General features: G+C 66.3%; 109 protein-coding genes, 1 tRNA gene, 1 other RNA gene, 1 pseudogene and 1 riboswitch (2 of these 113 cut by a window edge). Of the genes and pseudogenes, 50 read left to right on the forward strand and 62 right to left on the reverse strand.

The annotated features are described in order from the left end of the window. From metG to CFB81_RS12545, 3 genes are all read left to right on the forward strand, one after another. On the forward strand, positions 1–1,081 hold the 3' portion of the coding sequence (gene metG, locus CFB81_RS12535) for a methionine--tRNA ligase (RefSeq protein ID WP_089435466.1). The gene continues 1,076 nt to the left of window position 1, outside the view; only the last 1,081 of its 2,157 coding nucleotides appear in the window; its start codon lies off the left edge, out of view; it ends in the stop codon at positions 1,079–1,081. 291 nt (positions 1,082–1,372) lie between these two features. Beyond that, positions 1,373–1,855 (forward strand): type VI secretion system tube protein Hcp, encoded by a 483-nt coding sequence (locus tag CFB81_RS12540; protein ID WP_089435467.1) that lies wholly within the window; start codon positions 1,373–1,375, stop codon positions 1,853–1,855. A 14-nt stretch (positions 1,856–1,869) separates the two neighbouring features. After that, on the forward strand, positions 1,870–2,484 hold the full coding sequence (locus CFB81_RS12545) for a peptidoglycan recognition family protein (protein WP_089435468.1): 615 nt from the start codon (positions 1,870–1,872) through the stop codon (positions 2,482–2,484). 503 nt (positions 2,485–2,987) lie between these two features. On the opposite strand, the gene CFB81_RS12550 is transcribed toward CFB81_RS12545, so the two are convergent. After that, entirely contained in the window at positions 2,988–7,031 is a 4,044-nt protein-coding gene (locus CFB81_RS12550; protein ID WP_089435469.1) for a translocation/assembly module TamB domain-containing protein, read from the reverse strand. A 40-nt stretch (positions 7,032–7,071) separates the two neighbouring features. Then, positions 7,072–8,886 carry an autotransporter assembly complex family protein gene (locus CFB81_RS12555; RefSeq protein ID WP_089435470.1) on the reverse strand — a complete coding sequence of 605 codons (1,815 nt, stop codon included), beginning with the start codon at positions 8,884–8,886 and terminating at the stop codon, positions 7,072–7,074. Positions 8,887–9,134: 248 nt separating this feature from the next. On the opposite strand from CFB81_RS12555, the gene CFB81_RS12560 reads away from it, so the two are divergent. The 4 genes from CFB81_RS12560 (at position 9,135) to panD (ending at position 11,729) form a co-directional block, all read left to right on the forward strand. Then, positions 9,135–9,323, forward strand: a complete 189-nt coding sequence (locus tag CFB81_RS12560) for a DUF3460 family protein (RefSeq protein ID WP_006478107.1) — start codon at positions 9,135–9,137, stop codon at positions 9,321–9,323. Between the two features lie 4 nt (positions 9,324–9,327). Continuing rightward, a complete protein-coding gene (locus tag CFB81_RS12565; RefSeq protein ID WP_021164248.1) occupies positions 9,328–10,200 on the forward strand; it encodes a ScpA family protein in 873 nt (290 codons plus the stop codon). A gap of 258 nt (positions 10,201–10,458) precedes the next feature. Further along, complete coding sequence (gene panC, locus CFB81_RS12570) at positions 10,459–11,298, forward strand: pantoate--beta-alanine ligase (protein ID WP_089435833.1); 840 nt, start codon at positions 10,459–10,461, stop codon at positions 11,296–11,298. Between the two features lie 44 nt (positions 11,299–11,342). Beyond that, positions 11,343–11,729 (forward strand): aspartate 1-decarboxylase, encoded by a 387-nt coding sequence (gene panD / locus CFB81_RS12575; protein WP_006484038.1) that lies wholly within the window; start codon positions 11,343–11,345, stop codon positions 11,727–11,729. 125 nt (positions 11,730–11,854) lie between these two features. Here panD and CFB81_RS12580 read toward each other — a convergent pair whose 3' ends face one another. The 4 genes from CFB81_RS12580 to CFB81_RS12590 form a co-directional block, all read right to left on the reverse strand. Next, entirely contained in the window at positions 11,855–12,514 is a 660-nt protein-coding gene (locus CFB81_RS12580) for a ParA family protein (RefSeq protein WP_089435471.1), read from the reverse strand. 147 nt (positions 12,515–12,661) lie between these two features. Beyond that, positions 12,662–13,075, reverse strand: coding sequence for a DoxX family protein (locus tag CFB81_RS12585; protein ID WP_089435472.1), 414 nt, complete (start codon positions 13,073–13,075; stop codon positions 12,662–12,664). Between the two features lie 149 nt (positions 13,076–13,224). After that, entirely contained in the window at positions 13,225–13,362 is a 138-nt protein-coding gene (locus CFB81_RS36075) for a hypothetical protein (protein WP_176730242.1), read from the reverse strand. Between the two features lie 81 nt (positions 13,363–13,443). Further along, positions 13,444–14,946 (reverse strand): cobyric acid synthase, encoded by a 1,503-nt coding sequence (locus CFB81_RS12590; RefSeq protein ID WP_089435473.1) that lies wholly within the window; start codon positions 14,944–14,946, stop codon positions 13,444–13,446. Positions 14,947–15,020: 74 nt separating this feature from the next. Here CFB81_RS12590 and cobU point away from each other — a divergent pair, with 74 nt between their 5' ends. From cobU to CFB81_RS12610, 4 genes are read left to right on the forward strand one after another with little or no spacing between them, the layout of a single operon-like run. Next, the gene (gene cobU / locus CFB81_RS12595) at positions 15,021–15,575 is read left to right on the forward strand and encodes a bifunctional adenosylcobinamide kinase/adenosylcobinamide-phosphate guanylyltransferase (RefSeq protein WP_069620374.1); all 555 of its coding nucleotides are present in this window, start codon (positions 15,021–15,023) and stop codon (positions 15,573–15,575) included. Further along, positions 15,569–16,513 carry an adenosylcobinamide-phosphate synthase CbiB gene (gene cbiB, locus CFB81_RS12600; protein WP_089435474.1) on the forward strand — a complete coding sequence of 315 codons (945 nt, stop codon included), beginning with the start codon at positions 15,569–15,571 and terminating at the stop codon, positions 16,511–16,513. Before cobU ends, cbiB begins: the two co-directional genes overlap by 7 nt. After that, positions 16,506–17,525 carry a threonine-phosphate decarboxylase CobD gene (cobD, locus tag CFB81_RS12605; RefSeq protein WP_089435475.1) on the forward strand — a complete coding sequence of 340 codons (1,020 nt, stop codon included), beginning with the start codon at positions 16,506–16,508 and terminating at the stop codon, positions 17,523–17,525. Before cbiB ends, cobD begins: the two co-directional genes overlap by 8 nt. Beyond that, complete coding sequence (locus CFB81_RS12610) at positions 17,522–18,439, forward strand: cobalamin-binding protein (RefSeq protein ID WP_089435476.1); 918 nt, start codon at positions 17,522–17,524, stop codon at positions 18,437–18,439. Before cobD ends, CFB81_RS12610 begins: the two co-directional genes overlap by 4 nt. A 100-nt stretch (positions 18,440–18,539) precedes the next feature. Here the strand turns inward: CFB81_RS12610 and cobC are convergent, their stop codons facing one another. The 5 genes from cobC to CFB81_RS12635 all read right to left on the reverse strand — a co-directional run bounded on the left by cobC (position 18,540) and on the right by CFB81_RS12635 (position 22,919). Further along, positions 18,540–19,124 (reverse strand): alpha-ribazole phosphatase, encoded by a 585-nt coding sequence (gene cobC / locus CFB81_RS12615; protein WP_089435477.1) that lies wholly within the window; start codon positions 19,122–19,124, stop codon positions 18,540–18,542. Continuing rightward, a complete protein-coding gene (locus CFB81_RS12620) occupies positions 19,109–19,861 on the reverse strand; it encodes an adenosylcobinamide-GDP ribazoletransferase (RefSeq protein WP_089435834.1) in 753 nt (250 codons plus the stop codon). The genes cobC and CFB81_RS12620 overlap by 16 nt, the downstream gene beginning before the upstream one ends. 13 nt (positions 19,862–19,874) lie before the next feature. Beyond that, positions 19,875–20,930, reverse strand: coding sequence for a nicotinate-nucleotide--dimethylbenzimidazole phosphoribosyltransferase (cobT, locus tag CFB81_RS12625; protein ID WP_089435478.1), 1,056 nt, complete (start codon positions 20,928–20,930; stop codon positions 19,875–19,877). 61 nt (positions 20,931–20,991) lie between these two features. Continuing rightward, positions 20,992–21,807, reverse strand: coding sequence for an ABC transporter ATP-binding protein (locus tag CFB81_RS12630; protein WP_089435479.1), 816 nt, complete (start codon positions 21,805–21,807; stop codon positions 20,992–20,994). After that, positions 21,804–22,919 carry an iron ABC transporter permease gene (locus tag CFB81_RS12635; protein ID WP_089435480.1) on the reverse strand — a complete coding sequence of 372 codons (1,116 nt, stop codon included), beginning with the start codon at positions 22,917–22,919 and terminating at the stop codon, positions 21,804–21,806. The genes CFB81_RS12630 and CFB81_RS12635 overlap by 4 nt, the downstream gene beginning before the upstream one ends. Positions 22,920–22,960: 41 nt before the next feature. Continuing rightward, a riboswitch (cobalamin riboswitch) is annotated at positions 22,961–23,210 on the reverse strand. 154 nt (positions 23,211–23,364) lie between these two features. On the opposite strand from CFB81_RS12635, the gene CFB81_RS12640 reads away from it, so the two are divergent. The 5 genes from CFB81_RS12640 (at position 23,365) to CFB81_RS12660 (ending at position 25,743) form a co-directional block, all read left to right on the forward strand. Next, a complete protein-coding gene (locus CFB81_RS12640) occupies positions 23,365–23,715 on the forward strand; it encodes an ATPase (RefSeq protein WP_069620383.1) in 351 nt (116 codons plus the stop codon). Next, entirely contained in the window at positions 23,712–24,026 is a 315-nt protein-coding gene (locus CFB81_RS12645; RefSeq protein WP_011352906.1) for a cell division protein ZapA, read from the forward strand. The genes CFB81_RS12640 and CFB81_RS12645 overlap by 4 nt, the downstream gene beginning before the upstream one ends. An 81-nt stretch (positions 24,027–24,107) precedes the next feature. After that, a non-coding RNA gene (gene ssrS, locus CFB81_RS12650) (6S RNA) lies at positions 24,108–24,289 on the forward strand. Positions 24,290–24,357: 68 nt separating this feature from the next. Next, positions 24,358–24,819 (forward strand): EVE domain-containing protein, encoded by a 462-nt coding sequence (locus CFB81_RS12655; protein ID WP_059576737.1) that lies wholly within the window; start codon positions 24,358–24,360, stop codon positions 24,817–24,819. 183 nt (positions 24,820–25,002) lie between these two features. Next, positions 25,003–25,743, forward strand: a complete 741-nt coding sequence (locus CFB81_RS12660) for an SIMPL domain-containing protein (RefSeq protein WP_089435481.1) — start codon at positions 25,003–25,005, stop codon at positions 25,741–25,743. 163 nt (positions 25,744–25,906) lie between these two features. Here CFB81_RS12660 and lgt read toward each other — a convergent pair whose 3' ends face one another. Both lgt and CFB81_RS12670 read right to left on the reverse strand, forming a co-directional pair. Then, the gene (gene lgt, locus CFB81_RS12665) at positions 25,907–26,803 is read right to left on the reverse strand and encodes a prolipoprotein diacylglyceryl transferase (protein WP_069620385.1); all 897 of its coding nucleotides are present in this window, start codon (positions 26,801–26,803) and stop codon (positions 25,907–25,909) included. Positions 26,804–26,892: 89 nt separating this feature from the next. Next, on the reverse strand, positions 26,893–27,807 hold the full coding sequence (locus CFB81_RS12670) for a LysR substrate-binding domain-containing protein (protein WP_089435482.1): 915 nt from the start codon (positions 27,805–27,807) through the stop codon (positions 26,893–26,895). 136 nt (positions 27,808–27,943) lie between these two features. On the opposite strand from CFB81_RS12670, the gene ilvD reads away from it, so the two are divergent. Together ilvD and CFB81_RS12680 are read left to right on the forward strand one after the other, a co-directional pair. After that, positions 27,944–29,617, forward strand: a complete 1,674-nt coding sequence (ilvD, locus tag CFB81_RS12675; protein ID WP_069620387.1) for a dihydroxy-acid dehydratase — start codon at positions 27,944–27,946, stop codon at positions 29,615–29,617. 126 nt (positions 29,618–29,743) lie between these two features. After that, on the forward strand, positions 29,744–30,070 hold the full coding sequence (locus CFB81_RS12680) for a c-type cytochrome (protein WP_069620388.1): 327 nt from the start codon (positions 29,744–29,746) through the stop codon (positions 30,068–30,070). 146 nt (positions 30,071–30,216) lie between these two features. Here the strand turns inward: CFB81_RS12680 and CFB81_RS12685 are convergent, their stop codons facing one another. Genes CFB81_RS12685 through CFB81_RS12695 form a run of 3 tightly spaced genes read right to left on the reverse strand, consistent with a single transcriptional unit; the run spans position 30,217 to position 32,954 of the window. Beyond that, the gene (locus tag CFB81_RS12685) at positions 30,217–30,966 is read right to left on the reverse strand and encodes a DUF2486 family protein (protein WP_089435483.1); all 750 of its coding nucleotides are present in this window, start codon (positions 30,964–30,966) and stop codon (positions 30,217–30,219) included. A gap of 25 nt (positions 30,967–30,991) precedes the next feature. Continuing rightward, positions 30,992–31,408: a DNA polymerase III subunit chi gene (locus CFB81_RS12690; RefSeq protein ID WP_050012070.1), complete on the reverse strand. Its 417-nt coding sequence runs from the start codon at positions 31,406–31,408 to the stop codon at positions 30,992–30,994. A 34-nt stretch (positions 31,409–31,442) separates the two neighbouring features. Continuing rightward, complete coding sequence (locus CFB81_RS12695) at positions 31,443–32,954, reverse strand: leucyl aminopeptidase (RefSeq protein ID WP_089435484.1); 1,512 nt, start codon at positions 32,952–32,954, stop codon at positions 31,443–31,445. A 122-nt stretch (positions 32,955–33,076) separates the two neighbouring features. Between CFB81_RS12695 and lptF the strand changes: the two genes are divergently transcribed. From lptF to CFB81_RS12710, 3 genes are read left to right on the forward strand one after another with little or no spacing between them, the layout of a single operon-like run. After that, positions 33,077–34,171 carry an LPS export ABC transporter permease LptF gene (gene lptF, locus CFB81_RS12700; RefSeq protein WP_069620391.1) on the forward strand — a complete coding sequence of 365 codons (1,095 nt, stop codon included), beginning with the start codon at positions 33,077–33,079 and terminating at the stop codon, positions 34,169–34,171. 3 nt (positions 34,172–34,174) lie between these two features. Then, on the forward strand, positions 34,175–35,323 hold the full coding sequence (gene lptG / locus CFB81_RS12705; RefSeq protein ID WP_089435485.1) for an LPS export ABC transporter permease LptG: 1,149 nt from the start codon (positions 34,175–34,177) through the stop codon (positions 35,321–35,323). Between the two features lie 27 nt (positions 35,324–35,350). After that, positions 35,351–35,731, forward strand: a complete 381-nt coding sequence (locus tag CFB81_RS12710; protein ID WP_089435486.1) for a sirohydrochlorin chelatase — start codon at positions 35,351–35,353, stop codon at positions 35,729–35,731. A gap of 84 nt (positions 35,732–35,815) precedes the next feature. On the opposite strand, the gene cobA is transcribed toward CFB81_RS12710, so the two are convergent. The 6 genes from cobA to CFB81_RS12740 form a co-directional block, all read right to left on the reverse strand. Beyond that, entirely contained in the window at positions 35,816–36,565 is a 750-nt protein-coding gene (gene cobA / locus CFB81_RS12715) for a uroporphyrinogen-III C-methyltransferase (RefSeq protein WP_069620394.1), read from the reverse strand. Positions 36,566–36,625: 60 nt separating this feature from the next. Then, on the reverse strand, positions 36,626–37,942 hold the full coding sequence (locus CFB81_RS12720; RefSeq protein ID WP_069620395.1) for a sulfate adenylyltransferase subunit 1: 1,317 nt from the start codon (positions 37,940–37,942) through the stop codon (positions 36,626–36,628). A 22-nt stretch (positions 37,943–37,964) separates the two neighbouring features. Further along, positions 37,965–38,927, reverse strand: coding sequence for a sulfate adenylyltransferase subunit CysD (gene cysD / locus CFB81_RS12725; protein ID WP_006478076.1), 963 nt, complete (start codon positions 38,925–38,927; stop codon positions 37,965–37,967). A 75-nt stretch (positions 38,928–39,002) separates the two neighbouring features. Next, complete coding sequence (locus CFB81_RS12730; RefSeq protein WP_089435487.1) at positions 39,003–39,746, reverse strand: phosphoadenylyl-sulfate reductase; 744 nt, start codon at positions 39,744–39,746, stop codon at positions 39,003–39,005. After that, positions 39,743–40,282 (reverse strand): DUF934 domain-containing protein, encoded by a 540-nt coding sequence (locus CFB81_RS12735; protein ID WP_069620397.1) that lies wholly within the window; start codon positions 40,280–40,282, stop codon positions 39,743–39,745. The genes CFB81_RS12730 and CFB81_RS12735 overlap by 4 nt, the downstream gene beginning before the upstream one ends. A gap of 25 nt (positions 40,283–40,307) precedes the next feature. Then, entirely contained in the window at positions 40,308–41,987 is a 1,680-nt protein-coding gene (locus CFB81_RS12740; RefSeq protein ID WP_069620398.1) for a nitrite/sulfite reductase, read from the reverse strand. A gap of 214 nt (positions 41,988–42,201) precedes the next feature. Here CFB81_RS12740 and CFB81_RS12745 point away from each other — a divergent pair, with 214 nt between their 5' ends. From CFB81_RS12745 to CFB81_RS12760, 4 genes are all read left to right on the forward strand, one after another. Continuing rightward, a complete protein-coding gene (locus tag CFB81_RS12745; RefSeq protein WP_006478072.1) occupies positions 42,202–43,143 on the forward strand; it encodes a CysB family HTH-type transcriptional regulator in 942 nt (313 codons plus the stop codon). 68 nt (positions 43,144–43,211) lie between these two features. After that, on the forward strand, positions 43,212–44,387 hold the full coding sequence (locus CFB81_RS12750; protein WP_069620399.1) for an ABC transporter substrate-binding protein: 1,176 nt from the start codon (positions 43,212–43,214) through the stop codon (positions 44,385–44,387). 95 nt (positions 44,388–44,482) lie between these two features. Then, positions 44,483–44,567: transfer RNA gene (locus CFB81_RS12755), tRNA-Leu, on the forward strand. 172 nt (positions 44,568–44,739) lie between these two features. Continuing rightward, entirely contained in the window at positions 44,740–45,954 is a 1,215-nt protein-coding gene (locus CFB81_RS12760) for an integrase arm-type DNA-binding domain-containing protein (protein WP_089435488.1), read from the forward strand. A gap of 614 nt (positions 45,955–46,568) precedes the next feature. On the opposite strand, the gene CFB81_RS12765 is transcribed toward CFB81_RS12760, so the two are convergent. The 8 genes from CFB81_RS12765 to CFB81_RS12805 form a co-directional block, all read right to left on the reverse strand. After that, positions 46,569–49,430, reverse strand: coding sequence for a DUF927 domain-containing protein (locus CFB81_RS12765; protein WP_179235955.1), 2,862 nt, complete (start codon positions 49,428–49,430; stop codon positions 46,569–46,571). A 127-nt stretch (positions 49,431–49,557) separates the two neighbouring features. After that, the gene (locus tag CFB81_RS12770; protein WP_004556769.1) at positions 49,558–49,884 is read right to left on the reverse strand and encodes a hypothetical protein; all 327 of its coding nucleotides are present in this window, start codon (positions 49,882–49,884) and stop codon (positions 49,558–49,560) included. A gap of 9 nt (positions 49,885–49,893) precedes the next feature. After that, the gene (locus tag CFB81_RS12775) at positions 49,894–50,241 is read right to left on the reverse strand and encodes a hypothetical protein (protein WP_089435490.1); all 348 of its coding nucleotides are present in this window, start codon (positions 50,239–50,241) and stop codon (positions 49,894–49,896) included. Continuing rightward, complete coding sequence (locus tag CFB81_RS12780) at positions 50,234–50,446, reverse strand: hypothetical protein (protein ID WP_089435835.1); 213 nt, start codon at positions 50,444–50,446, stop codon at positions 50,234–50,236. The genes CFB81_RS12775 and CFB81_RS12780 overlap by 8 nt, the downstream gene beginning before the upstream one ends. Continuing rightward, the gene (locus tag CFB81_RS12785; RefSeq protein ID WP_089435491.1) at positions 50,439–50,741 is read right to left on the reverse strand and encodes a hypothetical protein; all 303 of its coding nucleotides are present in this window, start codon (positions 50,739–50,741) and stop codon (positions 50,439–50,441) included. Before CFB81_RS12785 ends, CFB81_RS12780 begins: the two co-directional genes overlap by 8 nt. After that, complete coding sequence (locus CFB81_RS12790) at positions 50,734–50,910, reverse strand: hypothetical protein (protein ID WP_088512109.1); 177 nt, start codon at positions 50,908–50,910, stop codon at positions 50,734–50,736. The genes CFB81_RS12785 and CFB81_RS12790 overlap by 8 nt, the downstream gene beginning before the upstream one ends. A gap of 327 nt (positions 50,911–51,237) precedes the next feature. Beyond that, the gene (locus tag CFB81_RS12800) at positions 51,238–51,762 is read right to left on the reverse strand and encodes a hypothetical protein (RefSeq protein WP_089435492.1); all 525 of its coding nucleotides are present in this window, start codon (positions 51,760–51,762) and stop codon (positions 51,238–51,240) included. Further along, entirely contained in the window at positions 51,759–52,034 is a 276-nt protein-coding gene (locus tag CFB81_RS12805; RefSeq protein WP_256976116.1) for an AlpA family transcriptional regulator, read from the reverse strand. The genes CFB81_RS12800 and CFB81_RS12805 overlap by 4 nt, the downstream gene beginning before the upstream one ends. A 586-nt stretch (positions 52,035–52,620) precedes the next feature. Between CFB81_RS12805 and CFB81_RS12810 the strand changes: the two genes are divergently transcribed. Continuing rightward, the gene (locus CFB81_RS12810) at positions 52,621–53,088 is read left to right on the forward strand and encodes a hypothetical protein (protein WP_089435493.1); all 468 of its coding nucleotides are present in this window, start codon (positions 52,621–52,623) and stop codon (positions 53,086–53,088) included. A 226-nt stretch (positions 53,089–53,314) separates the two neighbouring features. Here the strand turns inward: CFB81_RS12810 and CFB81_RS12815 are convergent, their stop codons facing one another. The 3 genes from CFB81_RS12815 to CFB81_RS35435 form a co-directional block, all read right to left on the reverse strand. Continuing rightward, positions 53,315–54,058: an adenylate/guanylate cyclase domain-containing protein gene (locus CFB81_RS12815; RefSeq protein ID WP_143328589.1), complete on the reverse strand. Its 744-nt coding sequence runs from the start codon at positions 54,056–54,058 to the stop codon at positions 53,315–53,317. 10 nt (positions 54,059–54,068) lie between these two features. Continuing rightward, a complete protein-coding gene (locus CFB81_RS12820; RefSeq protein ID WP_143328590.1) occupies positions 54,069–54,575 on the reverse strand; it encodes a Pycsar system effector family protein in 507 nt (168 codons plus the stop codon). 271 nt (positions 54,576–54,846) lie between these two features. Continuing rightward, a complete protein-coding gene (locus CFB81_RS35435) occupies positions 54,847–55,788 on the reverse strand; it encodes a hypothetical protein (protein WP_218829342.1) in 942 nt (313 codons plus the stop codon). A 408-nt stretch (positions 55,789–56,196) separates the two neighbouring features. Here CFB81_RS35435 and CFB81_RS12825 point away from each other — a divergent pair, with 408 nt between their 5' ends. Continuing rightward, on the forward strand, positions 56,197–56,772 hold the full coding sequence (locus CFB81_RS12825) for a recombinase family protein (RefSeq protein ID WP_013699112.1): 576 nt from the start codon (positions 56,197–56,199) through the stop codon (positions 56,770–56,772). 566 nt (positions 56,773–57,338) lie between these two features. Here the strand turns inward: CFB81_RS12825 and CFB81_RS12830 are convergent. Continuing rightward, on the reverse strand, positions 57,339–58,241 hold the full coding sequence (locus CFB81_RS12830) for a LysR family transcriptional regulator (protein WP_069620410.1): 903 nt from the start codon (positions 58,239–58,241) through the stop codon (positions 57,339–57,341). Between the two features lie 116 nt (positions 58,242–58,357). Here CFB81_RS12830 and CFB81_RS12835 point away from each other — a divergent pair, with 116 nt between their 5' ends. Continuing rightward, complete coding sequence (locus CFB81_RS12835; protein ID WP_089435836.1) at positions 58,358–59,095, forward strand: SDR family oxidoreductase; 738 nt, start codon at positions 58,358–58,360, stop codon at positions 59,093–59,095. Between the two features lie 44 nt (positions 59,096–59,139). Next, complete coding sequence (locus tag CFB81_RS12840; protein ID WP_089435496.1) at positions 59,140–60,039, forward strand: SDR family oxidoreductase; 900 nt, start codon at positions 59,140–59,142, stop codon at positions 60,037–60,039. Positions 60,040–60,069: 30 nt separating this feature from the next. Here CFB81_RS12840 and CFB81_RS12845 read toward each other — a convergent pair whose 3' ends face one another. Beyond that, complete coding sequence (locus CFB81_RS12845) at positions 60,070–60,960, reverse strand: alpha/beta fold hydrolase (RefSeq protein ID WP_089435497.1); 891 nt, start codon at positions 60,958–60,960, stop codon at positions 60,070–60,072. Positions 60,961–61,066: 106 nt separating this feature from the next. Here CFB81_RS12845 and CFB81_RS12850 point away from each other — a divergent pair, with 106 nt between their 5' ends. Beyond that, positions 61,067–61,954 carry a LysR substrate-binding domain-containing protein gene (locus tag CFB81_RS12850; RefSeq protein ID WP_089435498.1) on the forward strand — a complete coding sequence of 296 codons (888 nt, stop codon included), beginning with the start codon at positions 61,067–61,069 and terminating at the stop codon, positions 61,952–61,954. Positions 61,955–62,066: 112 nt separating this feature from the next. Here CFB81_RS12850 and CFB81_RS12855 read toward each other — a convergent pair whose 3' ends face one another. The 4 genes from CFB81_RS12855 to copC all read right to left on the reverse strand — a co-directional run bounded on the left by CFB81_RS12855 (position 62,067) and on the right by copC (position 65,059). Then, positions 62,067–62,996: a LysR family transcriptional regulator gene (locus CFB81_RS12855; protein WP_069620414.1), complete on the reverse strand. Its 930-nt coding sequence runs from the start codon at positions 62,994–62,996 to the stop codon at positions 62,067–62,069. A gap of 164 nt (positions 62,997–63,160) precedes the next feature. Further along, positions 63,161–63,934, reverse strand: coding sequence for an SDR family oxidoreductase (locus tag CFB81_RS12860; RefSeq protein ID WP_006478064.1), 774 nt, complete (start codon positions 63,932–63,934; stop codon positions 63,161–63,163). Between the two features lie 182 nt (positions 63,935–64,116). Beyond that, positions 64,117–64,617: a DinB family protein gene (locus CFB81_RS12865; RefSeq protein WP_069620415.1), complete on the reverse strand. Its 501-nt coding sequence runs from the start codon at positions 64,615–64,617 to the stop codon at positions 64,117–64,119. A 67-nt stretch (positions 64,618–64,684) separates the two neighbouring features. Continuing rightward, a complete protein-coding gene (gene copC, locus CFB81_RS12870; protein ID WP_089435499.1) occupies positions 64,685–65,059 on the reverse strand; it encodes a copper homeostasis periplasmic binding protein CopC in 375 nt (124 codons plus the stop codon). Positions 65,060–65,173: 114 nt separating this feature from the next. On the opposite strand from copC, the gene CFB81_RS12875 reads away from it, so the two are divergent. Then, on the forward strand, positions 65,174–65,890 hold the full coding sequence (locus tag CFB81_RS12875) for a 16S rRNA pseudouridine(516) synthase (protein WP_069620417.1): 717 nt from the start codon (positions 65,174–65,176) through the stop codon (positions 65,888–65,890). A gap of 106 nt (positions 65,891–65,996) precedes the next feature. Continuing rightward, the gene (locus CFB81_RS12880) at positions 65,997–66,185 is read left to right on the forward strand and encodes a hypothetical protein (RefSeq protein WP_011546000.1); all 189 of its coding nucleotides are present in this window, start codon (positions 65,997–65,999) and stop codon (positions 66,183–66,185) included. Here the strand turns inward: CFB81_RS12880 and CFB81_RS12885 are convergent. Beyond that, positions 66,168–67,205 carry an NAD-dependent epimerase/dehydratase family protein gene (locus tag CFB81_RS12885; RefSeq protein ID WP_089435500.1) on the reverse strand — a complete coding sequence of 346 codons (1,038 nt, stop codon included), beginning with the start codon at positions 67,203–67,205 and terminating at the stop codon, positions 66,168–66,170. The genes CFB81_RS12880 and CFB81_RS12885 overlap by 18 nt on opposite strands. A gap of 107 nt (positions 67,206–67,312) precedes the next feature. Between CFB81_RS12885 and CFB81_RS12890 the strand changes: the two genes are divergently transcribed. The 3 genes from CFB81_RS12890 to CFB81_RS12900 all read left to right on the forward strand — a co-directional run bounded on the left by CFB81_RS12890 (position 67,313) and on the right by CFB81_RS12900 (position 70,292). Then, positions 67,313–68,344, forward strand: coding sequence for a CDP-6-deoxy-delta-3,4-glucoseen reductase (locus CFB81_RS12890; RefSeq protein ID WP_069620419.1), 1,032 nt, complete (start codon positions 67,313–67,315; stop codon positions 68,342–68,344). A 294-nt stretch (positions 68,345–68,638) separates the two neighbouring features. Next, positions 68,639–69,823 carry an acetylornithine transaminase gene (locus CFB81_RS12895; protein ID WP_069620420.1) on the forward strand — a complete coding sequence of 395 codons (1,185 nt, stop codon included), beginning with the start codon at positions 68,639–68,641 and terminating at the stop codon, positions 69,821–69,823. A 13-nt stretch (positions 69,824–69,836) separates the two neighbouring features. Beyond that, the gene (locus tag CFB81_RS12900; protein ID WP_089435501.1) at positions 69,837–70,292 is read left to right on the forward strand and encodes a GNAT family acetyltransferase; all 456 of its coding nucleotides are present in this window, start codon (positions 69,837–69,839) and stop codon (positions 70,290–70,292) included. Positions 70,293–70,315: 23 nt separating this feature from the next. Here CFB81_RS12900 and CFB81_RS12905 read toward each other — a convergent pair whose 3' ends face one another. The 8 genes from CFB81_RS12905 to CFB81_RS12940 all read right to left on the reverse strand — a co-directional run bounded on the left by CFB81_RS12905 (position 70,316) and on the right by CFB81_RS12940 (position 77,464). Beyond that, positions 70,316–70,987, reverse strand: a complete 672-nt coding sequence (locus tag CFB81_RS12905) for a DUF2278 family protein (protein ID WP_069620422.1) — start codon at positions 70,985–70,987, stop codon at positions 70,316–70,318. A 257-nt stretch (positions 70,988–71,244) separates the two neighbouring features. Continuing rightward, positions 71,245–71,961: an ABC transporter ATP-binding protein gene (locus tag CFB81_RS12910; protein WP_050017530.1), complete on the reverse strand. Its 717-nt coding sequence runs from the start codon at positions 71,959–71,961 to the stop codon at positions 71,245–71,247. Then, positions 71,961–72,737: an ABC transporter ATP-binding protein gene (locus tag CFB81_RS12915; protein WP_050017531.1), complete on the reverse strand. Its 777-nt coding sequence runs from the start codon at positions 72,735–72,737 to the stop codon at positions 71,961–71,963. Before CFB81_RS12915 ends, CFB81_RS12910 begins: the two co-directional genes overlap by 1 nt. 23 nt (positions 72,738–72,760) lie before the next feature. Further along, positions 72,761–73,930, reverse strand: a complete 1,170-nt coding sequence (locus CFB81_RS12920; RefSeq protein ID WP_069620423.1) for an ABC transporter ATP-binding protein — start codon at positions 73,928–73,930, stop codon at positions 72,761–72,763. 19 nt (positions 73,931–73,949) lie between these two features. Then, entirely contained in the window at positions 73,950–74,900 is a 951-nt protein-coding gene (locus CFB81_RS12925; protein ID WP_021160758.1) for a branched-chain amino acid ABC transporter permease, read from the reverse strand. 211 nt (positions 74,901–75,111) lie between these two features. Next, positions 75,112–75,756, reverse strand: a complete 645-nt coding sequence (locus CFB81_RS12930) for an amino acid-binding protein (RefSeq protein WP_069620424.1) — start codon at positions 75,754–75,756, stop codon at positions 75,112–75,114. Positions 75,757–76,025: 269 nt separating this feature from the next. Continuing rightward, entirely contained in the window at positions 76,026–77,006 is a 981-nt protein-coding gene (gene ispH / locus CFB81_RS12935) for a 4-hydroxy-3-methylbut-2-enyl diphosphate reductase (protein ID WP_006488968.1), read from the reverse strand. A 2-nt stretch (positions 77,007–77,008) separates the two neighbouring features. Then, a complete protein-coding gene (locus CFB81_RS12940) occupies positions 77,009–77,464 on the reverse strand; it encodes a peptidylprolyl isomerase (protein WP_034186308.1) in 456 nt (151 codons plus the stop codon). Between the two features lie 135 nt (positions 77,465–77,599). Between CFB81_RS12940 and radC the strand changes: the two genes are divergently transcribed. The 4 genes from radC (at position 77,600) to nadB (ending at position 80,776) form a co-directional block, all read left to right on the forward strand. Further along, a complete protein-coding gene (gene radC / locus CFB81_RS12945) occupies positions 77,600–78,373 on the forward strand; it encodes a DNA repair protein RadC (protein WP_069620425.1) in 774 nt (257 codons plus the stop codon). A 237-nt stretch (positions 78,374–78,610) separates the two neighbouring features. Beyond that, positions 78,611–78,844, forward strand: coding sequence for a 50S ribosomal protein L28 (gene rpmB, locus CFB81_RS12950; protein ID WP_004186391.1), 234 nt, complete (start codon positions 78,611–78,613; stop codon positions 78,842–78,844). Positions 78,845–78,861: 17 nt separating this feature from the next. Beyond that, the gene (rpmG, locus tag CFB81_RS12955) at positions 78,862–79,029 is read left to right on the forward strand and encodes a 50S ribosomal protein L33 (RefSeq protein ID WP_006478046.1); all 168 of its coding nucleotides are present in this window, start codon (positions 78,862–78,864) and stop codon (positions 79,027–79,029) included. Positions 79,030–79,189: 160 nt separating this feature from the next. Continuing rightward, positions 79,190–80,776 carry an L-aspartate oxidase gene (gene nadB, locus CFB81_RS12960; protein WP_089435502.1) on the forward strand — a complete coding sequence of 529 codons (1,587 nt, stop codon included), beginning with the start codon at positions 79,190–79,192 and terminating at the stop codon, positions 80,774–80,776. Between the two features lie 96 nt (positions 80,777–80,872). Here nadB and nadC read toward each other — a convergent pair whose 3' ends face one another. The 6 genes from nadC to purN form a co-directional block, all read right to left on the reverse strand. Next, positions 80,873–81,754 carry a carboxylating nicotinate-nucleotide diphosphorylase gene (nadC, locus tag CFB81_RS12965; RefSeq protein ID WP_069620427.1) on the reverse strand — a complete coding sequence of 294 codons (882 nt, stop codon included), beginning with the start codon at positions 81,752–81,754 and terminating at the stop codon, positions 80,873–80,875. Beyond that, on the reverse strand, positions 81,751–82,887 hold the full coding sequence (gene nadA / locus CFB81_RS12970) for a quinolinate synthase NadA (protein ID WP_034208752.1): 1,137 nt from the start codon (positions 82,885–82,887) through the stop codon (positions 81,751–81,753). The genes nadC and nadA overlap by 4 nt, the downstream gene beginning before the upstream one ends. A 212-nt stretch (positions 82,888–83,099) precedes the next feature. Then, a complete protein-coding gene (locus CFB81_RS12975; protein ID WP_069620428.1) occupies positions 83,100–84,296 on the reverse strand; it encodes an acyl-CoA desaturase in 1,197 nt (398 codons plus the stop codon). A gap of 215 nt (positions 84,297–84,511) precedes the next feature. After that, positions 84,512–85,894: a mechanosensitive ion channel family protein gene (locus CFB81_RS12980; protein WP_089435503.1), complete on the reverse strand. Its 1,383-nt coding sequence runs from the start codon at positions 85,892–85,894 to the stop codon at positions 84,512–84,514. Positions 85,895–85,912: 18 nt separating this feature from the next. Then, positions 85,913–87,178 carry an RsmB/NOP family class I SAM-dependent RNA methyltransferase gene (locus tag CFB81_RS12985; protein ID WP_089435504.1) on the reverse strand — a complete coding sequence of 422 codons (1,266 nt, stop codon included), beginning with the start codon at positions 87,176–87,178 and terminating at the stop codon, positions 85,913–85,915. Next, positions 87,175–87,837, reverse strand: coding sequence for a phosphoribosylglycinamide formyltransferase (gene purN / locus CFB81_RS12990; RefSeq protein WP_069620431.1), 663 nt, complete (start codon positions 87,835–87,837; stop codon positions 87,175–87,177). The genes CFB81_RS12985 and purN overlap by 4 nt, the downstream gene beginning before the upstream one ends. Positions 87,838–87,960: 123 nt before the next feature. On the opposite strand from purN, the gene CFB81_RS12995 reads away from it, so the two are divergent. From CFB81_RS12995 to dut, 5 genes are all read left to right on the forward strand, one after another. Further along, entirely contained in the window at positions 87,961–88,953 is a 993-nt protein-coding gene (locus CFB81_RS12995; protein WP_089435505.1) for a bifunctional riboflavin kinase/FAD synthetase, read from the forward strand. Positions 88,954–89,055: 102 nt separating this feature from the next. Beyond that, positions 89,056–91,893 (forward strand): isoleucine--tRNA ligase, encoded by a 2,838-nt coding sequence (ileS, locus tag CFB81_RS13000; RefSeq protein ID WP_089435506.1) that lies wholly within the window; start codon positions 89,056–89,058, stop codon positions 91,891–91,893. 2 nt (positions 91,894–91,895) lie between these two features. Next, complete coding sequence (gene lspA / locus CFB81_RS13005) at positions 91,896–92,396, forward strand: signal peptidase II (protein ID WP_089435507.1); 501 nt, start codon at positions 91,896–91,898, stop codon at positions 92,394–92,396. Between the two features lie 67 nt (positions 92,397–92,463). Continuing rightward, positions 92,464–93,675 (forward strand): bifunctional phosphopantothenoylcysteine decarboxylase/phosphopantothenate--cysteine ligase CoaBC, encoded by a 1,212-nt coding sequence (gene coaBC, locus CFB81_RS13010; protein ID WP_069620435.1) that lies wholly within the window; start codon positions 92,464–92,466, stop codon positions 93,673–93,675. Positions 93,676–93,729: 54 nt separating this feature from the next. Then, entirely contained in the window at positions 93,730–94,176 is a 447-nt protein-coding gene (gene dut, locus CFB81_RS13015) for a dUTP diphosphatase (protein WP_060210760.1), read from the forward strand. 199 nt (positions 94,177–94,375) lie between these two features. On the opposite strand, the gene CFB81_RS13020 is transcribed toward dut, so the two are convergent. The 3 genes from CFB81_RS13020 to clpS form a co-directional block, all read right to left on the reverse strand. After that, entirely contained in the window at positions 94,376–95,755 is a 1,380-nt protein-coding gene (locus CFB81_RS13020; RefSeq protein ID WP_089435508.1) for an amino acid permease, read from the reverse strand. Between the two features lie 102 nt (positions 95,756–95,857). After that, the gene (gene clpA, locus CFB81_RS13025) at positions 95,858–98,158 is read right to left on the reverse strand and encodes an ATP-dependent Clp protease ATP-binding subunit ClpA (protein WP_069620437.1); all 2,301 of its coding nucleotides are present in this window, start codon (positions 98,156–98,158) and stop codon (positions 95,858–95,860) included. Continuing rightward, a complete protein-coding gene (clpS, locus tag CFB81_RS13030) occupies positions 98,155–98,469 on the reverse strand; it encodes an ATP-dependent Clp protease adapter ClpS (RefSeq protein ID WP_006398529.1) in 315 nt (104 codons plus the stop codon). The genes clpA and clpS overlap by 4 nt, the downstream gene beginning before the upstream one ends. A gap of 546 nt (positions 98,470–99,015) precedes the next feature. On the opposite strand from clpS, the gene CFB81_RS13040 reads away from it, so the two are divergent. After that, entirely contained in the window at positions 99,016–99,219 is a 204-nt protein-coding gene (locus CFB81_RS13040) for a cold-shock protein (protein ID WP_006488945.1), read from the forward strand. Positions 99,220–99,466: 247 nt separating this feature from the next. On the opposite strand, the gene CFB81_RS36530 is transcribed toward CFB81_RS13040, so the two are convergent. The 3 genes and pseudogenes from CFB81_RS36530 to CFB81_RS13050 all read right to left on the reverse strand — a co-directional run bounded on the left by CFB81_RS36530 (position 99,467) and on the right by CFB81_RS13050 (position 103,371). Continuing rightward, a complete protein-coding gene (locus CFB81_RS36530) occupies positions 99,467–99,952 on the reverse strand; it encodes a YadA-like family protein (protein WP_256122084.1) in 486 nt (161 codons plus the stop codon). Between the two features lie 69 nt (positions 99,953–100,021). After that, a pseudogene (locus CFB81_RS36880) lies at positions 100,022–101,374 on the reverse strand (hypothetical protein); the annotation flags it as partial. Positions 101,375–101,763: 389 nt separating this feature from the next. Then, positions 101,764–103,371 carry a multicopper oxidase family protein gene (locus CFB81_RS13050; protein WP_089435510.1) on the reverse strand — a complete coding sequence of 536 codons (1,608 nt, stop codon included), beginning with the start codon at positions 103,369–103,371 and terminating at the stop codon, positions 101,764–101,766. 587 nt (positions 103,372–103,958) lie between these two features. Here CFB81_RS13050 and CFB81_RS13055 point away from each other — a divergent pair. Then, entirely contained in the window at positions 103,959–104,183 is a 225-nt protein-coding gene (locus CFB81_RS13055) for a hypothetical protein (RefSeq protein WP_089435511.1), read from the forward strand. A gap of 123 nt (positions 104,184–104,306) precedes the next feature. Here the strand turns inward: CFB81_RS13055 and CFB81_RS13060 are convergent, their stop codons facing one another. Together CFB81_RS13060 and icd are read right to left on the reverse strand one after the other, a co-directional pair. Beyond that, entirely contained in the window at positions 104,307–106,535 is a 2,229-nt protein-coding gene (locus CFB81_RS13060) for an NADP-dependent isocitrate dehydrogenase (RefSeq protein ID WP_089435512.1), read from the reverse strand. 282 nt (positions 106,536–106,817) lie between these two features. Next, positions 106,818–108,074, reverse strand: coding sequence for an NADP-dependent isocitrate dehydrogenase (gene icd / locus CFB81_RS13065; RefSeq protein ID WP_039368210.1), 1,257 nt, complete (start codon positions 108,072–108,074; stop codon positions 106,818–106,820). A 276-nt stretch (positions 108,075–108,350) separates the two neighbouring features. On the opposite strand from icd, the gene CFB81_RS13070 reads away from it, so the two are divergent. From CFB81_RS13070 to fusA, 4 genes are all read left to right on the forward strand, one after another. Then, positions 108,351–108,929, forward strand: a complete 579-nt coding sequence (locus CFB81_RS13070) for a pseudouridine synthase (protein WP_089435513.1) — start codon at positions 108,351–108,353, stop codon at positions 108,927–108,929. Between the two features lie 281 nt (positions 108,930–109,210). Beyond that, positions 109,211–109,426, forward strand: coding sequence for a hypothetical protein (locus tag CFB81_RS13075; protein WP_011352970.1), 216 nt, complete (start codon positions 109,211–109,213; stop codon positions 109,424–109,426). Between the two features lie 159 nt (positions 109,427–109,585). Then, positions 109,586–110,086, forward strand: coding sequence for a DUF192 domain-containing protein (locus tag CFB81_RS13080; RefSeq protein WP_089435514.1), 501 nt, complete (start codon positions 109,586–109,588; stop codon positions 110,084–110,086). 235 nt (positions 110,087–110,321) lie between these two features. Further along, a protein-coding gene (gene fusA / locus CFB81_RS13085) for an elongation factor G (protein WP_023477042.1) crosses the window boundary here: on the forward strand, positions 110,322–111,468 show its 5' portion. The gene runs 965 nt beyond the window's last position; only the first 1,147 of its 2,112 coding nucleotides appear in the window; the start codon lies at positions 110,322–110,324; the stop codon falls past the right edge of the window.

The raw sequence follows: 111,468 nt of genomic DNA on the forward strand, positions 1-111,468 counted from the left end.
GCAAAGCTACATCGACACGGGCCTGAACCCCGAGTGGCTGCGCTACTACTTCGCGGCGAAGCTGAACGCGACGATGGAAGACATCGACCTGAACCTCGACGACTTCCAGGCGCGCGTAAACAGCGATCTCGTCGGCAAGTACGTGAACATCGCGAGCCGCGCGGCCGGCTTCCTGATCAAGCGCTTCGACGGCCGCGTGCAGGACAGCGCGATGAATCATCCGCTCGTCGCGAAGCTGCGCGATGCGATTGCCCAGATCGCCGCAAGCTACGAAGCACGCGAATACGGCCGCGCGCTGCGCCACACGATGGAGCTTGCGGACGAAGTGAACGCATACGTCGATGGCGCGAAGCCGTGGGATCTCGCGAAGGATCCGGCCAACGCGGTCGCGCTGCACGAAACCTGCAGCGTGAGCCTCGAGGCGTTCCGCCTGCTGTCGCTCGCGCTGAAGCCGGTGCTGCCGCGCGTCGCCGTTGCGGTCGAGGCGTTCTTCGGGATCGCGCCGCTCGCGTGGGCCGATGCCGCGAAGCCGCTGTCGTCGGCGCAGCCGATCAAGGCGTACCAGCACCTGATGACGCGCGTTGACGCAAAGCAGCTCGAAGCGCTGCTCGCCGCGAACCGCGATTCGCTGCAGGCCGAGGCAACGGGTGCGGCCGCCGCGAGCACGAACGCCGCGAAGGATGCGAAGCGCAACGCGAAGGCGAACGCGAAGCCCGCCGTCGCGACCGGCGCCGACGACGCACCGATCTCGATCGACGATTTCGCGAAGATCGACCTGCGCATCGCGAAGATCGTCGCATGCCAGGCCGTCGAGGGCTCGGACAAGCTGCTGCAACTCACGCTCGACGTCGGCGAGGAAAAAACCCGCAACGTGTTCTCGGGCATCAAGTCCGCGTACCAGCCCGAGCAGCTCGTCGGCAAGCTGACGGTGATGGTCGCGAACCTCGCGCCGCGCAAGATGAAGTTCGGCCTGTCCGAAGGGATGGTGCTCGCCGCGTCGGCCACCGACGAGAAGGCGGAACCGGGCCTCTACATCCTCGAACCGCACAGCGGCGCGAAGCCGGGCATGCGCGTGAAGTAAGCGGCGCGCGCTGCCAGCGCAACAACCCCGCACGTCGGTAGCGTGCGGGGTTTTTTTTGCCTGCGCCACGCGGTTGCCGACGCTGGCCTTGCGAGCGCCAATGACAGCTACCGCACGCTGCTCCCCGTTTGCAACGGCCTGCGGGGCTATCCCGACGCCAACGCAAAAATCCGTCAAAACGATACATGTCCTATGGATTCAATGCTCCGGGATGAGTAACTTTTCACACGAGAGTCCTTGAGCAGCAGACCGGTGCCTTCGATTTCTCAATAATCCGACAGGAGAAGTAAGATGGCGCAGGATATTTTCTTGAAGATCGCGGGTATCGAGGGCGAGTCGCCCGATCGCAGTCATTTGAATGAAATCGAGGTACTAACGTGGACCTGGTCGGTAAGCCAGCAATCCAATATGCACATCGGAAGCGGTGGTGGCGCAGGCAGATGCGCCGTTGACGATCTAACGTTCGAGCACTATATCGATCGCGCCACACCGAATCTGATTCAGTATTGCTTGACAGGCAGGCCCGTCGACAGTGCTGAGCTGGTGATGCGTAAAGCTGGCAGCAAACCACTCGAATACCTGAAGATCACGATGGAGGACGTGCTCATTACCGGAGTCAAGCCGGTTAGCAATCCCAACATGCGGGTCCCGCGCGAAGAAGTCCGATTATCTTTCTCGCGTGTGAAGCAGGAATACGTGACTCAGAACGCCCAGGGCGGTAGCGTCGGAACAGTGGGCATGGGTTACGACATTAAAGCCAACAAGACCATCTGAAAACGGGGCATATCATGCTATTCATTTCAAAACAAGGCCATGTCGATGCAGAGCGCATCCAGGTCAAGATATTTTCAGAAATTGAGCGAAGCCCGATGAACACAGTTAATGGAATCGTCGTTCATCAAACAGACAGCCCAACAGCAGAAAGCACCTTCAATAGCTACAGGAAAAAAGGTGCCAATGGCGCACATTTCCTAATCGACAAAGACGGAACAATCTATCAAACAGCTTCACTAATCAAAAGAACCAATCATGTCGGGAAACTCAAATCTCGCTGCATCATTACACATGAATGCCCGGCCGCGGAATTGAAGATAGCGTCCGGAATGGAACACAAATATACAAAGCTATCGATTCATGAGCACAAAAAAACATGGCCGAATCGCTATCCATCGAACAACGACTCGATTGGTATTGAATTAGTTGGAGAATCACACGACAAAGACGTACCCGGCACCAACCGGAAGGAGAAAGTTTACGAAGACGTCACAGAAAAGCAAAATTCATCACTGCAATGGCTAATCAAAGAGTTAACTGAGACTCTTTATATTTTACCCCAGGAAATTTATCGCCACCCCCAGCTATCCTATAAAACACCGACAGAAGCAATCACCGCAAGATGGTAAATTCCAGACCAACCAGACTCTTGCTCGCACTTGTTTTTATAACATTACAAACAACAACCCAAGCAAGGACCGTAAAAAAAGTGACGGTCGATGAAACGGGATTAAATCTTGACACCCAAGACTCCAATTTGACGGAAGGATGCAAGAAATTTAAACCAACGATCAACCAAGTGAGACATTATTTCGAAAAGGCATATCCTGTCGAGAGTTACACGATCACGACAGAACGCTACTCCCCGTGCTACACAACTGGGACAATTACATTCAGCGACGACAGCTCAGGCAAATTCCAACTATATTCAGGCGGAACTTCGACATTATTTTGGTCAAGAGGGGGAGCAGTCGATTTGCTATATAAAAAAATTAAATGGCACGATCCCTTTGCTTGCAACTACGGCCTTGGCGACGAGCAAGAATGCTGAACCAGACTCTTGAGGCCCCGATGCCCACCACGTGCAGCGCGACAGGGACATTCCCGGCGCCCTGTCGCGCATACCCCGCCGTCACCGCTGCCCGAACCACCGGTCGAAGCGCCGCGTGTAGTTCAGGTCGACGCCCTGGAACGTGCCGCCGTACGCGGACACCGACCAGAAGCGCGTCAGGTTGATCGTCGCCTTGAACGCGTTGCTCGCCGATTGCAGCCCCTGCTCGAAGCCGAGCACGAACCGCTCGTTGATCGCCTTCGACACCAGCACGACCTGCGGATCGGTCAGGCCGACTTCGCTGCGGCCGACCGACACCTCGTCGAGGCCGAAGGTCTGCGCGACCCGCTTGCCGGTCACGCTGCCGAGCAGCCCGAGCGCCGCCGTCATCGCGCCCTGCTGGCCGACGTTGTTGCCCTGGTCGGTGCCGTGCCCGAACAGCAGCCACGACAGCTTTTCGTTGTCCGTCACGTTCGGCTCCGACACGAGCTTGACCGTCGGCGCCTGGATCGTGCCCGTTACCTGCACGCCGGCCTCGACCTCCTGATTGCGCCGCATCGCGAGGATGTTGACGCCCGGGTTCGACACCGGGCCATTGAACGTGAAGAAGCCGTTCTCAACCGCGAGCTTGCGGCCGAACGCCGTGTACGTCGAGCCTTCGGTCACGCGCACGTTGCCGATCGCACGCAGCGGCACGCCCGGCGCGCTCATCACGGTAATCGTGCCGCGCAGCCCGAGATCCGCGCCGTGGCCCTTGAAGCGGAAGTTGTTGCCGAGCCCGACGTCGATGTTCGCGCGCGGCGCCAGCGACGGCGCCGGCTTGTTTTCGACCGGCTTCGGCTTCGCGGCCGCGGTACCGGTAGGCGTCTCGCCGCGCACCGTGCCGTCCGGCTGCACGATCACGACGTCATCCGACAGGTGCGGCGCCCCTTGCTCGGGCAGGTCGAACAGCGCGCGATCGACGACGAACTTGCCGTCGATCGCCAGCGCGCCGCGCGGCCCGTCGTTCGCGACGGTGGCCTTGCCCGACACCGACAGCTTGCGGTCCGGCGCCGCGAATAGCTCGAGCTTGTCCGCGACGATGCTGGCGGTCAGGTCCGGCGCCTCGCCGTCGAGGCGCACGCGGCCGAGCGCGCGCAGCGTGCCGTCGCCGCCGTGAAACTCGACCTGCTGGAATTCGACGAGGTTGTCCGACAGCTTCACGCGCACGATGCCGTCCTTCAACTGGACGCCCTGGTCGATCAGCGTCGCGGACAACTCGTCGCCCGTCAGCGTCCCCGACAGGTTCGGTTTCGCCGGCGTGCCCGACACCGTCAGCTTCAGCGCCGCGCGTCCGCCGAGCAGGTAGCTCGGGCCGAACAGGTTGCCGGTGGTCTTCAGCGCCGGGATGTCGGCATCGATCCGGCCCGACAGCGGGCCGTCGTCGACGATGCCGAACACGCCGTCGCGCAGCGCGAACGGCACCGCGACGTTCGCGTCGAGCGTACCGATCCGGCTCGCCTTCGCGAGCGCCGTCACGTTGAGCCGGTTGCCGGGCGCGAAGCTCGCGCGGGCGGACAGGTCGGTCAGGCCGAGCGACGCGATGCCGCGGCCGGTCTCGATCGTCACGTCGCCGCCGCGGCGCTTCACCTGCACGTAGCCCGTCGCGTTCGCACCAAGCGAGAAATCCCAGTCGGCATCGAGCACGACGTCGGTGCGCACCGGCGGCCGCTGGCCGGTCAGTTCCTGGCGCACCTCGAGGAAACGCGCGACCGATGCGCCGGTCACCGAACCGGCCGAGCGCATCTGGCCGCGATCGAACACGAACGATTTCAGGTCGATCGCCGCGCCTTCGAGCGTGAGCCGCGTCGCGCCGAGCGTCACGCGGCCGGCGCCGGCCGATATCGTCAGCGGCGCCTGCAGCGCGAGCGTCGGCGTGCCGCGATTCGCGAGTCGCGTGACGGTGCCGTCCCAGCGCATGCCGTCGCGGTTCTCGACCACGCCGCCGTTCGCCGCGAGCGTCAGGTCGATCACGCGGCCGCCGGCCATCCCGAGCGCCGACGCGTCGAGCGTGTGCTTCGCGCGCGTGCCGTCGAGGTTCGCGCGCAACGACTTGAGCTTGAACGAGCCGAGCGCGATGTCGGCCGCGTCGGCCGTGAACACGAGCGCGCCATGCGCGCCGTCGCGGATGTCCGCGCGGCCCTGCGCGGTGCCGATCCGGTTCGACCCGACGACGACGTGCTCGGCCTTGTAGGTGGCCGTCACGTTCGGATGCGCGAAGCTGCCGGTCAGGTCGCCCTGCGCCTGCACGAGCCCTTCGACGCCGAAGCCGAGCCGGTCGAGCTGCGGCGCGTCGACGACGAAGCGCAGCCGGTCGCCGGGCGCGCCGAAGCTGCCGCGCAGGTCGACGTGATTGCCTGCGATCGACAGGTTCGCGTTGCTCGGCAGAATCCGCGAGCCGGCGAGCTGCACGACGCCGGCGCCGGTCAGCGGCACGCCGTCGTACAGGCTGTCGGCGAGCTTGAAGGTCGCCTTCGTCGACACCTGCGGCGCGAACGCGCCCGACGCCGTCAGCGTGCCGGACACGCGCGTCTCGCCGCGCTTGGCCGGCGCCTTGGCCGCTTTCGCCGGCGCCTTCCCGCCGCCTGCCTTCGGCGCGCTCATCGCGGCGAGCAGCAGCGGATCGAACGCGGTGAGCGTCGCCTTCGCGTCATAGGTCGAATGCGCGTCGTGGCGGAACACGCCCGTCAGGTCGATGCGTCCCTTGGCCGCCGTCACGCGCGTATCGGTCAGCACGGTCTGCTGCCGCGTCAGCGCGACCTTGGCGCGCGCGCCGAGCGCAAGCTTCGGGTCGTTCAGGTTGAAATCGACGGTCGTCACGTCGCCCGCGAGCGTCACGCCGAGCGGGCCGCCGAGGCGCATCGGCCGCAGTTCGGCGACGAACGCGTTCAGGTCGAGGTTCGCGACCTTCAGGTCGAAACGGCCCTTGCCGCCCGCGAGCGTGCCGCCGCCGGTCACGCTGCCGTCGCGAATCAGCTTCAGCGCGAGACCGTCGATGCGCTGCGCGTGCGCGTCGAGATGCACGGTCGCGTGCGCGTCGATCAACGGCAGCAGATGGTCGCCGAGCGTGCCCGGCTTCGCGTTGACGATCGACACCGGCCCCGTCACCGCGAAGCCCTTCGCGGGCGCCGAGCCGGCCGGCGCGCTCACCGGTGCGAGTTCCGCGCGCACCGCGAGGTCGGCCACGGGCGCGCCGGGCGACAGCGCCTGCGGGTTCACGTGGTCGAACGCGAGCGACGCACGCGTGAGCGGCACCGCGCCGAACGGCGCGGCTTCGACGTGCGCGCGCCCGTTCAGCTTCATCCCGCTCGCGAAGACGTCGGCGACGAGCGCTTCGAGCGACCCCGACACGTTCGCGCTCGCATTGACCGGTTCATCGGCGAGTTTGCCCACGTAGGTCGCGTTGCCCGTCAGCGCGAACGGCTTCACGCCGTCGAGCTTCGCGCGCGCGGTCAGCGCGCCGTACGGCGTATCGACGCCGTCGAGCACGAGTTCATGGTGGCGGCCGTCGCTGCGGCCGTTCAGCGCGAGATGGTCGAGCTGCGTCGTCGACGTGCCTTCGTGAATGGCGAGGCGATCGACGCGCAGGTCGTCGATCCGCACCTGCAGCGGCAGGCTCAGGTCCTGCGGCGTCTTACTCGGCGTCGACGGCCCGGGCGCAATCCGCACGTCGATCGTGCCGGCGCGCAGATAGGCGACGGACAGCCGCCACGGCGCACGCGTCAGTGCCCAGCGGCCGTCGAGCCGGTCGATGCGAACCTCGGTGCCGGTGCCGTCGGGGCTGGTCCACGCGAACCCGCGCAAACGCACGCCGGTCGCGAGCGAGCCGCCTTCGAGCGTGCCCGCGAGCCGCGTGCCGAGCACCTTGCCGGCCACCTGCCACGCGAGCCGCGTGCCGCGCTCGGTCGTCACCGCGCCCAGCACGAGCCCCACCGCCAGCACGACGAGCAGCACGACCGTCGCGAGCGTCCACGCGACGGCACGCCACGCCCGGCCGCGGCGCGGCGCGCGCGGCGGCGTGCCGGGCGCGCCGTCGGGCGAATCCGGATCGTGAGGCGGCGGCGTGTCGTTCGGGTCCTTCGTCATGCGGTTCGTCGTGCGGGTCGTCGTCGATAGGACGGCAGGTTCAGAAAGCGATGCCGAGCGTCAGGTACGGGCGCACGCTGTGGTTGCGCAAGCCGTACGCGACGTCGACGTTGATCGGGCCGACCGGGCTGCGCCAGCGTGCACCGACGCCCACGCCCGGGTAGAACACGCGCTCGCCCCACGCATCGGTCGCGGTGCCGATGTCGAAGAACGTCGCGGCGCCCCAGTCGCGGTTGAACCAGTGCTGGTATTCGGCCGTGCCCGTCATCAGGTACTTGGTCGGCAAAACGGAGCCGTCGACGCTGTTGCCGATGCTCTGGTAGCCGTAACCGCGCACCGAGTTCGAGCCGCCGGCGCGGAACAGCAGCGACGCCGGCACGCCGGTCGAGCTGCCGCTCGTGAACACGCCGCCGAGCTCCGCGCGGAACACGAACAGGTCGCGCTTGCCGATCGGCAGGTACTGCTGCCCGCGCGCGTAGCCGCGAATGAAGGTTTCGTCGGCCAGCACGTGCTTGACCGCGAAGCCGGCCTCCGCGTGAATCAGGTTGCCCGAGCGCGGGAACAGCGGATCGTCGACGTTGCGGCGGGTCCACGCCCACTGCGGCACCAGCGCGCGGCTGGTGGTCGGCCCCGCGCCGTTCTGGTCGAGCCGATCCTGGTAGTACATCAGCGAATACGCATAGTCGATGAACTGGCCGGTGCGCGTGCGCTGCACGCCGACGCGCGCGCTGTAGATGCGCGTGTCCGACACGTTGGTGTTCGTGTACGACGCGAGCACGCTGTTGGTCCAGCCCTTCTCGCCCGGCGGCATCGACAGCTGGACCTGCCCGTACTGCTGGATCTGGTCGACCCGGCCCGACACGGTCAGCGGCCACGCGGCGCCGAACGTGTCGAGATACGTATAGGAACCCTGCACGTGCGGCCCGGTATCGGTCGCGAAGCCGACGCCGCCGCGGATGTTGTTGTACGGGAACTCGCTGACCTTCACGTGCACGGGCGTGCGCTCGGGCTTCGACGTATCGTCGCCGACGTCGATCGCGACGCTCGCGTAGTACGGCGTGTTCTGCAGCTGCCGCTGCAGTTCGGCGATCCGCCGCACGTCGTAGATCTCGCCTTCCGACAGCGGATTGACGTTCGTGACGATCCTTTCCGGATAACGGCGCACGCCGTCGACGTCGACCTTGCCGATCGTAAACGTCGGACCGCTGTCGAACGCGACCGCGAGCGTCGCGCGCTGCGTGCGCGGATCGATGCGCGCCTCGGACGACGCGATCTTCGCGCCGAGATAGCGGCGCGACTGCAGTTGCCGGAGCGCCGCGCCCTTCGCGTCGTCCCAGTCGGACTGCGTGAACGGGTCGCCCGGCTTCATCGAGAACGCGAACCGGGTGGCCGTCTCCTGCTTCGGATCCTCGGTTTCGACGGGCCCCTTGAACGTCAGGTCGACCGTCGACACGACGGTCTGCTTGCCCGGATCGACCGCGATGCGCACGTCGCGCTTGCCGTCGCGCGTGCGCACGTCGGTGCGCACGACCGGCGAAAAATAGCCGGCCGTCGCGGCCAGGTCGCGCACTTGCTGCGGCGTGGCGGTCACGAGGAAGTCGAACTGGTCGTCGCTGATGTCGTCGCGCTTCGCGAAGCGGGCGATATCGAGGTGCGTCTTCAGGAGCTTGCGGATCGAACGCGGCGCGTCGATGTCGACGTCGTACTTCGCGTGGGCCGGCAGCGCGAAGCACGCGGCCAGGCAACCCGCGAGGGCCGCCCGCGCGACGCGGGCCGCGGCGTCGGCGCGATCGCGTGCCGCGCGCCGGCCCGCGTCATGCGCCGTGTGTGCTTGCTGGTTCGACTGCCCCGCCAAATATGACCTCGCCGTCCTGAAGTGTTACGTTTTCGTGGAAAACCCTGTATTTGACCACAGGGCGCCGACGTCACAGCCAAACGATTGTGAAAGAGTGCCAAGGCCCCGGCCGGGCCGCGGCACGACGCCCGCCGGCGCCGGCCCGCGGTTCGACGCGCGATTGGCGCCGGCTGTTCCCCGCGATGCGGTAAAATCCCGCCATCGAGAATCCGGCGCATCGTGCGCCGCCCGAAACGGAAGATCCAGCCATGCCGTACCAGTCCGACGTCACGCAGTTCCTGAACCAGCTCAAGCAGCAGAAGCCGACGCTCGAGGAAGAGCAACGCAAGGGCCGTTCCCTGCTGTGGGACAAGCAGCCGATCGATCTCGAAGAGCGCGCCGAGCAGCAGGAATCGCGCGTGAAGCAAACGTCGTACGTCTACTACCAGAACTTCTGACGACGTGAGCGCCGCCGACGAGGCCAGCGCCGCCCGGCAGGACGACGCGATCGCCGCGCCCGCGGGCGCCGATTCGACGCCCGACACGGTCGACGGCGTCGCGGCGTTCGCTCGCCTGTACGGCGAGCCGCTGTTCAAGCTGCCGCAGGATCTGTACATCCCGCCCGACGCGCTCGAGGTGTTCCTCGAGACGTTCGAAGGCCCGCTCGACCTGCTGCTGTACCTGATCCGCAAGCAGAACTTCAACGTGCTCGACATCCCGATGGCGCAGGTCACCGCGCAATATCTGGGCTACGTCGACCAGATCCGCACGTCGAACCTCGAGCTCGCGGCCGAGTACCTGCTGATGGCCGCGATGCTGATCGAGATCAAGTCGCGGATGCTGCTGCCGGTCAAGAAGGCCGACACCGGCGAGGAAGCCGAGGATCCGCGCGCCGAACTCGTGCGCCGGCTGCTCGAGTACGAGCAGATGAAGCTCGCCGCGCAGCGGCTCGACCAGTTGCCGCAGCTTGGCCGCGATTTCCTGCGCGCCGAGGTGTACATCGAGCAGAGCGTCACGCCGCGCTTTCCCGACGTGAATTCGGACGACCTGCGCGCCGCGTGGGCCGACGTGCTCAAGCGCGCGAAGCTCGTCCAGCACCACAAGATCTCCCGCGAGGAGCTGTCGGTGCGCGAACACATGAGCCTGATCCTGCGCCGGCTGCAGAACGCGCGCTTCATGGAATTCGCCGAACTGTTCGACACGTCGCGCGGCGTGCCGGTCGTCGTCGTGAACTTCATCGCGATGCTCGAACTCGCGCGCGAATCGCTGCTCGAGATCACGCAGGCCGAACCGTTCGCGCCGATCTACGTGCGTCTCGCTTACCTGCCCGCGTAAGCGCTGCCCCCCGCTTTCCGTTCCCCGGTGCATCCCGACGCTCGCCGCTTCGCCGCGGCGAACGGCCGTCCGGCGGGTGTCCGACACGTCCCACTATAAAGTGAACGATCGTTCTTTTATCGATGCGTCGCGCGGCCAAATCCTCTACAATCCGCCGACGCCCGATGCGCCGCCCGCGCGCCGGCGTTCTCCGCTTCGACCCCGATGCCGCTGCCGCGGCGTCAACGCGCGCCTGCGCGAGGAACCCGCTACCCGATCATGAAAGTCATCAGCTCGATCCAGGAACTGCGCGACCAGCTGCGCGGACAGAACCGCACGGCGTTCGTGCCGACGATGGGCAACCTGCACGAAGGGCACCTGTCGCTGATGCGCCTCGCGCGCCAGCACGGCGACCCGGTCGTGGCGAGCATCTTCGTCAACCGGCTGCAATTCGGCCCGAACGAGGATTTCGACAAGTACCCGCGCACGCTCCAGGACGATATCGAGAAGCTGCAGCAGGAAAACGTGTACGTGCTGTTCGCGCCGACCGAGCGCGACATGTACCCTGAGCCGCAGGAGTATCGCGTGCTGCCGCCGGACGATCTCGGCGGGATCCTCGAGGGCGAGTTCCGGCCCGGCTTCTTCGCCGGCGTGTGCACGGTCGTCACCAAGCTGATGTCCTGCGTGCAGCCGCGCGTCGCCGTGTTCGGCAAGAAGGACTACCAGCAGTTGATGATCGTGCGCCGGATGTGCCAGCAGCTCGCGCTGCCGGTCGACATCATCGCCGCCGAAACCGTGCGCGACGAGGACGGCCTCGCGCTGTCGTCGCGCAACCGCTACCTGACGACCGACGAGCGCAACGAAGCGCCCGAACTGGCGAAAACGCTGCAGCGCGTGCGCGGCAGCGTGCTCGCCGGCGAACGCGATCTCGGCAAGCTCGAGCAGCACGCGCACGCGCATCTGGCCGAACGCGGCTGGGTGCCCGACTACTTCGCGATCCGCCGCCGCGCGAACCTGATCGCACCGAGCGCCGCCGAACTCGAAGCCGGCGAGCCGCTCGTCGTGCTCGCGGCCGCGAAGCTCGGCGCGACGCGCCTCATCGACAACCTGGAAATCTGACGGGCGGCCCACCCGCGCCTCTCACGACGCATCACGGAGACACCATGCAGCGCCACATGCTCAAATCGAAGATCCACCGTGCGGCGGTCACGCACTGCGAACTGCACTACGAAGGTTCGTGCGCGATCGACGAAGACCTGCTCGAAGCGGCGGGCCTCATCGAAAACGAACGGATCGACATCTGGAACATCAACAACGGCGAGCGCTTCTCGACCTACGCGATCAAGGGCGAACGCGGCAGCGGGATGATCTCGCTGAACGGCTCGGCCGCACGCCGCGCGCAGCTCGGCGACCTCGTGATCATCGCGGCATTCGCGATGGTCGACGAAGCGGAACTGCAGGCCGGCTGGAAGCCGAAGCTCGTGTTCATCGACGAAGGCAACAAGATCAAGGGCCACCGCGATCACGTGCCGACGCAGAACTGGACGTAAGCTGAGCGGCGCCCCCGCGGCCGGCGATGCCGCTTGGCGCTGAAGGGCCGGATACCCGTGAGCCACGGGATCCGGCCCTTTCTCATTGAGTCTCGGGTATCGCGCCGGCCGGACGGCCCGGCCGCTCAGGAAGCCTTGACGGCCTTCTCGGCCTTCGGCACGCGACGTTCGGCCCATTCGACGATCGGCCGCCACTGTTCGAGATCCTTCTCGACGCGGCTTTTCGCGACGTCCCACAGCGTCAGGCCGTGCGCGGCGATCTGCACGTAGTTCTGCGTGTCGCGCACGTAGCCGAGCACCGGCAGGCCGAGGCCTTCGACGAACCGGTGCAGCTGGTCGGACGAGCGGGTGCGCGCATCGACCCGCATCCCGACGATCCCGACCTCGACGCTGCCCTTGCGCACGGCCTTTTCGCCGGCAAGGCGTTCCAGAAACTGCTGGGTCGCGAGAATATCGAACATCGACGGCTGCAGCGGCACGATCACCTTGTCGGCCAGTTGCAGCGCGACGTTGAGCCGCGTGCCGTGCAGGCCGGCCGGCGTATCGATCACCGCATATTCGAGCCCGCGCGGCGGCTTCGACGGCGCCTCCGGATCGAGCTCCCACGCCTCGATCGCCGGCAAGCCGGCCGGCCGCAGGTCGAGCCACGCATGCGCGGACTGCTGCCGGTCCAGGTCGGCCAGCGCGACCCATGCGCCCTGCGCCGCGAAATAGCCGGCTAGATTGGTGGACAGCGTGCTCTTGCCCACGCCGCCCTTCGGATTCGCCACCACGATGACCGTCATGAATTCCCCCGAAAAAGCCGCGCGGCGCCGGCCGCATGGCAGGCGCCGCTCGATTGCGGATACAGGGAGCGATGATATCGGCAAACGGGGGGTCACCGGAACCGGTGGTGTGGACCCACGCACCACTTTCGTCCGCTTTCCTTCACGTCACGCACGCTGGACCGCGGCCTCCCGCGCGCCGAGCGCGAACGCACCGCCGCCCAGCAGCGCCTGCACGGCCAGCGTGACGGCCCAGAACGCCGGATATTCCCAGCCGCCGTGCGGCGACGCGAAGCTCCAGCCGTTCGGCAGATGCGCGGCAACCGCGCCGAGCATGAACGGCAGCAGCACCAGCGCGGCGATGCGCACGCGGAACCCCGCGACGAGCGCGAGGCCGCCCGCCAGTTCGACGAACGTGGTCAGGTACGCGAGCCAGCCCGGCAGGCCGATCGACGCGAAGAACTGCGCCGTGCCGGGCAGCGTGAAGACGAATACTTTCTGCGCGACGTGCGCGAGGTACAGCACGCCGAGGGCGACGCGCAGCAGCGTCGCGGCGAATTCGTTCAGGCGAGTGGCGTTCATGACGGATTCCTTAGGAAGTGGATGGGAATGGATCGCACTCTATTCGAACCCATTCGACCGATAAACACGCCAGACCGCTTAAATTGATTCCATTCGAGAACGAATAAAGTCACAAAAAAGGGCATGACCGATCATGCCCTGCATCCCGCTCAGTAACCGCTCTTGCCTTGCGTGGCGTCGCCGCCGGACTGGCCGCCGCCCGGCGCATACGAATCGCACGCATGCGCGGCCGCCGACACGCCCAGCAGCGCCGCGAGCAGTACGCTCCACCACCATCGAGCCCTCATCGTCGCCCTCCTTCGGGCGGACCTCCGCCCTCCTCTGTTGTACGCGATCGCGCGGAAAAAGCGAGGGCGGACGGCGCGCTCTCAACGAAACTCGGCGTACAGCGCGTCGAGGTCGAGGTGCTCGGCGAACGTGTCGGCCAGCCGCTCGAGCGACGCCTCGCGCAGCGCCGGGTAGTCGATGCGGGCCGCGCCGTCGAGCCCCGCCCACGCGAGCAGCGCCGCGCAGGCGTCGGGGGCGTCGAACAGCCCGTGCACGTAGGTCGCGAGGATCTGGCCGTCGGCCGACCTCGCGCCGTCGGGACGCGCGCCGTCCCGCGCGGCATCGGTGGCCAGCGTCAGCGCGGGCGTCGCGAGCGCCGGCCCGCGCGTGTCGCCCATGTGGATCTCGTAGCCGCGCACGGCCGCCGCACCCGGCAGCGCGAGCTGACCGGTCACGTTCTTCAGCGTCTTGTCGGGCTGCAGCGTCGTGTCGAAATCGAGCAGCCCGAGCCCGGGCACGCTGCCGGGCGCGCCTTCGAGGCCGAGCGGATCGTCGAGCGTGCGGCCGAGCATCTGCATGCCGCCGCAGATGCCGATCACCTTGCCGCCGTAGCGCAGATGGCGCCGGATCAGCGCGTCCCAGCCCGCATCGCGCAGCCACGCGAGATCGCGCTGCACGCTCTTCGAACCGGGCAGGATCAGCAGGTCGGCGTCGGGCACGGGGCCGCTCTTCCAGTACGTGAATTCGACCTGCGGATGCGCGCGCAGCGGATCGAAATCGGTGTGGTTGCTGATGCGCGGCAGCGCGGGCACGACGACGCGCAACACGCCGGCATCGCCGCGGGCGGCGGCGCTGCGCGCCTGGGCCGGCAGCATGTCCTCGGCGTCGAGCAGCAGCCCGTGCAGATACGGCAGCACGCCGAACACCGGCTTGCCCGTCTGCGCGCGCAGCCAGTCGAGCCCCGGCTCGAGCAGCTTGAGGTCGCCGCGGAAGCGGTTGATCACGAAGCCGCGCACGCGCGCGCGCTCGCTGTCCGACAGGCAGGCGAGCGTGCCGACCAGATGCGCGAACACGCCGCCGCGATCGATGTCGGCGACGAGCACGACCGGGCAGTCGACGCGCTCGGCAAAGCCCATGTTCGCGATGTCGCCGTCGCGCAGGTTGATCTCGGCCGGGCTGCCGGCGCCTTCGACGATCACCGTGTCGTAACCGGCGCGTAGGCGCGCATACGACTCGAGTACCGCATCGAACGCGACCGGCTTGTAGTCGTGATACGCCCGTGCGTCGAGGTTCATGCGCGCGTGGCCGTGAATGATCACCTGCGCGCCGCGGTCGCTCGTCGGCTTCAGCAGCACCGGATTGAAATCCGTATGCGGCGCGACGCCAGCGGCCAGCGCCTGCAACGCCTGCGCGCGGCCGATCTCGCCGCCGTCGACCGTCACCGCGCTGTTGAGCGCCATGTTCTGCGGCTTGAATGGCGCCACGCGCGCGCCGCCGCGGCGCGCGAGGCGGCACAGGCCCGCGACGAGCGTGCTCTTGCCCGCGTCGGACGTCGTGCCCTGGATCATCAGCGTGCCGCGCGGCCGCGGCTCGGGTGCATTCATCGTGTGAAAGGTGTCGCGAAGCAAAGGCGGCATTATCGCCCGCGCCGGGTCGCCCGCGCCGTTACAATCACGCGATGATTCCGCACGACCTCACCTTCGTCCTCGGCGGCGCGCGCTCGGGCAAGAGCGCGCATGCCGAGCGGCTCGCCGCCGACAGCGGCCGCCCCGTCACCTACATCGCGACGGCGACCGCCGCCGATGCCGAGTTCGCGCAGCGCATCGCGCATCACCGCGCGCGCCGGCCGGCCGACTGGGGGTTCGCCGACGCGAGCGTCGATCTCGCGGGCACGCTCGCGCGGCTCGACGATCCGCACGCGTGCCTGCTCGTCGACTGCCTGACGCTGTGGCTCACGAACCTGCTGTGCCCCGCCGACGGCGCACCGCTCGACGACGCGCAGTACGCGGCGCACGTCGAGCGGCTCGAGCACGCGCTACGCGGCGCGCGCGCGAAGGTCATCGTCGTCAGCAACGAGATCGGGCTCGGCGTCGTGCCGCTCGGGTCGGTCACGCGCCGCTACGTCGACGAGCTCGGCCGCCTGAACCAGCGCGTCGCCGCGCTCGCGACACGCGTCACGCTGCTGGTTGCCGGGCTGCCGCTCGACCTCAAGGCAGGCGCACCGTCATGCTGATGCTGTCGCTGCCCGTCGTCGCGATGCTCGCGGTCGCCGCCGCGATCGTCGACCGCGCCATCGGCGAGCCGGCCGGCTGGCATCCGCTCGTCGCGTTCGGCCGCGTCGCCGCGCGCATCGAAGCCGCGCTGAACACCGGCCGGCGCGGCCGCGTGGTCGGCGTCGCCGCGTGGCTCGCGGCGGTCGTGCCGCCGGTGGCCGTCGCGGCATGGCTCGTCGCCGCGCTGCCCTGGCCGTTCGCGGCGGCGCTGCACGTCGCGCTGCTGTGGTTCGCGCTCGGCGCGAAGAGCCTCGCCGACCACGTCGCGCCGATCGCCGCCGCGCTGCTGCGGCACGACCTCGACGCGGCGCGCACGCTGACCGCGCGCATCGTGTCGCGCGACACGAGCAATGCGGACGAAGGTGCGCTGTCGCGCGCGGCCGTCGAATCGGCGCTGGAAAACGGCAACGACGCGATCTTCGGCGCGCTCTTCTGGTTCGTCGTCGCGGGCGGCCCCGGCGCGTTGCTGTTCCGGCTCGCGAACACGCTCGACGCGATGTGGGGCTACCGCACGCCGCGCTTCCTGACCTTCGGCTGGGCCGCCGCGCGCATCGACGATGCGCTGAACTGGATTCCCGCGCGCCTCACCGCCGCGAGCTACGCGCTGCTCGGCGACACGACCGCCGCGTGGCGCTGCTGGCGCACGCAGGCGCGCCACTGGGACAGCCCGAACGCGGGCCCCGTCATGGCCGCGGGCGCCGGCAGCCTGAACGTGCAGCTTGGCGGCGCGGCCGTCTATCACGGCGAGATCGAGGATCGGCCGGCGCTCGGCACCGGCGCCACGGCCACCGCCCTTCACATCGTCGCCGCGCTGTCGCTCGTCACTCGCACGCTCGCGCTGTGGCTCGCACTGCTGGTCGCGAGCAGCGCACTCGTCATGGCCACCCATCATGTCTGATTCATCCATCGCGCACGGCGGCAACCTGCATGAGGCCGCCCGCCGCCACGGCATTCCGTACGACGCGTGGCTCGACCTGTCGACCGGCATCAATCCGGTCGGCTACCCGGTTCCGCCCGTGCCGGCCGACGCCTGGCGCCGGCTGCCCGACGACGGCGACGGCCTCGCGGCCTGCGCCGCACGGTACTACCGCGCGCCCGATGCCGCGCACGTGCTGCCGGTTGCCGGCAGCCAGGCCGCGATCCGCGCGTTGCCGGCGTTGCTGCCGGCCGGCGACGCCGGCGTCGCGGCGCTCGCGTACGGCGAATACGCGCCTGCGTTCGCGCGCCACGGCCATCGCGTCGTCCCGCTCGACATTCGCGCGGATACGCTGCCCGCGACGCTGCGCCACGTCATCGTCGGAAATCCGAATAACCCGACCGCCGAATTCGTGCCGACCGAACGCCTGCTCGGCTGGCATGCGCAACTGGCGGCACGCGGCGGCACGTTGATCGTCGACGAAGCGTTCGCCGATACGGGCGCGACGCCATCGCTCGCGCCACAGGTCGATCGCGCGGGGCTCGTCGTGCTGCGCTCGGTCGGCAAGTTCTTCGGGCTGGCCGGGATCCGCGCGGGCTTCGTGCTCGCATGCCCCGATCAAATCGTCGCGTTGCGCGACAGGCTCGGCGCATGGACGGTCGGCGGCCCCGCGCGCCACGCGGTCGCCGCGGCGTTCGCCGATCGCGCGTGGCAAGCTGCCGCGCGCGATCGGCTCGCGGCCGACGCCGAACGACTGGCCACGTTGCTGCGCGCGCACGGCTTCGCGGTGCGCGCGACATCGCTCTTCAGTTGGACCGACGATCCGCGCGCCGCGGCGCTGCACGCGGCGCTGGCGGCGCGCGGGATCTGGACGCGGTACTTCCCGACGCCGTCGAGCGTGCGCATCGGCCTGCCGGGCAGCGAAGCCGAATGGCAGCGCCTCGGCGATGCGCTCGCCCATTGCGTGCCGCTGCTGCAGCAGGCCTCCGCATGAGTGCACGCCTGTTCCGCCGGCTAAAGCCCGCCGCACTGCTGGTCGCGCTCGCTCACGCGCCGCTCGTCCACGCCGACGTCACGACCCGCGACGACGCCGGCAATACGGTCACGCTGCCCGCGCCCGCGCAGCGCGTGATCAGCCTCGCGCCGCACGCGACCGAGCTCGTCTACGCGGCCGGCGGCGGTGCGAAGCTCGTCGGCACCGTCACGTACAGCGACTATCCTGCCGCCGCGCAGGCGGTGCCGCGCGTCGGCGACAACAAGGCGCTCGATCTCGAACGCATCGCCGCGCTGAAGCCCGACCTGATCGTCGTCTGGCGGCACGGCAACGCCGAGCGGCAGACCGACGCGCTGCGCGCGCTCCACATCCCGCTGTTCTTCAGCGAACCGAAGCATCTCGACGACGTGTCGTCGTCGTTGCGCCGGCTCGGCACGCTGCTCGGCACGCAACGGGCCGCCAATGCCGCCGCGGCCGCCTTTACGCGGGACATCGCAACACTGCGCGCACGCTACGCGGCACGCCCGCCCGTCACGCTGTTCTTCCAGGTGTGGGACCGCCCGCTGACGACGCTCAACGGCACGCACCTGATCAACGAAGTGTTCGAACTCTGCGGCGGCCGCAACGTGTTCGCGTCGCTCAAGCCGCTCGCGCCGACCGTGACCGACGAGGCCGTGCTCGCGGCGAATCCGGAGGCGATCGTGACGACGAGCGCCGGCGCGACCCGTTCGAACGAACCGCTGCCGAGCCTCGCGCGCTGGCGCGCGTGGCCCGCGCTGACGGCCGTGGCGCGCAACAACCTGTTCGCGATCGACGGCGATCTGCTGACGCGGCCGTCACCGCGAATCGCGCAGGGCGCGGCCGCGCTGTGCGAGGATCTGGATGCCGCGCGTGCGCGGCGGCCGGCGCGCTGATCTCCGGCGGGTTGCGGATGCATCGCGCACCGATGCCGGATGCGTGGGTGCTCGAGACAGCTCGGTGCGCAGCGTCGTTCATAGGCAGACGCAAGCGCACCTATGCATCCCAGTGCACGACTTCCCACGTTCGCGCGGCGTCTTCCCTGCGCAGCCACACCCCCCCACCCGTCGGCACGGGCCGCGACAGCAACGTGTCGAGCGGCACGCGCAACACATGCGACGCAAATGCGCGGATCACACCGGCATGCGTGACGACCCATTGCGGTCCGTCGAACGCCGCCAGCGCATCGGCCTGCCGCGCCACCCGCGCGACGAATCGCGCGACGCTTTCTCCGCCGTGCGCGCACGCATGCATCAGGTCGGCTGCCCACGCATCGAGCGCCGCGCGGTCGATATCCTCCCAGCGCTGCATTTCCCATCCGCCGAAATCCATTTCCTGCCAGTCGGCATCGCACAGCAGCGGTACGTCGAATGTCCGCGCGAGCCGTTCGGCAACCGACGCGCAGCGCGTCAGCGGGCTCGTCCACACCTGTTCGGGCGACGGCATACCCCGCTTCGCCAGATGCATGCGCACGGCCTGCGCGCCGCCATCGGCCGATTCGGCGAGCGGCACGTCGCTGCGCCCGTAGCAGACGCCCGGCTCGATGCCGACGGCCGGATGACGGATCAGGACGACGTCCACCCGAGCACCACCAGATAGATCGCCAGTTCGCCCAGTTGCTGCGCGAAGCCGAGACAGTCGCCCGTATAACCGCCGATCCGCTTCACGAAATAGCGGGCCGCCCACGCGCGCACGAGCACGAGCGCCACGCATGCGGCACCCCCCATGCGCCAGTCCGGCCAGAACAGCCACGGCAGTCCGAACAGCGCCGCGACGCACGCCGCACGTGCGCCCATTCGTTGCGCGACCGGCTTCGCCTTGCCTTCGGGCCGCACGTAGTCGAGCGTCGTCAGCAGGCTCACGGCCATCGCGCGGCTCGCCGCGTGCGCGGCGATCATCGTCCATGCGGCGCGCAGCGGCAGCATCGACGCCAGCGCCTGCCATTTCAAACCGAGCGCGATGACGAGCGCGACCGCGCCGAACGTGCCGATCCGCGAATCGTGCATGATGTGCAGCACGTCGTCGCGCGTGTAGCCGCCGCCGAACGCATCGCAGCTGTCGGCAAGGCCGTCTTCGTGGAAGGCGCCGGTCGCGAGCAGCGTCGCCGCCATCGACAGCCCGACCGCGATCGACGGGGGCAGCACACGCAGCGCGACGAGATAGACGAGCGCGCCCCATGCGCCGACGCACGCGCCGACGAGCGGGAAATAGCGCGCGGCCTGGTCGAGATCGCCGGCCGCGTAGCCGATCGAGCGCGGCACGGGCACGCGCGTGAAATAGCCGAGCGCGACGAAGAAGTAGCGCAGTTCGGCCCGCATGCCGCGCGTGCGCTCAGGCGTCACGATCGTCGACGCCGGCGGATTCGAAGCTCGCCATCTCGCTGACGAACGCGGCCGCCGCGCGCACCAGCGGCAGCGCAAGCGCGGCGCCGGTGCCTTCGCCAAGCCGCAGGTCGAGCGCGAGCAGCGGCTTCGCGCCGAAATGCTCGAGCATGCGCCGGTGGCCGGCCTCGTGCGACGTATGCGAGAACACGCAGTAGTCGCGCACGCCGGGCGCGATGCGCTCGGCGACGAGCAGCGCGGCGGTCGCGATGAAGCCGTCGACGAGGATCGTCATCCGCTCGCTCGCGGCCGCGAGGTACGCGCCGGTCATCATCGCGATCTCGAAACCGCCGAACGTCGCGAGCACGTCGAGCGGCGCGATCGCATGCGAGTGCTTGACGAGCGCGCGGCCGAGCACCGCGCGCTTGTGCGCGAGGCCCTGGTCGTCGAGGCCCGTGCCGCGGCCAACGCATGCGTCGATCGGCACGTCGAGCAGGCGGCTCATCAGGCACGCGGCCGACGACGTGTTCGCGATCCCCATCTCGCCGAAGCCGATCACGTTCGTGCCGAGCGACGCGTGCAGGCGCACACGCGCCGCGCCCGCGGCCAGCGCCTTCATCGCTTCTTCACGCGTCATCGCGGGCTCCGCCGCGAAGTTGCGCGTGCCGCGCGCGACCGGCAGCGACACCAGCCGGTCCGACAACGGCAGCGGCGACGCGACGCCCGCATCGACGATCTCGAGCGTGCTCTGCGCGACACCCGAAAACGCGTTGATCGCCGCGCCGCCGGCGAGGAAGTTCGCGACCATCTGCGCAGTCACCGCCTGCGGATACGGACTGACGCCCTCGGCCGCGATCCCGTGGTCGCCCGCGAACACGATCGTCACGGGACGCTGCACGATCGGCCGCTCGGTGCGCTGGATCAGGCCGATCTGCAGCGCGAGCGCCTCGAGCTGGCCGAGGCTGCCGGGCGGCTTGGTCTTGTGGTCGATCACGTGCTGCAGGCGCGTGCGCAGCGCGTCGTCGAGCGGCGCGATCGCGGGCGGGAATTGGGTCGAAGTGGTCATCGAGGAGCCGTATGGTGGGCACGGCATGCGCCGCGCATCGGAAAAGTCGGAACGGGAAAGGTCATTGTCGCGCGGGCCACGCCGGCAGCAGCGCATCGCGGCCGTTCTCGCGGATCAGCACGAGCGGATAGCCGAACGCGTCGCTCGCGCGCTCCGGCGTCAGCACGTCGTGCACGCGGCCGGCCCACGCATGGCCGCGGCCGTCGAGCAATAGCGCATGCGTCGCGAAACGCCGCGCGAGATTCAGGTCGTGACATGAAAACATCACCGTGCGCGGGCCCGCCGCGAGCCAGGCGGCCAGCGCGGTCAGGCAGTCGATCTGGTGATGCAGGTCGAGATGCGCGAGCGGTTCGTCGAGCAGCATCAGCGGCGCATCCTGGCACAGCGTCGCGGCCAGCGCGACCCGCTGCCGCTCGCCGCCCGACAGCGTCATCACGTCGCGCGACGCGAGCGGGCTCAGGTCGAACGTCGCGAGTGCGGCGCGCGCGGCCGCGCGGTCGCCGTCGCGCTCCCAGCCCCAGCCGCCGAGATACGGAAAGCGGTTGAGCAGCACCGTGTCGAACACGGTCGCGCTGAACGCATCGTGCAGTTGCTGCGGCATCAGCGCGCGGCGCTGCGCGAGTTGTTCGGGGCGCCACACGGCAAGCGGCCGACCGTCGATCTCGACGTGTCCGCCGGCGGGCGGCTGCAATCCCGCGAGCGTGGCGAGCAGCGTCGTCTTGCCCGCGCCGTTCGGCCCGGCGACGCACCAGATCTCGCCGGGGCGGAACGCGTGCGTGAAGCGGTCGAGCAGCGTGCGCGCGCCGGCCTTCAGCGTCAGGTCGACGGCCATGTAGCGCATGTCGCCGGCAGCGGCGTGCGGTGCGGCGCCCGTCATCGCATCGGTCTCCTCAGCAACATCCACAGGAACACCGGCACGCCGATCAACGCGGTCATGGCGCCGACCGGCAACTGCGCGGGCGCGATCGCGGTGCGCGCGAGCAGGTCGGCCGCCATCACGCCACCGCCGCCCGCGAGCATCGCGGCCGGCAGCAGCATCCGCTGGTCGTTGCCGAACGCGAGCCGCAACGCATGCGGCACGACGAGGCCGACGAAGCCGATCGTCCCGGCCGTCGTCACCGCGGCCGCGGCGGCCAGCGACGCGACGAGATAGATCCGCATGCGCAGGCGCGCGACCGGCACGCCGAGCGCCTGCGCGGTCGCGTCACCGCGCAGCAGCACGTTCAGTTGCGGCGCGGCCGGCAACGCGACGCATGCGCTCAGCAGCAGCGCGCCCCACGCGAACCACGGCGCCGTCGCGCCGTTCAGGTCGCCCGTCAGCCAGAAGATGAGGCCGCGCAGCCGCGCGTCGGGCGCGAGCGACAGCAACAGCGTGACGAGCGCGCCCCACCCCGCCGCGATCACGACCCCTGTGAGCAGCAGCCGCGGCGACGCGTCGCGCGATTCGCCGCGCCACAGCTCGCGCCTCGCGAGACCGAGCACGAGCGCGACCGAGACGAGCGAACCGGCGAACGCCGATGCGTCGACGAGCCACCACGCGCCGCCCGCGATCATCGCGACCAGCGCGAAACCGGCCGCGCCGCCGGACACGCCCAGCACGTACGGCTCCGCGAGCGGATTGCGCAGCAGCACCTGCAACAACGCGCCGGCCAGCGCGAGTAGCGCGCCGCACGCGAAACCCGCGAGCGCGCGCGGCAGGCGCAGCGTCCGGACGATATCGGCAAACAGGGTATCGCCGCCGTGCGGCACGAGCGACGCGAGCGCCTGCCACGGCGACATCGGCACGCTGCCGATCGACAGCGACGCGACGAACAGCAGCGCGACCATGGCGGCCAGCGCGGCCCAGATCGCGAAGGCGCGTGCCGCGCTCATGCCGCGCACGGCCGTGCGCACGACACGCGGCGCCTCCGCTTGCGGTGGCCGGCCGCGCGCGACAGGGGCGCGTGGCGGACGATTGGGGTCGGCATCGAAGAACGTTCCGTGAAACATTGCACGCCCCGCTTCCCCGCAGGCCGCGCGCCATGAAGCCCGTGCGGGCTCCCCGTCTCGGCCGGTATCCGGGCTGGCGGCGGTCCGGCTCGCCTTCCCGCGCAATGACGCGCAGTGGCCCGCGCCCGCGTGCGACCTGCACGCGAAACGCGCCCGAGCCGGCCTGCGTCACGCGACGCGGCCGCTTACCGTTGCGGGGGCAGCGCAGGTTCGCGCGCTCCTCGAGCCCGCACCCTGCTTCCCGTTTAACCGCGCGTCCTGCGCGCGAGCACCGAGGCGGCGCCAGTTTAGGAGCCGGTCGCGCGAGCGTCAAGGAAGCGTCCGGAGCCGCGCGGGACGCGTCCATTCGCGGCAAGAAGCAGGGGTGTTACGACTGGAAACGTTACAGATGTCGGATTGCGCGGTATTCCGCGCTAAAATGCTGGGTCTTTAGAGGACGCAGCAAATGCTCAACGAACTCGAAACCCTGTCTCAAAATATTGGCCGTCTGATTTCGCTGAACAAGCGCTATCACTCGGAACGGCTCGCGCTCGAGGAGCAGGTCGCGCAATTGCGCGCGGAAGCGGACACGGTCCGCGCGGAACTCACGCAGCTGCGCGACGAACGCAATGCGCTCGCGGCCGAGCGCGACACGCTGTCGGCGAAGATCGACGACGCCCAGGTGAAACTGAACGCGATTCTCGAAAAGCTGCCGCGCTCGAAGAGCGCGGAGCAAGCCGACAACCAGCTCGACCTGCTCGATGCGCAGGCGCGCACGGATGGCGATGACGCGGCCAGCCACGGAGAACATGCATGAGCACCAAGCAGATCGAAGTCTCGATTCTCGGTCAGGCCTATCGGCTCGCCTGTTCGGCCGAGACCGAAGCGGCGCTGCTCGAAGCGGTCGCGCGCGTCGACGCCGAAATGTCGAAAATCCGCTCGAACAGCTCGGTGCGCGGCACCGATCGCATCGCGGTGATGGCGGCGCTGTCGCTTGCGTCGGAATTGCTGCGGTTGCAAACGAGCGTGCGGCACGGTGAAGCATTTCCGGCCGAGGAAATCCGTCGTACAATGCACCAGATGAACGAACAGCTCGGCGCGGTGCTCGCACAGCACGAGACGCAGTAACGTTTCAAACGATGCGTCGATTCCGCTTGATCTCGACGGTCAACGGTGGTCAAATTGGCGCATCGAAACACAGTTCAGTCAGCTTCCCTGCCTGGTTCGCCAAGGTCATATATTCCTTGAACCAATGCCATGTGCACGGTTGCGGAAATTTGTAGCACGGGCGCGCGCGTCACTCTGTCTGATGTACCCGAAGTGCTGCTAACTGCGACCAATTCTGAACCTCAGGTTCAGGATGCCGGCCTAGCGGCCAAGGCGGGGGCCTATCCAACGGCATCGGGAACTCCCGATGCCGTTTCCTTTTGCAGCAGCCCCTTCTGCGTCGATCACGACCATGCAATACTGGCTGATGAAGTCCGAACCGGACGAAGCAAGCATCGACGATCTCGCCAACGCACCGCAGCGCTCGCTGCCGTGGACCGGCGTGCGCAACTATCAGGCGCGCAATTTCATGCGCGACACGATGAAGATCGGCGACGGCGTGCTGTTCTATCACTCGAGTTGCCCCGAGCCGGGTATCGCGGGGCTCGCCGAAGTGTCGTCCACGCCCTACCCCGATCCCACGCAGTTCGATCCGAAAAGCCCCTATTACGACCCGAAATCGACGCGGGAAGCCCCGCGCTGGCTGCTCGTCGACGTGCGCTTCGTGAAGAAGTCGCCGCTCGTGCCGCTCGCCGCGCTGCGCGAGCACGACGAACTCGCCGACATGCGCGTGCTCGCCCGCGGCAACCGGCTGTCGATCACGCCCGTCACGCGCGCGGAATGGCGATTCATCACCGAAAAGTTGATGAAGTAGGCGTCGGCCAAAAGGTCAAATCTGGTCAGTACGCACCGCCGTCACGGAACTCGCGGCGCTTTCGCGCGGCCTAAGCAACCGCTGTCGGCCGATCGGGCCGGCCGTCGTTCTTTTTCGTCGCGCGGTACGCCCGCGTCGCGCACGCGTGATCCGCGTGCGCGCCCTCGCACAAGGAGTCCAACAATGACCAAGAAATCCGCTCTCGCGCTGTCGCTCGCCCTCGCCGCCGCCATTCCCGTCGCGCTGACGCTCGCGTCGCCCGCCGCGCATGCCCAAACGGCGAACCCGCACTTTCCGGAGCCGGCCGGCGTGCTGTCGCTTTCGTCGCAGGCCAGCGCCGACGTGCCGCAGGACATCATCCACATCACGCTGTTCTACGAGCAGCAGGCCAAGGACCCGGGCAGCCTCACCGCGCAGTTGAACCAGCGCGCGGATGCGGCGCTGTCGCAGGCGAAGGGCGTGTCGGGCGTCACCGCACACACGGGCGCGTTCTCCGTGTATCCGAGCACCGATCGCGACGGCAAGATCTCCGCATGGCGCGGCCGCACCGAGGTCGCGCTCGAATCGCGCGATTTCGCCGCGGCGTCGAAGCTGGCCGGCCAGTTGTCGAACCTGATGCAGGTCGCGAACGTCGAGTTCTCGCTGTCGCCGGAAGCGCAGCGGACGGCCGAGCAGAAGCTCACGACCGAAGCGATCAAGTCGTTCCGCGCCCGCGCGGACGAAGCCGCGAAGGCGTTCGGCTACAGCAGCTACACGATCCGCGACGTGAACGTCGGCAGCGGCCGCAACGTGCAGCCGTACCCGCGCATGATGGCGATGGCGGCGGCGCCGATGGACAGCGCGAAGATGAGTGCGCCGATCGCGGTCGAAGGCGGCAAGGCCACCGTGTCGGTCACCGTCAACGGCTCCGTGCAGATGAAGTAACGCGCATCGCGCCGTTGTCGGAAACGAAAAACGCCGGCCCGAAGGCCGGCGTTTTTTATGTGCGTCCGGACAGCCGATGCATGCGCCGATCACGCGTACATCGATACCGCGTCATGCAGCGAGCTCATGCAGCCACCTCATGCCGCCACCTCATGCAGCCACTTCAAGCAGCCGCATTCGCGTTCGCCGCGCGGCGGCGATACGCCCAGACCATCAGCGCGATACCCGCGAGGATCATCGGCAGCGACAGCCACTGCCCCATCGACAGGCCGAGCGCGAGCAGACCGAGGAAGTCGTCGGGCTCGCGCGCGAACTCGACCGTGAAACGTGCAACGCCATAACCGATCAGGAACAGCGCGGATATCGCGCCCATCGGCCGCGGCTTGCGCGCGAACAGGAACAGCACGAAGAACAGTGCGATACCTTCGAGCGCGATTTCATAGAGCTGCGAAGGATGGCGCGGCAGCATCTGGTATTGCATGAACACGTCGGCGAGATGCCACTTCTCGACGAGTGCCGGGTGTTTCGGCAGCCATGCCGCGTCGTCGCGCATCGCGCCCGGGAACAGCATCGCCCACGGCGCCGTCGGATCGGTCACGCGGCCCCACAGCTCGCCGTTGATGAAATTGCCGAGCCGCCCCGCTGCGAGCCCCAACGGCACCATCGGCGCGACGAAATCGGTGACCTGCAGCCAGTGCCGCTTGCGCTGCCACGCGAACAGCATCATCGCGAGCGTCACGCCGAGGAAGCCGCCGTGAAACGACATGCCGCCTTCCCACACCTTGAACACGTCGAGCGGATGCGAGAAGTAGAAATCGGCCTTGTAGAACAGCACGTAGCCAAGCCGGCCGCCGAGCACGGTGCCGAGCACGCCGTAGAACATCATGTCGTCGATGTCCTTCGCGGTCCAGCCCTGCGCGGCGACATACGGCAGCTTCAGGCGGACCCGGCCGACGACGATCGCCGCGATGAAGCCGACAAGATACATGAGGCCGTACCAGCGCACGGCCAGCGGCCCGAGATGGATCGCAACGGGGTCGAAATTCGGGTGAATGATCATGGGTTAGCGGAGAAGTTTTCGAATACGGTACGGCCGTCGCACACGTGCAGGACCGCGCGTTGGACGGCGCCCGCGCGCCATCGTTCACGTCACGCGGCCGGACCCTGCGCGCGCACGACGTCGATGAAGCCGGCGAGCACGGGGCTGACGTCGCCGGTACGCCAAACGAGACCCGTCTCGACGACCGGCGCGTGACCGGCGAGCGGCCGGTAGACCACGCCGGTGCGCCGCAGGTTACGCAGCGATTGCGGCACCAGTGCGACGCCCATGCCGGCCGACACGAGGCTGACGATCGTCTGCATCTGGATCGCCTCCTGGCCGATGCGCGGGGTTTCCCCCGCCGCGCCGTAGCAGCCCGTAATGATGTCATAAAAGCCGGGCGCCAAACGTCGCGGAAAGATCACGAGCGGCAACGCGGCGACGTCGGCGAGCTGCACGGGCTCGTCCTCGGGCGCGTCGGACGCCCCGGCCGGCATCGCGACCACCAGCGGCTCGCGCACCACGGACAGGTACGACAGCCCGGCCGCGTGGCGCGGCGGCACGGGCGGAATGACGAGCCCGGCGTCGATGCGCCCGGCGACGAGTTCGTCGATCTGCACGTCGCTCGTCGCTTCAGTGAGCTGCAGCCGCACCTGCGGATAGCGCGCGCCAAACGCACGCAACAACGACGGCAGCAGCCCGTAATCGGCGGTCGACACGAACGCGAGCGACAGCGAGCCGGCCTCGCCGCGCGCGAGCCGGCGCGCCAGCGGCGGCAGCGCATCGGCCGACGCCAGCAGCCGGCGCACCTCCGGCAGCAACGCCGCGCCGACCGCCGTCAGCGCGACCGAGCGCTTGGTGCGCACGAACAGCGCGACGCCGAGCACGTCCTCGAGCGCGCGGATCGCCTGCGACAACGGCGGTTGCGTCATCGACAGGCGCTCGGCCGCGCGGCCGAAATGGCGTTCGTCGGCAACGGTGACGAAATAGCGCCACTGGCGCAGGTCGGGGATCGGATCGGCCATACTCCACTCATTCGTAAAACGACTTAATAGGCGACAAATAATATATTGGACATCCCAGAACGGAAACTCCATGCTTGACTGATCCACCCGGCGCGCCGTTCGCGCCGGCGTCGTCAAAACAACGATGGAGCTCCCCATGTCGTACAACCGCCGCTCTAAAAACATCACGCAAGGCGTGGCCCGTTCGCCGAACCGCTCGATGTACTACGCGCTTGGCTACCAGAAGGACGATTTCGACAAGCCGATGATCGGCATCGCGAACGGCCATTCGACGATCACGCCGTGCAATTCCGGCCTGCAGCGGCTGTCGGACGCGGCGGTCGACGCCGTGAAGGCGGCCGGCGCGAACCCGCAGATCTTCGGCACGCCGACGATTTCGGACGGCATGTCGATGGGCACCGAAGGGATGAAGTACTCGCTCGTGTCGCGCGAAGTGATCGCCGACTGCATCGAAACCTGCGTGCAGGGCCAGTGGATGGACGGCGTGGTGGTGGTCGGCGGCTGCGACAAGAACATGCCGGGCGGCATGATCGCGCTCGCGCGCCTGAACGTGCCGGGCATCTATGTGTACGGCGGCACGATCCGCCCGGGCAACTGGAAAGGCCGCGACCTGACGATCGTGTCGTCGTTCGAGGCCGTCGGCGAATTCACCGCGGGCCGGATGTCGCAGGAGGATTTCGAAGGCGTCGAGAAAAACGCGTGTCCGACCTCGGGTTCGTGCGGCGGGATGTACACCGCGAACACGATGAGTTCGTCGTTCGAGGCGCTCGGGATGTCGCTGCTGTATTCGTCGACGATGGCGAATCCCGACCAGGAGAAAGTCGATTCGGCCGCCGAATCGGCGCGCGTGCTGGTCGAGGCCGTGAAGCGCGACCTGAAGCCGCGCGACATCATCACGAAGGAGTCGATCGAGAACGCGGTGTCGGTGATCATGGCCACCGGCGGCTCGACAAACGCGGTGCTGCACTATCTCGCGATCGCGCATGCGGCCGAGGTCGACTGGACGATCGACGACTTCGAGCGCATCCGCAAGCGCGTGCCTGTGATCTGCGACCTGAAGCCGTCGGGACAGTACGTCGCGACCGACCTGCATCGGGCCGGCGGGATTCCGCAGGTGCTGAAGATCCTGCTCGACGCGGGGCTGCTGCACGGCGACTGCATGACGATCACCGGCCGCACGATCGCCGACGAGCTGAAGGACGTGCCGGCCGTGCCGCGCGCGGATCAGGACGTGATCTTCCCGATCGACCGCGCGCTGTACAAGGAAGGCCATCTGGCGATCCTGAAGGGCAATCTGGCGGAAGACGGCGCGGTCGCAAAGATCACCGGCCTGAAGAACCCGGTGATCACGGGCCCGGCGCGCGTGTTCGACGACGAGCAGAGCGCAATGGACGCGATCCTCGGCGACCGGATCCGCGCGGGTGACATCCTCGTGCTGCGCTACCTTGGCCCGCAGGGCGGCCCCGGCATGCCGGAAATGCTCGCGCCGACCTCCGCGATCATCGGCAAGGGGCTTGGCGAGTCAGTCGGTTTCATCACGGACGGCCGCTTCTCGGGCGGCACCTGGGGCATGGTGGTCGGCCACGTCGCGCCGGAGGCGTTCGTCGGCGGCACGATCGCATTGGTGCAGGAAGGCGATTCGATCACGATCGACGCGCACCGGCTGCTGCTGCAGCTGAACGTCGACGATGCGGAACTCGCACGCCGCCGCGCCGCGTGGCGGCAGCCGGCGCCGCGCTATACGCGCGGCGTGCTCGCGAAATTCGCGGCACTCGCCCGGCCGGCCAACCAGGGGGCGGTCACCGGTTGATGCAGACGCACCCACGCATGCATCCCCGATAAACGGGCCACTGGGGGAACGCGCAAAACGTGCTTCCCCTTTGCTTCTATAATGCGCGGACCATGAAGCCGGCCGTCCCCGCCGGCGGAGAACCGCATGAAACAGACGATATTGCGCGTGCTGCTCGCGACGCTGCTGGCCGGCGGCGCGGCGGCGGCGCGCGCCGACCAGACCGACGGGCTCGCGCTCGCGCAGCGCAAGAACTGCATGGCCTGCCATGCGATCGGCAAGCCGCTGATGGGTCCGTCGTTCCACGACATCGCCGGCAAGTACGCGACCCGCAACGACGCCGCCGATTATCTTGCGCAATCGATCGTGAAAGGCAGCGTCGGCGTATGGGGCAGCGTGCCGATGCCCGCCAATACGCAACTGACGAGCACCGAAGCACGTACGCTCGCCCAATGGGTGTTGTCGGTTCGCTGAATCGGCTGCCCGCGCGACGCACCGACGCCGTGTGCAACGCGTGGCAGGCAGGCAACCGCGCACCGCCCGACCGGGCGCATCACCGCCGGCTTCGCGGCCCCTGACCGGGCCGCCCCCTCTTCTTCCCCGCCGCAAACGCTTGCCGTTCAGCCGGAATGACCGGCACGACGGCGGGCGATCTCTTCATCGACCGCATCGCGCACCCAGTCCATCACCTCGGTTTCCAGCGCGAGGGCGACTTCGCGCGTGACCTGGCCGACCAGCCAGGCCGAATGCTCGTGCAGCGCATCGCGACAACGCGCTTCGATGGCCTCGCGCCCCGGCCCGGTCAGATAGTTCGTCAGGCGATGGCGAAGCCGTTCGGCGATGTGCTGCGCATCTTCCGGCGTCAGCGCGGCGGCGGCCTGTGCTTCCGGTTGCGGCGCTGCGCTCGGCAGGACCGCCTCCGGCATTGCCGCGTCGGGCGCGTGCTCGGCCACTTCGCGCGCAATCGCGGCGAACGTGTGCTGCGGCAGGTCGTCATCGACCAGCGACGAGCGCAGCGGCGCCGTCATCACGGCCGCCTCTTCGGCGACCACGTGCTCCGATGCGCCGGGTTCGGCCGGCGCATCGGTGTCGCCCGCGGCGGCGGCCGTCGCCACGTCGCCCGGCAGTTCGACGGCCGGCACGTGCGGCGTCGACACGGGTTCGACCACGACGGAATCGGGGTCGGCTTCGGTTTGACGGGATTCGGCGGGCACGGCAGCGGCGGCGCCCGGTGCGATCACGTCGGTGAGCACCGGAATCGCCGCGCCGTCGTGCGGCCCGGGAGCGGCGGACGCGAGCGAGCGCGCCGGCTTGCCGGGCACCAGCACGTCGGTCAGCGTCGGGATCGAGGATGAATCGGCTTCTGTCACGGGAACACTCCGTCGACGGTTGCGGCTAGCCGCCCTGCTTGTAGTTGTTCAGCGCGTAGCCGCGGTCGCGGTAGAACCGGTAGCGGTCGCGGCCCGCGGCCAGCTCGTCCGGCGCGTTGCCGACCACTTCGAGCAGGCGCTCGAAGCGGGCGAATTGCGCGGGCACGGTCGCGCCGAGGTTCAGCAGCACGTGATGATGCGGCGCGCGGTCGAGATCGGCGGCCAGCACGATCGGCGTGCCGGCCGCGTGCTCGCTGTCGACGCCGCAATGCGGGATGAAATCGAGCGGCGAGAACGTCCAGAGCCGCTCGTCGAGCGCGCGCAGGCGCGCGGGCTCGGCGAGCACGACGACCGGCTGCCCGGCCAGATAGGCCTTGCGCAGCAGCCGGCACGCGTACGCGAGCGAATCGCCGACGTTCGAGTGGAAATCGATCCGCGTCATCGCCCGCCCACCCGCAGCGTCGTCTGCCCCGCCATCACTGGCCGGCGCGGTCGATCAGGAACTGCGCGAGCAGCGGCACCGGACGGCCCGTCGCGCCCTTCGCGGCACCGCCCTTCCATGCGGTGCCCGCGATGTCGAGGTGGGCCCACGGATAGCTTTCGGTGAAGCGCGACAGGAAGCACGCGGCCGTCACCGCGCCGGCCGGACGGCCGCCGATGTTCGCGAGATCCGCGAAATTCGACTTCAGCTGATCCTGGTACTCGTCGTCGAGCGGCATGCGCCATGCCGGGTCGTTCGCCTCGCGCGACGCGTCGAGCAGTTCGCCCGCGAGCGCGTCGTTCGTCGAGAACAGCCCGCTGTTGTGGGCGCCGAGCGCGATCACGCACGCGCCCGTCAGCGTCGCGACGTCGATCACGGCGGCCGGCTTGAAGCGCTCGGCATAGGTGAGTGCGTCGCACAGGATCAGGCGGCCTTCGGCATCGGTGTTCAGCACCTCGATCGTCAGCCCCTTCATGCTGGTGACGATGTCGCCCGGCTTCGTCGCGTTGCCGCCCGGCATGTTCTCGCAGGTCGGCACGATCGCGACGACGTTGATCTTCAGGCCCATCTCGGCGACCGCGCGGATCGTGCCGAGCACCGAGCCCGCGCCGCACATGTCGTACTTCATCTCGTCCATGCCTTCGCCCGGCTTCAGCGAGATGCCGCCCGTATCGAACGTGATGCCCTTGCCGACCAGCACGACCGGCGCGGCCTTCGCGGCGGCGCCCTGGTAGTGCAGCACGATGAACTGCGGCGGCTCGACCGACGCGCGCGCGACCGACAGGAACGACCCCATCTTCAGCGCCTGGATCTGCTTGAGCCCGAGCACTTCGGCCTTCAGGCCCCAATCCTTCGCGATCTTCTTCGCGGTGTTGCCGAGATAGGTCGGCGTGCAGACGTTGCCCGGCAGGTTGCCGAGGTCGCGGGTCAGATCCATCCCGTTCGCGAGCGCGACGGCCTGCTTGATCGCGACCTTGGCGGCCTTTTCGTCGGCCGGGTCGACGCTGAACACGACGCGCTTGAGCATGTGCGACGCCGGCTCCGGCTTGCTCTTCATCTGCGTGAAGCGGTAGGTCTCGTTGCGCAGCGCGAGGATCGCGGCGCGCACGCCCCAGTCGGAGCTGCGCTCGTCGACCGGCAGTTGCGCGAGCGAGAACGTGACCTGGACGACCTTGGTCGCCAGCAGCGCGCGCCACGCGGCCGTCACCGCGTCGTTGTAGGCTTTCTGATTGAAAGCATCCTGCTTGCCGAGCCCGACGAGCAGCACGCGCGACGCGCCGATGCCCGATACTTCATGCAGGAACAGCGTCTTGCCGCGCTTGCCGTCCATGTCGCCGGCCTTCACCACGCGCGAGATCAGCCCCTTGGTGGCCGTGTCGATGTCGAGCGCCGCGCCCGACAGGGTCTGCGCCTCGAAGATGCCGAGCACGATGCAGTCGGACTTCCCGGTCAGGAACCCCTTGGCCTCGCCTTTGCTCCAATCACAGCCTTTTATGCTAAAGTCCATCGCGCTTGTCCTCGGATAAAATCTGGGCTAAGGATGAAAGCCGCAATTATCCGCTATTTTTCCCGTGGCGGCGCGAGCGCCCCACCACGCGTGCGCAGCCTCCCGCCCTCTTCTCATCAAGAATGATCTTCGAACGCTCCCTCCAGCGCGAGCTTGCGTATACGGCTGGCGCCGTGTTCATGGTGCTGCTCACGATCATGCTCACGACGATGATGATTCGCATCGTCGGCTACGCCGCGTCCGGCGAAATCGATCCGCGGGACGTGCTCGTGCTGATCGGCCTGACCGTGATCGGCTATCTCGCCGTGATGCTGGTCGTCACGCTGTTCGTGTCGATCCTGTTCGTGCTGACCCGGTGGTACCGGGACTCCGAAATGGTCGTGTGGCTCGCGTCGGGCGTGAGCCTCACGCGCCTCATCAAGCCGATCGGCGTGTTCGCCGCGCCGATCATCCTGCTGATCACGTTCTTCGCGTTCGTCGGCTGGCCGTGGTCGAACCAGCAGAGCAAGATGATCAAGGCACGCTTCCAGCAGCGCGACGAAATCTCGCTGCTCGCGCCGGGCCAGTTCCGCGAATCGGCCGCGAATCATCGCGTGTTCTTCATCGAGAAGATGTCGCCTGACCAGAGCAAGGTGCAGAACGTCTTCGTCACGTCGACGGAAAACGGCAAGCTCAACGTGGTCGTGTCGCAAACCGGCCATACGGAAACCTCGAAGGACGGCGATCGCTTCGTCGTCCTCGAGGACGGCCGCCGCTACGACGGCACGCCCGGCCAGCCGAACTTCAAGATCATGGAGTTCGAGCGCTACGGCGTGAAGATCACGAGCAAGCCGGTCGTCAACGTGCAGACCACCAACAGCACGCCCACGCCCGACCTGCTGCGCAACCCGACGCGCGACAACCTCGCGGAATTCGCGTGGCGCGCGGGGCTGCCGCTGATCGCGCTGAACCTGATGGTGCTCGGCATCCCGCTCGCGTACCAGAACCCGCGCCGCAGCCGCACGATCAACCTCGTGATGGCCGTGCTGATCTACCTCACGTACTCGAACCTGCTGAACGTCGTGCAGGCGCAGATCGAGCAGGGCAAGATGTCGTTCGGTGTCGGTCTGGTCGGCCTGCATGTGCTCGTCGCGGCGATCGTCGCGTTCATTTTCTGGTTGCGCGTGCGCAATCGTCCGTTGTTGACACGCGCGCTGTTCGGCCGCTCGGGAGCATGATCGATGCGGCTCTATGAAAAGTACTTCGCGCGGCAGATCTACGTCACGTTCATCTTCATCCTGTTCGCGTTCTCCGGTCTGTTCTTCTTCTTCGACCTGATCAGCGAACTGAATTCGGTCGGGCACGGCAACTACAAGTTCGGCTACGCGGTCCTGCGCGTCGCGCTGCAGACGCCGTCGCGCTTCTACGAGATCATCCCGGTCGCCGCGCTGATCAGCGCGATCTACGTGTTCGCGCAGATGGCCGCGAACTCGGAATTCACGATCTTCCGCGTGTCGGGCCTCGCGACCAACCAGGCGCTGCGCTCGCTGCTGAAGATCGGCGTGCCGCTCGTGATCGTCACCTACCTGATCGGCGAATTCGTCGGCCCGTACGCCGATCAGTTGTCCGAACGCGTGCGGCTGCAGGCGCTCGGCGCATCGGTGTCGTCGAACTTCCAGTCGGGCGTGTGGGTGAAGGACACGCTCGCGGCCCGCGAGAACGGCGAGCAGGTCACGCGCTTCGTCAACGTCGGCAGCCTGTCGCCCGACTCGACGATCAGCAACGTGCGCATCTACGAATTCGACTCGAAATTCCAGCTGCAGAACGTGCGGATCGCGCAAACCGGCCGCTACGAGCCGCCCGGCCACTGGCTGCTGACGGGCGTCACCGAAACGGAGCTGACGCCGATCAAGCCGATCAGCGGCCAGCCGGCCGACGCGCTGAATCCCGTGTACCGGTCGCAGCAAGTGTCGCTGCCCGAATACCGGTTGCGGTCCGACCTGACGCCGCAGATCCTGTCGGTGCTGCTCGTGTCGCCGGAGCGCATGTCGATCGTCAACCTGTTCCGCTACATCCAGCACTTGCGCGAGAACCAGCAGGACACGCAGCGCTACGACATCGCGCTGTGGCGCAAGCTGCTGTATCCGTTCGCCGTGTTCGTGATGCTCGTGCTGTCGCTGCCGTTCGCGTATCTGCACACGCGGGCCGGCGTGGTCGGCGTGAAGGTGTTCGGCGGCATCATGCTCGGCATGAGCTTCCAGCTGCTCAACACGCTGTTCTCGCACATCGGCACGCTGAACACGTGGCCCGCGCCGCTCACCGCCGCGACGCCGGGCCTCATCTATCTCGCGCTCGGCCTGTTCGCGCTCAAGTGGGTCGACCGGCACTGAGCGCCGCGTCGCGATGGAGGCTTCGACATGCATTCGCACGGTATCGTCCTGTTCGGCCACGGCGCCCGCGACCCGCGCTGGGCCGAGCCGTTCGAGCGGCTCGCCGCGCGGCTGCGCGACGCCTCCCCGGCCGCGCAGGTGTCACTCGCGTTCCTCGAACTGATGACGCCGTCGCTCGGTGAGGCCGTGGCCGCGCAAGTCGCGGCCGGCTGCGCGCGCATCACCGTGGTGCCCGTGTTCTTCGGCCAGGGCGGCCACGTGCGCCGCGACCTGCCGCAGCTCGTCGATGCATGCCGCGCCGCGCATCCGGGCGTCGAAATCCGCTGCGCGACGGCCGTCGGCGAAGACGACGGCGTGCTCGACGCGGTCGCGCGCTATTGCATCGACCAGCTCGGCGGCGCCGCGTAGCCGCCCACGCGTTCGCCGCACCCAAAGAAAAAGCGCCGGCATCTGCCGGCGCTTTTTTCGTTTCGGACCGCGTTCGAGCCGCGCTCAGGCGGCATGGCGCACCGGCGCACTCGCCTGCGCTTGCCGTGCGCGCTCGGCGAAGGCATCGCCGATCATCAGCAGGCTCGGTTCCGCGGGATCGAGCCAAGCCTGCGCGTCGCCGGCCGCCATCTGCGCCAGCGTCAGCGTCAGCGTGCGTTCGCGCGCGGTGCTGCAGGCCTCGACGATCGCCACCGGCGTCGCCGGCGCACGGCCCGCGTCGATCAGTTCCTGCGCGATGCCGGGCGCGCTGTCGCGGCCCATGTAGTAGACGATCGAATCGGCGCGCGCAGCTTCGCGGATCTCGTCGCTGCCCGGCGCGCGGCTGTGCGTCGCAAAGGCCACGCTGCGCGACACGCCGCGTAACGTGAGCGAACGCTTCAGCGTTGCCGCGCCGGCCAGCGCCGCGGTGATGCCCGGCACGACCTCGTAGTCGATGCCGGCCGCTTCCAGCGCGCGCATTTCCTCTTCCGCGCGGCCGAACAGCATCGGATCGCCACCCTTCAGCCGAACGACGCATGCATGCTCGCGCGCCGCATCGACGATCTGCTTGTTGATGAAATGCTGCGCGGTCGAGCGCTGTCCGCAACGCTTGCCGACCGCGATCTTGCGCGCGTTCGGCGCATAGTCGAGCATCGCCGGCTCGACGAGCGCGTCGTGCAGCACGACGTCGGCCTGCTCGAGCAGCCGCATGCCGCGCACCGTGATGAGGTCCGCGGCGCCCGGCCCTGCTCCGATCAGATATACCTTGCCCATGTTTGTCGCTTCGCTAGGGTCCTGCCGCGGCGGCCGGTTCGCCGCCGCGCAGATTGACGATTACGCCGAGAACGCGCGGATCATGCCCGCGGCGACCGTGTGATGCGTCGCCTCGTCGATCAGCACGAACGCGCCCGTACCGGGGTGCGCATCGTAGGTGTCGCAGACGATCGGCTTCTGCAGCGTCAGCGCCACGCGGCCGATGTCGTTCATCTTCAGTTCCTGACGGTCGGTCGCGTGCGACAGCGTATGCACGTCGAGCACCTGCTTCACCGCGCCGATCTTCGCGAACACCGTGCTGGTGGTCTGCTTCAGCAGGTACTTGCGCTGCTGCGACAGCGGCGCGTCGTCGAACCAGCACAGGTCGGCCTCGAGCTTCCTGGCCGGCTCGACCGGCTCGGCCGTCGTGACGAACATGTCGCCGCGCGACACGTCGACGTCCTCTTCGAGACGGATCGTCACCGTCTGGCCCGCGAACGCGTGCGCGACCGACGCGGTGCCGCCCGGCACCGGCGCGACGATCTCGGCGACGGTCGCGGTGCGGTTCGACGGCAGCACGACGATCGCGTCGCCCACCTTCACTTCGCCCGACTCGATCCGGCCCATGTAGCCGCGGAAATCGTCGGCCGAGCTGCCGTCCTGGCGCGCGACCCACTGCACCGGGAAGCGCAGCGCGTCATGCGCCTGCGTCTCGACCGGCAGCGACTCGAGCACGTCGAGCAGCGGCTCGCCCGCGTACCACGGCATGCGCTCGCTCGCGCCGACGATGTTGTCGCCCTTGAGCGCCGACACCGGCACGAAGCGCACGTCGGCCAGGCCGAGCTGCTTCGCGAGCGCGACGTACGCGTCGCGGATCTCGTTGAAGCGCGCCTCGCTGTAGTCGACGAGGTCCATCTTGTTGATCGCGACGATCACGTGCTGCAGCCCCAGCAGCTTGACGATCGCGCTGTGGCGCTTGGTCTGCGGCAGCAGTTGCACGACGCCGTTCTCGACCGTGATGCGCGTCGCGTCGATCAGCACGATCGCCGCGTGCGCGGTCGACGCGCCCGTCACCATGTTGCGCGTGTACTGCTCGTGGCCCGGCGTGTCGGCGATGATGAACTTGCGCTTCGCGGTCGCGAAGTAGCGGTACGCGACGTCGATCGTGATGCCTTGCTCGCGCTCGGCTTCCAGTCCGTCGGTCAGCAGCGCGAGATCGAGCTCGTCGCCGACCGTGCGCTTGTTCTTCGCGCGCGACAGCGCGGACAGCTGGTCGGACAGCACGGCCTTGCTGTCGTACAGCAGGCGGCCGATCAGCGTGCTCTTGCCGTCGTCGACGCTGCCTGCGGTGATGAAACGCAACACGCCGAGGTCTTCGGTGTTCTCGATGATGCTCATGATGTGAATGTCCTCGTGTGCTTCAGAAATAACCTTGCTTCTTGCGCTGTTCCATCGCGGCTTCGGATGCCTGGTCGTCCATCCGGGTCGCGCCGCGCTCGGTGATCTCGGTCACCGCCGTCTCGGCGATGATCTTCTCGACGTCGTCCGCGTCGCTCTCGACCGGGCACGTGCAGCTGATGTCGCCGACCGTGCGGAAGCGCACCTGCGCGAGCTCGCTCGTCTCGCCGTCACGCATCGGCGTGAGCGGCGTGACCGGCACGAGCAGCCCGTTGCGGCGCACGATCTCGCGCTGGTGCGCGTAGTAGATCGACGGCAGTTCGAGGTTCTCGCGCGCGATGTACTGCCACACGTCGAGCTCGGTCCAGTTCGAGATCGGGAACACGCGCAGATGCTCGCCCTTGTGCAGGCGGGCGTTGTACAGGCTCCACAGTTCCGGACGTTGCGCCTTCGGGTCCCACTGGCCGAATTCGTCGCGGAACGAGAAGATCCGCTCCTTCGCACGCGCCTTCTCTTCGTCGCGGCGCGCGCCGCCGATCAGCGCCGTGTAACCGTGCTGCTCGATCGTTTCCAGCAGCGTGACGGCCTGCGCGGCGTTGCGCGAATCGGTTTCGCGGCGCAGCACGACCGTGCCGCGCTTGATCGAATCCTCGACGTGGCCGACCACCAGCTCCGCGCCCAGCTCTTGCGCACGGCGATCGCGGAAGTCGATCACTTCCTCGTAGTTGTGGCCCGTGTCGATATGCACGAGCGGGAACGGCAGCGTCGTCTTGCGGTTCGCGCCAAGGCCGAACGCCTTCAGCGCGAGATGCAGCACGACGACCGAATCCTTGCCGCCCGAGAACAACAGCGCCGGCTTGCTGCATTCGGCAACCAGTTCGCGCAGGATGTGGATCGACTCGGCTTCGAGCCAGTCGAGGTGGCCCATGCGGCTGTCGGCGCCGGTGGGCGGGGCAAAGGCGGATTGCTCGAGCGTCGTGCTCATGATTTCAGTCCTTCTCTTCTGGGTTCGTGCCGCCCGCTGTCGCAGGCGGCGCAATATTCAGTTTCTTGTCGGCTTTCAGTGCGCGGCGCCGGCTTCGGCGTCCGCGGGAATCGGCGTGATCGTGATGTGCAGCCCGCATTCCTTCGTGTCGCGCGACTCCCACCACCAGCGGCCCGCGCGGCTGTCCTCGCCCGGACGGATCGCACGCGTGCACGGCTCGCAGCCGATGCTCGGATAGCCGCGCGCATGCAGCGGGTTGACCGGCACGTCGAACGCCTTGAGGTACGCCCACACGTCGGCTTCCGTCCAGTCGGCGAGCGGGTTGTACTTCGCGATCCCGCGCGCTTCGTCCCGTTCTTCCTCGTGAAGCTCCGCACGCGTCACCGACTGCTCGCGGCGCTGGCCCGTGACCCATGCACCGACGTCGGCCAGCGCGCGGTTCAGCGGCTCGACCTTGCGGATGTGGCAGCACGACTTGCGCAGCTCGACGCTCTCGTAGAACGCATTCAGGCCGTGCTCGGCCACATACTGGTCGACCGCATCCTGCCGCGGATGGAACTGCTCGATCTCGTAGCCGTAGCGCTCGCGCACGCGGTCAATCATGCCGAGCGTTTCCGCGTGCAGGCGGCCGGTGTTCAGCGAGAAGATGCCGATCGACACGCCCTTCGACAGGATCGCGTGCGTGAGCAGCATGTCTTCCGCGGCGAGGCTGCTCGCGAATTTCACCTTGTCGTGACGCTCGCCGATCTGCGCGAGCAGCGCATCGAGGCGCTCGACCTTCGCGGCAAGTTCCGGCGTCAGCGCGATGGCGGCGCTCATGCGCTCACCTTCGCATCCGCAGCCGCGCGGCGGCGGAACAGCGGCGCCGGTTCGTCGAACGCGCCCTGGTAACGCTGCGTGAATTCCGTGAACGCATTCAGCGCGTCGTGGATGTCCTTGTCGGCACGCACCGCGAAGGCGTCGAAGCCGCAACGCGACATGTACAGCAACTGGTCGCGCAGCACGTCGCCGATCGCGCGCAGCTCGCCGGTCCAGCCATGGCGCTCGCGCAGCAGGCGCGCGATGCTGTAGCCGCGGCCGTCCGCGAAGCGCGGGAAATCCACGGCGATCAGCGAAATCGCGCCGAAATCGGCCACGAGATCGGCCGGTTCGCTGTCCGGCGCGAGCCACACGCCGAGTTCGTCCTTCGTCTTCGCGGCGACGAGCGCCGCGCGCTCGGCCTGCCACCACGCGAACGGCACGAGCACCTTGCCGGCCGGCAATGCGTCGACCGCGGGCAGCGCACCGTCTTCCGACGCGCGCACGACCTGCCATGCGTCGTCGATCACTGCGCGGTTCTTGATAATCGAAGCCATCTGCAAATTCCCTCTACCCGGTTGGTTACGCGTTCACTGCCTGGCGTGCCGCATACACGCGCTCCTTGAACGGTGCGATGCCGATGCGGTCGTACGTGTCGACGAAGCGCTCGCCGTCGAGGCGTGCCTCGACGAACGTATCGATCAGCTTCGCGATCACGTCGGGCACTTCTTCCGCCGAGAACGACGGCCCGATCACGCGGCCGAGGCGCGCGCCGTTGCGGCCCGTGCCCTGCTCGCCGCCGAGCGACACCTGGTACCACTCGGCGCCGTCCTTGTCGACGCCGAGGATGCCGATGTTGCCGACGTGGTGGTGACCGCACGAGTTCATGCAACCGGAAATGTTCAGCGACAGTTCGCCGAGGTCGTACACGTAGTCGAGATCGTCGAAACGCTGCTGGATCGCCAGCGCGATCGGGATCGACTTCGCGTTCGCGAGCGAGCAGAAGTCGCCGCCCGGGCATGCGATGATGTCGGTCAGGAGGCCCACGTTCGGCGTCGCGAAACCGGCCGCCTTCGCCTTTTCCCACAGCGCGAACAGGTCGCGCTTCTTCACGTTCGCGAGAATCAGGTTCTGCTCGTGCGACACGCGCAGCTCGCCGAACGAGTATGCGTCGGCCCAGTCCGCGACCAGATCCATCTGCGCGTCGGTCGCGTCGCCCGGGGCCACGCGGTGGTCCTTCAGCGACAGCGTGACGGCCGCATAACCCGGCACCTTGTGCGGCGCGACGTTACGCTCGACCCAGCGCGCGAACGCCTTGTTCTCCAGCAGGTGCTGTTCGAACGACGCATCGGTGTCGGCCAGCTTCTCGTAGACGGGCGGCTGGAAATACTGCGACACGCGGTCGATTTCGGCCTGCGTGAGCGTCGACGGACCGTCCTTCAGGTGCTGCCACTCTTCCTCGACCTGCTGCGCGAACTTCGCCGGCGACAGCGCCTTCACGAGGATCTTGATCCGCGCCTTGTACAGGTTGTCGCGGCGGCCGTAGCGGTTGTACACGCGCAGCACGGCTTCGCAGTACGTGAGCAGGTGCTGCCACGGCAGGTCTTCCTTGATCACCGCACCGATGATCGGCGTACGGCCGAGGCCGCCGCCCGCGAGGATGCTCGCGACCACCTCGCCCTGCGCGTTCTTCTTCAGGTACACGCCGAGGTCGTGGATCTGCACGGCCGCGCGATCATGCTTCGAACCCGACACCGCGATCTTGAACTTGCGCGGCAGCCACGCGAATTCGGGATGGAACGTCGACCACTGGCGCAGGACCTCGGCCCACGGGCGCGGATCGATCTCTTCGTCCTGCGCGACGCCGGCGAACTGATCGGCCGTGATGTTGCGGATGCAGTTGCCCGACGTCTGGATCCCGTGCATCTGCACCGACGCGAGCTTCGCGAGGATCTCGGGCGTGTCTTCGAGCTCGATCCAGTTGAACTGGATGTTCGAGCGCGTCGAGAAGTGGCCGTAGCCGCGGTCGTGTTCGCGGGCGATGCGGGCCAGCATCCGGAGCTGGTCGCTGCGCAGGTTGCCGTACGGAATCGCGATGCGGTGCATGTACGCGTGGCGCTGCATGTACAGGCCGTTCTGCAGACGCAGCGGACGGAATTCGTCTTCGCTCAACTCGCCCGACAGCCGGCGGCGCACCTGATCGCGGTACTGCGCGACACGCTCGTCGACGATCGTCTGGTCGTATTGGTCGTACTGATACATTCGGGGACCCCAGGGTTTTCGTGGTGACCGCGCGACGTCCTAGCCACGTCGCGCCCGAATCTCCGTTCCGTCGTCATCGTCGCCAACCGAGGCCGGCTGGATTGCTAATGACGAAAACAGATATCCATATTTGAAAAACTCCGGTGAATCGTAATAAACTCCCCTTATATTTCAAACGACTAAAAAATTCTGTTGATATGCGGAAGGGTTATAAATGAACCTGCACCAATTTCGCTTCGTGCGCGAGGCCGTCCGGCAGAATTTCAACCTCACCGAGGCCGCCAAGGCGCTCTACACGTCGCAACCGGGGGTGTCGAAGGCGATCATCGAGCTCGAGGACGAGCTGGGCGTCGAGATCTTCACGCGGCACGGCAAGCGGGTGCGCTCGCTCACCGAGCCGGGCCGGATCATCCTCGCGTCGGTCGAGCGGATTCTTCAGGAAGTGGAAAGCCTTAAAAGGGTCGGAAAAGATTACGCGGCGCAGGACCAGGGCAACCTGACCATCGCGGCAACCCACACGCAGGCTCGCTACTCGTTGCCGGCCGCGATCGCCGAGTTCAAGAAGCGCTTCCCGAAAGTGCACCTGTCGATCCTGCAAGGCAGCCCGACGCAGGTGGCCGAGATGGTGATCCACGACCAGGCCGATCTCGCGATCGCGACCGAAGCGATCTCCGACTACAAGGAGCTCGTGTCGCTGCCCTGCTTCCAGTGGCATCACGCGGCCGTCGTGCCGGCCGACCATCCGCTGCTCGAACGCAAGCCGGTCACGCTGGACGATCTCGCCCAATACCCGCTGATCACGTACGACGACGCGTTCGCCGGCCGCAAGAAGATCAATCATGCGTTCGCGCTGCGCGGGCTGTCGCCGGACATCGTGCTCGAGGCGATCGACGCCGACGTGATCAAGACCTATGTCGAACTCGGCCTCGGCGTCGGCATCATGGCCGACATCGCGTTCAATCCCGAGCGCGATCGCGGCCTGCGGCTGATCCCGGTCGGCCACCTGTTCGGCAGCAACGTGACGCGTGTCGCGCTCAAGCAGGGCGCCTACCTGCGCAGCTATGTGTATACGCTCGTCGAACTGCTGTCGCCGACGCTGAACCGCAAGCTGATCGAGCAGGCGCTCAAGGGCGAAGCCGAATCGTATGAGCTTTGACGGACAGGTATAAATGAACACAGGGGCGCCTGTCGCGCCCCGTTTTGTTGCCCGACGGAGATTCCCGCATGACGCTTCCCGCCCTGCCACGGCTGCCCGCCTCGTTGCGCCGCGCCGCCGGCGTCGCCCTCGTGCTGACCTGCGCGGCTGCGCAGGCCGACCTGAAGGTCGGCGTCGACCTGTCGTCGACCGGCCCGGCCGCCGCGATCGGCATCACGAGCAAGAACGCGATCCTGATGTGGCCGAAGACGATCGCCGGGCAGCCCGTGCAGGTCACGGTGCTCGACGACGCGTCCGACCCGGGCGCCGCGGTGCGCAATATCCGCAAGCTGGTCGACGAGGATCACGTCGACGTCGTGGTCGGCCCGAACATCACGCCGGCCGCGCTCGCGGCGCTCGACGCGGTGGCCGCCGCACAGACGCCGATGATCACGCTGGTCGGCTCGGGCTCGATCGTCGAGCCGCAGGAAGGCGCGCGGACCTGGGCGTTCAAGATGGCGCAGAGCGACCGCGCGATGGCCGACGTGATGACGCGCTACATGGCCAACCACGGCGTGAAGACGGTCGGCTTCATCGGCTTCGCGGACAGCTACGGCGACAGCTGGCTCAACGAATTCACGCGCTTCGCGGACCTGCGCAAGATCCGCGTGATCGCGACCGAGCGCTTCAACCGCACCGACGCGAGCGTCACCGGCCAGGCGCTGAAACTGATCGCGGCGAAACCCGACGCGATCCTGGTTGCGGGCGCCGGCACGCCGGCCGTGCTGCCGCAGCGCACGCTGATCGAGCGCGGCTACAAGGGCGCGATCTACCAGACGCACGGGATCGCGACGCCGGAATTCATCAAGCTCGGCGGCAAGGACGTCGACGGGACGCTGTTCCCGACCCAGCCGGTGGTCGTCGCGCGCACGCTGCCGGCCGACCACCCGGCCCGCCAGGCCGCGCTCGCGTTCGTCGATGCGTACGACGCGAAGTACGGCGCCGGCACGGTCACGCAGTTCGCGGGCGACGCGGCGGGCGTGTATCCGCGCCTGGCCGATGCGGTCGGCCGCGCGCTGAAGGCCGCGCAGCCCGGCACGCCGGCCTTCCGCGCGGCGCTGCGGCGCGAACTCGAACGCGCGCACGAGCTCGTCGTGCCGAACGGCGTCGTCAATACGAGTGACAAGGATCACGTGGGGCTCGACCAGCGCGCGAGCGTGATGGGGGTCGTGAAGCAGGGCCGGTTCGTCTATCTGAGCCAGTGACTTGCATGCCGGGCATCGGGCTGCTTGCCCGGTGCCCCGTTTTCCGCCATAATCCACGTTTCGCCGCGCACCACCGTATGCGCGGCCAGGATCAAGCCCAGGTGGTGAAATTGGTAGACGCAGGGGACTCAAAATCCCCCGCCGCAAGGCGTGCCGGTTCGATTCCGGCCCTGGGCACCATGACGTAGTTCCGGGAAATTCCCGGAAGTCCCAAAACCCGCGACAGCACAAGGCTTCGCGGGTTTTTTCATTCCGGCAAAGTGCCGTGTGGTGCGTAGACAGCCGGGGGCAAGCGGGGGCAACATTGGGGGCAACCCATCTGAAATTGCCTTACCTGTCAGGAGTTGCCCCCGTGCCATTAACCGATACAGCCATCCGGAACGCCAAGCCTGCCGACAAGCCCGTGCGCCTGTTCGACGGAGGCGGCCTCTATCTGGAAATCGCCCCGAGCGGGGGCAAGTGGTGGCGCCTCAAATACCGATTTGGGGGCAAGGAAAAGCGCTACTCGCTCGGCGTCTACCCGGAAGTTACATTGGCGACCGCACGGAAGAAGCGCGACGAAGCCCGTGAAAAGCTCGCTGCCGGCATCGATCCGGGTGAAGCGAAGAAGGCGGAAAAAAGAGCCAGCCTGCTCGCAGCCGCCCATTCGTTTGAGGTTGTCGCTCGCGGCTGGATGGACGAGCGCAAGACGACCGTGGAGCCAGCGCAGCATGCCAAGACGCTCGCCCGCATGGAGAACGATGTATTCCCATGGCTCGGCAAGCGCCCTATCGCTGAAATCGACGCCCCGGAGATACTGGTCGTGCTGAAGCGCGTAGACGGGCGTGGAGCCAGATTTACCGCCCATCGCATCCGCAGCGAGATTAGCCGGGTATTCCGCTATGGCATCAAAGAGGGGCACTGCAAGGCCGATCCGGCCCGCGATCTGGTAGATGCAATCCCGCCCGCCCAGACAACACACTTTGCCTCAATCACTGAGCCGGAGAAAGTGGGCGAGATGCTTCGCGCGTTCGACGGCTTCACGGGCACGTTCCCGGTTCTCTGTGCGCTCAAGCTAGCCCCCATGCTGTTCGTTAGGCCGGGCGAGTTGCGGAAAGCAGAATGGGCGCAATTCGACCTCGACAAAGGCGAATGGCGCTATTTCGTCAACAAAACGAAAACGGATCACCTTGTTCCGCTGGCCGCGCAGGCTGTCACGATTTTGCGCGAGCTTCACGCCCTGACTGGCGAAGGCGTCTACGTGTTCCCCGGTGCTCGCGACCGAAATCGGCCGATGAGCGAGGCCGCTATCAATGCAGCCCTTCGTCGGCTCGGCTACGACACTCGCACCGAGATTACCGGTCACGGCTTCCGGGCAATGGCACGGACGATCCTGCATGAAGAGCTGGAGGAAAAGCCGGAAGTGATCGAGCACCAACTAGCGCATATGGTCCCTGACAGCCTTGGGCGGGCGTACAACCGAACAAAGTTCATCAAGGCACGACGCTCGATGATGCAACAGTGGGCGGACTACCTCGACAAGCTCAAAGCCGGGGCGGAAATCATTCCGATCGCGGCGGCAAGATAGACCCGTGCCCCACGCGTATGACCCCCTTGCCGCGCACCCCCCACCGATTTTTCAGAGTTGGCACCGCACTGTCGGTCCCCTGCATGTCGGTATGAATATGACCCCCCTTAGGCGCGCCGGGAGTAGGAAAAACACGCGGGTGTGAGCCCCCGCGTCTTTGGCCTAGACGCAGGGTCCCCCGCTTTCCGCCCGCCCCGACACTTGCGACGGGCGCAACAATGCCCGATCGGGGCGCATCGCGGACACCCCCCTCGAAAACACGTCTCCGACGCCCGTCAAATCCCGGAGAGCCGCGCACCGTCTAGCTTCGCGGTCGCTACGGCCGGTCGACACCTGTCCGCTCAATGCAAAACGAGTTGGAGATTTGGAGATAAACGCCTGAATCGCCCGCAAAGCCTTGTGGGGTAAGGCTTCGCGTGTCTCCAAACGATTTGGAGAACGCTGGAGATACTGGAGATAAACCGGGCTGGATTGTTACGGCTACGGCAAGATTCGCCGCAATCGCCGCCCCGGTTCCATCTGGAGCGGATCGCTCAAAGTAACTTTGACGCGCGGGCCAAAAATGTCGCGCAAAGGAATGCCCGCCACCGCCCTCCCGGACGGCGGCGGCGCTTTCACAGCTCAAGCGTGAAGATCGACGGCAGCACACGGTAGACCATGAACTTGCCGTGACCGGGGATGTATTCCTGCCGGTACGGATAGCCGTCACTACGCGGCATCAGCACGCCCCGCTTCATCAGTGCCTTGGCGACGATCTTGTGATCGAAGCCGGCGCACACGTCCTTGCGAAACACGGCCGCCTCGATCAGGTATTCCGTCTCGACGCTTTCAGCATCGTCGGCGCTCATCTTGCCGCCGAACTCGGCGTAATACTCCCGATCGGAGGCGATGGGCGTGCGCCGCTCGTCGCGCTTCACGTGCTGCTTGAAGCCCGCTCGATGCGGCACGTTCGGCCGATGGTCGTCCTGCGCCCGGTTCATCCACACAAAACGGTTGTCGCCGTGCGCGGCGAGGAAGTGCTGTACCTGCCGCACGGCTTCCGCCTCGTCCGAGTTGCCGGTGCCGCCGCGTAGTTCGAGCCAGCCTTCGAAGCAGCGACGCGCGGCCTCGACCGCTTCGCCCTGCGGCCAGCCGGTCAGCCCGTGCGCCGTCGCCAGCTCGCCGGCCACCGCGACAAGGCAGAACCGCTTGGCGACACGCGCGACCTGCGAATGCGAACCGTCCGGTACCCATTGCCCGACCAGCTCGTCAACGCGAACACGCAGATGCTCGGCCAGCTCGCCGGCCTGCGACGACGCCCACTCGATGAACGCGGGGCCGGCCGTGCCGTAGTGCATGCCCGCGTGCCGCTCTAGATGCTCGATCAGCGCGGCCGGCGTCGGGAATCCGTGCAGCTTCTCCACCACGCCCATTTCGCCGACCTCGGCCGGGATCGCGGGCAAGCGCACTTCGATACCGCCTTTCATGGGCTTGTTGCCCTCGGCCATCAGCGCGGACACGCTCTTTTCGCCGTTCGACAGGAACAGCAGCCGCCACGTGAGCACGGGCTTGGCCGAGCCGCTACGCGACGCGCGAGCCTTGCCCGACTCGTTCGCCAGCATGTAAATCACATCGCCGACCAAGCGCGGCTCGACCTGCCCGATTTCATCGAGGATCAGCAGCGCGTCGCTATGCTGCGTGGCCACGGCTTCGAGCGCGTTGTCGGTCGCCTTCCAGCTCCGCACGTAGTCCGGCGAGCCGAACACGGACGCGGCGATGACGCCGCCCGTCGACTTGCCCTTGGACGTCGTGCCGAGCAGGTGAAACCCACCCGACTGAAGCCCGGAGAAGTGCAGCAGCGGACCAGCGAAGGCGGTAGCGACGCAGAACAGCAGCCGGCTATTGCCGACGCAGTAGGCGGCGACCTCGCGTTGCCAGTCGTCCAGCGTGCCGCGCTCTTTGAACTGGCTCTGGATGGGCGTGTCGGCCTGATAGATCAACGCCTCTTTGCCGGTGCCGATGACGCGATCGGGCAGCACGAACGCGCCGTGATGCCAGCCGACGCGCGGCACGCAGCGCACGCGCTCGTCCGGCTGCGCCATCTGCACATAGTTCGCGATCTGCGTGCGGGCGATCTGCGTCACGCCGAGCTTCACGCCCATATCGAGCAGCATGCGGCGCAGTTCCGTACCGTCGCCGGCAAAGAGGCCGGCCGGCACCGCCCACCGTTTCAGGATGCTGTCGCGATCCGTGAATTCCAGCAGGTAGCCCCACTCGCTGTTCATCTCGTTTCGCGTCTCCGCGATCACGTCGATCCGCGTGCTAACCCAATGCGGCGGCAGCGGATCACCCTGATTGTTGAAGCCGTGAAACCACACGCCCTTGTCGTCGACGACGAACCGCGACTTGCCGTCCTGCGCGCGGGCCGTTTTGGGGCGCTTGGCGGGCTTCGCGGCGGCTGGCGCGACCTTGCCCTTGCCGGCGTCAGCCGAGCCGGCCGGCGCGAGCGCAGCGCGCACGGCGGCGGCCACCGCATCCGGGCCGACGTGCGCAGCCAGGTCGTTGAAGTCGGTCCCGTTCGCCGGACGGTTCGGACCGAAGTCGGGCACCGCGACGATGCCGGCGACGGCCTCGGCCGCCACGCGGGCCTTCGTCACGCCCGGATTGCCCTTCGTCGTGTGGTCGTCGTCGGCGCACACGACGATGCGGGTGTCCGGATACTTGCCGCGCAGCGCCGTCGCCACGGCGTGCAGGTTGCCGGCGTCGAACGCGACGGCGGCCGGATAGCCGGTCGCGGCCGCGAGCGTCGCGCACGTGGCGTAGCCCTCGCCGATCAGCAGCGTGGACGGCGCGGAAGATAGCGGGCCGCCGATCAACGAGAAGCAGCCCGCCTTGCGGCCGTTCGGCAGATAGCGTTTCTGCCCGTCCGTCAGGACGAACTCCAGCGTCCACAGCTTGCCGTCCGCGTCACGGGCCGGGATGACGAGCGCACCGTCGCATGCGGCCGTGCCGATGCACAAGCCGCCGCGATAGACGCGCAGCGCGTCGACCGGGATGCGCTTGCGAACGAGATACGGGTGATCGGCCGGCGCAGGCTCGGCCGCCGACCAGATCGATTCGGCGAGCGCCGACGCGGTTTGCTGTTTCTCGGTCAGTTCGGCCAGCTCGGCCGCCTCGCGGGCCGCACGCTCGGCTTTCTGCCGCTCGCGCTCCGCTGGATCGACCGGCTTGGCTCTATGCGCACGCGGATCGAAACCGCCTTGTTTGGCAAGGTGAAACAGCGTGTTGATGGTGATCTTGCCGCCCTTGAACGACTTCCACACATCGCGCGCGTCCTTGCCGTTGTAGTTCTGCGCGCCTTGGCTCCATTCGTTCCAGAGGGCAAAGCCCTCCTCGCCAAACTCGGCCTTGAGCGCCATCCCCACCTGACTCCACGTGTCGCGGTCGTCGGGCGGAACATAGCCGAGCGCGACTCTCGCCCGCTCGAATTCGGACATGGGTGCGTTACTCATAGGTTCCCACTGGACGCGCGTCGGCAGACTCCCGATTAGTAGTCCATATCGGGCAAGCAGCTACCCGACGCGCGAAGAATTGAATGATGCGGCGATGCCTAGCGGCGCAGCGTCAGCCGGCCGCGCGAGGCACCGACAGAACCGCCCCGCCGGCCGTGACGTCGTTGCTGTAGACGTAGCGGCCGAGCCGCGACTCGCCAAGGGCGTCGTTGGCCGCCTCCAGCGCCGCGCCGATCGACGGCAGGGACGCGCGGAACAGGCTCAGCACAAGCCAGTAGTCGTCATCGGACATGGCCTTGTCGGCCGCCCAATGCAGGCTGTCCAGCAGTTCCATTGCGTCGCTGATCCGCGTCCCGATGCGGTTGCGATCGGGGCGGTTCACCTCGGCCACGAAGTGCGACGCGAGCGGTTGCACGGCATTCTTGTTCGTCTTTGCCATGACCGCCCCTCAGTGCGTCGTGCGCGGTTCGCGCGTGATGAGGCCGAGCGCCGCGAACAGGTGCTGCTGCACGCGCCCCATCAGGCCGGCCGCGAACGCTTGGCGGCTGATCGTCACGCGGTGCGCGTCGACGTCGCCCGCGTCCTGCATGGCGGCTTCCATGCCGCGCGCGAACGCAGCGGCTTGATGCGCCGCGTAGTCGTGCAGTCGCACGTCGCCTTTCAGGTCGAGCCATGCGTCGGCGCAGATCGCGCCCAGGTCGACGGCGAATTGCAGCTCGATCGGTGCGCCCGTATCCAGCGGCGGTGCGTTGTCGAATCCGTCGACAACTGCGGTTCGGATGCGCTGGTCAGTCATGGCACACCTCCGGCTGCGCGATGCGGCGCATTTCGGCGGAGTACCGGCTCGCAACGCTTTGCCCCATGTCGACGAGCGCGCGCTCGTAGGTGCCCTCCGCAAGATGCGAACGGACAGCATCGAACAGGGCTTCGAGCTGGGCGAACTGATGGGCCGCGCACATGGCGATCATCGTGACTTCGTTCGGCAGGCGGTATTTAGACATGGCGCACCTCCAGAATCGACGCGAGGAGTTGCCCGACGTCGATCGTGCAATCCAGCTCCGCTTCGCCGCGAATCGGCGTGAGGTTCCAGTCGTGGACGGCTGCATGCGTGAATTCGCCGAACCGCCGACCGTAGACGCTGCGCCCCGAGACGGGGCCGCCCAAGATCCGCACGCGCCAATCGTGGTCGGGCGTCGGCTGAGCCGATGCCACCTCAACCAGCATGCCGATACGCGAACGTGCATCGCACTTCGTGACGATCGCCAGATCGCCAATCTTGCAGCGCAGCTCAGCCATGACGCACCTCCGCACGGACGAGCGCGGCAATCGCGGCCAATGCCGCGCCGGTTGCGTCGAGCGCGTCTTGGTACGTGCTGGCGGTTGCCGCGTCGCGCAGCGCTGCGCGGACGATGGATTGAATGACGTGGGATTGCTGCCCGGTACGGGCGTGCGAGGGCTGGCGCATTGAATGCGACCTCCTTGGACGGGTTGACGAACCCGGCCCCATCGCCAAATGGGGTGGCCGGGCACAAGGCAGGGTTGGCGAACCGGCGTCCAAGGGAACCGGCGTGCGCGAACGCACCCCCACCAAGGCCCGACCATAGAAGGCGCAAGGTGTACGGACGTAAAAAAACCGCGCGAAGGCGGTTGTCCGCCTTGGAGCATCTCCGGTCGCCAAACCGGGTCACTGTTGTTTCAGCGACGCGCACAGGATACCGCGCGATGCTGGACGACGCAAATCGCGACGCCTCTCGCCGCGTATTGCCCAGTGCAAAGCGACTTTGGGCGAGCATCAGGCGGCCTCCCCCTTGAGTACGGCAGTCGCCAGCTTGAGCTGTTCGATATCCAGTCGCGAGCTGCCCTGCGCCAGCGATTGGCCGAGCGCGACGCCCCGCAGCAGCGCGCTAACTTGCAAGCGGCGCGTCCTGTCAGTGCACTGCGCATCGATGTCGTTGTAAAGCGCACGATAGGCTTTCCGCAGCTGTTGGTACTGTTGACGACGATAGTTCGCGGAATCCTGTTCAGCAGCGGCAATCGCCTGGACGAACTTCTCGCAGGCGGTGCCAAGTTGCTTTGTCGTCAGACGCGGGGCTTCGAGCGCGAGCGTCGAGGCAAGCGTGACGGCGATCGCAACGAGCTTCCCGGCGTCGTCGCCACGGTTCCAGAAGCAGCCCTCGATGTCATCGAGGATTCCTGCGAGCTTGCGGAGTCGGGCGTCGCGGCAACGTACGAACGCGGCGTCGCGGGCCGTGACGGCCGCGCCCATCGCCCGACCATACGGGCCGCCTCGATCGATCATAACGGAGGGCGCGCTCATGCCTGCCCCCGTGTGGACTGACGGGATTCGAGCCATTGCTGGACGTCTGTGGCGCGCCAGCCGACGCTCCTGGCACCCAACTGGACCGGCGCTGGAAACTTGCCTTCACGAATCCAGCGATACAGCGTTGTTTTCTTGACGCCGACGCAATCCAGCACACCAATAAGTCGAAGAATCTTAAGAGCCATTTTCTGTTCAGAAATGGCCTGTTCCGCAAGAAGGAGGAAAGCGGCGGCAATAAACCACGCCGTACTATCAAAGTACGGGCGCAATGAAGTTCGCGGGAGAGGCACAAAGTAACTTTGCAAAGTTACTTTGCACGGCGCGCCGTGCGCGGTATCATTCGTCCTAACAAGAGCTATGCGTTTCCTAGGCGCGGTGGCTCTTGTGGTTCCTCCAATTATGGAACAGGCAGCCAAGCCAAAAAATCGCCGGCGGGATGTGTTGGTAGCACATCCCCCGGCACTCTCTCGTCAGCGCGACGAAATATGCTCAGCGATTGAGCATTCCCCGCCGTTTTCCTTGCATCGCCCACAGATTCTTAGAGCCGTGTTCGATTAGGTGCCAACAAGTACCGCAATTATATCGAAAGGTCTGCCCCCATAAAAGATCTGTCTCGGATTATCTAAGACCGCAATAAATGGCCTCACCGTTCGGCCGGGAATGGATGTTCGACATCAGCGGCGAGATCGCCGACAATCCATGAACCGGTAGATGTTCACAGTTCGGCGGCACGTCAGCGGAGGTTCGCTACCGGGGAGGAGTCGACAGCCCCTCCCCCACCTCACGCTTATTGCGGTTACACGCGCATCCTGGCTACCAGTATTGTGCGCAACGCCCCAAATGAGAGGTATATCGATGACCTGGCTCGGGCCCCTCGCAAGTTTCGGCGGCAGTTTGATTATCGCAATCATTACCGCTCTACTTACTGTTCGCCTCGCGCTGAAGCGCTTTTACGCTGAGAAGTGGTGGGAACGACAGAGCGCGGCCTACGAGTCGATCTTCGAGGCACTCCATCACGTCAGAAACTACGCGGATACTAATCTTTCATTCTCCCTTCGAGGCCGGGAATTATCTGAGGAAGGCGAACGGGAGCTAACCGAGAAGTTTCAAGGCGCGATGGCTGAACTCCGAAAGCAAGTCGATATAGGCAGCTTTGTCCTATCGGAAAGCGCCATCCGCGTCATGGTTAAGTTTATGTCCGACTTGGACGGATCAACCAAGACGACGTGCTGGCAGGAGCATCTTGAACTAAAGCTGGCTTCTGTCGACGGTTGCTTATCGAGCATGCGTCTTATCGCAAGGCAAGACTTGAGGCTCGAATAGCATTCTCATGTCCCCGTGACGTCTTGGTTTGACGCAAGCCCGCACTCGTCAATCGGCCGGGTTCGGCCATGAGGCGTCATTCGCTAACGTAGCCAGTCAGGCGTTCACGCGTCAGGTCTACCTCCGCAACCGGTCGTTGAGTCCGCAGCGTCAATCCACCGTTTATAACTGCCCCTCGCCCGTCAAGGAGGGCAACGCGGACCACAACGTGAAGGTTTTCAACTTGCTATATGAGGCGGATTCGTGACTGAGTTGACGCTTCGCTCGGTAACTGTCTGCTGTACCTGGTCCGGTAGTGCGTCCTCCCTGTGTTGTTGTATGGACCCTCCCACATGAATTCATTCGCAGATCCGAGTTTTGAAGCGTTGGACTTGAGAAGTGAGAATGCATTTTCCGTAATTCGAGTCGAAAAATCATTATCAAGTCCAGGAAAACTATTCAGCTTTGCTGCATAATTTGCTGCCGGTCCGACCCAGGTGAGCTCCCCTGCGCTCCTGACGCCAACTTTAACAGCGAGGACGGGGCCGCTATCGATTCCTACGGTATGTTTCATCTGCCGATGGGTTGTCCCGTATTGGGCGAGGAAAGTTGGATTAATTATTTCATGTACTGCGTAATTCAATTCAAGGGCGGTTGATACTGCATCGTCCGCCTGAAGTTCCCCGATGTATACACCCATTACTCGATCACCGTCGTAAGCTTGAATGTTTCCGTTGTGCCTGCGAATGAGTTGTGACGCGCAATGTAGGAAGGACTTGTAGTACTCGGCAGCCAAAATATCCGAAATCGAATCGACCATTTGTGTTGAGCCAGCGAGATCCGCGTATAACACAGTCACGTTAAGCCGTGATCCGGAATTTCCGAAAGTTAGAATCGTTTCGTCTGGGATGGCTGTTGCGTTCGGAATTCCGTTCCAAGACGTTTGCACGAGGTCCTGCACTTTCGATTGCAGGTCTTCTTTGATGCCCACTGTTGTCCCCTCAAGGCTTAACAAAATAGCAAAGCGCGATTAGCCAAGGGATGATCGATCCGAAAGACCAAATCATCGCTTGTCGGACGCAGCTATGCTTTTCATTGGCAATTCTCGCGTTCGTATGAATTTGGCGAGCCCAGTCGCCGATCAGATCAGCTTCGCTCGCGGTCAGTAGGGCACCCGCGTATTCGTCGGCATTTCCATCCGCGATTCGGCCGAAAAACAATAGGGATTGTTTGGGACCGTTCAGACGAGGAAAGGTCGCAAGGGCAGCGCAGATCACCGCGATGATTAGCCCGATGCCTGCAAGTGCAGCAAAAACCTCCCCGGCTAGGGTTTTGTGGGCGGCGCCGCTGAATGCTGCCGCTAGGCCACCGAGCAAAGCGAGATCGACGCTCACCACAACGCCAACTTTCACGTCCGCGGCCGCGATCCACGCGAGTTGCCGTTCAAAAACCCATTGCGCGGTTGCGAGCTTTTCCCTCGTTTGGGGCGTGACTTCCAAGCGGTCCACGGGCGTCCTCGGTGTGCGCAACGGGGTACTCCGGCACAAAACCCGGCCGGCAAAGGGGAGTGCATCCCGCAAATCATACAGCCAGCGAAATCATCCGAGTAATCTGGGGCCCAAATTGCGCATCGACGCTGTCTGCCCCTAATTGTGAGGGCAAGGGAGACAAGTACAGTAATCGGCCAACAAGAGACGGCCGGGGGCGTTGGGATCGGTGACCGCAAGCCGGTTTGATTTAGCGAATTCTTGGCTAAAAGGTCACCATTCGTGCCCGGGATTAGCTTACGCTCTGTTCAGAAAAAAGCTCATCCACCTTTCGGAGCCTTTCAGTCCAGAGATTATTATCGTCGCTTCCCTCGGAGTAGTTGTCGTTGATATATCGAACAAAATATTCTCTTGTATTTTTTATGAGATACGAATTACAGAATTTTATTCTGTAAGTGCGAGGCTCGCCCTCCACTTCGACTCGCCTTATAAGATTAATGCCGTGCATGCATTGCATAAATCCGGAAAGAAAACTGTCGAGCCTTATTTCGGTTGCGGCGCAAAAATCCGCAATGGAGATGTTTTTGCTTTTTTGGTTTGCGAGAACGCATGCGTAGGAAAATAAATTTCCGGTCAGCGAAGAAACCTCAAGAAATCTCTTTACGGTGTCGTCGTGGATGCTTTGTGCGCCGCTAGCCGTAGATGAATTTGGTTTCTCCCCAAGCTGAGATACCTTGCTTTCTAGTTTGTCGAATCGATCTGGAATGCTTGTGACACTAGAATTCAGATTTGCTGTTTCATTCTTTATTTCATCGAGCGCGGATCTTAGTGATGACAATGTGCCGGTTATATCTTGTGAGAATCTTTGTATGGATTCGGTATTTTCTCGTGCAACATCAGTCGACGCCTTTGTCAATACAACATACTCTGAAATTTGATTTTTTGATTGATTCACGCTTTCCGAAACATTGGCAATGTTTCCAAGGCTCTTCGATAACCCATCATTTGCCACAAACGAATAGAATATGGCAACAAGACCCAGGACGAGCGATGTTAGGGTAGCTGCATTACTCAGGTATTTGGTAAAGTCAGACAAATCTGACCACTTAAACGTGGCAATAAGCGTGATTATAGAGACGGATATAATCATGCAGTACGTAAAATGGATTTTGATGATTTTTTGGTTCGAGTCCATGTCGCCCCGCAATGGTAATATAATATTTTCGCGGCCCATTCTACCGCTGGCAACAGACGAAGACGGGCCGCAGATACATGCTATTTTACTTTTACGCCACAAACGGGGGTATGGTACTTCAACGGCGAGGCGTCTTGGACATTAATCGCTAGCGATATCGAACATAGGGCGATTTCGCAGATGGGCACGTGTCCGACTTAACATCGGACCGTTGCGAACTTCGACCCGTGCGGCCTAAGCGGGTCGGTTGTTGTCGTTCGAATAGTGGCACCTTCCTGTCTGTCCAGGCGACCGACCAGAAGGTAGTCGGCCTCTAATCAAATGCATCTGTCCGAAATCGATCCCTTTCGGACAGCCCCTTTCCGCCCTGTCCAAAAATAAGGGTTGAAGTATTTCGGACAGGCGTTTATATTCGGACATCTATTTCGTACAGATTGAGTGCCCGATATGTCCCGAACCTTCGCTTATGCCCGCGTCAGCACGTCCGACCAGACCACCGCGAACCAGCTACGCGAGATCGAGGCGGCCGGCTTCTCGGTCGACAAGCGCCGCGTCGTGTCGGAAAGCATCTCAGGGAGCGTGAGCGCCGATCAGCGGCCGGGCTTCGCAAAGTTACTTGACCGGATGGAAGAAGGCGATGTGCTGATCGTGACGAAGCTCGATCGGCTCGGCCGCAATGCAATGGACGTGCGGGCCACGGTCGAGGGTTTGGCCGAGCGCGGTATCCGGGTTCATTGTCTCGCCTTGGGCGGCGTCGATCTGACGAGTGCGGCCGGCCGGATGACGATGCAGGTGTTGAACGCGGTGGCCGAGTTCGAACGCGATCTGCTGATCGAACGAACGCATGCCGGCATCGCTCGCGCTAAGGCAGAAGGCAAGGCGATGGGACGGCCGTCCGCCCTGTCGGACCAACAGCGAGCGGAGGTGCTGCGCGAGCTGGACGCGGGGGCGAGCGTGGCCGCGCTCGCCCGACAATTCGGCACGAGCCGCCAGACAATCATGCGGGTACGCGACGCGGCGTAACGCCTCTCCTACCAAGTTCACTTTTCACGGGCCGCAAGGCCCGTTTCTGTTTCTGCGCGCGGAGGAGTGGCGGCACGGGAAATTCTTTGCGCGCAGCGTCCCAGACGGCGGGGCAATTCCCGAGCTGGTCGACGTGGCTCGATGCATTCGACGCTTATCTCCAAACTTATCTCCAGAAAAATAGGTGTGTTGGAGATACACTTGGAGATGACCAAAGCCCCGCCAGATAAGGCAGACAGGCCGAGTTGAGCCGTTATCTCCAACTCTCCAGAAAATTTCGCGTCTGGCGAGGCAAGAATGGACCTTGATCTCTCCGTATAGCGGCTGCGCCGGCAGCGCGGGGGCAACTCCGGGGGCAACTCCACAACACCCTCCAAGCAATCCCCTTACAATACGGGCCTCACAGCGAATAATTTCATTCCGGCCCTGGCACCAGTCTTTCGCAGCGTCGTCGTGCGCTGCTTCTGTCGAAACCCGCGCAAGCTCGCCGCTTCGCGGGTTTTTTGTTGGTGCCGCGCTTTCCGCACCGCACCGGGTAACCGGCGGCGGCCTGCCGCCCGGTGCGCTCAGACCATCAACTCGCGGACGAAGTCCAGAAACACCCTCACCTTCGCCGAAACGAGATTCGACGCGTGGTGATACGCGTAAAGCGGGAAAGTCTCGTCCGCCCACTCGGGCAACAACTGCACCAAGCGTCCGTCGGCCAGGACGTCCCGCGCATAGAGTTCCAGCAGCTGCGCAATGCCGACGCCGCCCAGACACGCGCCGAGCAGCCCGCCCGTATCGTTGACCGTCAGCCTGCCGGCGGCGTCGACCGGCACGACTTCCTTGCCGCGATGAAACTCCCATTCGTATGGCCGCCCCGTCACCGGATCGCGGATCAGCACGCACCGGTGACCGTCCGCAAGATCCCGCGGGTGCCGCGGTTCGCCATGACGCGCGACGTAGGCCGCCGACGCGCAGGTCAGCACGCGCGTCTCGAGCAGCAGGCGCGCGCGATATGACGACGGCTCCGGAATGCCGAAACGCACGGCCACGTCGAAGCCGTCGGCGACGAGGTCGCCCATCCGGTCCCGCACGCTGATTTCGACCGACAGGTCGGGAAAGCGGTCGAGAAATTCCGCCATCCGCGGCGCCAGCACGTAGTGGCCGAACGTGCCGTCCACGTTGACCCGCAGCCGCCCCCTCACGCGCGCCTTCGACTGGCCGGCGTCGAGCGCCGCCTCCTCGATACCGGCCAGCAGCGGCGCGACCGTCTCGTAAAAACGCCGCCCTTCGTCGGTCAGCGTGATCGCACGCGCCGTCCGGTTGAAGATCCGGATGCCGACCCGCTCTTCCAGCCGGGCAACGGCGCGGCTCACCGCCGGTTGAGTCAGCCCCATTGCCTCGCCCGCCCGCGCGAAGGTACCCGCCTCGATCACCGCGGAAAGCACGCCGATACCGCTGAGCAATCTGCTGTCGAATCCCATGAGACATACTTTTAGTCATTCATTGACTGATCATTATTCATTATTTTTATTTATCAAGGAAGCCTACAGTGGTCCTGTCGCCGGATCGAACGGCATTCATTCACCAGGAGCAGGACATGAGCACATCGGAACAGGTCGCCCTCGTCACGGGTTCATCGCGCGGCATCGGCGCGGAAATTGCGCGCCAACTCGCCCGGGACGGCTTCCGCGTCGTCGTCAACTATGCCGGGAGCGCCGGCCCGGCCCGCGAGGTGGTCGACGCGATCGTCGCCGACGGCGGCCATGCGGTCGCGGTGCAGGCGAACGTCGCCGATCCGGCGGCCGTGGCCGCGCTGTTCGACGCCGCGCAACAAGCATTCGGCAGCCCGGATGTGGTGGTCAATTCCGCGGGCGTGATGAAGCTGGCGACCATCGCCGACTGCGACGACGCGCTGTTCGACGAAACGCTCGCCATCAACGTGAAAGGCACGTTCAACGTCTGCCGCGAAGCGGCCCGGCGGGTGCGCGACGGCGGACGCATCATCAACCTGTCCACCAGCGTGATCGGCATGCGCATGCCGACTTACGGCGTGTACGTCGCCAGCAAGGCGGCGGTCGAAAGCCTCACGCAGGTGCTCGCGCAGGAAATGCGTGGGCGCGGCGTCCGCGTGAACGCCGTCGCGCCCGGGCCGGTCGCGACCGAGCTGTTCCTGCAGGGCAAGAGCCCCGAACTCGTCGATCGGCTCGCGAAACTGAACCCGCTCGAGCGGCTCGGCCAGCCCGACGATATCGCGCGCGTCGTCGCGTTCCTCGCCGGCCCGGAAGGCGCGTGGATCAATGGCCAGATCCTGCGCGCCAACGGCGGCATGTGCTGACGGACCGTTCGCCGCCATCCCATCTTTCCGCCAGGAGATCGCTCATGAAGGAAGTCGTCCTCGTCACCGGCGCGTCCAGCGGCTTCGGCTTGCTGACGGCCCAGGCGCTCGCCCGCGCCGGTCACACGGTCTATGCATCGATGCGCGAGAGCACCGGGCGCAATGCGCCGCGCGTCGCCGCCGTCGCCGCCTACGCGCAACAACACGGCGTCGACCTGCGCAGCGTCGAACTCGATGTCGGCGACGATGCATCGGTCGACGCCGCAATCGACCGCGTGATCGCCGACAACGGCCGTCTGGACGTCGTCGTCCACAACGCCGGTCACATGGTGTTCGGGCCGGCCGAGGCATTCACGCCCGAACAGCTTGCGCGGCTCTACGACGTCAACGTCGTGTCGACCCAGCGCGTGAACCGCGCGGCGCTGCCGCACCTGCGCCGCCAGGGCCGCGGCCTGCTCGTGTGGGTGTCGTCCTCGTCGGCGCGCGGCGGCACCCCGCCGTTCCTCGCGCCCTACTTCGCCGCGAAAGCCGCGATGGACTCGCTCGCGGTGTCCTACGCGGCCGAACTCGCCCGCTGGGGCATCGAAACGTCGATCGTCGTGCCGGGCGCGTTCACCCGGGGCACGAATCACTTCCTCCATGCCGGCAAGCCGGCCGATACCGCCGTGCAGGCCGCCTACGACAGCGGGCCGTACGCGGGCGTCGCCGATCAGGCGTTGCAGGGCCTCGCCGCGCTTGAACCGGCGGACGCCGACGCGGGCGCAGTCGCCACGGCGATTGCCGAGCTCGTCGCGGCGCCGGCCGGCAAGCGCCCGTACCGCGTGTTCGTCGACCCGTCGCAGGACGGCGCCGAGGAAGTGTTCCGCGTCGGCGATCGCATCCGCCGCGAGATGTTCAGGAACATCGGCCTTGGCGACCTGCTCGCGCCGCGCGTCGGCGGCTGATCCTTCGCGCGCCGGGCCGGCCGGCGCGCGTCAATCCCGGTCGCAGAACCGGAGAATCGCGTCCGCGACCGCGGCCGCGGATTCGCGCTGCGGGAAATGTCCGATTCCGTCGAGCACTTGCCGCTCGTAGCGCCCGGCGAAGAACCGCTCGCGCCCGGCCGAGCTGTCCGGATGATTGCAGGTGTCCGCGCCGCCGTGCAGCACGAGCGTCGGCACCGCCAGCACGGGCGCCGGGTTCAGCCGCGCGTCGTCGTCGGCATAGGCCGGCGCGCCCGGCGCGAAGCCCCAGCGCTGCCGGTACGAATGCAGCACGACGTCGATCCAGTCGGGTCCGTCGAACGCGACGGCCGCCGCGTCGAAATCGCTGTCGCGATACCAGCCCGCCGGCGACCACGTATCCCACATCAGGCGCGCGAACGCGCGGCGGTCGTCGCGCAGCGCCTGCTCGCCGCGCGGCGTCGCCATGAACCAGTGATACCAGTAGTTGCGCGCCTGCTGCAGCGACAGCGACTGAGCGGGATCGTTGGTGCCGTACCCGACCGACAGCATCACGAGATGCGATGCGGCACCGTCGCGCAGCCCGCACGCGTTCGCGGCCGCGCGGGCGCCCCAGTCGTGCCCGACCAGCACGGGCCGCTCGATGCCGAGCACGTCGACGAATTCGAGCAGGTCGCGCCCGAGCGCGGCGAGCTGGCCGCTGCGCGGCACGGATGCATCGCGAAAGCGCGTCGGCGCGAAGCCGCGCAACGCGGGCGCAAGCACGCGGTAGCCGCGTGCGGCCAGCGCCGCGGCCACCGCCTCCCAGCCGACCGGGCTGTCCGGCCAGCCGTGCAGCAGCACGGCCGTGCGCTCGCCGCGCGGGTTCCATTCGAGATAGGCAATGTCGAGCGACGCGGTCGTCGCGTGCGCATAGGTCGTCATCGTGTACTCCGTCAGGTCAGCATGAACATACGATGGTAGGTCGGCCTTTCATCACGATTCGCGGAGTATCATGATTCATTCTTCGAATATCTCGTCGAATCGATCCATGGAACCGCCGACCCACCCCGCGTCGACCGCGCTCGACATCGCGCTGCTGCGCACCTTTCTCGAAGTCGTCGACAGCCGCGGGTTCGCGCCGGCCGCGGAACGCCTCGCGCTGACGCCGTCCGCCGTCAGCGGCCACATCAAGCGGCTCGAACAGGCGGCCGGCACCGTGCTGCTGGCGCGCACGACACGCCGGATCGCGCTGACACCGGCCGGCGACACGCTGTACGCGTACGCGCGCAACATCGTCGACATGGAGCGCGAGGTGCGCGCGCGGCTGCGCGGCGCGCCGGCGCACGGGCCGCTGCGGATCGGCGCGTCGGAGGATTTCGCGGGCACGTGGCTGCCGCAGGTGCTGCGCACGTTTCGCGACGGCCATCCGCGCACAACGATCGAACTGAAGGTCGGCATCACCGCGTCGCTGCTGCGGGAGCAATCGCTGGGCCGGCTCGACGTCGTGTTCGGCAAGCAGTGCCGACAGGTCGACACGCCCGGCGAACTGCTGTGGGAGGAGCCGCTCGTGTGGGCATTCGCGGCCGATACAGCGCTCGACGCGGAGGAAGGCGTGCCGCTCGCGCTGTTTCCGGAACCGTGCGTGTATCGAGAAGCCGCGGTGTCCGCACTCGCGGCGGCGCTGCGGCCGTTTCGCGTGCTGTTCGAAAGCGCGAGCATGGCCGGCTGCATGTCGGCCGCGCTCGCCGGCTTCGCGGTCACGGCGCTCGCGCGCAGCCAATTGCGCGACGGCCTGCGCGAGTGCGGGCCGCACGACGGCCTGCCAGCGCTGCCGGGCGCCCGCTTTTACGCATTCGCGTCGAAACCGGCCGGTGTCGGCACCGCGCTGATCGACGCGGTGCGGGCGACCGGGCGCACGCGGCAGTTCGCCGCCTGAGCACGCGTGACGCGGCGCCGCACCCGCCACGGCCTCGCGCCGGCGCCGATCGGGCCGCGTCACGGGCCGGCGAACGGCGGGACGGCCCGCGGATGCCGGCACGATGCCGCTTTCAGTCGCCGCGGCCGCTCGCGCCCGCGTCGCTCAATGCCTCCGCCATCAGCTCCCCGAACCAGTCGACGAACGCGTTGAGCCGCCTCGAGCGATGCCGGCGATGCGGATACACGGCCGACACGTCCATCGGCTCGGCGCGGTGGCCGGGCATCACGTCGACGAGTGCGCCGCTTGCCAGCAGATGCTCGACGTCGAAGCGCGGAATCTGGATCAGCCCCATTCCCGCGACGCAGCTGGCGATGTAGGTTTCGGCGTTGTTGACGATCACGCGGCTCGGCAGCGTCAGCAAGTGCCGCTGCCCGTCCGCGCAATATTCCCAGCCGAGTTCGCGCCCCGTGGTCGGCGACGCATAGCCGATCGCCCAGTGCCCGTGCGCGAGCGCGTCCGGATGCTCGGGCACGCCGCATTCGCGCAGGTAGTCGGGGCTCGCGCAGTTGATCAGCGTGAACTGTCCGAGCGGCCGCACGACGAGGCTGCTGTCCGCGAGCCGCCCGACGCGGATCGCGCAATCGACGCCCTCCTGCACGAGGTCGATCGCGCGGTCCGTGGACCCGAGCGACAGTTGCAGCTTCGGGTGGCGGCGAAACAGCGACGGCAGCGCGGGCGCCACGACGCGGCGTGCGATCCGGCTCGGCACGTCGACGTTCAGCCGCCCGACCACGTCGCGGTCGCGGCGCCGGAACAGGCGGTCGAGTTCGTCGGCTTCCGCGAGCAGGCGCCGGCCGCGTTCGAGCAGGAGCGCGCCGTCGGCGGTCAGCTGCACCTGGCGCGTCGTGCGGTGCAGCAGCCGCGTGCCGAGCGCCGTCTCGAGCTGCTGGACGGCCGCCGACACGGTCGCGCGCGGCACGTCGAGCGCATGCGCGGCCTTGATGAAGCTGCCCATCTCGGCAACCTGCAGGAAGATCCTGACCTGATCCAGCTTGTCCATCGGCGGGAAACCCGGGTTCGAACGACGGTCGGCACCGGCCGCCGCGCATCGCGGCCGGCTTCGGCGACAAAAGAAAACGGGCGCGCGGCCCCGTGGCTGCGCGCCCGTCCATTGTCCACGCAAACGCGCCAGTGCGGTGCGCCGCGCGGCCGCAAGCGGCCCGGTTACTTGGTCGTGTAGCCGCCGTTGATCAGGATCGTCTGGCCCGTGATCCACCAGCCGTCGGTCACGAGATGGCGGATGAACGGCACGACGTCCTCGATGTCGGTCAGCCCCGTCTTGCTGAACGGCGACAGCGCGGCGGCCGTCTTGTGGTAGGCGACCGCATCGGCGCCTTCGGCCGGATAGAAGAACGGCGTGTCCATCGGGCCCGGCCCGACGGCCGTCACCGATATGCCGCGTGCGCCGTATTCCTTCGACGCCGCGCGCGTGAAGTGCTCGACCGGCGCCTTCGACCCTTCGTACGCCGCGTAGAACGGCGTGAACGCGCCCAGCAGCGACGTGACGAGCGTGACGAGCTTGCCGTGATCCTCGAGGTGCCGCCCGGCTTCCTTGATGAAGAAGAACGCCGACTTGCTGTTGACCGCGAACATCTCGTCGTACTCGGCCTCGCTGATTTCCGTGAACGGCTTCTTCAGCACCTTGCCGACCGTGTTGATCGCGATGTCGATCTTGCCGAAGCGCTGCTTCGCGTCGTCGAACAGCTTCTCGACTGCGGCCGCCGTCGTCAGGTCCGCCTGGAACGTCGCGGCTTCCGCGCCGGCCGCGCGCACCGCCGCGGCCGTCTCCTCGGCCTGCGCCTGCGACGCCGCGCTGTTGTAGTGAATCGCCACCGCCTTCGCGCCGTGGCCCGCCAGGTCCCGGGCGATCAGGCCGCCGAGATTCTTTGCGCCGCCTGCGATCAGGACGACCTTGTCTGCGAGCGTATGAGTTGCCACGGTTGACTCCTTTTTTCGTTGAACGAAGCTAGGAGTGTAGGCATACGCGACCCGCCGATCAGCCGGTCGAGGCTGGATGGATTATCCAGAAAAGCGATCCAATCGAAGCCGAGCAAGGTGACCTGCCGCACCGACGGCGGCGCCGGGTTCCGCGACCGATTGCGGCGCGGCCGCCGGCCGGCTCAGCGCGCGTACAGCGCCGCGTCGATCTTGCCGAGCAGCCACTGCATGCCGGCCAGATGCTGCTGGTCGTGACTGCACAGGTAGTGGACGAGCCCGCGCACGGTCAGCGAACCATAGCCGTCGAACTCGCCGGTACGTTCGAACTGTTCCGGCGTGACGCGCGACAGCCGCGCCAGCGTCTCGCGCCGCGCGTCGCGAATCGCCGCGAGCACGTCGGACGCATACGCGTCGTCGTAGCGCCGTTCGATCGCGAGCGCGTCGCCGTCGATCGACACGAGCAGCGGGTGATCTTCGTCGAGCATGCGACGCAGCCGCACGTGATAGCCGTCGATCTCGATGTCGCGCACGTGGCAGAGCTGCCCGAGCGGCGAGAAGTGCTCGCTCGGCATGCCGGCCCAGTCGTCGGGCGTCCAGCGCGCATAGCCGTCGGGCACGGCCGCGAAATGCGCTTCGAGCTGACGGGGGAAATCGGCGAGTGCGTCGAGCGTCGTCGGATTCATGCGGGGAAACTCCCTGTCGGATAAAGGCGCGCGGCAACCCTGGCACGGGCCTGCCGCCGCCGTTGCGTCACTTCACGCTGAAGCCGTATGCGCCCTGCGTGCGATGCCCGTCGGTCGCGACGGCTACCCACTTCACCGTGTACGCACCCGTGCCGAGCGCCGCGAGCGACACCGTCATCCGCTTGCGGTTCGATGCGTCGATGCGCGCGCGGTCGTTCGACACTGTCTTGCCGTCACCGTCGACGACGACGATCGAGCTGAATGCCGGCTCCAGCGGCTCGGTGAAGTCGATCGTGACGGCGGCCGGTGCGGTGGCCAGCGCGGCGCCTGCCGCCGGGTCGCTCGTTGCGAGATGCGCGTGCGCGAACGTGGTCGACGAAACGGTCGCGGCGACGATGACGGCGGCCGCGTGGCGGCCGAACGGGAATGAATCGAAACGCATGGACTGCCCACAAAGAATGAACGGGCGCCGCGCGCCGCGCGGCGTTCCGGCAGCTTACCAGCGCATGCGCGTTCCTGCCGGCCATGCGCCGGCGCTTGATAGAATGCGCGCGCTATGGATCTCGAAAGCATTCTCTATACCCAGGGCTTCGGCTCGCGCCGCCAGTGCCGCGGCCTGATCGAAGCGGGCCGCGTCGCCGTCGCGGGCGCCGCCGCGCCGGACCCGGACGCCACCTTCGACACCGACGGCCTCGTGTTCTCGGTCGACGATACGGCATGGCCGTTCCATGCGCGCGCGTATCTCGCGCTCAACAAGCCGGCCGGCTACGAGTGTTCGCGCGATCCGCAGCACCATGCGAGCGTGTTCAGCCTGTTGCCCGCGCCGCTCGTCGCGCGCGGCGTGCAATGCGTCGGCCGGCTCGACCAGGACACGACCGGCCTGTTGCTGCTGTCCGACGACGGCCAGTTCGTGCACGCGTACACGTCGCCGAAGCGCAAGGTGCCGAAGACCTACGTCGCGACCGTGCGCCACCCGCTCGACGATGCGCAACTGCACGCGCTGCGCACCGGCGTGCAACTGCATGGCGAGCCGAAGCCGATCGCGGCCGTCGCCGCCGACGCGCGCGACACGCACACGCTCGCGCTGACCGTGCTCGAAGGCAAGTACCACCAGGTCAAGCGGATGGTCGCGGCGGCGAGCAACCGCGTCGAGTTGCTGCACCGCGAAAGCATCGGCGGCTTCGCGCTGCCGGCCGACCTCGCGCCCGGCGCATGGCGGTGGCTCGACGAAGCCGACCTTTCAATGCTGCGCAATCCCGTCCAAACCCTGTAAGGGAAAATCCGCACGACCGTTCGGTGCCTGGCGGCCTCTCGGCCGCAGGTTCCCCCGCTATACTGAAATCACAAGCTGCAAGAGCGGCGATGCAGGGGGAGACATCATGAACATCAACCATTCTTTCGAACTGTCGTCCGTGATGATCGCATTCGCGGTCATCGGCGTCATCGTGATCGGCGGCCTGCTGGCCACGATGCATCTGAAGCACAAATATCATCCGAACCTGATCGGCGCGCTGATCGGTGCGCTGCTGTGCTTCCTGCTGATCGAGGCGTTACCGGCGCTCACCTGACGCGCCGCCCGGCGCGAGCGTTTGAAGGAAATCGTCTACGGTCGGATAGCGCAAGGTCACGCACAATTCGGCCTTGAGCCGTGCGTTGGACAGGCGCCGCGACTCGCGCATGAACGACAGCAGCGTCGGTTCGAGCACGCGCTCCGCGTCCGCGCGGCTGACGCGCGGCGGCTTCGGCAGGCCGAGCGCCTGCGCGACCCGGTCGAAATACTCTCCCATCCGCAGTTCGGTATCGTCCGACGCGTGCACGGCGCGCGCCGGCTTGCCGCGCTCGGCCGCACGGCGCAGGATCGCCGCGAGATCGTCCGCGTGGATGTGGTTCGTGTAGACGTCGTCGGCCGGTTCGAGCGCCGGCGTGCCGCGCTCGAGCCGCGCGACCGGCAGACGGTTCGCCGCATAGATGCCGGGAATGCGCACGATGCGCGCGGACAGCACGCCGCGCACCGTCGCCGCACGCAGTTGCCGCTCGGCCGACACGCGCCGGAACGCGCGCGGGTTCGCGGGGCGCAGCGGGTGCGTCTCGTCGATGCGCGCGCCGCCGCAGTCGCCGTAGACGCCCGTCGTGCTGGCGTAGACCAGCGTCGGCGCGCGAAGACCCTCGGGTACAATACGCGCTGCCCGAACGGACGCGCCGGCCTGTCGCGCCGCGCCGCGCAGCGTTCGGAGCCGGCCAACCGCCGATGCCGGCGGTACCGCCGGCCGACGCGCGGGCATGGACGTTGCGGCGATCAGCGCACGCGTGCGCCGGTCGTCGCGGCCGTCGGATGGCGGCGGCGCGAGATGCAGGATGGTGCGGGCAAGGCCGGCGAGACGGCCGAGCGTCGCCCGGCGATCGAGGTCGCCGACGATCGGTGTCGCGCCCGCGGCGCGCAGTTCGTCGCGGCGAGCCGGGTGGCTCGTCAACGCGAGGATGCGCAGGTCGGGGCGCGCGTCACGCCATTGCGCGACGCAGCGCATGCCGACGTCGCCGCAGCCGACGATCAGTACGCGCGGCCGGCGCAGGATTCGTGTCGCGATCATGTGGGTTGCGAGATCAGTAGCCGCCGTTGCGCGACGCGCAACGGTTTTGCATTGTAGCTGCCGTGCGCGACATGCACGGTCCCCCCATTTTGTTCTAGTTTGGTTCTATGGCATTCAACGTCACTCTCAAGCAAAGCGGCCGGCAATTCCAGGTCGAGTCGGATGAAACCGTGCTGGCGGCCGCGCTGCGCCAGAACGTCCATCTGCCGTACGGCTGCAAGAACGGCGCGTGCGGCTCCTGCAAGGGCCAGATCGTGTCGGGCCAGATCGAACAGGGCCCGCACGCCGCGTCGGCGCTGTCCAACGACGAACGCACGCGCGGCCTCGCGCTGCTGTGCTGCTCGACCGCGCAATGCGATCTCGAGATCGACGTGCGCGAAATCGCCGGCGTCGACGGCGTACAGGTGAAGAAGCTGCCGTGCCGGATCGCGGCGCTCGAACGCAAGGCGGACGACGTGATGGTCGTGAAGCTGCAGTTGCCGGCGAACGAACGCCTGCAGTACCTCGCGGGCCAGTACGTCGAGTTCATCCTGAAGGACGGCTCGCGCCGCAGCTATTCGATGGCGAACGCGCCGCACGAGGAAGGCCCGATCGAGCTGCACATCCGCCACATGCCGGGCGGCAAGTTCACCGACCACGTATTCGGCGCGATGAAGGAGCGCGACATCCTGCGCTTCGAAGGCCCGCTCGGCACGTTCTTCCTGCGCGAGGATTCCGACAAGCCGATCGTGCTGCTCGCGTCGGGCACCGGCTTCGCGCCGATCAAGGCGATCATCGAGCACGTGAAGCACTCGGGCATCACGCGTCCGATGACGCTCTACTGGGGCGCGCGCCGCAAGAAGGACATCTATCTCGCCGAACTCGCCGAGCAATGGGCGCGCGAGATCCCGAACTTCAAGTACGTGCCGGTGCTCTCCGAGCCGGACGACGCCGACCAGTGGACGGGCCGCACGGGCTTCGTCCACCGTGCGGTGATCGAGGACCTGCCCGATCTGTCCGGCCATCAGGTCTACGCGTGCGGCGCGCCGGTGATGGTCGAATCCGCGCAGCGCGACTTCACGCAGCACCACGCGCTGCCGGCCGACGAGTTCTACGCGGACTCGTTCACGAGCGCCGCCGACCTCGCGCACCCGGTCTGAGCGGCGGGCGCGCCCGCGCGCCCCGCTGCGCGCCGCCGTGTCACATCCGTGGCATCGCGGCGGTTTACAGTGGGGCGCGGGATGCCTTATGCTTGCGCACATGAACCGCTTCCTGTCCGCTCTCCGACGTCGCCGCTCGCCGCTCCGCCCGGATGCCGCCGGCTCGTCACGGACTCGCGCGTAACCCTCCTCCGCTTCACCGGTTACGCACAAGCTGTTCGACCCACCAGCCACGGCCTTCCGTGGCTTTTTTATTGCCCGTTTCCCTTTCAACGCCCGCTGGAGTCTGCTGCCATGCCCCTGAACGATTATCCGATCGACTCGCTGATGTACATCACGAACCGCCCCGACATCGTGTTTACGCACGGCAAGGGTTCGTGGCTCTACGATCACACGGGCAAGCGCTATCTGGACTTCATCCAGGGCTGGGCCGTCAACAGCCTCGGCCACTGCAACGACGGCATCGTCGAAGCGCTGAAGACGCAGGCCGACAAGCTGCTGAACCCGTCGCCCGCGTTCTACAACGAGCCGATGGCGAAGCTCGCGGGCCTGCTCACGCAGCACAGCGTGTTCGACAAGGTGTTTTTCACGAACAGCGGCGCCGAGGCGAACGAAGGCGCGATCAAGCTCGCGCGCAAGTGGGGCCGCAAGTTCAAGAACGGCGCGTACGAGATCATCACGTTCGACCACAGCTTCCACGGCCGCACGCTCGCGACGATGTCGGCCAGCGGCAAGCCGGGCTGGGACACGATCTACGCGCCGCAGGTGCCGGGCTTCCCGAAGGCCGAGCTGAACAACATCGAGTCGGTCGAGAAGCTGATCACCGACAAGACCGTCGCCGTGATGCTCGAGCCGATCCAGGGCGAAGGCGGCGTGATCCCGGCCACGCGTGAATTCATGCAGGCGCTGCGCGCGCTGACGAAGCAGCACGACCTGCTGCTGATCGTCGACGAAGTGCAGAGCGGTTGCGGCCGCGCGGGCACGCTGTTCGCGTACGAGCTGTCCGGCATCGAGCCGGACGTGATGACGCTCGCGAAGGGCATCGGCGGCGGCGCCCCGCTCGGCGCGCTGCTGTCGAAGGCCGATGTCGCGGTGTTCGAAGCCGGCGACCAGGGCGGCACGTACAACGGCAACCCGCTGATGACGGCGGTCGGCTATTCGGTGATCTCGCAGCTCGTCGCACCCGGCTTCCTCGAAGGCGTGCGTGCGCGCAGCGAGTATCTGAAGCGCAAGCTGCTCGAGCTGTCGGAGGAACGCGGTTTCGAGGGCGAACGCGGCGAAGGCCTGCTGCGCGCGCTGCTGCTCGGCAAGGACATCGGCCCGCAGATCGTCGAGAAGGCGCGCGACATGCAGCCGGACGGCCTGCTGCTGAACGCCGCACGGCCGAACCTGCTGCGCTTCATGCCCGCGCTGAACGTCACGACCGAGGAAATCGACCAGATGATGGCGATGCTGCGGTCGATCCTCGACACGCTGTAAGGAGACCGCCGCGATGGATGCCGCCGCCGATGCTGTCGCGATCCGCCCGTTCGAACGCGCCGACACCGATGCCGTGCTCGCGGTTTGGCGCGACGCGTTCCCGCAGTACGACGAAGCCGGTGCGCCGCCGCACCGCGATCCGCTGCGATCGATCGAGCTGAAGCTCGCGACGCAACCGGAACTGTTCTTCGTCGCGACCAGCGGCACGCGCGTCGTCGGCACGCTGATGGCCGGTTTCGACGGACATCGCGGCTGGCTCTACTCGTTCGGCGTCGCGAACGGCGCGCGCCGGCTCGGCGTCGGCCGCGCGCTGATCGCGCATGCGGAACGCGCGCTCGCCGTGCGCGGCTGCATGAAGATCAACCTGCAGGTGCTGCCCGGCAACGACGATGCATGCCGCTTCTACGCGGCGCTCGGCTATCGCGTCGAGGAACGCATCTCGTTCGGCAAGACGCTGCCGGTCGCGTAAAGCGCCGCCGGCCGCCTCGCGGCTCAGCGCGTGATCGGCCCGGCGCCCGGCAGCGGATTGCCGAGCGCGTCGGTCGGCACGGCCTGCTGCTCGAACGCCGCGAAATACGCGGCCCACTGCGTGTCGCTCACGCGCACGAGCAGCGCGCCGTCCTGCCACACGTCGTTGTGATCGTTGTGGTCGTCGCCCGCGCGATGCAGGTAGTTCGGGCCCGTCGAGCCCTGATTCATGTGCGTGTCGTGGATGCCGTTGCCTTGCGCATAGGTGCGGCCGAACACGACGACGTCGAGACCCTGCGACTGCGCGGCGTTCACGAGCCGCAGCAGCGACGGGATCGGCTCCGGATGCTCGGTGCCGTCCATCACCGCACTCGCGCGCCATGCCCCCGTGTCGTTCAGGACGTCGCTGCGCAGATAGTCGAGCGCGGGCAACGCCGTTTGCCCGGTCAGGTCCGTGTAGCCTTCGGCCGCGGCGGCCAGCGTCTGCGTGACCGGATGATGGAAATCGTAGACGAGCTTGTAGTTCAGCAAGTCGTCCGCGTCGTTGGTGCCGACGTTGATCGCGACGTCCCAGTCTCCCGCCGGCAGCGCCAGCGTCAGGTGAACGTGATACTGGATCTCGCTGCCGTGCGGCGAACCCTTCAGCTTCGCCACCGACTTCACCTTCGCCTTCACGAAACCGTAGTCCAGACTCATGCGTGTTCTCCAGGTGCCGATGGGGGATCGATGCTACGTGGCCCGTGTGTCGGTTTGCAGGCCGGGCCCAGAGGCGACCGGCTGCGGGCGACCGGCACGCCAGCCGCACGCGCGGCGCAACAATCGAATGGAGCCGCCTGCGCGCGCGGAGTTCGACGCGAATCGCCCCATACGAAAAAAAACCGTCACGGTTTCCCGTGACGGTTTTTCGACAGCCCGGGTGCGACGTGCGCAACCGGACTCGTTCGTTCGATCGCTTACTCGCCCAGATACGCGGCGCGCACCTTCGGATCGTCGAGCATCTGCTTCGCGTCGCCTTCCATCGTGACCGTGCCCGAATCCATCACGTAGCCGCGGTCGGCTGCCTGCAGCGCGAGGCGTGCGTTCTGCTCGACCAGCAGCACCGTGATGCCTTCCTTCGAGATCTCGCGCACAACTTCGAAGATCTTCTCGACCATGATCGGCGACAACCCCATCGACGGCTCGTCGAGCAGCAGCAGCTTCGGCTTCGACAGAATCGCGCGCGACATCGCCAGCATCTGCTGCTCGCCGCCCGACAGCGTGCCCGCGAGCTGCGTCGCCCGTTCCTTCAGGCGCGGGAAGAAGCCGAACATCCGGTCGACGTCCTTCTTGATCTGGTCGTTGTCGTTGCGCAGGTACGCGCCCATCTGCATGTTCTCGATGATCGACATCCGCGCGAAGATCCCGCGGCCTTCCGGCACCATCGCGAGGCCGCGCTTGAGCAGCTCGTGCGACGGCACGCCCTTGATCGACTTGCCGTCGTACTCGATGTCGCCGGCCGAATACGGCTTCAGGCCGGTGATCGCCTTCATCGTCGTGGTCTTGCCGGCGCCGTTCGCGCCGATCAGCGTCACGAGCTCGCCCTGGCGGACTTCCATGTCAACGCCCTTGACGGCCTGGATGCCGCCGTAGTTGACCTGCAAGCCCTTGATTTTCAACATTGCCGCTGCCATCAGTGCACCCCTGCGCCGAGATATGCCTCAATCACCTTCGGATTCTTCTGCACGTCCTGCGGCAGACCCTCGGCGATCACCTTGCCGTAATCGAGCACCGTCATCCGGTTGCACAGCCCCATCACGAGCTTCACGTCGTGCTCGATCAGCAGGATCGTGCGGCCGTCCGAACGGATCTTGTCGAGCAGGCGCGTGAGTTCGACCTTCTCGGTCGCGTTCATCCCGGCTGCCGGCTCGTCGAGCGCGAGCAGTTTCGGGTCGGTCGCCAATGCACGGGCGATTTCCAGGCGACGCTGGTGACCGTACGACAGGTTGCGCGACGTGTAGTCGGCGTACTGCAGCACGCCGACGTAGTCGAGCAGCTCGATCGCGCGCTCCTTGATCTCGCGCTCTTCCTGGCGTTCGGCCGGCGTCTGGAACACCGCGCCGAGCAGCCCGTGCTTGGTGCGCACGTGGCGGCCCACCATCACGTTCTCGAGCGCGGTCATCCCGCCGAACAGGCGGATGTTCTGGAACGTACGCGCGATGCCGGCCTTGGCCACCTGGTGCACGGCCGTCGGCGTGTAGTTCGTGCCGTCCAGCTTGAAGTCACCGGAGTCCGGCGTGTAGAGGCCCGTGATCACGTTGAAGAACGTGGTCTTGCCGGCGCCGTTCGGGCCGATCAGACCGTAAATCTCGCCTTCCTTGATCTGCAGGCCGACGTCGGACAATGCCTGCAGCCCGCCGAAGCGCTTGTTCACGCCCGAGACGGACAGTCGGATTTGCTTGTCGCTCATGTGTTTATCCCCTTGTCCGTAGGTTAGGCGCGCACCGGCTTCTTGCTGTTGCGCTTCGCCAGTTTCGCGATCTTGTCCTCATGCTTCGGCGCGGGCCACAGGCCTTCCGAGCGATACAGCATGATGATCACCATCGCGAGGCCGTACAGCGCCTGACGAATCACTTCCGTATCGACGATGTCATGACCGAACAGCGCATGCTGCAGCGGGCTCATCGTCGAACGCAGGAATTCCGGGAAGATCGCGAGCAGCACCGCACCCAGGATCACGCCCGGGATATGGCCCATGCCGCCGAGCACCACGCACGCGAGCACGACGATCGATTCCCAGAACGTGAACGACTCGGGCGACACGAAGCCCTGGAACGCGCCGAACATCGAGCCCGACAGGCCGCCGAACGACGCACCCATCGCGAACGCGAGCAGCTTCACGTTACGGGTGTTGATGCCCATTGCCTTCGCGGCGATCTCGTCTTCGCGGATCGCGGCCCACGCGCGGCCGATACGCGAGTGCTGCAGACGCGTACACACCCAGATCACCAGCAGCGAGCAGAGCACGAACAGGTAGTAGTACATGTACACCGACGGCAGTTGGAAGCCGAACAGCGTATGCGTCTGCGACAGGTTGAAGCCGCCGACGTGCACCGGATCGATGCCCGTGATCCCCTTCGGGCCGTTGGTGATGTTCACCGGACGGTCGAGGTTGTTCATGAAGATCCGGACGATTTCACCGAAGCCCAGCGTGACGATCGCCAGGTAGTCGCCGCGCAGGCGCAGCGTTGGCGCGCCGAGCAGGATCCCGAAGGTCGCCGCGAGCGCCATCGCGATCGGCACGATGATCAGGAACGGCACGTGCAGCCCGTTCGGCGCGAGCGCCGCGATCCACTCGAACTGCGAGGTCAGGTGCGGCGAGCTCAGGAGCGCCGCCGTGTACGCGCCCACCGCGTAGAACGCGATGTAGCCGAGGTCGAGCAGGCCGGCGAAGCCGACCACCACGTTCAGGCCCAGCGCGAGCATCACGTACAGCATCGCGAAGTCGAGCACGCGGACCCAGTAGTTGCCGCCGGCCGAGCCGATCACGATCGGCGCGGCGATCACGAGGACCGCGGTCAGAAGGCCGATGACGACGGTCTTGGCGGTGTTGCGCTCTTCGACGAGCGACGTCGACGATTCGATCGGTTGAATGGATGTCATGTTGTTTGCTCCCCTTCCGTTACGCGCGGTCCGCGACACGTTCGCCCAGCAAGCCCGACGGACGGAACACCAGCACGATGATCAGCACGACGAAGGCGAACACGTCCTGGTAGTTACTGCCGAATACGCCGCCCGTGAGGTTGCCGATGTAGCCGGCCCCGAGCTGCTCGATCAGGCCGAGCAGCACGCCGCCGACCATCGCGCCGCCGAGGTTGCCGATCCCGCCGAGCACCGCGGCCGTGAACGCCTTCATGCCGGGGATGAAGCCCATGTAGAAGTGCACGTTGCCGTATTCGGACGCGATCATCACGCCGGCCAGCGCGGCGAGCGCCGAGCCGATCATGAACGTCGCGGAGATCACGAAGTTCGGGTTCACGCCCATCAGGCTCGCCGTATTCGGGCTTTCGGCGATCGCGCGCATCGCGCGGCCGAGCTTGGTCTTGTGCACGAGCAGCAGCAGGCCGCCCATCACGAGGAACGCGACCGCGATGATCACGATTTCGGTGACCGAGATCACGGCGCCGGGCGTCGTGTCGGTGGCCTTGATCACGTTGATCGGGTCGGTCGGCAGCAATTGCGGGAACGGCAGCGGGTTGCGCGACCAGATGATCATCGCAGCCGTCTGCAGCAGGATCGACACGCCGATCGCTGTGATCAGCGGCGCGAGGCGCGGCGCGCGGCGCAGCGGCCGGTACGCGACGCGCTCGATCGTGAAGCCGACGAACGCACAGACGACCGCGGCGATGCCCAGGCCGATCGTCAGCGTCGCGACGTTGCCGAGTCCGGGAAAGTGGTTCTGCAGCACGGTGATGGCCGACAGCGCGACCATCGCGCCGATCATCAGCACGTCGCCGTGCGCGAAGTTGATGATGCCGAGAATGCCGTACACCATCGTGTATCCCAACGCGATGATGGCGTACACACTGCCGAGCACCAGCCCGTTGAGAACCTGCTGGACGAAAATATCCATTTAAAGCTCCTTGGCCCGTGCTGCCGGAGGACGTTGCGCCCCGCGGGTAAGCGAGGAATCGCGCCTTCTCGGCGACACTGCGGGTACTAGTCGATACCGGTAAGGGTGGATCGTCCCGGCGCGCGCCGCCCGGCCTGTACGGCCGGACCTGCCGCCGGAGCGGATACAAAAACGGCACCGCACTGTTCCGGTGCCGTCATGAGTCCCGTCGCTAAATCGTCACGACATCGAGGACGGTGTTCGTGGCCTCCTTGAAGTCGTGGGGCAGCATGCCGAGACGGCCGTCGTCCGGTTTCCCGGCATCCGTGCCTTGGCCCGTCCGGTGCCATGCAAGCATCGCGCCAGGACGGATCGGATTCCGCGCCGCATCGCCCGTCAAGGCGTTGCGACGGCCGCGCCCGACTGTCGTCAGGACTGCATCGGAATCCATCGTACGAACCAGACTGCGCGCCACGACACGGTCGGTCGCGGCGGCGCGCTGTTTCGTCGAATCGAATTGAAGGGGGGACTGTGGCCTGGGCACGCTGCCGGCAACACCGCGATCGTGCGGCACCCGTCGACCGGCGGCTTGCCGCGATGCCGCCGGCATGCCCGCTGCCGGACCGGTCGCCGGTCCAAGCGCGTTGATTTCCTCGATCGTCAAACGTGCCCCGTTTTCCTTGTCCCTGCCCAGTTGCGTGATACGGCGCGCCGATGGCGCCGCCCGTCGGGTGCCGGCGGCGCGCACGCCGCTGGCCGATGGTGCCGCGAACCCCGCAGCCGCCCTGCCCGCCCCGTCGTCGCTCTTTTTGCTGCAGCCGGCAAGCATTGCAACCGGTGCGGCGACGGACACGGCGTAAGCCAACTTCACATGCATTGAATGGTCTCCCGCGCCTTGCCAAAACCCGTTTCAAAGCCATTCCGGCTTGAAAACGGGCGCATTGTAACTCCATTTATAGGCCGCCAATATTCCTGATTCGATGGGGTTTTCCTGCATTGCAACCAATTTTGAGACACGATTGCGCGAGCCGGGAGCAACCGGGTTGCACCATCGCTGGGAATAATGGTTGCGATATGAATTTCGAGGCACAAAAAAAGCGCGCCGCGAGGGCGCGCTTCGGTGTTCCGCAGGGTGCGATGCGGCAATCAGGCGGCGGGCGGCAGGTTCAACCCGCGCGGCAGCGGAAACGACACGTTTTCCTCGATGCCGTCGAGGGCGCGGACGTTGCGCACGCCGAGTTCGCGCAGCCGCGCGATCACGGCCTGGGCGAGCACCTCGGGGGCCGACGCGCCGGCCGTCACGCCGATGCGGCGCTTGCCGGCGACCCATGCCGGATCGATCTGGTCCGGCGCATCGACCATGTACGCGGCCACGCCGCGCTTTTCGGCCACTTCGCGCAGCCGGCTCGAATTCGAGCTGTTCGGGCTGCCGACCACGATCACGACATCGCATTGCGGCGCCATGAACTTGACCGCGTCCTGGCGGTTCTGCGTCGCGTAGCAGATGTCCTGCTTCTTCGGCTCGCGGATCTTCGGATACTTCGCCTTCAGCGCGCCGATGATCTCGGCCGCATCGTCGACGGACAGCGTCGTCTGCGTGACGAGCGCGATGCGCTCGGGATCGGCGAGCTCGAGCTTCTGCACGTCCTCGACGCTTTCGACGAGGTGCATGCCGCGCTCGACCTGGCCCATCGTGCCTTCGACTTCGGGATGGCCCTTGTGCCCGATCATGACGATGTCGACGCCGTCCTGGCGCATCTTCGCCACTTCGACGTGCACCTTCGTGACGAGCGGACAGGTCGCGTCGTAAATGCGCAGGCCGCGCACGTCGGCCTCGTCGCGCACGGCTTTCGACACGCCGTGCGCGCTGAAGATCACGGTGTTGCCGGCCGGCACTTCCTCGAGTTCCTCGACGAAGATCGCGCCCTTCTTCTTCAGATCCTCGACCACGTACTTGTTGTGGACGATTTCGTGACGCACGTAGATCGGCGCGCCGTGCATCGCGATGGCGCGCTCGACGATCTCGATTGCGCGGTCGACGCCCGCGCAGAAACCGCGCGGCTGGGCCAGCAGGATTTCGGCGTCGGCGGCGACGGTCTGCCCGGACAGCGTATCGGTGGTACTCATGATTACAGGATTCCGATGATTTTCACTTCGAACGTGAGCGCCTGGCCCGCGAGCGGATGGTTGAAGTCGAACAGCGCCGACGTCTCGCCGACTTCCTTCAGCACCCCCGCATAGCGACCGCCATCCGGTGCGTTGAACTCGATGAGTTCGCCCGGCGTGAAATCGTCGCCGACCATCCCGTTCTCGCGCAGGGTCGACAGCGTCACGCGCTGGAGCATGTCGGGATTGCGGGGACCGAACCCCTGCTCGGGGGCTAGCTGAAAAGTCGAGTGGTCGCCGACCCGGAGCCCGAGCAGAATCTGTTCCAGCGACGGCGCCAGTTGCCCCGCGCCCAGCAACAGCGTGGCCGGCTTGTCCGAGAAGGTGTTGACGATATCGGCGCCGTCGGCCAGTGCGAGCCGGTAATGCAACGTGACGTGGGAACCGGGCTTCACTTCGGATAGATCGATGAGGCTCATGAATTACTCGTTCGGTCGGCGCCCGCTACGGCCGAATGGCCCGGCGCAAAGCCAATATTGTAAGTCACCTGAGCGTGCAAGGCGGAAAGTGCGACGACGTTGCGCACGCCGCCCGCCGCCAATGGAGTTCAGACCATGCCGTCACCCTGCCTCATCCTGCCGTCGGCCGAATGCCGCGACACCGCCGACGCGCCGGCCGATTCGCCTGCCCGCGTCATCCCGATCCACCGGCGCAAGCGCCGCCCGGCCGACTGGCGGCCCGAGCGGCCGCGCGAACGGCTGCTGGAGCGCGGGCCGGCCGCGCTGACCGACGACGAGCTGATCGCGCTGCTGCTCGGCACCGGCAAGCCCGGTCACGACGTCTTCGTCATCGCCCGCGAACTGATCGGTCAATACAAGTCGCTGCGCGGCTTGCTCGAAGCGGGCGCCGACGATTTCGAGGCGCACCCCGGCATCGGCCCCGCGCGCTCCGCGCGGCTGGTCGCGGTCACCGAGATCGCACGACGCATGCTGGAGGAGAAGGCACGGGACGGCATGCAGATCGATTCGCCCGGCGCCGTCGAGGATTGCCTGCGCATGAAGATCGGCACGCTCCCGCACGAAGTGTTCGTCGCGGTCTACCTGGACGCCCGCAACCGCATGATCGACATCGAGGAAATCGCGCGCGGCTCGCTCACGCGCATGGCCGTCTACCCGCGCGAGATCGTGCGCCAGGCGATGAAACAGAACGCCGCGGCGCTGATCGTCGCGCACAACCATCCGTCGGGCGCGGTGCAGCCGAGCGCGGAAGACCGCCGCCTGACCCGCGTGCTGAAGGACGCGCTCGAGCTCGTCGACGTGCGGCTGCTCGATCACGTCGTCGTCGGCGTCAGCGATACTTTCTCGTTCGCGCGGGCCGGTTGGCTGTAGACTGTGGCGCGGCGGCCCATCCCAGGGCGCCGCAACGGCGGAGCGAAATTAGGTTTGATTTTTCTGAACTTTTTCTGCTAGAATCGCCGTCTGTCTTTTTTCCAACCAGTTCTAGCCATCGAAGGGCCTTGTCTGCAAGGGCTACGGCGTTCTGAGTGCAGCCATGGATCACGTGGCGGTGCGATGGAACCTTCACCGGCGATCGAACCCCGAATTTAGCGTATTAGGAGTGCTCTCATGGCACGCGTATGCCAAGTAACTGGGAAAGCGCCGATGAGCGGCAACAACGTTTCCCACGCCAACAACAAGACGAAGCGTCGCTTCCTCCCGAACCTGCAAAACCGCCGGTTCTGGGTTGAGAGCGAAAACCGCTGGGTGCGTCTGCGCGTCTCGAACGCCGGCCTGCGCCTGATCGACAAGAACGGCATCGATTCCGTGCTCGCTGACCTGCGCGCACGCGGCGAAGCCTAAGCCCAAGGAGCAGAATCATGGCAAAAGGCGCCCGCGACAAGATCAAGCTTGAGTCGACCGCTGGTACGGGTCACTTCTACACGACCACGAAGAACAAGCGCAACATGCCGGAAAAGATGGCGATCAAGAAGTTCGATCCCGTCGTCCGCAAGCATGTGGAATACAAAGAAACCAAGATCAAGTAATCTCCGGTTTCTGCCAGCCTGACGGCGACCGAAAAGCCCCGCACCCGCGGGGCTTTTTGTTTTGGCGCGCGCGCTCGCGCCCGACGCGGTATGCTCTCCCCTTTCCGCGGCGACGACCGGCGGAACGCAACATCAAAAAGCGTAACGATGGAGATGCAGCATGAAATTCGACGTGGCGATCGTCGGCAGCGGCCTGGCAGGGCTGTCGGTCGCACTCAACCTGGCCAGCACGCGACGTGTCGCGCTGATCGCGAAACGTTCGATGATGGAGGGGGCAAGCGATCACGCGCAGGGCGGCATCGCGGCGGTCCTCGACTCGGCGGACAGCATCGAGAACCACGTCGACGACACGCTGGTCGCCGGTGGCGGGCTGTGCGATGAAGGCGCGACGCGCTACATCGTCGAGCACGGCCGCGAAGCAATCGAATGGCTGATCTCGCAAGGCGTGCCGTTCACGAAGGACGACGCGGCCGAACTCGGCTTTCACCTGACGCGCGAAGGCGGCCACAGTCACCGCCGGATCATCCATGCGGCCGATGCGACCGGCCATGCGGTGCTCGCGACGCTGTCGGAGCGCGCGCGCCAGCATCCGAACATCACGTTCTTCGAAAACCACCACGCGATCGACCTGATCACGTCGGACCGGCTCGGCCTGCCCGGCCGCCGCTGTCACGGCCTGTATGCACTCGACGTCGACAACGACCGCACGATCACGATCGAGGCGCCGCATACGGTGCTCGCCACCGGCGGCGCCGGCAAGGTCTACCTGTACACGACCAACCCCGACACCGCAACCGGCGACGGCATCGCGATGGCATGGCGGGCAGGCTGCCGCGTGTCGAACATGGAATTCATCCAGTTCCACCCGACCTGCCTGTTCCATCCGTACGCGAAGTCGTTCCTGATTTCGGAAGCCGTGCGCGGCGAAGGCGGCCTGCTGAAGCTGCCCGACGGCACGCGCTTCATGCCCGCGCACGATCCGCGCGCCGAGCTCGCGCCGCGCGACATCGTCGCACGCGCGATCGATTTCGAGATCAAGAAGCGCGGGATCGACTGCGTGTATCTCGACATCAGCCATCAGCCGGAACCGTTCCTGCGCGAGCATTTCCCGACGATTCATGCGCGCTGCCTCGAATTTGGCATCGACATCGCGAAACAGCCGATCCCCGTCGTGCCGGCCGCGCACTATACGTGTGGCGGCGTCGTCACCGATCTCGCGGGGCGCACGGATCTCGCCGGCCTGTATGCGGTCGGCGAAACGTCGTACACGGGGCTGCACGGCGCGAACCGGCTCGCGAGCAACTCGCTGCTCGAATGCCTCGTGATCGGCCGGGCGGCGGCCGAGGCGATCGAAGCGGTCGGCTTCGATGCCCAAACGCCCACCGCACTGCCCGCATGGGACGAAAGCCGCGTGTCGGATGCGGACGAGGAAGTCGTCGTGGCCCACAACTGGGACGAACTGCGCCGCCTGATGTGGAACTACGTCGGCATCGTGCGCACCGACAAGCGCCTCGAGCGCGCGAAGCACCGGCTGTCGCTGCTGCGCGACGAGATCCACGAGTACTACGCGAATTTCCGCGTGACGCGCGATCTGCTCGAACTGCGCAACCTCGTCGACGTGGCGACGCTGATCGTGAAGAGCGCGTACTCGCGCCGCGAAAGCCGCGGACTGCACTACAGCCGCGACTGGCCACATACGCTGCCGAAAGCGCTGCCGAGCGTGCTCACGCCGCGCTCGCGCCGCTGAGCGGCGCGCCGCCCTTCCCGGCGGCGACCGCAGCCCGAGAAAAAAGCCGTTGGCGTTTGCGCGCCAACGGCTTTTTGTCTGACGAACGCCGTTCGGTCAGTCGACGATCCGCATCGAATAGTCCGTCGCCCGCACGTCCTTCGTCAGCGCGCCGATCGAGATGCGATCGACGCCCGTCTCCGCAAACGCGCGCACCGTATCGAAATTGACGCCGCCCGAGACTTCGAGCACGGCCTTGCCCGCGGTCACGCGCACCGCTTCGCGCATCATGTCGAGCGTGAAGTTGTCGAGCAGCACCGACTGCGCGCGATGCGCGAGTGCCGTGTCGAGCTGCGCGAGCGTCTCGACTTCGACCTGCACCGGCACGCCCGACTCCAGCGCGAACGCCGCATCGAGCGCCTCGCCGACACCGCCTGCCGCCGCGATGTGATTCTCCTTGATCAGGATGCCGTCGTACAGCGCGAGACGCTGGTTCTCGCCGCCGCCCACGCGCACCGCGTACTTCTGCGCGAGCCGCAGCCCCGGCAGCGTCTTGCGCGTGTCGAGGATCTTCGCGCGCGTGCCTTCGACGCGATCGACGTAACGGCGCGTCGCGGTCGCCACACCCGACAGCAACTGCAGGAAGTTCAGCCCGTTGCGCTCGGCCGTCAGCAGCGCGCGCGCCGGCCCTTCGAGTTCGCATACGGTCGAATCCGGCGTCATCCGGTCGCCTTCGCGATAGCGCCATTGCACGACGATCGACGGATCGATCCGGGCGATCACGCCCTCGAACCACGGCACGCCGCACAGCACCGCTTCCTCGCGCACGATGATCCGCGCGCGGCGGCGCTCGCCGGCCGGCACGAGCCGCCCGGTCTGGTCGCCGGGGCCGACGTCTTCGGCGATCGCATCGGCCACGTTGCGCGCGATCGCGTCGTCGAATGCCGCACCGTATTGGGCACGGACGGCGTCGAACAGCGGGGATACGGCGTTGCTCATGCCGCCCCCACGTTCGCGAACAGCTGCTGGTCGCGCTGCAGGTCGCCGCTCGCCTGCACGCGCTTCTTGTGCGCAGCCGCGAATTCGAGCATCCGGTCGATCGGCAAACGCGCGCGCTCGCCGATCGCCGGATCGACGAAGATCTCGTTGTGCCCGCGCTCGAGCACGTCGGCGAGGTTCGCGAGGCCGTTCATCGCCATCCACGGGCAGTGCGCGCAGCTCTTGCACGTCGCGCTGTTGCCGGCCGTCGGCGCGGCGATGAAGGTCTTGCCGGGCGCGGCAAGCTGCATCTTGTGCAGGATGCCGAGATCGGTCGCGACGATGAAGCGCTTCGCGTCGAACTTGACGGCCGCGTCGATCAGTTGCGTGGTCGAACCGACGACATCGGCCTGCGCCACGACGTTTTCCGGCGATTCGGGATGCACGAGCACCTTCGCGTCCGGATATTCGGCGCGCAACAGGTCGAGCTCGATGCCCTTGAATTCGTCGTGGACGAGGCACGAGCCCTGCCACAGCAGCATGTCGGCACCGGTCTTCTTCTGGATATAGCTGCCCAGATGGCGGTCCGGCGCCCAGATGATCTTTTCGCCGCGCGCATGCAGGTCGGCGACGATCTCGAGGCCGATCGACGACGTGACCATCCAGTCCGCACGCGCCTTCACGGCCGCGCTGGTGTTCGCGTAGACGACGACGGTGCGGTCCGGATGCGCATCGCAGAACGCCGAGAATTCGTCGACCGGGCAGCCGAGGTCGAGCGAACAGGTCGCGTCGAGATCGGGCATCAGGATCCGTTTGTTCGGGCTCAGGATCTTCGCGGTTTCGCCCATGAAGCGCACGCCGGCGACGACGAGCGTCTGCGCGTCGTGGTCGCGGCCGAAGCGGGCCATTTCGAGCGAATCGGCCACACAGCCGCCCGTTTCGTCGGCCAGTTCCTGCAGCTCGGCATCCACGTAGTAGTGGGCGACGAGCACGGCCTTTTCACGGGCGAGCAACGCCTTGATGCGTGCCTTCAGCGCAGCGCGCTCCTCGGCGGACGGCGCCTCGGGCACCTTGGCCCACGCCTGTCCGACGCCGCACACGGTCCCTGCTGCGACGGGCCGGTCGTACTCGACGGGTTTGATCGTCGATTGCATCTCCATATCTCCTGTCGGCAGGAGTTAGCGCTTCAGCGCTTACTCATGCCCCATGCTACGCGGTCGGCCGGAGTGAGTGCTTCAGCACCGACGCCGGCCCCAAGCCTCATACCAATCCCGCCGCCGCCGATCCGTCAAAAACCGGCGGCCCAAATGAAAAAACCCCGCCAACGCGGGGTTTGTGACGTCCTGAGATTCTAATCGATTTCGAATCAGGCGTAGCGACGCAGGCGTGTCGCGAATTCCTGCAGCGCCTTGATGCCGCTTTGTTCTGCGCGATGGCACCAATCCTGCAATTGCGCGAGAAGCTGTTCGCGCGACGCGGTCGAACGATCCCAGATCGCGGCCAGATCCTGGCGCAGCTGGAAGTACGTATGCAGCTTCTGGCTGTTCGCGAAGATTTCCGGCAGCAGCTTCTTCTGCGGCTCGTCGAGGCCGTCGGCGTCCTTGTGGAACCACTTGCGCGCGCTGCGCATCAGCTGGTACTTCTCGCTCGACCCGAGCTCCTTCAGGTGCGCGAGCTCCTGACGGTACGCGCGCTTCACGGCCTTGCCGTAGCGCGCCATCACTTCGTAGCGGTTCGACAGCACGGCCTGCAGCGTTTCCTGATCGAGCACCGTCTTCGGCTTGTTCAGGCGCGGCGTCGGCGCGACCTTCTTCACCTTCGCGAGACCGAATGCCGACATGATGCGGATGTACATCCAGCCGATGTCGAACTCGTACCACTTGTTCGACAGCTTCGCCGACGTCGCGAACGTGTGGTGGTTGTTGTGCAGTTCCTCGCCCCCAATCACGATGCCCCACGGGAACAGGTTCGTGCTCGCATCGGCCGAGTTGAAGTTGCGATAGCCCCAGAAGTGACCGAAGCCGTTCACGACGCCCGCGGCCCAGAACGGAATCCAGACCATCTGCACGGCCCACACGGTCAGGCCGAGCACGCCGAACAGCGCGACGTCGATCACCATCATCATGCTGATGCCGAGAATCGGGTACTTCGAGTAGACGTTGCGCTCGAGCCAGTCGTTCGGCGTGCCGTGGCTGAACTTGCGCATCGTCTCTTCGTTCTTCGCTTCCGCGCGGTACAGCTCGGCGCCCTCGAGGAACACCTTCCAGATGCCGCGCGTCTGCGGGCTGTGGGGATCTTCCTCGGTCTCGCACTTCGCGTGGTGCTTGCGGTGAATCGCGGCCCACTGGCCGGTCAGCATGCCGGTGGTCATCCACAGCCAGAAGCGGAAGAAGTGGCTCGCGATCGGATGCAGCTCCAGCGCGCGGTGCGCCTGGCAACGGTGCAGGTAGACGGTCACGCCGATGATCGTGACGTGCGTGACGGCGAGCGCGAACAACGCGACCTGCCACCACGAAAAATGCAGGAGCCCGTGGGAAAGAAAATCGAGCAGGGAATTCAACAAGGCAGTTACCCGTGATGAGAGCGACGCCACGCTGGCGTCAGAAGAATGAAAGCATACCGCGTGTAGACCGGAATTTTACTTCAACCGTTCCAAGTCTTTGTAAAAAATGAATATTTTCTTGCCCTGACGCAATCCGCGCGGTCCATGCGCGGACTGGGAAAGGCCCGCGATCCGGTTTCGACCGCGGAATCGGTACGATTGACCGCCCGCGTCCGCTACGCCGCCGGCGCGTGCCCGTCCCGCGCACCGTTGGCCGCCGTCGGCTCGAGCCCGGCCGCCGCGCCCGCCGCGGGAAAGCCGTCCGGGAGCCCAACCACGCGCACTTCGCGCTGCGGGAACGGAATCGAGATCCCGTGCTCGCTGAACAGCCGCCAGATGTTGCGGTTCACGCTCGAGCGCACGCCCGACGTGCCTTTCGCCGAATCCTCGATCCAGAAACCGAGCTCCAGATCGATCCCGTCCGCGCCGAAGCTCACGAGGTACGGGGTCGGCGCGGGGTCGGCCAGCACGCGCGGCACGTCCATCGCGGCGTCGGCGAGCAACGCGAGCGCCCGCTCGACGTCGCTCGTGTACGCGACCTGCACCGCGACCTTCGCATAGCCGCGCGTCAGGTACGACGACTGGTTCTGCACGACGTCGGTGATCAGCTTCTCGTTCGGAATCAGCGTCTCGTTGCCGTCGAGGCCGCGCACGACCGTGTAGCGCGTGCGGATCTGCGTGACGACGCCCTGCAGCCCGCCGACGCTGATCGCATCGCCGAGCCGCAACGAGCGGTCGAGCAGGATGATGAAGCCCGATACGTAGTTGCTCGCGATCTTCTGCAGCCCGAAACCCAGGCCGACGCCCACCGCGCCGCCGAACACACCGAGCACCGTCACGTCGATGCCGACGAGCGACAGCCCGATCAGGATCGCCGCGAACACGAGCAGCGCGCGGCCGACCCGCGACAGCACGACCTTGAGGTTCGCGTCGAGCGTGCTTGCGCGCGACAGGCGATCCTCGAGCACCGAGCCGAGCCACATCGCGACCATCAGCGTCACGCACACCCACAGCGCGCCGGAGATCACCGACAGCAGCGTGAGGTGCGCGGTCGCGACCCGGAACTGCACGCTGTCGAGCCAGCCAAGCACGTCGCGCTGGATGCCGAGCACGGTCATCACCATCGCGGCCCACACGACGGTCGACACGATCTTCTCGACGATCGACAGCCACGCGTGCGTATGGCCGTCGCGTGCGAACACGCGCCGCGCGAAGAAGAACAGCACGTAGATCAGTCCGATGCCGAACAGCGGCACGAGCGCGAGCGACAGCAGCGACGTCGACATGAACGGTTCGAACGCGAGCTGCGCGCCGCCGACGAACACGCTGCCGAACAGCGGAAACAGCGCACGCTTCAGGCTCTGCGCGCCCGCGCCCGGCGCGCGCCCGGCCGCCCGCCGCCGTGCATCGATGCGGCCGTGCACGAAGCGCGCGGCCACCCAGGCGAAGCACAGCGCACCGACGAGGATCGCCGCCTGCCAGATCATCACCGGCTGGTGGAAATCGCGAATCACCGATGCCAGCCGGTGCGACAGCAGGCGGCTCTGCAGATTCTCCATCGTCCGTCCGGGCAGTCGTTACGGCGCGGCGCGGCGTTCGAGCACCGCGGCGAAGAAGCCGTCGGTCGCATGACGGTGCGGCCACAGCGACAGGTAGTCGCCCGTCTCGAGCTCGATGCGCTGGTCGGCCAGCACCTGCTGCGCCGGCACCAGCACGAACTCGGGGTGATCGGCGAGAAATTGCTCGACGATGCGTTCGTTCTCGGCATCGAGCACGCTGCAGGTCGCGTAGACGAGCCGGCCGCCCTTCTTCACGAGCCGCGCGGCGCTCGCGAGGATCGACGCCTGCTTCGGCGTCAGCTCGTCGATCGCCGTACGCGTCTGGCGCCACTTCAGGTCCGGATTGCGGCGCAGCGTGCCGAGGCCGCTGCACGGCGCGTCGACCAGCACGCGGTCGATCTTGCCGGCGAGCCGCTTGATCTTCGCGTCGTGCTCGCTGTCGATCAGCACCGGGTTCACGTTCGACAGCCCGCTGCGCGCGAGGCGCGGCTTCAGCTTCGCGAGGCGCTTCTCCGAGATGTCGAACGCATAGAGGCGCCCGGTCGAGCGCATCATCGCGCCGAGCGCGAGCGTCTTGCCGCCCGCGCCCGCGCAGAAATCGACGACCATCTCGCCGCGCCGCGGCGCGACCAGCGAGCACAGCAGCTGGCTGCCTTCGTCCTGCACCTCGATCGCGCCTTCCTCGAACAGCTTCAGGCGCGTCAGCGCCGGCTTGCCGACCACGCGCACGCCGAACGGCGCGAACGGTGTCGCGCCCGCGTCGATGCCGCTCACGCGCAGCGCTTCGATCACCTGGTCGCGGCTCGCCTTCTGCGCGTTGGCGCGCAGGTCGAGCGGCGCCGGGTAGTTCAGCGCGGCGGCGAGCTGCGCGAGCTCGTCGGCGTCGAAACGGGCCGACAGCGCCTGGTGAATCCAGTCGGGCAGGTTCGTGCGAATCCGCACGGGCAGGCTCGCCGGATCGATCTTCGACACGTGCTCGAGCCATGCGGACTCGGTGTCGGACAGGAACGGCTTCAGCGCATTGCGCCCCATCGTCTGCATCAGGCCGAGCAGCGTGAGGCGCCGCGCGGGCGTGCCGGTGCCGCTCTCGGCCAGATGCGAGAACTCCATCTTCCGGCGCAGCACCGCGAACACGGCCTCGGCGATCACGCCGCGCTCGGCATGCCCGAGCTTCGGGTGCGCGCGGAAGAACCGGCTTGTCGTCGCGTCGGCGGGGCCGGCGAACTTCAGCACCTCGGCCAGCAAAGTCTCGGTCTGGCCGATCAGGAATCCGTGCAGCTTCATACGCCCTCACTCGTTTCGGTATGCGGTTGATCCGCGAAAATCCAGCGCGCCTCTTCGGGCGCCACCACTGCACGGCCGTTCTCGAGGCGCAACCGCCCCTCGACGAACCAGCGCACCGCGCGCGGATACAGCACATGCTCGACCGTCAGCACGCGCCGCGCGAGCGCGGCCGCGTCGTCGCCGGCGCGCACGGGTACCGCGCCCTGCGCGACGATCGCGCCGCTGTCGAGCTCGGGAATGACGAAATGCACGCTCGCGCCATGCAGCGCGACGCCGGCATCCAGCGCCTGCTGATGCGTGTGGATGCCCTTGAAGCTCGGCAGCAGCGACGGATGGATGTTCAGCAGCCGACCTTCGTATCGTCTGACGAATGCGGGCGTGAGGATGCGCATGAAGCCGGCAAGCACGACGAGATCGGGCGCGAAACGGTCGATCTCGGCGGCAAGCGCCGCGTCGAAGCTGTCGCGGCCGTCGAACGACCGGTGGTCGACCACCGCCGTCGCCACGCCGTGCGACGCGGCAAAAGCCAGCCCGGCCGCATCCGGCCGGTTGGCGATCACGGCGGCAATCTCGGCCGGCCAGCGTTCCTGCGCGCACGCGCGAACGATGGCCTCCATGTTGCTGCCGCGACCGGAAATCAGGATCACGAGTTTTTTCATCCGCGAATTTTACCATTCGCCCTCGCGTTTCCCGCCTTCTCGGCCGTCGGGCCGCCCGAACGTTTATAATCTTCTGCTTTGCGGCATCCCACCGCCCATTCCCCCGACGCTGCATCCGCTATCGTGAAAGTCTTCCGCGGCCTGCCCAACGCCGAGAGCCGCGCCCCGTGCGCGCTGACGATCGGCAACTTCGACGGTGTCCATCGCGGCCACCAGGCCCTGCTCGCGCGCGTGCGCGCGGCAGCGGACGCGCGCGGCCTGCCCGTGTGCGTGATGACGTTCGAGCCGCACCCGCGCGAATTCTTCAACCCGGCCGGCGCGCCGCCGCGCATCGCGATGCTGCGCGACAAGCTGGAAGCGTTGCGCGACCACGGGGTCGACCGCGTCGTCGTCGAGCACTTCAACCACACCTTCGCGAGCCAGTCGCCGCAGGCGTTCGTCGAGCGCACGCTGGTGAACGGGCTGCACGCGCGCTGGATGATGGTCGGTGACGATTTCTGCTACGGCGCGAAGCGCGCGGGCACCTTCGACACGCTGAAGGCGGCCGGCGAACAGCACGGCTTCGAGGTCGAGCAGATGGGCACGGTGGCCGGCAGCGACGGCACGCGCATTTCCAGCTCCGGCGTGCGCGCGGCGCTCGCCGCGGGCGATCTGGACGCGGCCGCGCAGGCGCTCGGCCACGGCTACGCGATCAGCGGCCACGTCGCGCACGGGCTCAAGCTCGGCCGCGACCTCGGCTTCCCGACGCTGAACCTGCCGATCGCGCACAAGCGGCCGGCGCTCGCGGGCATCTTCGTCGTGCAGGTGCACGGCCTCGGCCCCGAGCCGCTGCCGGGCGTCGCGAGCCTCGGGCTGCGCCCGACCGTCGACGATTCGGGCCGCGTGCTGCTCGAAGTCCACCTGCTCGACTGGCACGGCGATGCATACGGCAAGCTGATCCGCGTCGAATTCCTGAAGAAGCTGCGCGACGAGGCGAAGTTCGACGATCTCGAGGCGCTGTCGCGCGCGATCGCGCTGGACGTCGCGAACGCACGCGCGTACTTCATCGAGCGCGACTGCGCGCCGGGCAGCCGCGCGACGGGCTTCGCGACGTCGGCCACCGACCGAATTAGCTGATCCGGACGGCGGCGCCGCGCGCCGCACCCCTCGCGCCGCCCTGTCGCGCGCCTACCCGATTCACGACGCCCGAGCGTCCCCGATTTAGATAGCGATCCCATCATGAGCAACAAGAAAGCCGATTCGAAACCGCAGGCCAAGTATCCGGTCAACCTGCTCGACACGCCGTTCCCGATGCGCGGCGACCTGCCCAAGCGCGAGCCGCAGTGGGTCAAGGAGTGGGAGGAGCGCGGCATCTACGACAAGATCCGCGCGGCCAGCAAGGGCCGGCCGAAGTTCATCCTGCACGACGGCCCGCCGTATGCGAACGGCGACATCCACCTCGGCCACGCGGTCAACAAGATCCTGAAGGACATCGTCGTCAAGTCGCGCAACATGGCCGGCTTCGACGCGCCGTACGTGCCGGGCTGGGATTGCCACGGGATGCCGATCGAGATCCAGATCGAGAAGCAGTTCGGCAAGTCGCTGCCGGCGGCCGAAGTGATGAGCAAGGCGCGTGCGTACGCGACCGAGCAGATCGAGAAGCAGAAGGTCGGCTTCAAGCGCCTGGGCGTGCTCGGCGACTGGGCGAATCCGTACAAGACGATGAACTTCGTGAACGAGGCGGAAGAAATCCGCGCGCTCGGCAAGATCATCGAGAAGGGCTATGTGTACCGCGGGCTGAAGCCGGTCAACTGGTGCTTCGACTGCGGCTCGGCGCTCGCGGAAGCGGAAGTCGAGTACAAGGACCGCACCGACCCGACGATCGACGTGATGTTCGCGTTCGCGGAACCGGAAAAGACCGCGCACGCGTTCGGCCTGCCGGCGCTGCCGCGCGCCGACGGCGGCATCGTGATCTGGACCACCACGCCGTGGACGATTCCCGCCAACCAGGCGCTGAACCTCCATCCGGAAATCATCTACGCGCTGGTCGATACCGAGCGCGGGCTGCTGATCATCGCGCAAGAGCGCGTCGAAGCCTGCATGACCGACTTCAAGCTGACCGGCCGCGTCGTCGCGACCGCGCCCGGCGTGAAGCTCGCGAACCTGCGCTTCCACCACCCACTCGCATCGGCCCACCCCGGCTACCAGCGCACCGCGCCCGTCTATCTCGGCGACTACGTGACGACCGACACCGGTACCGGCGTCGTGCACTCGTCGCCTGCGTACGGTATCGAGGACTTCCAGTCGTGCAAGGCGCACGGGATGACCGATTCCGACTTCATCAACCCGGTGATGGGCGACGGCCGCTACATCGAATCGCTGCCGCTGTTCGGCGGCCTGTCGATCTGGGACGCGAACCCGAAGATCGTCGACGCGCTGAACGCGGCCGGCTCGCTGCTGCGCAGCGAGAAGTACACGCACAGCTACATGCATTGCTGGCGCCACAAGACGCCGATCATCTACCGCGCGACGTCGCAGTGGTTCGCCGGCATGGACGTGACGCCGCGCGACGGCGGCAAGACGCTGCGCGAGACGGCACTCGAAGGTGTCGACGCGACCGCGTTCTACCCGTCGTGGGGCAAGCAGCGCCTGTTCAGCATGATCGCGAACCGTCCCGACTGGACGCTGTCGCGCCAGCGCCAGTGGGGCGTGCCGATGGCGTTCTTCGTGCACAAGGAAACCGGCGAGCTGCACCCGCGCACGCTCGAGCTGCTCGAGGAAGTCGCGAAGCGCGTCGAGCAGTCGGGCATCGAGGCGTGGCAATCGCTCGATCCGCGCGAGCTGATCGGCGACGACGCGAACCTGTACGAGAAGAACCGCGACACGCTCGACGTGTGGTTCGACTCGGGCACGACGCACTGGCACGTGCTGCGCGGCTCGCACAAGGATCAGCTGCAGTTCCCGGCCGATCTGTACCTCGAAGGCTCGGACCAGCATCGCGGCTGGTTCCACTCGTCGCTCCTGACGGCATCGATGATCGACGGCCGCGCGCCGTACAAGGGCCTGCTCACGCACGGCTTCACGGTCGACGGCGAAGGCCGCAAGATGAGCAAGTCGCTCGGCAACGGCATCGACCCGCATGAAGTCGCGAACCGTCTCGGCGCGGAAATCATCCGCCTGTGGATCGCGTCGACCGACTATTCGGGCGAGCTCGCGATCTCCGAGGAAATCCTGAAGCGCGTGACGGAAGGCTATCGCCGCATCCGCAACACGCTGCGCTTCCTGCTCGCGAACCTGTCGGACTTCGATTTCGCGCAGCACGCGGTACCGGTCGACGAATGGCTCGAGATCGACCGCTATGCGGTCGCGTTCTCGCAGCAACTGCAGACCGAACTGCTCGGCCACTACGAGAAGTACGAATTCCACCCGGTCGTCGCGAAGCTGCAGACGTACTGCTCGGAAGACCTCGGCGGCTTCTACCTCGACGTGCTGAAGGATCGCCTGTACACGAGCGCCGCCGATTCGCGCGCGCGCCGCTCCGCGCAGACCGCGCTGTACCACCTGACGCACGGCCTGCTGCGCGTGCTCGCGCCGTTCCTGTCGTTCACGGCGGAAGAAGCGTGGAAGGTGTTCCAGCCGGCAAGCGACACGATCTTCACGGAAACCTACTACGCGTATCCGGAAGTCGCCGGCTCGGCCGCGCTGATCGACAAGTGGGCGCTGCTGCGCGACGTGCGCGGCAACGTGACGAAGGCGCTCGAGGAAGCGCGCACCGCGAACCGCATCGGTTCGTCGCTGCAAGCCGAAGTGGCCGTGCATGCGAGCGGCGCGCGCTACGACGCGCTGACGAGCCTCGGCGACGACCTGAAGTTCGTGCTGATCACGTCCGCGGCGACCGTCGTGAAGGTTGACGACGAAGCGCAGGAAAGCGTCGACGTGGCCGCGTCGAAGTACCAGAAGTGCGAACGCTGCTGGCACTACCGCGAAGATGTCGGCGCGCACGCCGAGCATCCGACGCTGTGCGGCCGCTGCTTCTCGAACCTGTTTGAAAACGGCGAAACCCGGAGCGCTGCATAACCATGGCGAAGACCCTGTCGAAACCGGTCGGCGGCGCGCTCGCGCCCTGGCTCGGCATTTCGCTGATCGTGATCCTGTTCGACCAGTTGTCGAAGATCGCGATCCTCAAAACGTTCGCGTACGGCGCGCAGCATGCGCTGACGTCGTTCTTCAACCTCGTGCTGGTGTACAACCGCGGCGCCGCGTTCGGCTTCCTGTCGACCGCGAGCGGCTGGCAGCGCTGGGCGTTCACCGCGCTCGGCGTCGGCGCGACGCTCGTGATCTGCTTCCTGCTGAAGCGCCACGGCCACCAGCGGCTGTTCAGCGTGTCGCTCGCGCTGATCCTCGGCGGCGCGCTCGGCAACGTGATCGACCGGCTCGTCTACGGCCACGTGATCGACTTCCTCGATTTCCACGTCGGCGCGTGGCACTTCCCGGCGTTCAACCTCGCCGATTCCGCGATCACGATCGGCGCGGTGCTGTTGATCTACGACGAGCTGCGGCGCGTGCGCGGCGCGCGCTGAGCGCGCATACTCCGTGTCGACGGCCGGCTTCGCGCCGGCCGTTCCGTTTGACCCCAGGAGGCCTGAGTTGGCACACGCAGAACTCGCAGGAAAACACCTCGTTCTCGGCCTGACGGGCGGCATCGCCTGCTACAAGATCGCCGAACTCACGCGGCTGCTCGTGAAGGCCGGCGCGACCGTGCAGGTCGCGATGACCGACGCCGCCACCCAGTTCATCACGCCCGTCACGATGCAGGCGCTGTCGGGCCGGCCCGTCTATACGAGCCAGTGGGACGCGCGCATCGACAACAACATGGCGCATATCGACCTGTCGCGCGAAGCCGACGCGATCGTGATCGCGCCCGCGTCGACGGATTTCCTCGCGAAGCTCGCGCACGGGTTCGCCGACGATCTGCTGTCGACGCTGTGCGTCGCGCGCGACTGTCCGCTGCTCGTCGTGCCCGCAATGAACCGCCAGATGTGGCAGAACCCGGCCACCCAACGCAACGCCGCGCAATTGCGCGCGGACGGCGTGTCGGTGCTCGGCCCGGATTCGGGCGCGCAGGCCTGCGGCGAAGTCGGCGATGGCCGCATGCTCGAGCCCGAAGCGATCTATGAAGCGATCGTCGCGCACTTCGCGCCGAAGGTGCTCGCGCACCGCCGCGTCCTGATCACGGCCGGCCCGACGTTCGAGCCGCTCGACCCGGTGCGCGGCCTGACGAACCGCTCCAGCGGCAAGATGGGTTTCGCGCTCGCGCGCGCCGCGCAACAGGCCGGCGCCGACGTGCATCTCGTCGCCGGGCCGGTCGCGCTCGACACGCCGTGGGGCGTGTACCGCCAGGACGTGCAGACCGCGCAGCAGATGTACGACGCGGTGATGCATGCGGTCGCCGATGCCGACATCTTCATCGCGGTGGCCGCGGTCGCCGACTGGCGCGTCGACCAGCCGGCCGAGCACAAGATGAAGAAGACGGCTGACCGCAAGATGCCGGCGCTCGCGTTCGTCGAGAACCCCGACATCCTCGCGTCGGTCGCGGCGCTGCCCGATGCGCCGTTCTGCGTCGGCTTCGCGGCCGAAAGCGGCGACCTCGACGTGCACGGCGACGACAAGCGCAAGCGCAAGAACGTGCCGCTGCTCGTCGGCAACCTCGGCCCGCTGACGTTCGGCCGCGACGACAACGAAGTCGTGCTGTTCGAGGCCGCCGGCTTGACGCGCCTGCCGCGCGCGCCCAAAGACGAACTCGCGCATACGCTCGTGGCCGAAATCGCGAAGCGCCTGCCCGACAACCGCCTGATCTGATCCCCGCGCGGCGGCGCTTGCCGCCGCGTCCTTCCCGACCGATTCGACGACCGCATGAAACTCGACCTGAAGATTCTCGACGCGCGCATGCGCGACTACCTGCCCGCCTACGCGACCACTGGCAGCGCCGGCCTCGACCTGCGCGCATGCCTCGACGCACCGGTCACGCTGCAACCCGGCGAAACGACGCTGGTGCCGACGGGCCTCGCGATTCACCTCGCCGATCCCGGTTATGCGGCGCTGATCCTGCCGCGCTCGGGCCTCGGCCACAAGCACGGAATCGTGCTCGGCAACCTCGTCGGCCTGATCGACTCCGACTACCAGGGCCAGTTGATGGTCTCGACGTGGAACCGCGGCCAGACGGAGTTCGTGCTGAACCCGTTCGAACGCCTCGCGCAGCTCGTGATCGTGCCGGTCGTGCAGGCACAGTTCAACATCGTCGACGAATTCGCCGAGAGCGACCGCGGCGAAGGCGGGTTCGGCAGCACCGGCCGGCACTGAGCCACGCGGTACGAAAAAAGGGGCCTCGGCCCCTTTTGCTTTTTGCGCGCCGTCACTTGGCGCCCGGTGGCGCGACTCGCGCAGGCGCCGATTCGCGACGCCGCGCCAGTACGATGCTTGCATGAACGACCCGACCAGCACGGCCCGCCGCGCAGGTCTTCACGATCCGGCACGCGGGCGTGATTTCGGTACGCCGCGATCAGCGCGCGTGCTGGTGCCGGTAATGCAGCGCATAGGCGAGCGTCAGCAGCACGACGAACACGACGCCGACCACCATCGTCATCCGGAATTCGCGCGTGAAAGCAGTCGTCAGCAGGATCGCCGCGACGAGCCCCGCGCCGAGCAGGCTGCCGAACGGGTGCCCCCACATCCGGAATGCGAGAGTAGGGCCGCGATACCGAGAACGAAACCTCAGGTGCGTGACGAAGATCATCAGCCAGGTGAACAGCGCGCCGAACATCGCGATTGCCATCATCACCGTGAACGCGGTATCGGGCGCGAGCGCGACCAGCACGGCCGCCACCGCGACGCCGCTCGTCGAGATCCACAGCGCGGCGCGCGGCACGCCGTTCGCGCCGAGCCGGCCGAACACCGCGGGCGCGAGGTGCGCGCGTGACAGGCTGAACATCATCCGCGTCGTCACGTAGAGCTGGCTGTTCATCGCCGACAGCGCCGCGATCAGCAGCACGAAGTTGATCACGCCTGCCGCATACGGCACGTGCGTCGCGGCCATCACCTTCACGAACGGGCTTTCGTCGGTGCCGGCCTGCGTCCACGGCACGATCGCGAGCATCAGCGCGAGCGTCAGCAGGTAAAACAGCACGAGCCGGAACACGGTCGAGCGGAATGCGCGCGTGACCGCGTGCTGCGGATCGCGCGCCTCGCCGGCCGCGATCGCGACGGCCTCGATGCTCATGTAGCTGAAGATCGCGACGATCACCGCGACCCAGGTGCCCCACGGCCCCTTCGGGATGAAGCCGCCGTGCGCGGTGTAGTTCGCGAAACCGATGCCTGACGCGGCCGGCGCCGACCAGACGAGAAACGCGCCGAGCACGACGAACACGACGATCGCCGCGATCTTCAGCAGCGAGAACGCGTATTCAATGGTCCCGTACAGCGTGACGCTCGCGAGGTTCACCGCGATCAGCAGCGCGGAGAAACCGATCACCCAGTACCAACCGGGCACGGCCGGAAACCAGTACTTCATGAACACGGCGATCGCGCTGATCTCCGTACCGATCGCGAATACCACGGCGAACCAGTACGCATAACGCACGAGAAAACCCGCGAGCGGGCCGACGTAGTGCTCCGCATAGGCGCCGAACGAGCCGGCCGTCGGATGCGCGACGGTCATTTCCGCGAGCGCGCCCATCAGCAGCAGCGCAATCAGCGCGCCGATCGCGTAGGATACCAGCACGCTCGGCCCCGCGAGCCCGATCGCGAATCCGCTGCCGAGGAACAGCCCCGTGCCGATCGCGCCGCCAATCGCGATCATCGCCATCTGCCCCGACGTCAGCGCGTGGCGCAACCCTTGTTCGCGCGCGACGATAGCGTCGAACGACCGTTGTTGTCGTGTCACTGCGTACTACTCCCCTGCCCTGCCATCGCGCCGCCGGCGCCGGATAAAACGAAACGGCGCGGAGAACTTCCCGCGCCGTTCGCATGAACAACGAATTATCGCTTACTCGACTTCGACCGTCTCTTCGTTCGGCTTGTGCGGCGGATTCGCCAGCTTGTCGAACGACAACTGCACCTTGTCGCTTTCATCGACGTCGACCGTCACGTGGCCGCCGTTGAGCAGCTTGCCGAACAGCAACTCGTCGGCGAGCGCACGACGGATCGTGTCCTGAATCAGCCGCTGCATCGGCCGCGCGCCCATCAGCGGGTCGAAGCCGTGCTTCGCGAGATGCTTGCGCAACGCGTCGGTGAAGAGCGCGTCGACCTTCTTCTCGTGCAGCTGTTCCTCGAGCTGGATCAGGAACTTGTCGACCACGCGCATGATGATTTCCTCATCGAGCGAGCGGAAGCTGATGATCGCATCCAGCCGGTTGCGGAACTCCGGCGTGAACAGGCGCTTGATGTCGGTCATCTCGTCGCCGGTTTCGCGGCGCGTCGTGAAGCCGATCGTCGCCTTCTGCATCGACTCGGCGCCCGCGTTCGTCGTCATGATGATGATGACGTTGCGGAAATCCGCCTTGCGGCCGTTGTTGTCCGTCAGCGTGCCGTGGTCCATCACCTGCAGCAGCACGTTGAAGATGTCCGGATGCGCCTTCTCGATTTCGTCGAGCAGCAGCACGCAATGCGGCTTCTTCGTGACGGCTTCGGTCAGCAGGCCGCCCTGGTCGAACCCGACGTAGCCCGGCGGCGCGCCGATCAGCCGGCTCACCGCGTGACGCTCCATGTATTCCGACATGTCGAAGCGGATCAGCTCGATGCCGAGCGTGAACGCGAGCTGGCGCGCCACTTCGGTCTTGCCGACGCCCGTCGGGCCCGAGAACAGGAACGCGCCGATCGGCTTGTCCATCTTGCCGAGGCCCGCGCGCGCCATCTTGATCGACGCCGCGAGCGCGTCGATCGCCGGATCCTGGCCGAACACGACGCTCTTCAGGTCGCGGTCGAGCGTCTGCAGCTTGCTGCGATCGTCCTGCGACACGCTTTGCGCCGGCACGCGCGCGATCTTCGAGATGATTTCCTCGATCTCGCCCTTGCCGATCGTCTTCTTCTGCTTCGACTTCGGCAGGATGCGCTGCGCGGCGCCCGCCTCGTCGATCACGTCGATCGCCTTGTCCGGCAGGTGACGATCGGTGATGAAGCGCGCCGAAAGTTCGGCCGCGGCCGACAGCGCGCCCGACGAATACTTGACGCCGTGGTGCTCCTCGAAACGCGACTTCAGCCCGCGCAGGATCGCGACCGTCTGCTCGACGCTCGGCTCCGTCACGTCGACCTTCTGGAAGCGCCGCGACAGCGCCGCGTCCTTCTCGAAGATGCCGCGATATTCGGTGAACGTCGTCGCTCCGATGCACTTGAGCGTGCCCGACGACAGCGCCGGCTTCAGCAGGTTCGACGCATCGAGCGTGCCGCCCGACGCGGCGCCCGCACCGATCAGCGTATGGATTTCGTCGATGAACAGGATCGCGTGCGGACGCTCCTTCAGCTCCTTCAGCACCGTCTTCAGACGCTGCTCGAAATCGCCGCGATACTTGGTGCCCGCCAGCAGCGCGCCCATGTCGAGCGAGTACACCTGCGCGTTCGCGAGGATGTCCGGCACTTCGCCGCGCGTGATCCGATACGCGAGCCCTTCGGCGATCGCGGTCTTGCCGACCCCGGCTTCGCCGACGAGCAGCGGATTGTTCTTGCGGCGGCGGCACAGCACCTGCACGACGCGCTCGACCTCGGGCTCGCGACCGATCAGCGGATCGATGCGGCCGTCCTTCGCCATCTGGTTCAGGTTCTGCGTGAACTGCGCGAGCGGCGTTTCCTTCTGCGCATTCGCGTCTTCGCTTTCCGCGTTCGCGTCGGTCGACTTCGCGGCTTCGCCGCTGTTCGTCTTCGCGATGCCGTGCGAAATGAAGTTCACCACGTCGAGGCGCGTGACGCCCTGCTGCTGCAGGTAGTACACGGCGTGCGAATCCTTCTCGCCGAAGATCGCGACCAGCACGTTCGCGCCGGTCACTTCCTTCTTGCCGTTCGACGTCGACTGCACGTGCATGATCGCGCGCTGGATCACGCGCTGGAAACCCAGCGTCGGCTGGGTATCGACATCGTCGGTACCCGGGACGGTAGGTGTGTTGTCGTGGATGAAATTGCGCAGGTTCTGACGCAGGTCCTCGATGTTTGCCGCGCACGCGCGCAACACCTCGGCCGCCGTCGGATTATCCAGCAGGGCCAGCAGCAGATGCTCGACCGTAATGAACTCATGGCGCGCCTGGCGTGCTTCCATGAACGCCATGTGCAGGCTGACTTCCAATTCCTGGGCAATCATGCTTCCTCCATCACGCACTGCAGCGGATGCCCTGCCTGCCGCGCATGGGTAACGACTTGCTCAACCTTGGTCGACGCGATGTCCCGCGTATAGACCCCACATACCCCTCGCCCTTCGCGATGGACCTTCAGCATGATCTGCGTGGCCGTCTCGCGATCCTTCTTGAAATACTCCTGGACCACCATCACGACGAACTCCATCGGCGTGAAGTCGTCGTTCAGCAGCACCACCTTGTACATCGAAGGCGGCTTGAGCTTCTGCTGCTTGCGTTCCAGGACGGTACTGTCCTGCTTGTCCGGGATAATCGCCATACACCCATTCTAAACAACTCGGACAGGCCCGCAATCCTGCCATTACCCGACCGACCGGCCGGCGCCCTCCCCGGTATCCCGGAACACGCGATCGCCTTCGCGCCATACGAAAGCCGGCTGCGGTGCCGGCTTTCACGCATGGCGCGGAACACGAACCGTCAGGGGGGAATCGCACCGGAACGCCCGTGTCCGCATCCAGTATCCCACAAGCCGGGACGACTCGAACGCGTGTCACTCGAGCCTGGTATATGAGCCGATTATGCGGCTTTTCAAGCCCTTGCGCTTGGCCGCATGCAGGCAAGCAAAGCCGGAAAAACCCTGAAAATGGGTTCTTTACAACGACCCTCTAAACGTCTAAAAATTCCACTTGACACTCCAATAAAGAGCGCCAACAATCAAGCTGGCACTTTTTTCAATTCGCCGGTTGGCGAAACGAAAGGGCCGAGGTGAGCTTGTGAGGGGGGAACGGCTGCATTTTCCGGTCGTTTAGCTTTTCGAGCGTGCTCGTGGTAAGTAGCAGCGACTGTGTGACAGGGGAAGTAGGAAATGGCAACTGGTATCGTTAAATGGTTCAACGACGCGAAGGGCTTCGGTTTCATCACTCCCGACGAGGGCGGTGAGGATCTGTTTGCGCACTTCTCGGCTATCACCATGAATGGCTTCAAGACGCTGAAGGAAGGCCAGAAGGTGAGCTTTGACGTCGTCCAAGGGCCGAAGGGCAAGCAAGCGTCGAACATCCAGGCCGTATAAGGCATCGGATATCTGACGAAGAAACCCGGCGCATTGCGCCGGGTTTCTTTTTTTGCATATTGGGTTTTGTTATTGCAGTCCGCACTTTCTTGTCTATTAGCTGCCGGATTCGCACAATTGCGATGAAAGAAGCGCGATTGTCGGGTCTGGCATACAGATTGTCAGTTGTCACCGCACGGTGGACTGCCGTGCGGCGACCTAACGGGCTTGCCGCAGCAGTTAAACGGCTAGGCCTGCCCCGCGTGGCTTACCAGCTGTACGACGCGCCCGCACCCCACGTCGTCGAAGCCGAACTCATGCCGGCTCCGGCGCGCACCTTCAGGTTTTCGCCGATCCGCACCGACGCGCCCAGCGCGACGGCCTGGTAGCCGAGATAGCTGCCCATGCCGACACCCACTGCGATCGTCTTGCCCAGATCGACATCCGGAATCATCGACAATGCAGTCGCTGCCGCCACACCGCTGTACGCGCGTCGGGCTACTGCGTTCAACTGTTTCAGGTTGACCGCATCGTGAGGCAGAACCGCGTCGGCAACGTTCGCGAGCTTGCGCTCCTGGCCCGGCGCCCCGACCGACACGGTATCGTCACGATCGGCAATGGAGCCGTGGCCGAGCGCAACCGAATTCCGGCCGGCCGCGACCGCGTCCGTGCCAAGCGCCGTGCTGTTCGTGCCTGACGACGACGCGCCGACGCCGAAGCTCGAACTGCCGTCGCCGAGCGCCTTTGCGTTCACCCCCATTGCCGTCGAGTCGCGGCCGGTCGCCGACGCACGCGCGCCGTTCGCCGTGCTGTTCGTGCCGGATGCTCGTGCGTCCACGCCGGCCGCCGTGCTCGAGTCGCCGGTTGCCTGCGATCGTGCACCGTTTGCCGTACTGTTCGCGCCCGACGCCTCCGAGTCGGCACCTGCCGCCGTGCTCGATTCACCCGTCGCCTTCGACCGCGCACCGGCTGCCGTGCTGTCCTTGCCCGACGCCTCCGAGTCGGCACCTGCGGCCGTGCTCGATTCGCCGGTCGCCTTCGACCGCGCACCGGCTGCCGTGCTGTCCTTGCCCGACGCCTCCGAGTCGGCACCTGCGGCCGTGCTCGATTCGCCCGTCGCCTTCGACCGCGCACCGGCTGCCGTGCTGTCCTTGCCCGACGCCTCCGAGTCGGCACCTGCGGCCGTGCTCGATTCGCCGGTCGCCTTCGACCGCGCACCGGTTGCCGTGCTGTCCTTGCCCGATGCCTCCGAGTCGGCACCCGTCGTCGTGCTCGATTCACCCGTCGCCTTCGACCGCGCACCGGTTGCCGTGCTGTCCTTGCCCGATGCCTCCGAGTCGGCACCTGTGGCCGTGCTCGATTCGCCAGTCGCCTTCGACCGCGCACCATTGGCCGTGCTGTTCGTGCCTGACGCCTCCGAATCGGCACCTGCGGCCGTGCCCGACTCGCCGGTCGCCTTCGACCGCGCGCCATTTGCCGTGCTGTCCTTGCCCGACGCCTCCGAATCGGCACCTGCGGCCGTGCTCGACTCGCCGGTCGCCTTCGACCGCGCACCATTGGCCGTGCTGTCCTTGCCCGACGCCTCCGAATCGGCACCTGTGGCCGTGCTCGATTCGCCGGTCGCCTTCGACCGCGCACCATTGGCCGTGCTGTTCGTGCCTGACGCCTCCGAATCGGCACCTGTGGCCGTGCTCGATTCGCCGGTCGCCTTCGACCGCGCACCATTGGCCGTGCTGTTCGTGCCTGACGCCTCCGAATCGGCACCTGCGGCCGTGCTCGATTCGCCCGTCGCCGAGGCGTTCACGCCAGTTGCCGTACTCCCCGCCCCGGATGCATTCGAATTCTTGCCAACCGCGACACTGTCCTTGCCGGTGCCCGGAGACGGCAGCGAACCTTCGAGGCGATTCTTCAGATCGGAGACATCGCCCTGCAGGCCCGACAGCTTGCCGTTGATCGTCGACACGCTACTTTCCAGCGAGTCCACCCGTTCGCTAATCGTTTGAGCGTTGGCGTCCACGAGCATCAATCCGAGCACGCCAGTCACACCGGACGCGATCGCACGCATGGCGAGCATGCGTGCGGTATCCGAAACAGAGCGCCTGCCTTTCATTTCCCGCATTCCATTCGGATTACTAATTATTTTCATAATATTCCTAACCAAATCCACATCAAACATTCCGGCGTGAGACTCTACCCACCAAATCTCAATATTGTTAGCGCCGCACTTGTGCGTTTTGCCGAAACATCGGGGGTCGACGATGCATCCGGTATTCCAGAGATGTCGCCCTTCCACCGCGCCCGGCAATCCGAGCGTGTCACCTTCCGAGGTGATCGCGGAGCAGTATAGGAAGCACGGACGTCCCAGAAAATAGGACAAGTTCTATTTTGCGTTCCGGCGGCTAAGAGACCCTTTAAATCGCGCGCCGGTCGTATGCGTGGCCGACATAAAACGCACGGTCAAGCCGGAATACGAAAAAAGCCGCGCACCGAATACGATGCGCGGCTTGTCTGCTGCGTTCGATTTCGACCGTCGGCGACACATGACCTATCGTGCGCCGCCACGGTTCAGACGACCTTCAGCGTCCCCATCATCCCGAGATCCTCATGCTCGAGAATGTGACAGTGAAACATGCGCTCGCCCGGCATGTCTTGCGTGACGAGGATCGACACGGTTTCGCCGCTGCGCACGTTCACCGTATCGCGCCATGCACGGAACGGTTCGCTGGTGCGTGAACCACCCGACGTCCGCTCGATCACCTGGAACTGCGTGCCGTGCAGATGGAACGGGTGATCCATGTCCGTCCCATTGCGAATCTCCCAGCGTTCGACGTCGCCGCGGCGGCTCGTCAGCGTCGCGCGATGCGGCGCGTAGGTGTCGCCGTTGATCGTGAAGCGCATGCCCGCCGGGCGGCCGTGCGCGCCACCCTTCATCATCGCGTCCATGTCCATTTCCTCGCCGAACGCAACCGTCTTGTGCGTCACCGGTTCGCCCAGCGGCGGCACCGCGCGCAGCGTGGCAGGCAGCGCGCGGGCCCCGGCGGGGGCGAACGCGACGTCAGCCAGCGCCAGCGCCGGATCGGGCGGCAGGCTACCGTGGCCGTCGTCGTGCGACATCGCCATCTTGCGGCGGTCGTACTCGGCCGCCTGCAGCACCGCGCGCGACGCACGGTCGCCGGCGCGTACCAGCAACTCCGCGCGCTCTCCCGGCGCAATCAGCAGCGACGTCGCGCGCCGCGGCGCGTCGAACAAACCGCCGTCGGTGCCTGCGTGCTCGAACACGCGGCCGTCGTCGAACGCGATGCGCAGGTAGCGTGCGCTGCACGCGTTCCACACACGCCAGCGCTCGTCGCTCGTGATATCGATGCGCGGCCGGCGCGCGCCGTTGATCAGCACGAATTGGCCTTCGCGGCCGTTCATCCAGTCCATCATGTCGTTCGGCGCAATCGTGCCGTCGCGTGCAAGCTTCAGGTCCGACACGAACAGATGCCGCTCGGGCCAGCCGGTCAGCGGATCGTCCGCGGCGCGCACGACGAACGGGCCGGCCAGCCCGCGGAATACCTGCTCGGCCGTCATCATGTGCGGATGCGGGTGGTACCAGTAAGTGCCGGCGCTGCCCTTCGGCAGCGTGAAGCGATACACACGCGACGCGCCGGGCGCGACAGGATCCGACGGGTTGCCGTCCTGGTCGGGCGGCACGGGCAGGCCGTGCCAGTGGATCGTCGACGGTTGCGGCAGCTTGTTCACGAACCGGATCTCGACCGTATCGCCCTCGCGCACGTCGATCAGCGGGCCGACGACAGGCCCTTGCGTGCCCGCGCCGAACTGCCAGAACGTCGTCGGCCGCGCGCCGCGCAGCAGCGGTCGCGCCACCGGTTGAGCGACCAGCGTCGCCCGGAACATGCCGGGCTCGCGACTTTCGTTGGCCAGCGTGCGCAACGTCGCGAGCGGCGCGCCGGCCGGCAGCGCGTCGGGAGCCGCGAGCGCGGCCGGCACCGGCGCGCGGTGCTGCGCGTGCGCCGGCATCCCTGACATACCCGACATGCCCGGCATGTCGTCCATCGAATCCATGCCGGCCATGCCCGCATGACCGGCGTGCTGCGCCCACGCGGTGCGCGCGAACAGCGACGCGGTCGCGACGCCGATGGCGCGCGACAGAAAGGTTCTCCGTCTCATCAATCGATCCTCGTTATTCATGCAGCGCGCGCGACAGACGCGGCGGTCGCGTCATCATAACCGCAGGGCCGGATCGAAAAACGACGTCACCGGGCGGGCGGCGATACGCCGCGGCGAACATCGCGATCGCACCGGCCGCGGCGCCACGCTGACATCGCCGAGCGGCGCTTCGGCAGCCATCGCTGCGCAACTGCCGTCCCTTTGCGCTTTCGCGCCGCCCCCCGGGATTCCCGCCTGATGCCTCGACGATCCGTAAACCCGTCAATTTTTCACGATGCGGAACAAGTCCCTGCGTTATAAAAATTCGTGGTGCAGGGCACAAATTCGCCGTTTCGCGATGCCGAAAACCTTTCCGCAATACAAAATGACAAATATAAGCCACTGTTTTTAGTAATAATTTTTTGTTTCGAGAAGCCGTTCTACATGCACCATACAACCGCGTCGCGGACGTAGACTTTGTTCCATGCACTGACGCTTCGCCACGACGTTCGATACGGAATCCGGCGCAAGCCGTCCGTCGGGCGACAGCCGGCCGAGCCGGCAGGCGCCACAACAGAATCGCTCGTCATCAGAAAGGGAGAACGGAAATGAAGGGATTTCGCTTTGGTTCAGCGCTCGGGTCGTTCTACATCCTGCCGGCAAACGGCGGCTGGGAAGCGACGTTCGGCAACGCCTCGCTCGGCGCGTTCTCGTGCCCGGAAGTCGCGGCCGACCGCATCTCCCGCGGCGACTGCGCGCAACTGTCCGAACTGGACACGGCCACGCTCGAAGTGCCGGACGAAATCACCGAATGGGAAATCGTTCACGTCTGAATGGCACGCCTGCAACGAAAAACGCCCCGGGCGACCGGGGCGTTTTCATTGCGTGTCGGGCGGCGAACGGGTAACCGCGCCGCATCGACACATGCATCGGCTCGCGCGATGGCGCGGCCGGCGTCAGGCAACCGCGTCGACGATGCCGTTCAGCGTCGCGCTCGGGCGCATTGCCTGGCTCGTCAGGTCGACGTTCGGACGGTAATAGCCGCCGATCGCCTGCGGCTTGCCTTGCGCAGCCGTCAGTTCCTCCAGGATGCGCGCTTCGTTGTCGGACAGCGCCTTAGCGACGCCTTCGAACTGCGCCTTCAGCGCGGCGTCCTCAGTCTGCTCGGCCAGCGCCTGTGCCCAGTACAGGCACAGGTAGAAATGGCTGCCGCGGTTGTCGAGGCCGCCGACCTTGCGCGCCGGCGACTTGTTCTCGTCCAGGAACTTGCCGGTCGCCTGGTCGAGCGTCTTCGCGAGCACGAGCGCCTTCGGGTTCTGGTACGCGTTGCCGAGATGTTCGAGCGACGCGGCCAGCGCGAGGAATTCGCCGAGCGAATCCCAGCGCAGGAAACCTTCCTCGACGAACTGCTGCACGTGCTTCGGCGCGGAGCCGCCCGCACCCGTTTCGAACATCCCGCCGCCGGCCATCAGCGGCACGATCGACAGCATCTTCGCGCTGGTGCCGAGTTCCATGATCGGGAACAAGTCGGTCAGGTAGTCGCGCAGCACGTTGCCGGTGACCGAGATCGTGTCCTTGCCCGCGCGGATGCGCTCGAGCGAGAAGCGGGTCGCGTCTTCCGGCGTCATGATGCGGATGTCGAGGCCGTTCGTGTCGTGATCCTTCAGGTAGCGTTCGACCTTCGCGATGATCTGCGCATCGTGCGCGCGCGCCGGATCGAGCCAGAACACGGCCGGAGCACCGGTCGCGCGGGCGCGGTTGACCGCGAGCTTGACCCAGTCCTGCACCGGCGCATCCTTCGTCTGGCACATGCGCCAGATGTCGCCCGCCTCGACCGCGTGCTCGAGCAGCACGTTGCCGGCGTCGTCGGTGACGCGCACGACGCCGTTCGCCGGGATCTGGAACGTCTTGTCATGCGAACCGTATTCCTCGGCCGCCTGCGCCATCAGGCCAACGTTCGGCACGCTGCCCATCGTGACCGGATCGAACGCGCCGTGCTGCTTGCAGTCCTCGATCACGGCCTGGTACACGCCCGCGTAGCAGCGGTCCGGAATCACGGCCTTCGCGTCGTACAGTTGACCGTCCGGGCCCCACATGCCGCCCGAATCGCGGATCATCGCCGGCATGGATGCGTCGACGATCACGTCGCTCGGCACGTGCAGGTTCGTGATGCCCTTGTCCGAGTTGACCATCGCGAGACGCGGGCGCACCGCGTACTCGGCCTTGACGTCGGCTTCGATCGCTTCGCGCGTGTCGGCCGGCAGGTCCTTCAGGCGCGCGTACAGGTCGCCGATCCCGTTGTTCGGGTTGAAGCCGACCTTCGCGAGCACGTCCGCGTGCTTCGCGAGCGCGTCGCGGTAGAACACCGACACGAAGTGACCGAACAGGATCGGGTCCGAGACCTTCATCATGGTCGCCTTCAGGTGCACCGAGAACAGCACGTCCTGCGCCTTCGCGTCGGCGATCTGCGCTTCGATGAAGCTGCGCAGCGCGGTGCGGCTCATCACCGATGCGTCGATCACTTCACCGGCCTTCACGGCCGTCTTTTCCTTCAGCACCTTCTTCGCGCCGTCGGTCGTCGTCAGTTCGATCTTCACGCTGCCGGCCTCGGCGATCAGCGCCGACTTCTCGCTGCCGTAGAAGTCGCCTTCGGTCATGTGCGCGACGTGGGCCTTCGACGTGGCCTTCCACGCGCCCATCTTGTGCGGATGCTTGCGTGCGTAGTTCTTGACCGACAGCGGCGCGCGGCGGTCGGAGTTGCCTTCGCGCAGCACCGGGTTCACCGCGCTGCCCTTGATCTTGTCGTAGCGCGCCTTGACGGCCTTCTCTTCGTCCGTCGACGGATCTTCCGGATAGGCCGGCAGCGCGTAGCCCTGCGCCTGCAGTTCGGCGATCGCGGCCTTCAGCTGCGGCACCGATGCGCTGATGTTCGGCAGCTTGATGATGTTCGCTTCCGGCTTCAGCGTGAGCTGGCCCAGTTCGGCCAGATCGTCGGAACCCTTCTGCTCCGACGGCAGGACGTCTGCGAATGCCGCGATGATGCGGCCGGCGAGCGAGATGTCGCGCGTTTCGACGGCGACGCCGGACGAACGCGTGAAGGCCTTGACGATCGGCAGCAGCGAATAGGTCGCGAGCGCCGGCGCTTCGTCGGTGAGGGTGTAGATGATCTTGGGCGAAGTGGACATGGTGGTCAAAGCATTGCTACGTGATGATGGGACTGAGGAGCGCCGGCGGTAACCGGCGGGGAGCGACCGGGTCGATCGCGAAAGGGGCACGCCGGCTCAGCCGGGCGGCGGTGTTGCGAGGGCCGTCATGTTCTACCTTGCAGGGCTTGCGGGCCGCTTCGCGGCGCCGCGGCCCGCATGCCGGGCCACCCTGCCAACAAACCTGCCATCCACGAAACGCTCCGGCGCCGGCAGTCAGCGCCGGGGCGGCCGGCAACCTGCCGGCCCACCCCGGAAGGGGTCTTACATGTTCTCGATCAGCACTTCGCCGAAGCCGGAGCACGACACCTGCGTCGCGCCTTCCATCAGGCGCGCGAAGTCGTACGTGACGCGCTTCTGCAGGATCGACTTCTCCATCGCGGCGATGATCGTGTCGGCTGCTTCCGTCCAGCCGAGGTGGCGCAGCATCATTTCGGCCGACAGGATCTCGGAACCCGGGTTCACGTAATCCTTGCCTGCGTACTTCGGCGCCGTGCCGTGCGTCGCCTCGAACATCGCGACCGAATCCGACAGGTTCGCGCCCGGCGCGATACCGATGCCGCCGACCTGCGCGGCCAGCGCGTCGGAGATGTAGTCTCCGTTCAGGTTCAGCGTCGCGATCACGTCGTACTCGGCCGGGCGCAGCAGGATCTGCTGCAGGAACGCGTCGGCGATCGAATCCTTGATCACGATCTCGTTGCCCGTCTTCGGGTTCTTCACGCGCATCCACGGGCCGCCGTCGATCAGCTCGCCGCCGAACTCCTTCTGCGCCAGCGCGTAGCCGGCGTCACGGAACAGGCCTTCCGTGAACTTCATGATGTTGCCCTTGTGCACCAGCGTGACCGACTTGCGATCGTTGTCGATCGCGTACTGGATCGCCTTGCGCACGAGGCGCTCGGTGCCTTCGGTCGACACGGGCTTGACGCCGATCCCGGAAGTTTCCGGGAAGCGGATCTTCTTCACGCCCATCTCGTCCTGCAGGAACTTGATCACCTTCTTCGCCTGCTCCGAGCCCGCGGCCCACTCGATGCCCGCGTAGATGTCTTCCGAGTTCTCGCGGAAGATCACCATGTCGATCTTCTGCGGCTCGCGCACCGGCGACGGCACGCCCTTGAAGTACTGGACCGGGCGCAGGCACACGTACAGGTCGAGCTCCTGGCGCAGCGCGACGTTCAGCGAACGGATGCCGCCGCCGACCGGGGTCGTGAGCGGCCCCTTGATCGACACCACGTATTCCTTCAGCACCTGCAGCGTTTCGTCCGGCAGCCACACGTCCGGACCGTACACCTTGGTCGCCTTCTCGCCCGCGAAGATCTCCATCCAGTGAATCTTGCGCTGGCCCTTGTACGCATGCGCGACCGCCGCGTCGACGACCTTGATCATGACCGGCGTGATATCGAAGCCCGTACCGTCGCCTTCGATATAGGGAATGATCGGCTGATCGGAAACGTTGAGCGAGAAGTCCTTGTTGACGGTGATCTTGTCACCGCCCTCCGGAACCTTGATGTGCTGATACGGCATGATCGACTCCAGTGACGTGGCTGAGCAGGTGATGCTGGTCGAAGCTGCGCGCGCGGCGGGGCGCGGCATGGCCACCCCGTGACGACAACAGCGAGCCGCTATTCTAGCGCCCCAACCGGGCACTTCGGCGCGAACCGCGGCACTGCGCCTCAAGACTTCACTTATGTCTTATATAAGACAGAGGACTTGCCGTTCCGTATTATGCATTAAGATTCCGCCATTTGCCATACACCGCCCGCCCCCGCTCCCCGCGGGGCGCCGTGCGGGCGCCCTGCCATGAACCTGATCGCCCTCAACAAGCCGTTCGGCACGATTTGCCAGTTTTCCGCGCACGAGACGCGGCCGTCGCTCGGCGACTGGGTAAAAACGCCCGGCGTGTACGCGGCCGGCCGGCTCGACGCGGACAGCGAGGGGCTGCTGCTGCTCACCGACGACGGCGCGCTGCAGGCCCGCATCGCGGAGCCGCGCCACAAGCTGGTGAAGCGCTACTGGGCGCAGGTCGACGGCACGCCGGGGCCGGCCGACCTGAAAGCGCTCGCACGCGGCGTCGACCTCGGCGACTACGTGACGCGCCCGTGCCGCGCCGAATTCATCGAGCCGCCCGACACGCTGTGGCCGCGCAATCCGCCGATCCGCTACCGCGCCGCGATCCCGACCACGTGGATCGAGCTGGCGATCACCGAGGGCAAGAACCGGCAGGTACGCCGGATGACGGCGGCCGTCGGCTTCCCGACGTTGCGTCTGGTGCGCGTCGGCATCGGCGCGCTCGATATATTCGCGCTCGGCATTGCACCGGGCGAAACAATTGCACTGCCGCCGCGCGCGCCATGGGACGGTTTCGCGTCGGCAGGATGACGAATCCGGGACGCGCGAATTTTTCGTCATCTTTTTCGTCAACCGCCCGCGGAGATCGCGCGTTAAACCACGCAGATGCCAACCTTAGCTATCCGGCATTGGCAGCCGAACCCGTGTTTGCGTCACGAAAGCGACGTTTTATTCGAATACGATTCGGCGCCCGCAGCGCAAAGAGAAATTTCTCGAAGCGTCTGTCAACCGAAAGGTGGATGGCACCGTTAGACGACATGACTCCTATTGCCGGGTCATTTGGTTAATTAACTAAAGCTGAGGAACACAACATGAACAAACTGATCGCCGCTCTGGTCGCTGGCCTCTTCGCAACGGCTGCTTTCGCACAAGCTTCGGCTCCGGAAGCTGCTCCGGCAGCAGCAGAAGCTGCTTCGGCACCGGCTAAGCACGCTGCCAAGAAGCACCACGCTGCCAAGAAGCACCACAAGGCATCGAAGAAGGCTGCAGCAAGCGACGCAGCAGCACCGGCAGCTGCTTCGAACTAAGTAAGCAAGCTGTAATAACGCAGTCAAGAACACGCAGTCCTGCCGTTCTTACGGCGTTGAAAGGCAGATCACCGCAAGGCGATCTGCCTTTTTCTTTTTGTGCCCGCCGGCGCGCATCGCGTACCATGCGGGTCTCGTTTTCCAGACAGGAGCCATGCTGTGCCATTCTCCCTGCGCTCGTCGCTCGGCCGCCTTGCGCGCGCCGCCGTGTTTCCCGCCGCCCTCGCCGTCCTCGCGCTCGGCATGCAGGCCGCCGGCGCGCAAGTGCCGCCCGGCGCCAAGCAGCCGAGCGAGTTCCCGCGCGTGAAGCTGCGCGCCGGCATGTACGTGATCGACGCGGCCGTCGCCGCGAACGACGCCGACCGCGAACAGGGGCTGATGTACCGTTCGCAGCTCGCGCCGAACGAAGGCATGCTGTTCGTCTTCAACGAGAACGCCGTGCACTGCTTCTGGATGAAGAACACGCTGATTCCGCTGTCGATCGCGTTCATCCGCGCGGACGGCACGATCACCGACATCGACGAGATGCGCGCGGAGACGACCGACAACCACTGCCCGCGCAACAACGGCGTCTATGCGCTCGAGATGAGCAAGGGCTGGTTCGCCGCGAAAGGCATCAAGCCCGGCATGAAGCTCGACGGCCTGCCGCGCGCCCAGTAACCGCAGCGGCCTTGCACCGCGCACCGCGAACCGACCGAAAAGCCGGCCGCCCGTTGTTTCTTATCGGGCGCCGGCTTTTTTTTCGCCCGCCGGCGACACCCACCTTGATTCGGCACACGCTGCCCGCATCTGCAAAAGCCACGGACAAGCGCTATCCTTTAAATCTCGCTAGTTCCAGCCCGGGCCGGCACCCATTAGCCGGCCCGCTTACGATCCGAACCACCAGGAGGTTCACGTGCCCCGCAAAACCCCCATCGAGCGCTATAGAAATATCGGGATCAGCGCTCACATCGATGCCGGCAAGACCACGACGACCGAGCGCATCCTGTTTTACACCGGCGTGAGCCACAAGATCGGTGAAGTGCACGACGGCGCGGCCACGATGGACTGGATGGAGCAGGAGCAGGAACGCGGCATCACGATCACGTCGGCCGCGACCACGGCCTTCTGGAAGGGCATGGCCGGCAACTATCCGGAACACCGGATCAACATCATCGACACGCCCGGGCACGTCGACTTCACGATCGAAGTCGAGCGCTCGATGCGCGTGCTCGACGGCGCGTGCATGGTCTACGACTCGGTCGGCGGCGTGCAGCCGCAATCCGAGACTGTGTGGCGCCAGGCGAACAAGTACAAGGTGCCGCGCATCGCGTTCGTCAACAAGATGGACCGGATCGGCGCCGACTTCTTCCGCGTGCAGAAGCAGATCGGCGAACGCCTGAAAGGCGTCGCCGTGCCGATCCAGATTCCGATCGGCGCGGAAGATCACTTCCAGGGCGTCGTCGATCTGGTGAAGATGAAGGCGATCGTGTGGGACGACGAGAGCCAGGGCGTGAAGTTCACGTACGAGGACATCCCCGCGAACCTCGTCGAGCTCGCGCACGAATGGCGCGAGAAGATGGTCGAGGCCGCCGCCGAAGCGAGCGAGGAACTGCTCGAGAAGTATCTGCACGACCATGAATCGCTGACCGAGGACGAGATCAAGGCCGCGCTGCGCCAGCGCACGATCGCGAACGAGATCGTGCCGATGCTGTGCGGCAGCGCGTTCAAGAACAAGGGCGTGCAGGCGATGCTCGACGCGGTGATCGACTACCTGCCATCGCCGGTCGACGTGCCGGCGATTCTCGGCCACGACTTCGCCGATCCGGAAAAGCCGGCGGAACGTCATCCGAGCGACGACGAGCCGTTCTCGTCGCTCGCGTTCAAGATCATGACCGACCCGTTCGTCGGCCAGCTGATCTTCTTCCGCGTGTATTCGGGCGTCGTCGAGTCGGGCGACACGGTGCTCAACGCGACGAAGGACAAGAAGGAGCGGCTCGGCCGGATCCTGCAGATGCACGCGAACGAGCGCAAGGAAATCAAGGAAGTGCGCGCGGGCGACA

Source organism: Burkholderia sp. AU28863 (assembly GCF_002223195.1).
GTDB classification, from domain to species: domain Bacteria; phylum Pseudomonadota; class Gammaproteobacteria; order Burkholderiales; family Burkholderiaceae; genus Burkholderia; species Burkholderia sola.

Excerpts from the sequence above, each read along its gene's own strand:
- CFB81_RS12540 (WP_089435467.1), top strand. The coding sequence starts at position 1,373 with ATGGCGCAGGATATTTTCTTGAAGATCGCGGGTATCGAGGGCGAGTCG.
- CFB81_RS12545 (WP_089435468.1), top strand. The coding sequence starts at position 1,870 with ATGCTATTCATTTCAAAACAAGGCCATGTCGATGCAGAGCGCATCCAG.
- CFB81_RS12550 (WP_089435469.1), bottom strand. The coding sequence starts at position 7,031 with ATGACGAAGGACCCGAACGACACGCCGCCGCCTCACGATCCGGATTCG.
- CFB81_RS12560 (WP_006478107.1), top strand. The coding sequence starts at position 9,135 with ATGCCGTACCAGTCCGACGTCACGCAGTTCCTGAACCAGCTCAAGCAG.
- panC (WP_089435833.1), top strand. The coding sequence starts at position 10,459 with ATGAAAGTCATCAGCTCGATCCAGGAACTGCGCGACCAGCTGCGCGGA.
- panD (WP_006484038.1), top strand. The coding sequence starts at position 11,343 with ATGCAGCGCCACATGCTCAAATCGAAGATCCACCGTGCGGCGGTCACG.
- CFB81_RS12580 (WP_089435471.1), bottom strand. The coding sequence starts at position 12,514 with ATGACGGTCATCGTGGTGGCGAATCCGAAGGGCGGCGTGGGCAAGAGC.
- CFB81_RS12585 (WP_089435472.1), bottom strand. The coding sequence starts at position 13,075 with ATGAACGCCACTCGCCTGAACGAATTCGCCGCGACGCTGCTGCGCGTC.
- CFB81_RS36075 (WP_176730242.1), bottom strand. The coding sequence starts at position 13,362 with ATGAGGGCTCGATGGTGGTGGAGCGTACTGCTCGCGGCGCTGCTGGGC.
- CFB81_RS12590 (WP_089435473.1), bottom strand. The coding sequence starts at position 14,946 with ATGAATGCACCCGAGCCGCGGCCGCGCGGCACGCTGATGATCCAGGGC.
- cobU (WP_069620374.1), top strand. The coding sequence starts at position 15,021 with ATGATTCCGCACGACCTCACCTTCGTCCTCGGCGGCGCGCGCTCGGGC.
- cbiB (WP_089435474.1), top strand. The coding sequence starts at position 15,569 with ATGCTGATGCTGTCGCTGCCCGTCGTCGCGATGCTCGCGGTCGCCGCC.
- cobD (WP_089435475.1), top strand. The coding sequence starts at position 16,506 with ATGTCTGATTCATCCATCGCGCACGGCGGCAACCTGCATGAGGCCGCC.
- CFB81_RS12610 (WP_089435476.1), top strand. The coding sequence starts at position 17,522 with ATGAGTGCACGCCTGTTCCGCCGGCTAAAGCCCGCCGCACTGCTGGTC.
- CFB81_RS12620 (WP_089435834.1), bottom strand. The coding sequence starts at position 19,861 with ATGCGGGCCGAACTGCGCTACTTCTTCGTCGCGCTCGGCTATTTCACG.
- cobT (WP_089435478.1), bottom strand. The coding sequence starts at position 20,930 with ATGACCACTTCGACCCAATTCCCGCCCGCGATCGCGCCGCTCGACGAC.
- CFB81_RS12630 (WP_089435479.1), bottom strand. The coding sequence starts at position 21,807 with ATGACGGGCGCCGCACCGCACGCCGCTGCCGGCGACATGCGCTACATG.
- CFB81_RS12635 (WP_089435480.1), bottom strand. The coding sequence starts at position 22,919 with ATGTTTCACGGAACGTTCTTCGATGCCGACCCCAATCGTCCGCCACGC.
- CFB81_RS12640 (WP_069620383.1), top strand. The coding sequence starts at position 23,365 with ATGCTCAACGAACTCGAAACCCTGTCTCAAAATATTGGCCGTCTGATT.
- CFB81_RS12645 (WP_011352906.1), top strand. The coding sequence starts at position 23,712 with ATGAGCACCAAGCAGATCGAAGTCTCGATTCTCGGTCAGGCCTATCGG.
- CFB81_RS12655 (WP_059576737.1), top strand. The coding sequence starts at position 24,358 with ATGCAATACTGGCTGATGAAGTCCGAACCGGACGAAGCAAGCATCGAC.
- CFB81_RS12660 (WP_089435481.1), top strand. The coding sequence starts at position 25,003 with ATGACCAAGAAATCCGCTCTCGCGCTGTCGCTCGCCCTCGCCGCCGCC.
- lgt (WP_069620385.1), bottom strand. The coding sequence starts at position 26,803 with ATGATCATTCACCCGAATTTCGACCCCGTTGCGATCCATCTCGGGCCG.
- CFB81_RS12670 (WP_089435482.1), bottom strand. The coding sequence starts at position 27,807 with ATGGCCGATCCGATCCCCGACCTGCGCCAGTGGCGCTATTTCGTCACC.
- ilvD (WP_069620387.1), top strand. The coding sequence starts at position 27,944 with ATGTCGTACAACCGCCGCTCTAAAAACATCACGCAAGGCGTGGCCCGT.
- CFB81_RS12680 (WP_069620388.1), top strand. The coding sequence starts at position 29,744 with ATGAAACAGACGATATTGCGCGTGCTGCTCGCGACGCTGCTGGCCGGC.
- CFB81_RS12690 (WP_050012070.1), bottom strand. The coding sequence starts at position 31,408 with ATGACGCGGATCGATTTCCACTCGAACGTCGGCGATTCGCTCGCGTAC.
- CFB81_RS12695 (WP_089435484.1), bottom strand. The coding sequence starts at position 32,954 with ATGGACTTTAGCATAAAAGGCTGTGATTGGAGCAAAGGCGAGGCCAAG.
- lptF (WP_069620391.1), top strand. The coding sequence starts at position 33,077 with ATGATCTTCGAACGCTCCCTCCAGCGCGAGCTTGCGTATACGGCTGGC.
- lptG (WP_089435485.1), top strand. The coding sequence starts at position 34,175 with ATGCGGCTCTATGAAAAGTACTTCGCGCGGCAGATCTACGTCACGTTC.
- CFB81_RS12710 (WP_089435486.1), top strand. The coding sequence starts at position 35,351 with ATGCATTCGCACGGTATCGTCCTGTTCGGCCACGGCGCCCGCGACCCG.
- cobA (WP_069620394.1), bottom strand. The coding sequence starts at position 36,565 with ATGGGCAAGGTATATCTGATCGGAGCAGGGCCGGGCGCCGCGGACCTC.
- CFB81_RS12720 (WP_069620395.1), bottom strand. The coding sequence starts at position 37,942 with ATGAGCATCATCGAGAACACCGAAGACCTCGGCGTGTTGCGTTTCATC.
- cysD (WP_006478076.1), bottom strand. The coding sequence starts at position 38,927 with ATGAGCACGACGCTCGAGCAATCCGCCTTTGCCCCGCCCACCGGCGCC.
- CFB81_RS12730 (WP_089435487.1), bottom strand. The coding sequence starts at position 39,746 with ATGAGCGCCGCCATCGCGCTGACGCCGGAACTTGCCGCGAAGGTCGAG.
- CFB81_RS12735 (WP_069620397.1), bottom strand. The coding sequence starts at position 40,282 with ATGGCTTCGATTATCAAGAACCGCGCAGTGATCGACGACGCATGGCAG.
- CFB81_RS12740 (WP_069620398.1), bottom strand. The coding sequence starts at position 41,987 with ATGTATCAGTACGACCAATACGACCAGACGATCGTCGACGAGCGTGTC.
- CFB81_RS12745 (WP_006478072.1), top strand. The coding sequence starts at position 42,202 with ATGAACCTGCACCAATTTCGCTTCGTGCGCGAGGCCGTCCGGCAGAAT.
- CFB81_RS12750 (WP_069620399.1), top strand. The coding sequence starts at position 43,212 with ATGACGCTTCCCGCCCTGCCACGGCTGCCCGCCTCGTTGCGCCGCGCC.
- CFB81_RS12765 (WP_179235955.1), bottom strand. The coding sequence starts at position 49,430 with ATGTCCGAATTCGAGCGGGCGAGAGTCGCGCTCGGCTATGTTCCGCCC.
- CFB81_RS12770 (WP_004556769.1), bottom strand. The coding sequence starts at position 49,884 with ATGGCAAAGACGAACAAGAATGCCGTGCAACCGCTCGCGTCGCACTTC.
- CFB81_RS12775 (WP_089435490.1), bottom strand. The coding sequence starts at position 50,241 with ATGACTGACCAGCGCATCCGAACCGCAGTTGTCGACGGATTCGACAAC.
- CFB81_RS12780 (WP_089435835.1), bottom strand. The coding sequence starts at position 50,446 with ATGTCTAAATACCGCCTGCCGAACGAAGTCACGATGATCGCCATGTGC.
- CFB81_RS12785 (WP_089435491.1), bottom strand. The coding sequence starts at position 50,741 with ATGGCTGAGCTGCGCTGCAAGATTGGCGATCTGGCGATCGTCACGAAG.
- CFB81_RS12790 (WP_088512109.1), bottom strand. The coding sequence starts at position 50,910 with ATGCGCCAGCCCTCGCACGCCCGTACCGGGCAGCAATCCCACGTCATT.
- CFB81_RS12800 (WP_089435492.1), bottom strand. The coding sequence starts at position 51,762 with ATGAGCGCGCCCTCCGTTATGATCGATCGAGGCGGCCCGTATGGTCGG.
- CFB81_RS12810 (WP_089435493.1), top strand. The coding sequence starts at position 52,621 with ATGACCTGGCTCGGGCCCCTCGCAAGTTTCGGCGGCAGTTTGATTATC.
- CFB81_RS35435 (WP_218829342.1), bottom strand. The coding sequence starts at position 55,788 with ATGGGCCGCGAAAATATTATATTACCATTGCGGGGCGACATGGACTCG.
- CFB81_RS12825 (WP_013699112.1), top strand. The coding sequence starts at position 56,197 with ATGTCCCGAACCTTCGCTTATGCCCGCGTCAGCACGTCCGACCAGACC.
- CFB81_RS12830 (WP_069620410.1), bottom strand. The coding sequence starts at position 58,241 with ATGGGATTCGACAGCAGATTGCTCAGCGGTATCGGCGTGCTTTCCGCG.
- CFB81_RS12835 (WP_089435836.1), top strand. The coding sequence starts at position 58,358 with ATGAGCACATCGGAACAGGTCGCCCTCGTCACGGGTTCATCGCGCGGC.
- CFB81_RS12840 (WP_089435496.1), top strand. The coding sequence starts at position 59,140 with ATGAAGGAAGTCGTCCTCGTCACCGGCGCGTCCAGCGGCTTCGGCTTG.
- CFB81_RS12845 (WP_089435497.1), bottom strand. The coding sequence starts at position 60,960 with ATGACGACCTATGCGCACGCGACGACCGCGTCGCTCGACATTGCCTAT.
- CFB81_RS12850 (WP_089435498.1), top strand. The coding sequence starts at position 61,067 with ATGGAACCGCCGACCCACCCCGCGTCGACCGCGCTCGACATCGCGCTG.
- CFB81_RS12855 (WP_069620414.1), bottom strand. The coding sequence starts at position 62,996 with ATGGACAAGCTGGATCAGGTCAGGATCTTCCTGCAGGTTGCCGAGATG.
- CFB81_RS12865 (WP_069620415.1), bottom strand. The coding sequence starts at position 64,617 with ATGAATCCGACGACGCTCGACGCACTCGCCGATTTCCCCCGTCAGCTC.
- copC (WP_089435499.1), bottom strand. The coding sequence starts at position 65,059 with ATGCGTTTCGATTCATTCCCGTTCGGCCGCCACGCGGCCGCCGTCATC.
- CFB81_RS12875 (WP_069620417.1), top strand. The coding sequence starts at position 65,174 with ATGGATCTCGAAAGCATTCTCTATACCCAGGGCTTCGGCTCGCGCCGC.
- CFB81_RS12880 (WP_011546000.1), top strand. The coding sequence starts at position 65,997 with ATGAACATCAACCATTCTTTCGAACTGTCGTCCGTGATGATCGCATTC.
- CFB81_RS12885 (WP_089435500.1), bottom strand. The coding sequence starts at position 67,205 with ATGATCGCGACACGAATCCTGCGCCGGCCGCGCGTACTGATCGTCGGC.
- CFB81_RS12890 (WP_069620419.1), top strand. The coding sequence starts at position 67,313 with ATGGCATTCAACGTCACTCTCAAGCAAAGCGGCCGGCAATTCCAGGTC.
- CFB81_RS12895 (WP_069620420.1), top strand. The coding sequence starts at position 68,639 with ATGCCCCTGAACGATTATCCGATCGACTCGCTGATGTACATCACGAAC.
- CFB81_RS12900 (WP_089435501.1), top strand. The coding sequence starts at position 69,837 with ATGGATGCCGCCGCCGATGCTGTCGCGATCCGCCCGTTCGAACGCGCC.
- CFB81_RS12905 (WP_069620422.1), bottom strand. The coding sequence starts at position 70,987 with ATGAGTCTGGACTACGGTTTCGTGAAGGCGAAGGTGAAGTCGGTGGCG.
- CFB81_RS12910 (WP_050017530.1), bottom strand. The coding sequence starts at position 71,961 with ATGGCAGCGGCAATGTTGAAAATCAAGGGCTTGCAGGTCAACTACGGC.
- CFB81_RS12915 (WP_050017531.1), bottom strand. The coding sequence starts at position 72,737 with ATGAGCGACAAGCAAATCCGACTGTCCGTCTCGGGCGTGAACAAGCGC.
- CFB81_RS12920 (WP_069620423.1), bottom strand. The coding sequence starts at position 73,930 with ATGACATCCATTCAACCGATCGAATCGTCGACGTCGCTCGTCGAAGAG.
- CFB81_RS12925 (WP_021160758.1), bottom strand. The coding sequence starts at position 74,900 with ATGGATATTTTCGTCCAGCAGGTTCTCAACGGGCTGGTGCTCGGCAGT.
- CFB81_RS12930 (WP_069620424.1), bottom strand. The coding sequence starts at position 75,756 with ATGCATGTGAAGTTGGCTTACGCCGTGTCCGTCGCCGCACCGGTTGCA.
- ispH (WP_006488968.1), bottom strand. The coding sequence starts at position 77,006 with ATGAGTACCACCGATACGCTGTCCGGGCAGACCGTCGCCGCCGACGCC.
- CFB81_RS12940 (WP_034186308.1), bottom strand. The coding sequence starts at position 77,464 with ATGAGCCTCATCGATCTATCCGAAGTGAAGCCCGGTTCCCACGTCACG.
- radC (WP_069620425.1), top strand. The coding sequence starts at position 77,600 with ATGCCGTCACCCTGCCTCATCCTGCCGTCGGCCGAATGCCGCGACACC.
- rpmB (WP_004186391.1), top strand. The coding sequence starts at position 78,611 with ATGGCACGCGTATGCCAAGTAACTGGGAAAGCGCCGATGAGCGGCAAC.
- rpmG (WP_006478046.1), top strand. The coding sequence starts at position 78,862 with ATGGCAAAAGGCGCCCGCGACAAGATCAAGCTTGAGTCGACCGCTGGT.
- nadB (WP_089435502.1), top strand. The coding sequence starts at position 79,190 with ATGAAATTCGACGTGGCGATCGTCGGCAGCGGCCTGGCAGGGCTGTCG.
- nadC (WP_069620427.1), bottom strand. The coding sequence starts at position 81,754 with ATGAGCAACGCCGTATCCCCGCTGTTCGACGCCGTCCGTGCCCAATAC.
- nadA (WP_034208752.1), bottom strand. The coding sequence starts at position 82,887 with ATGCAATCGACGATCAAACCCGTCGAGTACGACCGGCCCGTCGCAGCA.
- CFB81_RS12980 (WP_089435503.1), bottom strand. The coding sequence starts at position 85,894 with ATGGAGAATCTGCAGAGCCGCCTGCTGTCGCACCGGCTGGCATCGGTG.
- CFB81_RS12985 (WP_089435504.1), bottom strand. The coding sequence starts at position 87,178 with ATGAAGCTGCACGGATTCCTGATCGGCCAGACCGAGACTTTGCTGGCC.
- purN (WP_069620431.1), bottom strand. The coding sequence starts at position 87,837 with ATGAAAAAACTCGTGATCCTGATTTCCGGTCGCGGCAGCAACATGGAG.
- ileS (WP_089435506.1), top strand. The coding sequence starts at position 89,056 with ATGAGCAACAAGAAAGCCGATTCGAAACCGCAGGCCAAGTATCCGGTC.
- lspA (WP_089435507.1), top strand. The coding sequence starts at position 91,896 with ATGGCGAAGACCCTGTCGAAACCGGTCGGCGGCGCGCTCGCGCCCTGG.
- dut (WP_060210760.1), top strand. The coding sequence starts at position 93,730 with ATGAAACTCGACCTGAAGATTCTCGACGCGCGCATGCGCGACTACCTG.
- clpA (WP_069620437.1), bottom strand. The coding sequence starts at position 98,158 with ATGATTGCCCAGGAATTGGAAGTCAGCCTGCACATGGCGTTCATGGAA.
- clpS (WP_006398529.1), bottom strand. The coding sequence starts at position 98,469 with ATGGCGATTATCCCGGACAAGCAGGACAGTACCGTCCTGGAACGCAAG.
- CFB81_RS13040 (WP_006488945.1), top strand. The coding sequence starts at position 99,016 with ATGGCAACTGGTATCGTTAAATGGTTCAACGACGCGAAGGGCTTCGGT.
- CFB81_RS13050 (WP_089435510.1), bottom strand. The coding sequence starts at position 103,371 with ATGAGACGGAGAACCTTTCTGTCGCGCGCCATCGGCGTCGCGACCGCG.
- CFB81_RS13055 (WP_089435511.1), top strand. The coding sequence starts at position 103,959 with ATGAAGGGATTTCGCTTTGGTTCAGCGCTCGGGTCGTTCTACATCCTG.
- CFB81_RS13060 (WP_089435512.1), bottom strand. The coding sequence starts at position 106,535 with ATGTCCACTTCGCCCAAGATCATCTACACCCTCACCGACGAAGCGCCG.
- icd (WP_039368210.1), bottom strand. The coding sequence starts at position 108,074 with ATGCCGTATCAGCACATCAAGGTTCCGGAGGGCGGTGACAAGATCACC.
- CFB81_RS13070 (WP_089435513.1), top strand. The coding sequence starts at position 108,351 with ATGAACCTGATCGCCCTCAACAAGCCGTTCGGCACGATTTGCCAGTTT.
- CFB81_RS13075 (WP_011352970.1), top strand. The coding sequence starts at position 109,211 with ATGAACAAACTGATCGCCGCTCTGGTCGCTGGCCTCTTCGCAACGGCT.